Source organism: Azovibrio restrictus DSM 23866 (genome assembly GCF_000429665.1).
Classification (GTDB): Bacteria; Pseudomonadota; Gammaproteobacteria; order Burkholderiales; family Rhodocyclaceae; genus Azovibrio; species Azovibrio restrictus.
The window spans coordinates 56,423-168,319 of sequence record NZ_AUCH01000006.1 but is presented as its reverse complement, the minus strand read 5'-3'; the positions used below and the strand labels follow the sequence as shown (position 1 = coordinate 168,319).

108 protein-coding genes (2 of these 108 only partly in view) are annotated in these 111,897 nt (G+C 67.4%); 37 read left to right on the top strand and 71 right to left on the bottom strand.

Translation table 11 applies throughout. The features are described from left to right. The 11 genes in view from G474_RS0108200 to cobT are tightly spaced (at most 58 nt apart) and all read right to left on the bottom strand, a layout consistent with a single transcriptional unit that may run on beyond the window. A protein-coding gene (locus G474_RS0108200) for a glycosyltransferase family 4 protein (RefSeq protein ID WP_026686551.1) crosses the window boundary here: on the bottom strand, positions 1-615 show its 5' portion. Its footprint begins 513 nt before the window's first position; 615 of the gene's 1,128 nt are visible here — the first part of the coding sequence; its start codon is at positions 613-615; the stop codon falls past the left edge of the window. Continuing rightward, positions 612-1,727 (bottom strand): glycosyltransferase family 4 protein, encoded by a 1,116-nt coding sequence (locus G474_RS0108195; protein WP_026686550.1) that lies wholly within the window; start codon positions 1,725-1,727, stop codon positions 612-614. Before G474_RS0108195 ends, G474_RS0108200 begins: the two co-directional genes overlap by 4 nt. After that, positions 1,720-2,643, bottom strand: a complete 924-nt coding sequence (locus G474_RS22000) for a glycosyltransferase family 9 protein (RefSeq protein WP_051282119.1) — start codon at positions 2,641-2,643, stop codon at positions 1,720-1,722. Before G474_RS22000 ends, G474_RS0108195 begins: the two co-directional genes overlap by 8 nt. Beyond that, entirely contained in the window at positions 2,640-3,401 is a 762-nt protein-coding gene (locus tag G474_RS0108185) for a glycosyltransferase family 2 protein (RefSeq protein ID WP_026686549.1), read from the bottom strand. The genes G474_RS22000 and G474_RS0108185 overlap by 4 nt, the downstream gene beginning before the upstream one ends. A gap of 23 nt (positions 3,402-3,424) precedes the next feature. Further along, positions 3,425-4,480, bottom strand: coding sequence for a hypothetical protein (locus tag G474_RS0108180; protein WP_026686548.1), 1,056 nt, complete (start codon positions 4,478-4,480; stop codon positions 3,425-3,427). Further along, positions 4,480-6,252, bottom strand: a complete 1,773-nt coding sequence (msbA, locus tag G474_RS0108175; protein WP_245589327.1) for a lipid A export permease/ATP-binding protein MsbA — start codon at positions 6,250-6,252, stop codon at positions 4,480-4,482. The genes G474_RS0108180 and msbA overlap by 1 nt, the downstream gene beginning before the upstream one ends. Positions 6,253-6,310: 58 nt before the next feature. Continuing rightward, positions 6,311-7,468, bottom strand: a complete 1,158-nt coding sequence (locus G474_RS0108170; RefSeq protein WP_026686546.1) for a glycosyltransferase family 4 protein — start codon at positions 7,466-7,468, stop codon at positions 6,311-6,313. Beyond that, the gene (cobC, locus tag G474_RS21995; protein WP_051282117.1) at positions 7,465-8,037 is read right to left on the bottom strand and encodes an alpha-ribazole phosphatase family protein; all 573 of its coding nucleotides are present in this window, start codon (positions 8,035-8,037) and stop codon (positions 7,465-7,467) included. Before cobC ends, G474_RS0108170 begins: the two co-directional genes overlap by 4 nt. Then, positions 8,034-10,013, bottom strand: a complete 1,980-nt coding sequence (locus tag G474_RS20090) for an acyltransferase family protein (RefSeq protein ID WP_051282115.1) — start codon at positions 10,011-10,013, stop codon at positions 8,034-8,036. Before G474_RS20090 ends, cobC begins: the two co-directional genes overlap by 4 nt. Further along, entirely contained in the window at positions 10,013-10,777 is a 765-nt protein-coding gene (locus G474_RS0108155; RefSeq protein WP_026686545.1) for an adenosylcobinamide-GDP ribazoletransferase, read from the bottom strand. Before G474_RS0108155 ends, G474_RS20090 begins: the two co-directional genes overlap by 1 nt. Continuing rightward, positions 10,774-11,817 (bottom strand): nicotinate-nucleotide--dimethylbenzimidazole phosphoribosyltransferase, encoded by a 1,044-nt coding sequence (gene cobT / locus G474_RS0108150; protein WP_026686544.1) that lies wholly within the window; start codon positions 11,815-11,817, stop codon positions 10,774-10,776. Before cobT ends, G474_RS0108155 begins: the two co-directional genes overlap by 4 nt. 83 nt (positions 11,818-11,900) lie before the next feature. Between cobT and cobU the strand changes: the two genes are divergently transcribed. After that, positions 11,901-12,455, top strand: a complete 555-nt coding sequence (gene cobU, locus G474_RS0108145) for a bifunctional adenosylcobinamide kinase/adenosylcobinamide-phosphate guanylyltransferase (protein WP_026686543.1) — start codon at positions 11,901-11,903, stop codon at positions 12,453-12,455. On the opposite strand, the gene G474_RS0108140 is transcribed toward cobU, so the two are convergent. Genes G474_RS0108140 through G474_RS0108130 form a run of 3 tightly spaced genes read right to left on the bottom strand, consistent with a single transcriptional unit; the run spans position 12,448 to position 14,539 of the window. Next, positions 12,448-13,407 (bottom strand): homoserine kinase, encoded by a 960-nt coding sequence (locus tag G474_RS0108140; RefSeq protein WP_026686542.1) that lies wholly within the window; start codon positions 13,405-13,407, stop codon positions 12,448-12,450. The two genes, cobU and G474_RS0108140, sit on opposite strands and share 8 nt — an antisense overlap. Positions 13,408-13,422: 15 nt before the next feature. Beyond that, the gene (locus G474_RS0108135; RefSeq protein WP_026686541.1) at positions 13,423-13,761 is read right to left on the bottom strand and encodes a DUF2782 domain-containing protein; all 339 of its coding nucleotides are present in this window, start codon (positions 13,759-13,761) and stop codon (positions 13,423-13,425) included. Positions 13,762-13,810: 49 nt separating this feature from the next. Then, positions 13,811-14,539, bottom strand: a complete 729-nt coding sequence (locus G474_RS0108130) for an LOG family protein (protein ID WP_026686540.1) — start codon at positions 14,537-14,539, stop codon at positions 13,811-13,813. Between the two features lie 8 nt (positions 14,540-14,547). Between G474_RS0108130 and polA the strand changes: the two genes are divergently transcribed. Next, positions 14,548-17,271: a DNA polymerase I gene (gene polA, locus G474_RS0108125; protein ID WP_026686539.1), complete on the top strand. Its 2,724-nt coding sequence runs from the start codon at positions 14,548-14,550 to the stop codon at positions 17,269-17,271. Positions 17,272-17,291: 20 nt separating this feature from the next. On the opposite strand, the gene G474_RS20085 is transcribed toward polA, so the two are convergent. Further along, complete coding sequence (locus G474_RS20085; RefSeq protein ID WP_084513651.1) at positions 17,292-17,978, bottom strand: histidine phosphatase family protein; 687 nt, start codon at positions 17,976-17,978, stop codon at positions 17,292-17,294. Between the two features lie 269 nt (positions 17,979-18,247). Between G474_RS20085 and G474_RS0108115 the strand changes: the two genes are divergently transcribed. Beyond that, positions 18,248-18,805, top strand: a complete 558-nt coding sequence (locus tag G474_RS0108115; RefSeq protein WP_026686538.1) for a hypothetical protein — start codon at positions 18,248-18,250, stop codon at positions 18,803-18,805. A 110-nt stretch (positions 18,806-18,915) separates the two neighbouring features. Here G474_RS0108115 and G474_RS0108110 read toward each other — a convergent pair whose 3' ends face one another. The 10 genes from G474_RS0108110 to G474_RS0108065 all read right to left on the bottom strand — a co-directional run bounded on the left by G474_RS0108110 (position 18,916) and on the right by G474_RS0108065 (position 29,758). Then, positions 18,916-20,241 (bottom strand): sigma-54-dependent transcriptional regulator, encoded by a 1,326-nt coding sequence (locus G474_RS0108110; protein WP_026686537.1) that lies wholly within the window; start codon positions 20,239-20,241, stop codon positions 18,916-18,918. A gap of 165 nt (positions 20,242-20,406) precedes the next feature. Continuing rightward, positions 20,407-22,290 (bottom strand): sensor histidine kinase, encoded by a 1,884-nt coding sequence (locus G474_RS0108105; RefSeq protein WP_051282112.1) that lies wholly within the window; start codon positions 22,288-22,290, stop codon positions 20,407-20,409. Between the two features lie 98 nt (positions 22,291-22,388). After that, positions 22,389-23,363 (bottom strand): amino acid ABC transporter substrate-binding protein, encoded by a 975-nt coding sequence (locus tag G474_RS0108100; RefSeq protein WP_169729507.1) that lies wholly within the window; start codon positions 23,361-23,363, stop codon positions 22,389-22,391. A gap of 111 nt (positions 23,364-23,474) precedes the next feature. Continuing rightward, entirely contained in the window at positions 23,475-24,203 is a 729-nt protein-coding gene (locus tag G474_RS0108095) for an amino acid ABC transporter ATP-binding protein (RefSeq protein WP_026686534.1), read from the bottom strand. A gap of 25 nt (positions 24,204-24,228) precedes the next feature. Continuing rightward, positions 24,229-24,909, bottom strand: a complete 681-nt coding sequence (gene gltK / locus G474_RS0108090; RefSeq protein WP_026686533.1) for a glutamate/aspartate ABC transporter permease GltK — start codon at positions 24,907-24,909, stop codon at positions 24,229-24,231. Position 24,910: 1 nt separating this feature from the next. Continuing rightward, positions 24,911-25,648, bottom strand: coding sequence for an amino acid ABC transporter permease (locus G474_RS0108085; RefSeq protein WP_026686532.1), 738 nt, complete (start codon positions 25,646-25,648; stop codon positions 24,911-24,913). Positions 25,649-25,713: 65 nt separating this feature from the next. Further along, positions 25,714-26,778 (bottom strand): asparaginase, encoded by a 1,065-nt coding sequence (locus tag G474_RS0108080; protein WP_026686531.1) that lies wholly within the window; start codon positions 26,776-26,778, stop codon positions 25,714-25,716. A gap of 78 nt (positions 26,779-26,856) precedes the next feature. Beyond that, entirely contained in the window at positions 26,857-27,768 is a 912-nt protein-coding gene (locus G474_RS0108075; protein WP_026686530.1) for a glutamate/aspartate ABC transporter substrate-binding protein, read from the bottom strand. A 191-nt stretch (positions 27,769-27,959) separates the two neighbouring features. Continuing rightward, positions 27,960-28,874, bottom strand: a complete 915-nt coding sequence (locus G474_RS20080) for an alpha/beta fold hydrolase (protein WP_051282090.1) — start codon at positions 28,872-28,874, stop codon at positions 27,960-27,962. A gap of 116 nt (positions 28,875-28,990) precedes the next feature. Further along, a complete protein-coding gene (locus G474_RS0108065) occupies positions 28,991-29,758 on the bottom strand; it encodes a TerC family protein (protein ID WP_026686529.1) in 768 nt (255 codons plus the stop codon). 168 nt (positions 29,759-29,926) lie between these two features. Between G474_RS0108065 and G474_RS0108060 the strand changes: the two genes are divergently transcribed. Beyond that, positions 29,927-30,895 (top strand): magnesium and cobalt transport protein CorA, encoded by a 969-nt coding sequence (locus tag G474_RS0108060; protein ID WP_026686528.1) that lies wholly within the window; start codon positions 29,927-29,929, stop codon positions 30,893-30,895. A 3-nt stretch (positions 30,896-30,898) separates the two neighbouring features. On the opposite strand, the gene G474_RS0108055 is transcribed toward G474_RS0108060, so the two are convergent. From G474_RS0108055 to G474_RS0108035, 5 genes are all read right to left on the bottom strand, one after another. Beyond that, positions 30,899-31,345 (bottom strand): c-type cytochrome, encoded by a 447-nt coding sequence (locus G474_RS0108055; RefSeq protein ID WP_156919197.1) that lies wholly within the window; start codon positions 31,343-31,345, stop codon positions 30,899-30,901. A gap of 98 nt (positions 31,346-31,443) precedes the next feature. Continuing rightward, positions 31,444-31,764: a Grx4 family monothiol glutaredoxin gene (gene grxD, locus G474_RS0108050; protein ID WP_026686526.1), complete on the bottom strand. Its 321-nt coding sequence runs from the start codon at positions 31,762-31,764 to the stop codon at positions 31,444-31,446. 19 nt (positions 31,765-31,783) lie between these two features. After that, a complete protein-coding gene (gene prmC, locus G474_RS0108045; protein WP_026686525.1) occupies positions 31,784-32,626 on the bottom strand; it encodes a peptide chain release factor N(5)-glutamine methyltransferase in 843 nt (280 codons plus the stop codon). A gap of 129 nt (positions 32,627-32,755) precedes the next feature. Beyond that, positions 32,756-33,838 (bottom strand): peptide chain release factor 1, encoded by a 1,083-nt coding sequence (gene prfA, locus G474_RS0108040; protein ID WP_026686524.1) that lies wholly within the window; start codon positions 33,836-33,838, stop codon positions 32,756-32,758. A 58-nt stretch (positions 33,839-33,896) separates the two neighbouring features. Further along, complete coding sequence (locus tag G474_RS0108035) at positions 33,897-34,409, bottom strand: C40 family peptidase (protein WP_026686523.1); 513 nt, start codon at positions 34,407-34,409, stop codon at positions 33,897-33,899. Positions 34,410-34,471: 62 nt separating this feature from the next. On the opposite strand from G474_RS0108035, the gene G474_RS0108030 reads away from it, so the two are divergent. The 7 genes from G474_RS0108030 (at position 34,472) to G474_RS0108000 (ending at position 43,033) form a co-directional block, all read left to right on the top strand. Further along, positions 34,472-35,923, top strand: coding sequence for an NAD-dependent succinate-semialdehyde dehydrogenase (locus G474_RS0108030; protein WP_026686522.1), 1,452 nt, complete (start codon positions 34,472-34,474; stop codon positions 35,921-35,923). A gap of 1 nt (position 35,924) precedes the next feature. After that, the gene (locus G474_RS0108025) at positions 35,925-36,656 is read left to right on the top strand and encodes a glycine-rich domain-containing protein (protein WP_026686521.1); all 732 of its coding nucleotides are present in this window, start codon (positions 35,925-35,927) and stop codon (positions 36,654-36,656) included. 1 nt (position 36,657) lies between these two features. Further along, positions 36,658-38,517, top strand: a complete 1,860-nt coding sequence (locus G474_RS0108020; RefSeq protein ID WP_026686520.1) for a DUF294 nucleotidyltransferase-like domain-containing protein — start codon at positions 36,658-36,660, stop codon at positions 38,515-38,517. After that, positions 38,517-39,212 carry a 3'-5' exonuclease gene (locus G474_RS0108015; protein WP_043463669.1) on the top strand — a complete coding sequence of 232 codons (696 nt, stop codon included), beginning with the start codon at positions 38,517-38,519 and terminating at the stop codon, positions 39,210-39,212. Before G474_RS0108020 ends, G474_RS0108015 begins: the two co-directional genes overlap by 1 nt. A 4-nt stretch (positions 39,213-39,216) precedes the next feature. Then, a complete protein-coding gene (locus G474_RS0108010; protein WP_051282088.1) occupies positions 39,217-40,110 on the top strand; it encodes a cation efflux transmembrane domain-containing protein in 894 nt (297 codons plus the stop codon). A 334-nt stretch (positions 40,111-40,444) separates the two neighbouring features. Beyond that, positions 40,445-41,941, top strand: a complete 1,497-nt coding sequence (locus G474_RS0108005) for a high affinity choline transporter 1 (protein WP_026686517.1) — start codon at positions 40,445-40,447, stop codon at positions 41,939-41,941. A 39-nt stretch (positions 41,942-41,980) separates the two neighbouring features. Continuing rightward, positions 41,981-43,033, top strand: coding sequence for a VanZ family protein (locus G474_RS0108000; RefSeq protein WP_026686516.1), 1,053 nt, complete (start codon positions 41,981-41,983; stop codon positions 43,031-43,033). 21 nt (positions 43,034-43,054) lie between these two features. Here G474_RS0108000 and G474_RS0107995 read toward each other — a convergent pair whose 3' ends face one another. From G474_RS0107995 to G474_RS21990, 4 genes are all read right to left on the bottom strand, one after another. Then, positions 43,055-43,441: a diacylglycerol kinase gene (locus G474_RS0107995; protein ID WP_026686515.1), complete on the bottom strand. Its 387-nt coding sequence runs from the start codon at positions 43,439-43,441 to the stop codon at positions 43,055-43,057. Next, positions 43,423-43,950 (bottom strand): phosphatase PAP2 family protein, encoded by a 528-nt coding sequence (locus G474_RS20075; protein WP_051282086.1) that lies wholly within the window; start codon positions 43,948-43,950, stop codon positions 43,423-43,425. Before G474_RS20075 ends, G474_RS0107995 begins: the two co-directional genes overlap by 19 nt. A gap of 7 nt (positions 43,951-43,957) precedes the next feature. Continuing rightward, complete coding sequence (locus G474_RS0107985) at positions 43,958-44,932, bottom strand: TerC family protein (RefSeq protein WP_026686514.1); 975 nt, start codon at positions 44,930-44,932, stop codon at positions 43,958-43,960. Positions 44,933-45,129: 197 nt separating this feature from the next. Continuing rightward, positions 45,130-45,798, bottom strand: a complete 669-nt coding sequence (locus tag G474_RS21990) for a tellurite resistance TerB family protein (protein ID WP_051282084.1) — start codon at positions 45,796-45,798, stop codon at positions 45,130-45,132. A 120-nt stretch (positions 45,799-45,918) separates the two neighbouring features. On the opposite strand from G474_RS21990, the gene G474_RS0107975 reads away from it, so the two are divergent. The 8 genes from G474_RS0107975 to G474_RS20065 all read left to right on the top strand — a co-directional run bounded on the left by G474_RS0107975 (position 45,919) and on the right by G474_RS20065 (position 58,062). Next, entirely contained in the window at positions 45,919-46,839 is a 921-nt protein-coding gene (locus G474_RS0107975; protein WP_026686513.1) for a LysR family transcriptional regulator, read from the top strand. 141 nt (positions 46,840-46,980) lie between these two features. Continuing rightward, positions 46,981-48,084 carry an efflux RND transporter periplasmic adaptor subunit gene (locus tag G474_RS0107970; RefSeq protein WP_026686512.1) on the top strand — a complete coding sequence of 368 codons (1,104 nt, stop codon included), beginning with the start codon at positions 46,981-46,983 and terminating at the stop codon, positions 48,082-48,084. Continuing rightward, positions 48,081-51,149 carry an efflux RND transporter permease subunit gene (locus G474_RS0107965; RefSeq protein WP_026686511.1) on the top strand — a complete coding sequence of 1,023 codons (3,069 nt, stop codon included), beginning with the start codon at positions 48,081-48,083 and terminating at the stop codon, positions 51,147-51,149. The genes G474_RS0107970 and G474_RS0107965 overlap by 4 nt, the downstream gene beginning before the upstream one ends. A 75-nt stretch (positions 51,150-51,224) precedes the next feature. After that, positions 51,225-54,305, top strand: a complete 3,081-nt coding sequence (locus tag G474_RS0107960; protein ID WP_026686510.1) for a sensor histidine kinase — start codon at positions 51,225-51,227, stop codon at positions 54,303-54,305. Then, complete coding sequence (locus G474_RS0107955) at positions 54,274-54,918, top strand: response regulator (protein WP_026686509.1); 645 nt, start codon at positions 54,274-54,276, stop codon at positions 54,916-54,918. Before G474_RS0107960 ends, G474_RS0107955 begins: the two co-directional genes overlap by 32 nt. A gap of 138 nt (positions 54,919-55,056) precedes the next feature. Continuing rightward, entirely contained in the window at positions 55,057-55,362 is a 306-nt protein-coding gene (locus tag G474_RS0107950) for a hypothetical protein (RefSeq protein ID WP_026686508.1), read from the top strand. 23 nt (positions 55,363-55,385) lie between these two features. Continuing rightward, positions 55,386-55,907 (top strand): hypothetical protein, encoded by a 522-nt coding sequence (locus G474_RS0107945; protein ID WP_026686507.1) that lies wholly within the window; start codon positions 55,386-55,388, stop codon positions 55,905-55,907. A 16-nt stretch (positions 55,908-55,923) separates the two neighbouring features. Then, entirely contained in the window at positions 55,924-58,062 is a 2,139-nt protein-coding gene (locus G474_RS20065) for an EAL domain-containing protein (RefSeq protein ID WP_156919196.1), read from the top strand. Here G474_RS20065 and G474_RS0107935 read toward each other — a convergent pair. Continuing rightward, positions 58,041-58,820: an SIR2 family NAD-dependent protein deacylase gene (locus tag G474_RS0107935; protein ID WP_026686506.1), complete on the bottom strand. Its 780-nt coding sequence runs from the start codon at positions 58,818-58,820 to the stop codon at positions 58,041-58,043. The two genes, G474_RS20065 and G474_RS0107935, sit on opposite strands and share 22 nt — an antisense overlap. Before the next feature lie 44 nt (positions 58,821-58,864). Then, positions 58,865-59,644: a sulfite exporter TauE/SafE family protein gene (locus G474_RS0107930; RefSeq protein WP_051282080.1), complete on the bottom strand. Its 780-nt coding sequence runs from the start codon at positions 59,642-59,644 to the stop codon at positions 58,865-58,867. Positions 59,645-59,742: 98 nt separating this feature from the next. Here G474_RS0107930 and G474_RS0107925 point away from each other — a divergent pair, with 98 nt between their 5' ends. Beyond that, positions 59,743-60,663 (top strand): LysR family transcriptional regulator, encoded by a 921-nt coding sequence (locus G474_RS0107925; protein WP_026686504.1) that lies wholly within the window; start codon positions 59,743-59,745, stop codon positions 60,661-60,663. Positions 60,664-60,692: 29 nt separating this feature from the next. Here G474_RS0107925 and G474_RS0107920 read toward each other — a convergent pair whose 3' ends face one another. The 11 genes from G474_RS0107920 to rng all read right to left on the bottom strand — a co-directional run bounded on the left by G474_RS0107920 (position 60,693) and on the right by rng (position 71,595). Continuing rightward, complete coding sequence (locus G474_RS0107920; RefSeq protein ID WP_051282078.1) at positions 60,693-61,019, bottom strand: PsiF family protein; 327 nt, start codon at positions 61,017-61,019, stop codon at positions 60,693-60,695. 46 nt (positions 61,020-61,065) lie between these two features. Beyond that, a complete protein-coding gene (hprK, locus tag G474_RS0107915; protein WP_026686502.1) occupies positions 61,066-62,004 on the bottom strand; it encodes an HPr(Ser) kinase/phosphatase in 939 nt (312 codons plus the stop codon). 12 nt (positions 62,005-62,016) lie between these two features. Beyond that, on the bottom strand, positions 62,017-62,463 hold the full coding sequence (ptsN, locus tag G474_RS0107910; protein ID WP_026686501.1) for a PTS IIA-like nitrogen regulatory protein PtsN: 447 nt from the start codon (positions 62,461-62,463) through the stop codon (positions 62,017-62,019). 51 nt (positions 62,464-62,514) lie between these two features. Then, positions 62,515-62,838 (bottom strand): ribosome hibernation-promoting factor, HPF/YfiA family, encoded by a 324-nt coding sequence (hpf, locus tag G474_RS0107905; protein WP_026686500.1) that lies wholly within the window; start codon positions 62,836-62,838, stop codon positions 62,515-62,517. Positions 62,839-62,852: 14 nt separating this feature from the next. Beyond that, positions 62,853-64,298, bottom strand: a complete 1,446-nt coding sequence (locus tag G474_RS0107900; protein ID WP_026686499.1) for an RNA polymerase factor sigma-54 — start codon at positions 64,296-64,298, stop codon at positions 62,853-62,855. Positions 64,299-64,333: 35 nt separating this feature from the next. Further along, entirely contained in the window at positions 64,334-65,068 is a 735-nt protein-coding gene (lptB, locus tag G474_RS0107895; RefSeq protein ID WP_051282076.1) for an LPS export ABC transporter ATP-binding protein, read from the bottom strand. Next, positions 65,061-65,507 (bottom strand): recombination regulator RecX, encoded by a 447-nt coding sequence (gene recX / locus G474_RS0107890; protein ID WP_026686497.1) that lies wholly within the window; start codon positions 65,505-65,507, stop codon positions 65,061-65,063. The genes lptB and recX overlap by 8 nt, the downstream gene beginning before the upstream one ends. Then, positions 65,500-66,525, bottom strand: a complete 1,026-nt coding sequence (gene recA, locus G474_RS0107885; protein ID WP_026686496.1) for a recombinase RecA — start codon at positions 66,523-66,525, stop codon at positions 65,500-65,502. Before recA ends, recX begins: the two co-directional genes overlap by 8 nt. A 140-nt stretch (positions 66,526-66,665) precedes the next feature. Next, positions 66,666-67,553 (bottom strand): dienelactone hydrolase family protein, encoded by an 888-nt coding sequence (locus G474_RS0107880; RefSeq protein ID WP_026686495.1) that lies wholly within the window; start codon positions 67,551-67,553, stop codon positions 66,666-66,668. Between the two features lie 63 nt (positions 67,554-67,616). Next, positions 67,617-70,070, bottom strand: coding sequence for a Lon protease family protein (locus G474_RS20060; protein WP_043463663.1), 2,454 nt, complete (start codon positions 70,068-70,070; stop codon positions 67,617-67,619). A 55-nt stretch (positions 70,071-70,125) separates the two neighbouring features. After that, positions 70,126-71,595, bottom strand: a complete 1,470-nt coding sequence (rng, locus tag G474_RS0107870) for a ribonuclease G (RefSeq protein WP_026686494.1) — start codon at positions 71,593-71,595, stop codon at positions 70,126-70,128. 38 nt (positions 71,596-71,633) lie between these two features. On the opposite strand from rng, the gene trhP reads away from it, so the two are divergent. Further along, entirely contained in the window at positions 71,634-72,962 is a 1,329-nt protein-coding gene (trhP, locus tag G474_RS0107865; protein ID WP_026686493.1) for a prephenate-dependent tRNA uridine(34) hydroxylase TrhP, read from the top strand. A 28-nt stretch (positions 72,963-72,990) separates the two neighbouring features. Here the strand turns inward: trhP and G474_RS21985 are convergent, their stop codons facing one another. The 8 genes from G474_RS21985 to G474_RS0107825 all read right to left on the bottom strand — a co-directional run bounded on the left by G474_RS21985 (position 72,991) and on the right by G474_RS0107825 (position 78,717). Continuing rightward, positions 72,991-73,431 carry a CZB domain-containing protein gene (locus G474_RS21985; RefSeq protein ID WP_051282074.1) on the bottom strand — a complete coding sequence of 147 codons (441 nt, stop codon included), beginning with the start codon at positions 73,429-73,431 and terminating at the stop codon, positions 72,991-72,993. A 22-nt stretch (positions 73,432-73,453) separates the two neighbouring features. Then, the gene (locus tag G474_RS0107855; protein ID WP_026686492.1) at positions 73,454-74,080 is read right to left on the bottom strand and encodes a Maf family protein; all 627 of its coding nucleotides are present in this window, start codon (positions 74,078-74,080) and stop codon (positions 73,454-73,456) included. A gap of 6 nt (positions 74,081-74,086) precedes the next feature. Next, positions 74,087-74,554, bottom strand: coding sequence for a 23S rRNA (pseudouridine(1915)-N(3))-methyltransferase RlmH (gene rlmH / locus G474_RS0107850; RefSeq protein WP_026686491.1), 468 nt, complete (start codon positions 74,552-74,554; stop codon positions 74,087-74,089). Beyond that, entirely contained in the window at positions 74,551-74,919 is a 369-nt protein-coding gene (gene rsfS, locus G474_RS0107845; RefSeq protein WP_026686490.1) for a ribosome silencing factor, read from the bottom strand. Before rsfS ends, rlmH begins: the two co-directional genes overlap by 4 nt. After that, positions 74,919-75,587 carry a nicotinate-nucleotide adenylyltransferase gene (gene nadD, locus G474_RS0107840; protein ID WP_026686489.1) on the bottom strand — a complete coding sequence of 223 codons (669 nt, stop codon included), beginning with the start codon at positions 75,585-75,587 and terminating at the stop codon, positions 74,919-74,921. Before nadD ends, rsfS begins: the two co-directional genes overlap by 1 nt. Continuing rightward, positions 75,580-76,365, bottom strand: a complete 786-nt coding sequence (locus G474_RS0107835) for a BPSS1780 family membrane protein (RefSeq protein ID WP_026686488.1) — start codon at positions 76,363-76,365, stop codon at positions 75,580-75,582. Before G474_RS0107835 ends, nadD begins: the two co-directional genes overlap by 8 nt. Positions 76,366-76,406: 41 nt before the next feature. Next, positions 76,407-77,153 carry a BPSS1780 family membrane protein gene (locus G474_RS0107830; RefSeq protein ID WP_026686487.1) on the bottom strand — a complete coding sequence of 249 codons (747 nt, stop codon included), beginning with the start codon at positions 77,151-77,153 and terminating at the stop codon, positions 76,407-76,409. 61 nt (positions 77,154-77,214) lie between these two features. Then, a complete protein-coding gene (locus G474_RS0107825; RefSeq protein ID WP_026686486.1) occupies positions 77,215-78,717 on the bottom strand; it encodes a cobyric acid synthase in 1,503 nt (500 codons plus the stop codon). Positions 78,718-78,830: 113 nt separating this feature from the next. Between G474_RS0107825 and cbiB the strand changes: the two genes are divergently transcribed. Genes cbiB through G474_RS0107810 form a run of 3 tightly spaced genes read left to right on the top strand, consistent with a single transcriptional unit; the run spans position 78,831 to position 81,665 of the window. Further along, positions 78,831-79,784 (top strand): adenosylcobinamide-phosphate synthase CbiB, encoded by a 954-nt coding sequence (gene cbiB / locus G474_RS0107820; RefSeq protein WP_043463660.1) that lies wholly within the window; start codon positions 78,831-78,833, stop codon positions 79,782-79,784. Further along, positions 79,777-80,781: a threonine-phosphate decarboxylase CobD gene (gene cobD, locus G474_RS0107815; protein WP_026686484.1), complete on the top strand. Its 1,005-nt coding sequence runs from the start codon at positions 79,777-79,779 to the stop codon at positions 80,779-80,781. The genes cbiB and cobD overlap by 8 nt, the downstream gene beginning before the upstream one ends. Continuing rightward, positions 80,775-81,665, top strand: coding sequence for a cobalamin-binding protein (locus G474_RS0107810; protein WP_026686483.1), 891 nt, complete (start codon positions 80,775-80,777; stop codon positions 81,663-81,665). The genes cobD and G474_RS0107810 overlap by 7 nt, the downstream gene beginning before the upstream one ends. 12 nt (positions 81,666-81,677) lie before the next feature. Here G474_RS0107810 and G474_RS0107805 read toward each other — a convergent pair whose 3' ends face one another. The 5 genes from G474_RS0107805 to G474_RS0107785 all read right to left on the bottom strand — a co-directional run bounded on the left by G474_RS0107805 (position 81,678) and on the right by G474_RS0107785 (position 86,943). Continuing rightward, the gene (locus tag G474_RS0107805; protein ID WP_026686482.1) at positions 81,678-82,388 is read right to left on the bottom strand and encodes a class I SAM-dependent methyltransferase; all 711 of its coding nucleotides are present in this window, start codon (positions 82,386-82,388) and stop codon (positions 81,678-81,680) included. A 64-nt stretch (positions 82,389-82,452) separates the two neighbouring features. Continuing rightward, the gene (locus tag G474_RS0107800) at positions 82,453-82,818 is read right to left on the bottom strand and encodes a cupin domain-containing protein (protein ID WP_026686481.1); all 366 of its coding nucleotides are present in this window, start codon (positions 82,816-82,818) and stop codon (positions 82,453-82,455) included. A gap of 66 nt (positions 82,819-82,884) precedes the next feature. Beyond that, positions 82,885-83,517 carry a hypothetical protein gene (locus G474_RS0107795; protein WP_026686480.1) on the bottom strand — a complete coding sequence of 211 codons (633 nt, stop codon included), beginning with the start codon at positions 83,515-83,517 and terminating at the stop codon, positions 82,885-82,887. A 113-nt stretch (positions 83,518-83,630) separates the two neighbouring features. Beyond that, complete coding sequence (locus G474_RS0107790) at positions 83,631-84,977, bottom strand: sigma-54-dependent transcriptional regulator (RefSeq protein ID WP_026686479.1); 1,347 nt, start codon at positions 84,975-84,977, stop codon at positions 83,631-83,633. After that, positions 84,970-86,943, bottom strand: coding sequence for a sensor histidine kinase (locus tag G474_RS0107785; protein ID WP_245589326.1), 1,974 nt, complete (start codon positions 86,941-86,943; stop codon positions 84,970-84,972). The genes G474_RS0107790 and G474_RS0107785 overlap by 8 nt, the downstream gene beginning before the upstream one ends. A gap of 186 nt (positions 86,944-87,129) precedes the next feature. On the opposite strand from G474_RS0107785, the gene G474_RS23765 reads away from it, so the two are divergent. The 6 genes from G474_RS23765 (at position 87,130) to G474_RS0107755 (ending at position 90,415) form a co-directional block, all read left to right on the top strand. After that, on the top strand, positions 87,130-87,675 hold the full coding sequence (locus tag G474_RS23765; RefSeq protein ID WP_051282072.1) for a hypothetical protein: 546 nt from the start codon (positions 87,130-87,132) through the stop codon (positions 87,673-87,675). 14 nt (positions 87,676-87,689) lie between these two features. Further along, positions 87,690-88,061: a putative signal transducing protein gene (locus G474_RS23760; protein ID WP_026686477.1), complete on the top strand. Its 372-nt coding sequence runs from the start codon at positions 87,690-87,692 to the stop codon at positions 88,059-88,061. 35 nt (positions 88,062-88,096) lie between these two features. Beyond that, entirely contained in the window at positions 88,097-88,789 is a 693-nt protein-coding gene (locus G474_RS0107770; RefSeq protein WP_026686476.1) for a hypothetical protein, read from the top strand. A gap of 72 nt (positions 88,790-88,861) precedes the next feature. Beyond that, complete coding sequence (locus G474_RS0107765; protein WP_026686475.1) at positions 88,862-89,041, top strand: hypothetical protein; 180 nt, start codon at positions 88,862-88,864, stop codon at positions 89,039-89,041. 6 nt (positions 89,042-89,047) lie between these two features. Continuing rightward, on the top strand, positions 89,048-89,770 hold the full coding sequence (locus tag G474_RS21980) for a DUF4261 domain-containing protein (RefSeq protein ID WP_051282070.1): 723 nt from the start codon (positions 89,048-89,050) through the stop codon (positions 89,768-89,770). Positions 89,771-89,812: 42 nt separating this feature from the next. Continuing rightward, positions 89,813-90,415, top strand: a complete 603-nt coding sequence (locus G474_RS0107755) for a hypothetical protein (protein WP_026686474.1) — start codon at positions 89,813-89,815, stop codon at positions 90,413-90,415. Positions 90,416-90,554: 139 nt separating this feature from the next. Here G474_RS0107755 and G474_RS22710 read toward each other — a convergent pair whose 3' ends face one another. The 6 genes from G474_RS22710 to G474_RS0107725 form a co-directional block, all read right to left on the bottom strand. Next, a complete protein-coding gene (locus tag G474_RS22710) occupies positions 90,555-90,893 on the bottom strand; it encodes a hypothetical protein (RefSeq protein WP_084513645.1) in 339 nt (112 codons plus the stop codon). A gap of 107 nt (positions 90,894-91,000) precedes the next feature. Next, entirely contained in the window at positions 91,001-91,450 is a 450-nt protein-coding gene (locus G474_RS23295) for a hypothetical protein (RefSeq protein ID WP_156919195.1), read from the bottom strand. Positions 91,451-92,060: 610 nt separating this feature from the next. Continuing rightward, positions 92,061-93,086, bottom strand: a complete 1,026-nt coding sequence (locus G474_RS0107740) for a bifunctional nicotinamide-nucleotide adenylyltransferase/Nudix hydroxylase (RefSeq protein WP_026686471.1) — start codon at positions 93,084-93,086, stop codon at positions 92,061-92,063. Between the two features lie 10 nt (positions 93,087-93,096). Continuing rightward, positions 93,097-94,827 (bottom strand): NAD+ synthase, encoded by a 1,731-nt coding sequence (locus G474_RS0107735; protein ID WP_043463657.1) that lies wholly within the window; start codon positions 94,825-94,827, stop codon positions 93,097-93,099. Next, positions 94,824-96,050 carry a nicotinate phosphoribosyltransferase gene (gene pncB, locus G474_RS0107730; RefSeq protein WP_043463654.1) on the bottom strand — a complete coding sequence of 409 codons (1,227 nt, stop codon included), beginning with the start codon at positions 96,048-96,050 and terminating at the stop codon, positions 94,824-94,826. Before pncB ends, G474_RS0107735 begins: the two co-directional genes overlap by 4 nt. A gap of 22 nt (positions 96,051-96,072) precedes the next feature. Next, positions 96,073-96,912, bottom strand: coding sequence for a cysteine hydrolase family protein (locus G474_RS0107725; protein WP_026686468.1), 840 nt, complete (start codon positions 96,910-96,912; stop codon positions 96,073-96,075). Between the two features lie 149 nt (positions 96,913-97,061). Here G474_RS0107725 and G474_RS0107720 point away from each other — a divergent pair, with 149 nt between their 5' ends. The 6 genes from G474_RS0107720 (at position 97,062) to G474_RS0107695 (ending at position 106,148) form a co-directional block, all read left to right on the top strand. Next, complete coding sequence (locus tag G474_RS0107720; protein ID WP_245589325.1) at positions 97,062-97,778, top strand: NUDIX hydrolase; 717 nt, start codon at positions 97,062-97,064, stop codon at positions 97,776-97,778. A 396-nt stretch (positions 97,779-98,174) separates the two neighbouring features. After that, positions 98,175-99,884 (top strand): potassium-transporting ATPase subunit KdpA, encoded by a 1,710-nt coding sequence (gene kdpA, locus G474_RS0107715; protein WP_026686466.1) that lies wholly within the window; start codon positions 98,175-98,177, stop codon positions 99,882-99,884. Positions 99,885-99,894: 10 nt separating this feature from the next. Continuing rightward, the gene (kdpB, locus tag G474_RS0107710; RefSeq protein ID WP_281171717.1) at positions 99,895-101,928 is read left to right on the top strand and encodes a potassium-transporting ATPase subunit KdpB; all 2,034 of its coding nucleotides are present in this window, start codon (positions 99,895-99,897) and stop codon (positions 101,926-101,928) included. Positions 101,929-101,938: 10 nt separating this feature from the next. Beyond that, a complete protein-coding gene (kdpC, locus tag G474_RS0107705) occupies positions 101,939-102,589 on the top strand; it encodes a potassium-transporting ATPase subunit KdpC (protein ID WP_026686464.1) in 651 nt (216 codons plus the stop codon). Between the two features lie 117 nt (positions 102,590-102,706). Then, complete coding sequence (locus G474_RS0107700) at positions 102,707-105,442, top strand: sensor histidine kinase (RefSeq protein WP_026686463.1); 2,736 nt, start codon at positions 102,707-102,709, stop codon at positions 105,440-105,442. Further along, on the top strand, positions 105,426-106,148 hold the full coding sequence (locus tag G474_RS0107695; RefSeq protein ID WP_026686462.1) for a response regulator: 723 nt from the start codon (positions 105,426-105,428) through the stop codon (positions 106,146-106,148). Before G474_RS0107700 ends, G474_RS0107695 begins: the two co-directional genes overlap by 17 nt. A 77-nt stretch (positions 106,149-106,225) precedes the next feature. Here the strand turns inward: G474_RS0107695 and G474_RS0107690 are convergent, their stop codons facing one another. Both G474_RS0107690 and G474_RS0107685 read right to left on the bottom strand, forming a co-directional pair. Further along, positions 106,226-107,563: a dicarboxylate/amino acid:cation symporter gene (locus G474_RS0107690; RefSeq protein WP_026686461.1), complete on the bottom strand. Its 1,338-nt coding sequence runs from the start codon at positions 107,561-107,563 to the stop codon at positions 106,226-106,228. Positions 107,564-107,755: 192 nt separating this feature from the next. Continuing rightward, entirely contained in the window at positions 107,756-108,055 is a 300-nt protein-coding gene (locus G474_RS0107685) for a hypothetical protein (protein WP_051282068.1), read from the bottom strand. A gap of 271 nt (positions 108,056-108,326) precedes the next feature. Here G474_RS0107685 and G474_RS0107680 point away from each other — a divergent pair, with 271 nt between their 5' ends. Further along, entirely contained in the window at positions 108,327-109,106 is a 780-nt protein-coding gene (locus G474_RS0107680; RefSeq protein WP_026686459.1) for an ABC transporter permease, read from the top strand. 27 nt (positions 109,107-109,133) lie between these two features. On the opposite strand, the gene G474_RS0107675 is transcribed toward G474_RS0107680, so the two are convergent. The 3 genes from G474_RS0107675 to aspA form a co-directional block, all read right to left on the bottom strand. Beyond that, positions 109,134-109,889, bottom strand: coding sequence for a sulfite exporter TauE/SafE family protein (locus G474_RS0107675; protein WP_026686458.1), 756 nt, complete (start codon positions 109,887-109,889; stop codon positions 109,134-109,136). 76 nt (positions 109,890-109,965) lie between these two features. Further along, a complete protein-coding gene (locus G474_RS0107670) occupies positions 109,966-111,264 on the bottom strand; it encodes a dicarboxylate/amino acid:cation symporter (protein ID WP_245589324.1) in 1,299 nt (432 codons plus the stop codon). A 39-nt stretch (positions 111,265-111,303) separates the two neighbouring features. Further along, positions 111,304-111,897 carry the final stretch of an aspartate ammonia-lyase gene (gene aspA / locus G474_RS0107665; protein WP_026686456.1) on the bottom strand. Its footprint extends 831 nt past the window's final position, so only the last 594 of its 1,425 coding nucleotides appear in the window; its start codon lies beyond the right edge, outside the window — the gene reads right to left on this strand; its stop codon occupies positions 111,304-111,306.

Sequence of the window (111,897 nt, the reverse complement as noted above, 5' to 3'; positions counted from 1 at the left end):
GAAACTGCCGGCATAGACCATGTGCCGGGCGCACTGGGCCCAGTCCTTTTCCGGTCCCGGAGGCGGCAGGTCCACGCCGCTGTGCAACACGGTGCGGGCCCGGGGCCGGGCATCCGGATAGGCGGCCTGGAGGGCGGCTTCCACGGCGCCGGAGATGAACACCACCCCGGCGGCCCCGGCCAGCACTGCGGCCTCCTGGGCCGCCAGGGCAGCCCGTTTGGATTCGGGGGCGGTGGCGGCGAACACCTCGTGGGCCTCGTAGACCAGGGGCAGATCGGGTCGGGCCTGGAGCAGCCGCTGGGCCAGCTTCAGGTGGCGGACGAACACCAGGTCGGGCCGCTCCCGGTCCAGGTGTTTGAGCAGTTGGGCGACGAAGCGGCCCACCGAGTGCCAGCGCTGCAGGGGGAAGGGCCAGTGCCGGGAGAGGGGCAGCAGGCGCAGGTTCGCCGGCAGGTCCCGCCCCAGGGGCGTCAGGGGATGGCCGTCCGGGGAGGGGCAGTGGGCCAGGCTCACCCGGGCCCCGGCCTGGCACAGGGCATGGACCATCCAGGCGGTCTGGATGCCCCGGGCCTTGGGCAGGGGCAGGGGTTCGGGAAAGGCGTAGAGGATATTCACGGCATCTGCTCCGCGTCGGCCACGGCGCTCAGGAAACGCTGGCGGAAGGCAGCCCAGCCGAAGCGGGCCTCCACCATGGCCCGGGCCTCCAGGCCCAGGCGGGCCGTGCCCTCTGGGTCCCGGTAGCAGGCTTCGATGGCGGCGGCCACCTGGTCCACATTGGCCCGGTCGTCCACGAACAGGGTACCGGCTGCATCCGGGGGCAAGCCCGCTTCCCGGGTGCACAGGTTGGGCACGCCGCTGGCGCCTGCCTCCAGCAGCACCTTGGCCAGCCCCTCGTTGCGGGACAGGAGCACGTGCAGGTGCACCTGGCGCAGCAGTTCTGGCAGATCCTTGCGGAAACCCAGGAAGCGCACGTTCGGGCCCGCCAGGGCCTGGAGGGCAGCTGCCTCGGCTGTCGGCAGGTGGCCGATCAGCCACAGTTCCGCCTCCGGCAGCTTGAGGCGCTGCCAGGCCTGGAGCAGCTCGTAACTGCCTTTGCGCTCTCCCAGCAGGCCGCAGCAGGCGACGATGAAGGGCCGCGCCGGCTTTGCCACCGGCGGGTGGAAACGCCGGGTGTCGGCGCCCCGGTAGATGGCCCGCACCTTCGCCGCCGCCACCCCCTGGTCGAGGAAGCTCTGGCGGGCGTTGTCGGAGGCCACCAGGATCAGGGTGGCCAGCTCGTATTCGGCCCGGTAGCGGCTGTGGGGAATGCGCGGCCAGCGGGTGAGCGGGGGGCCGCTGCCGCCCGTGTCCGCGTCCCGGTGGGAATTACCCACGTTGAGGATGCGCGGCACCCCGGCCCGGGCGGCGGCCTCGAAGGGATGCAGGGCGGTCTTGGACCAGGCCACCACCCCGGCATGGGGCGCCCGCTCGAAATGGCGGCGCCCGAGGCGGGAAAACCAGCGCTTGTTGAGGGCGTAGTAATCCTGGGAGGGCAGCCAGGAGAGGAGCTTGGTGGGTGGCAGGACTTGGCGGAAATTGCGGATGCCCGGCAGGTCGAGGCGGCCCCGGGCCACCAGGTCCACGGCCCGGCCGGCCTCCGAGAAGGCGCGCAGCTGCTGCTCGGTGACCAGGTCGATGCCGATGCCGGAGAACTTGCTGTCGGTGACGTAGAACCAGGGCTCAGCCATGGGCCAGCTCCAGCAGGGCTGCGGCGGCCTGGCGCACGGCGGCCACGGGGATGGCGTCCACCGGCGGCTTCTTCTCCGCCACGAAATCCGCGGCCCAGAGCCGGGGCGTGGTCGGGGTGGGCCAGTGCCAGTGGGCCGGGTTGGTGGGGCCGAACAGGGTCAGCACCGGCTTGCCGAAGGCAGCGGCCAGGTGGCTGGCGGAGCCATCGACGCAGAAGACGATACGGGCCCCGGCCAGTAGGGCCAGGTACTGGCGCAGGCTGGTGCGCCCGGCCAGGTTGATGGCCCGCTGCCCCAGACCGGCGGCCAGCTTGCCCGCCAGCTCCACTTCCCAGGGACTGGGGCCGCTGCTGATCACCCAGGGCAGCTCGCCCCCCAGGTCCTGCAGGGCTTCCACCCAGCGCTCCGGAGACCAGGTCTTGCGCTGCCAGGCGGAGGTGGGATGGATCAGCCCGTAGGCGGCGGGCAATCCCTGGGGCTGCCAGTCGGCGGGGGGCGGCAGCAGCCGGGGCGGCCGGAAATCCTCGGGGACGCCGCCGGCCATGACGTGGAACAGGGCGCCCCGGTAGGTGGCGCCGCCGGGCAGGATCTGCTTGTCCCGGAAGATCAGAGCCTGCCACCAGGGGGCCTCGTCCCGGGTCAGGATCAGCCGGCGCCGGGCGCCGAAGGCCTGGGCGGCGTAAAGCAGGGCCGCCGTCTTGGCTTCCAGGCAGAGCACTTCCCTGGCCCGGGGCCAGGTTTCCGGGGCCAGGTGCACCGGGCCGGGCATCAGGGCCAACAGGTCGGCAAAGCCGGGCCGGGTGGACAGGCCGACGCTACCCCGGCCGGCCAGCACTTCCAGGGCCGGCTGCAAGAGCAGCACGTCGCCCAGCTGCTTCCGGTAGATGACCAGGTGGTCGAAGACGGGCCGGCTCATTGCAGGGGAATGCCCCGGGCCCGGCACCAGGACTTGAAGTACTTGAGGAAGGTGTACAGGGCCGCGTAGGCGCCGGTCACCAGGCCCACGGCCCCGTCCCGCCAGCCGCCCTTGCGCAGGTACCACTTGAGGAAGGCGAAGGGGGGGCTGAAAAAGGCCCGCCCCAGGCTGGGCGGCACTTCCTGGAAGCGCACCAGGCGGCTGGTGTAGCCGTTCAGTTTGGCGAACACCTCGTGCAGGGAGAAGAAGGTGTCGTGCACCACGTGCCCGGGCAGGACGATGCGTTTCCTGGCCCCGGTGGCCTTGTCGTCCACGGGCACGTCGTTGAAGCGCACTTTCTGGCGGTTGAAGAGGCGCAGGGGAAAGTCCGGGGAGGAGACCGGGTAGATGCCGTGCACCTCCCGCCCCAGGACCCGCCAGTAGCGGCGGATCCGGTAGGCGGTGTCCGGGTCGCTCAACTGGGGCTTCAGGGCCCGGATGGCGGCCAGGGTCTCCGGGTCCAGGAACTCGTCGCTGTCCAGGCACAGCACCCAGTCGTGGCTGGCCTGGGCGATGGCGAAGTTCATCTGCTCCGCGTGGGTCTTGTAGGGCCGGTGGATGGGCGTCACCCCCTGCCCGGCCAGGTATTCCAGGGTGCCGTCGCTGCTGCCGGAATCCACCACCACCAGCTCGTCGGCGATCTCCAGCGCCGGCGTCAGGCAGGGGGCCAGGGTGCGCAGGGAGTTGTGGGTCAGGAGGCAGACGGTGAGTTGGGCCATGTCAGTAGGGGGGGGCGTTCATCCTAGGCGCCGGTGGCGGCGGCCACCTGCTCGAAGACGATTTCCCGGGGAGCCGGCGGCAGTTCCGCCTGCATTTGCGCCAGGGCCGCTTCGCCGGCGATGAAGGCGTTCATCTGGGCCACCTTGTCCCGGTAGGCCCGATCCACCCGGGGGCCCCAGCCGCGCCGGTCGAAATAGTCGAGCACCCGGGCCAGGAGCCGGGCCTGGGCCAGCAGGCCGGTGATGGACTGGCGCCGTTCGGGATTGCGGTAGTCCTTGAACTTGCCGGCGCTCAGGTGGGAAAAGCCGCCGATGTGGCAGTGGGGCACCAGGGCCCCCACGTCCAGGACCTGATAGCCATGGGCCTGGGCCCGCAGGGAGCCGCCGATCATGGAGTCCATGTTGCCCAACTCCAGGCGGGCCTGGGGATATTCAGCCTGGAGCTGGGCGGCGGCCCGCTGATCCTTGCTGAAGCGCTGCTGGTTGAGTTCCAGGTGAACCCCGGTGTTGAGGGTGAACAGGTTGGTGCGGATGGCCGTGTGGCACTGCCCCGCCAGAGTCAGGGTGCTGTTCTGGCGCAAGCCCACGCTCAGGGCATAGACCTGTTCCGACAGATGTGCGCTGCATTGCTGCCACCAGCTGCCGTCCACCACGAACAGGTCGGCGTCGATGTAGGCGATGTGGGGCTCTGCCTGAAACTCCCGGCAGACGTCGTTTACCATGACCTGATGCCATTTCCCGGGTATCCGGTCCTGGGGCAGGATACCGAACAGGCCGTAGGTCAGTTCCACTCCGGGAATCTCCCTGAGCCAGGCCTGCAGCTCGGCCCGGGCCCGTCCGGCGACGCCATCCACGTGGATGAACAGGCGCAGCTGCGAACGCAGTTCGGGGGGGCAGGCGGCCAGGGCCGATTCCGCCGCCAGGCGGGCGAACACCGGGGAATAGGTGCCGGCGCAGAGAATGTGGTGGGAGGGCATCGGCCCGGCCACGGGCAGGCGCGGCGGCAGGTCCCGGGTGCAGGCGCTGACCAGGTGCCGGAGGGCCGTGGGGCGCCGGTTCCTGCGCATCAGGGCGAACATCAGGCGTTCCCCAGGGGCGCTTCTTCCGCCTTCTGCATCCGGTACAGGCGGGCGTAGAGGCCGTCGGCTTCGAGCAGCACGGCGTGGCTGCCCTCTTCCATCTTGCGGCCCTGGGCCAGGGTGATGATGCGGTCGGCCCGCTCGATGGTGGACAGGCGGTGCGCGATCACCAGGGTGGCGCGGCCCACCATCAGCTCGTCCAGGGCCTGCTGCACCACCCGCTCGGACTCCGTGTCCAGGGCCGAGGTGGCTTCGTCCAGGATCAGGATCGGGGCGTTCTTCAGCAGGGCCCGGGCGATGGCCAGGCGCTGGCGCTGGCCGCCGGAGAGCTTGACGCCCTTCTCGCCGATCATGGTCTCCAGGCCCTCGGGCAGACGCTCGATGAATTCCATGGCGTGGGCTGCAGTGGCGGCGGCGACGATGTCTTCCCGGCTCAGCTTGCGGCTGCAGCCGTAGGCGATGTTGGCGGCCACCGTGTCGTTGAACAGCACCACCTCCTGGCTCACCAGGGCGATGTTGTCGCGCAGGCTTTCCAGGCGGATGTCCTGGAGCGGATGGCCATCCACCCGGATCACCCCCTCCTGGATGGCGTAGAAGCGGGGCAGCAGATTGGCCGCCGTGGTCTTGCCGCTGCCGGACGGGCCCACCAGGGCGACGCTTTCTCCGGGGCGGATGGCGAAACTGAGTTCCTGGAGCGAGGGTTTCTCGGCTCCGGGATAGGTGAAGGTGACGCCCTCGAAGCTCACCTCGCCCCGGGCCCGGCCCAGGTCCACCGTGCCCTTGTCTTCCTCGGGCTGCTGGTCGATCAGGTGGAAGATGCTCTCGGCGGCCACCAGGCCTTTCTGGATCGTGGCATTGACGTCCATGACCCGGCGCAGGGGGGCGAGGATCATCAGCATGGCGGTGATGAAGGAGACGAAGTCCCCCACCGTGGCCTTGCCCTCGCTGGCCTGGTACAGGGCGATGGCCATGATCACCGAGACCGCCAGGGCGGTGAAAAAGTGGGTGATGGGCCCCAGGGCGGCGTTGGAGACGGCGGCGCGCATCTGCAGGCCGCGCTGTTCCCGCACTGCATGGTTGAAACGGCCCTGCTCGTACTTCTGGCCGCCGAAGATCTTGATCACCTTATGGCCTTCGATGGCCTCCTGGAGGATCTGGGTGATGTTGCCCTGGGCGTTCTGGATGCCCCGGGCGAAACGGCGGATGCGCTTGCTCAGCTTCTTCACCGCGAAGGCGATGAAGGGCACGGTGATGAAAGTGATCAGGGTCAGCTTCCAGTTCAGCCAGAGCAGCCAGCCTAGCAGGCCCGCCACGGCCAGGCCGTCCTTGACCACCGTGGTGAGGGCATTGGTGGAGGCCCCGGCCACCCCGGTCACGTCGTAGGAAATGCGCGACATCATGCGCCCCGAGGCGTTGTCGCTGAAATACTGGGTCGATAGCCGGATCATCTGGCCGAACATGGCCTGGCGCAGCTCGGAAATCACGTTCTGGGACACCCACTGCATCAGGTAATCGGCCACGAAGCCGATCACGGCCCGGACGAAGAAGATGGCGAACAGGGCGGCGGGATACATCAGGAAATCATAGGAACCCTGCTGGCTGGCAAAGCCGTCATCGAGGAGGTACTTGAGCAGGGCCGGGAAGGCCGGTTCCGCCAGGGCCGAGGCGCCCATGCACACCAGGGCCAGGGCGAAGGCCTTCCAGTAGGGTTTGACGTAGGTGAGGAGCCTCAGGTAGAGCTCCTTGCCATTCATTTCAGCTTCCAGGGCCATGCAGTCCGATCTAGGTGGCGGGTTCCAGCAGCCAAAAACCCGCAGGAAAAGAGCGCAATTATACCCGGGGGGCCTGGGGCACAAGCGCGCGATAGAGTTGCACCAGGCGGGCGCTCATGGCCTCCAGGCTGAGCTCCGCCACCGCAGCCCGGGCTGCGGCCCGGGCCGGGGCCTGGAAGCCCAGTTCGCAGAGTCCGTCCAGGGCCCGGGCCAGGGCCGGGACATCCAGGGCATCGGTAACCCAGCCATTGACGCCCTCCTGCACCCACTCCCGGGCGCCGCAGCTGAGGCTGGTGACCAGGGGCAGGCCGCAGGCCAGGGCTTCCAGGGCGGCGTTGGGCCCCGGGTCGTACAGGGTGGGCAGGACAAACCCATCGGCGGCTCCGTACCAGGGCAGCACTTCCCGCTGGGGGCCGGCAAAGCGTACCCGCTGGCTCAGGCCCAGACGGGCGGCCAGGCGCTGCATGGCGTTCAGCTTGCGGTCGGCACCGACGATCAGCAGCTGGGCGTCCTGGCGCTGCATCCGGGCCAGGGCCTGGAGCAGGCCGGGCACGCCCTTGCGGGCAAAACCGCTGCCCACGAACAGCAGCAGCGGCGTGCCGGGGTCCAGTTCCAGCCGGGCCCGGGCCTCCTGGCGCAGGGCGGCGGCCCGCTCCGGGTGGAAGAAGGCTGTGTCGACGCCGTTGTGGATCACCTGGAGCCGGTCCGGGGCGAGGCCGTAATGCTGGCGTATCTCCTCGGCCACCATGGCCGAGTTGCAGATCACGGCGCGCAGGGCCGGGTGGGCGAACATGCGCCGCTCCGCCTCCAGCACGTAGCGGTGGTAGGGGGAGCAGTTCTGGGCCAGGCGTTCCAGGGGGGAGAGCTGGCGGCTGCGGTGCGCCAGCCAGGCGGCATGGACTCCGTCCCCGGCCCGGAAGATCATGCAGCCGGGTATGCGTTCGTGGGACTGGGTGATGTCGTAGCCGCCAGCCGCCATCAGGGCCTGGGCGGCTTGGGCGAAGCTCCGGTCCCGGGCGGCCCGGCCGCCCCACCAGCGGGCATAGGGCGGGTCGCAGCTGATCTGGCTGAAACCCGCCGCCGGGGCTCCGTCCCAGTTGCGGGTGATCAGGTCCACCGTCACGCCCTCGGCCACCAGGGCGCCCAGGGCTCGCTCCACGAAGCGTTCGGCCCCCCCGTAGGGGTTGTAGCGCTGGCGGATGATGGCGATCTTCACAGGCCTAGCTCCCGGCGGGTGGCGGCAGGAACCTGCAGGGCCTGGCCGTCCCAGTCCAGGGCCACGACCTGGCCGTAGGCGGGGCGGATGCGCAGCCAGTCCGGCCCGGCCAGTTCCAGGGCCTGGGCCACCAGGGCCCGGATCACCCCGGCGTGGGTCACCAGGGCCAGGGCCCCCTGGCTGGCGGCCAGCACTTCCGCCAGGGCAGCCTGGACCCGCTGCAGCAGCTGCCGGGCCGATTCACCTCCCGGCGGCGTGTGGCCAGTCACGTCGGCGGCCCAGGCATCCAGGGCCGGAGCGCCGATGTCGTCCCAGGCGCGGCCCTCCCAGTCGCCGAAATCCAGTTCCTGCAGCCCCGGGTGTTGCCGGGCCAGCGGGTCCAGGGCCAGTGCCAGTTCCAGGCAGCGTCGCAGGGGGCTGCTCCAGACCTGGAAACTGGCGGGCAGGCGTGCGCGCACCCGGGGCAGGCTGTGGCTGGCCGGTTCGGCCAGGGGCAGGTCCAGGCGGCCGTAGCAGCAGGCCTCGGCCCCGGCCGGCCGGGGATGGCGGATCAGGTACAGGGGCCTCACCGGGGGCTCCCGGTCGATGGTGCCGCCAGGCTGGCCTGGAGCCGGCCCAGGATGAACTCGGCGCCGCGCCGGTTAAGGTGGTCGTCATCCCGGTACAGCAGCTGGCCGTCCTTCCGGGCGTAGCAGTTCTCCTGGTCGCACAGGTGCTCCAGGGGGTCGAACACCCGCACTTCGGGGAAATCCTGTAGCACCCGGGCCACGGCCTGGCGATAGCCGGCCTGCCGTTGTTCCACCTGGGCCCGGGGCACCTGGCAGCGTTCCGGATCGGCGCCCAGGGAGAGGGGGCGGCCAACGCAGCGGCGGGGCGAGAAGCCCAGCTCTGGCACCTGCTGCATGAAGATCACCTGCTTGCCGTGCTGGCGCAGCAGGGTAAGGGTGGCCCGCAGCCCGGCCTGGAAGGCTTCCGGATTGCTGTCGATGGGGGGCTGGCCCGGGGTCTCGAAATGCAGCTGGACCTGGTAATGCTCATTGGCGCCAAAGCCCTGGCCCGAGTGATAGATGGCATAGCGGGCGGAAATCACCACCACTTGGCTGGCCGCTTCCCCGGTGGCCAGTTCCAGGGCCCGATCCACGGGAGGCGGGCATTCCTTGTTTTCGCCCCGGTCCAGGCGTTGCAGACCCTTGAAGGGCAGGCAGCCGGATTGCCCGAGGCTGACCCAGCCCAGCGGGGCATCCTGATTCCGGGCCAGGGCCGGGAAACCCTGGGCCAGGGCGCGGGCATGGCTGTCCCCGAGCAGGAACACCAGTTTTTCGGCCTCCGGGGCCAGGGCCAGGCAATGCCCTTCCTGGATGCCGAAGCGGGCTTTGCATCCCTTGGTTTCCCAGCGGGTGGGGGCGAACATCTGCTGGGCTTCCCGGGCGAAGCCGGCTCGGCCGGCGATGCCGTCTTCATGCTTGACGTAGAGGGCTACCAGGGCCAGCAGCAGCCCCGCCCCCAAGAGCGCCAGGGGCAGGCGCCGCCAGGGGTGAAAACGCAGCCAGCGTTCCCAGTAGCGGTAGCTGAGCCAGGCCAGCAGCAGGGCCAGCAGCACTGCGGCGAGGCGCAGCTCCCAATCCGGCTCGCCGCCCGCCAGGATGCGGGGAAAGGAGAGCAGGGGCCAGTGCCACAGGTAGAGGGGGTAGCTGATCAGCCCCAGGAATACCCAGGGCTGACGCCCCAGTAGCCGGTTGGGGGCGGTGCCGGGGCCGGCTGCGATCAGGCCGGCGGCCCCCAGCACCGGCAGCAGGGCGGCGTAACCGGGAAAGGCTACGTCCCGGTCGAGGAGGAACACCCCGGCCAGCAACAGGGTCAGGCCCAGCCAGGCGAGTCCGGCGCGGAGCACCCCGGGAAGCGGCGGGCGGCTGGCCAGCCAGGCCCCGGCCAGGAGTTCCCAGAAGCGGCTGTGGGGCAGGAAGAAAGTGGCGCTGGGATACTGCTGCAGCCCGGCCAGGTTGGCGGCGAAGGACAGGACCAGCAGGGCCAGGATGGCGCCGCCCAGCTGCCGGGGCCGGCGCAGCAGCAGCGCCAGGAGCAGGGGCCAGAGCAGGTAGAACTGTTCCTCCACCCCCAGGGACCAGAGGTGCAGCAGGGGCTTCAGCTCGGCCGAGACGTCGAAGTAGCCGGCCTCACGCCAGAAGGCCCAGTTGGCGTAGAACAGGGTGCCGGCGATCTGGTGCCCGGCCAGCTGCTTGTACTCGTCGGCCAGGAGCAGGAAGTAGCCGGCCACCAGGGTGGCGGCTAGGACCAGCAGCAGGGTGGGGAAGATGCGGCGGATGCGCCGGGCGTAGAAGTCCAGGTAGGAGAAATCACCCTGCTCCCGGCCTTTGAGGATGATGCCGGTGATCAGGTAGCCGGAAATCACGAAGAAGATGTCCACCCCCACGAAACCGCCGGGGAACAGTCCCGGGAAAGCGTGGAAGCCCACCACGGCCAGCACGGCGAAGGCGCGCAGGCCGTCGATGTCGGGCCGGTAGGCGGGATGGGCGGCAGCGCTCATCAGGCGCCGGGCAGGCGGGCCAGGAGGCCCAGGTAGAAGGCCAGTTCCGCCGCCTGCTGTACGGCCCCCAGGCAGTCGCCGGTGTAGCCGCCGATCCAGCGGCGGTAGAAAACGGCGAGCAGCCAGGTGACCCCGGCGGCCAGCAGCAGGGCCATGGGCAGGTGCCAGAAGGGCAGCAGCAGGCAGGGCAGCAGGGCCGTGGCCCCGGCGATGTCCAGTTCCAGGGGGCTGATGCGGGTGGCCAGGGGCTTGGCCTTGGACAGGGCGTCCTCGCGCACGTAGTCCATCAGGTAGAGGAGCGCCGTGGCGCAGAAGCGGGACACCCCATGGCCGGCGATCAGGGCCATGAACACCCAGGTGTCGGGCAGCTCCACCAGGGCCATGAAGCGGCCCAGCAGGGTGAGCACCAGCACCACCACCCCGAAGCTGCCCACCCGGGAATCCTTCATGATCTCCAGGATGCGTTCCTTCTCCCAGCCGCCGCCGAAGCCGTCGGTCATGTCCGACAGGCCGTCCTCGTGGAAGGCCCCGGTGGCCAGGATGGTGGCCGAGAGGGCCAGCAGGATGGCGATGGTCTTGGGCCAGAACAGGCTGGCGATCAGCCACACGAAGCCGCCGATCAGGCCCACCAGCAGCCCCACCGCCGGGAAATAGCGGGAGGCCCGGTTGAGCTGGGCCTCGCTGTGGGGCACCCAGGCCGGCACCGGCAGCCGGGTGAAGAAGCGCAGGGCGCCGAAGAAGTATTCCAGTTCCTGGCGGATCATGATTTTTCCGCCACGCCCGCCGACTCGAAGCTGGCCATTTCGTTGAGGAAGGCCAGGGCCGACTGGAGCAGCGGATAAGCCAGGGCGGCGCCGGTGCCCTCGCCCAGGCGCAGTCCCAGGTCCAGGAGCGGCCGGGCGCCCAGGGCGTCGAGCACGGCCTGGTGGCCGGGTTCGGCGGAGCGGTGGCAGAACACGCAGTAATCCACCAGAGCCGGATGCAGGCGGGCGGCCACCAGGGCGGCAGCACTGACGATGAAGCCGTCGATGAGCAGCAGCATCCCGGCCTCGGCCCCGGCCAGCATGGCCCCGGCCATCATGGCGATTTCGAAGCCACCGAACTCGGCCAGGGCGGCCAGGGGATCGGCGCCCCCGGCGGGCAGGCCGGCCCGGGCGGCGGCCTGGGCCAGCAGGCGGCGCTTCTTCTCCAGACCCGCGTCGTCGAGACCGGTGCCCCGGCCGACGCTGGCTTCCAGACTCACCCCGGTCAGGGCGTGGGCCAACAGGGAGGCGGAGGCGGTGTTGCCGATGCCCATCTCGCCGAAGCCCAGCAGGTTGCAGCCCTCCCCGGCCAGCCGGCGGGCCATGCTGGCGCCCCGCTCCAGGGCCAGCTCCAGCTGTTCCCGGCTCATGGCGGGCGCGTCCAGGTAGTTGGCGGTGCCGGGGGCGACCTTGGCCTGGACCAGGCCAGGGCGGGGGGCGAAGTCGTGGGCCACCCCGGCATCCACCACCGCCAGGATCAGTCCGTGGGCCTTGCAGAACACGTTGATGGCGGCGCCGCCGGCCAGGAAATTCTCCACCATCTGCCAGGTGACCTCCTGGGGATAGGCGGATACCCCGGCTCGGGCGGCCCCGTGGTCGCCGGCAAAAACCAGCAGATGGGGCCGGCTCAGGCGGGGTTCCAGGCTCTGCTGCACCAGACCTGCCTGCAGGGCCAGGTCCTCCAGCTGGCCCAGGGCGCCCAGGGGTTTGGTCTTCTGGTCGATCTTCCGTTGCAGGGCGGCCTGGAGGCCGGTATCGGGGGCGGAGATCTGGAAATGCACGGACATGACGGGGAAAGGCCTTGGGAATTGCGGCAGAGGGCAGGCATTATACGGCCTCTGTCTTACCCTTCCATTGCTCGCACATGGCGGAACTCATCATCGGCGGCGCCCGTTCGGGCAAGAGCCTGCACGCGGAACGACTGGCCCGGGAGGCGGAAGCGGCCGGCGCCCGGGTGATCTACGTGGCCACGGCCCAGGCCGGGGACGGGGAAATGGCCCGGCGGGTGGCTCATCACCGGGAGCGCCGCCCGGCCCACTGGCAGACCCGGGAAGAGCCCCTGGCCCTGGCGGCGCTGCTGGCCCGGGAGGCGGGGGACGACACCTGCCTGCTGGTGGACTGCCTGACCCTGTGGCTCACCAACCTGCTCTTCGCCGGCCGGGGCGCGGCCCAGGCCGAAGCCGGGGAAGCCCTGGACTGCCCGCTGCTGGCGGGGGAAATCCGGGCCCTGGTAGACACCCTGCCGCAACTGCCGGGCCGGGTGATCCTGGTATCCAACGAGGTGGGCTGGGGCATCGTGCCCATGGAGCGGCTGTCGCGCCTGTTCGCCGACGAACAGGGGCGGCTGAATCAGCAGGTGGCGGCGGTGTGCGGGCGGGTCACCCTGGTGGCAGCGGGGCTGCCCCTGGTGCTCAAGTAGCGGCTGGCTGCCGTGGTTTGTTAGCTGGGCAGGCGGCCAGGCGGCAGGCCAGCAGGCGGCGGAAGTCTTCCGGGTCCTTGAGGGTCACCAGTTCCCCGCTCCGGGGCGCCAGGGCCACCTCCAGGCGGGAGAGCCAGAAGCGCAGCGCCGCCACGGCCAGCATGGCCGGCCAGTGCTGCCGCTCGGCGGCCGACAGGGGGCGGATTTCCCCGTAACCGGCCAGCAGGGCCTGTTCCAGCTCGGCTTCCGGCCGGCCTGACGGGTCCAGGCACCAGTCGTTGGCGGTGACCGCCAGGTCGAAGAGCAGGACCTCGGTGCCGGCAAAGTAGAAATCCAGCAGACCTCCCAGCTGTTCCCCGTCCCAGAGCACGTTGTCCCGGAACAGGTCCGCATGGATCAGGCCCCGCTCCAGGTCCCTCCAGGGCAGCCCCGCATCCAGTGCCAGGGCCTGCTCCAGCAGCTGCTGCCGGGCCGGGTCCAGGTGGGACGTCAGCCGGGCGGCGGTGGTCCGGCGCCAGTCCGGTCCCCGGGTGTGGGCCGGGGCATCGGGCAGTGCCCGGCAGAGCTGGTGGAAACGGGCCAGCTCCCGGCCTATGCGCAGGCAGTGGGCGGCCTGCACCGCTTCCCGGGGCGCTCCCGGCAGCCGGGTCAGCAGGGCCGCCGGCTTGCCCGCCAGGGGACGTTGCAGGCTGCCGTCGGGAAAGGCCAGGGGGCAGGGACAGGGAAAGCCGGCGGCGGCCAGCCGGGCCTGGAGCTGCAGGTAGAAATCCAGGGCCTGGCCGTGCAAGGCCTCGAACAGGGTGAGCACGTAGCGCCCCCCCGAGGTATGCACGAAGTAGTTGGTGTTTTCTATGCCGGCGCTGATGCCCTGGCTGCTTTCCAGGGGGCCGACGGGCAGATCCGCCAGCCAGGCCTGCAGTTCGGCCCGGCTGACGCTGGTGTAGACCGACATGCCGTCAGGGGCGCATCAGAAGGTGCCGATCACCCACATTGGCACCTTGACCCCGGGATCGTTGGGGCTGTTGGTTTCCAGAGTGCCGTCCCCGTCGTTGTCCACCAGGTAGTAGGGGGCGCCGACGGCGGGCACCACCTTGACCATGTAGAGCTTGCCGTTCACCCGGTACTCCTGGACCGTGCCCCGCTCTTCCTTGCGGATGGTGACCTGGGGTTCCAGGGCCTCGTCGAAGGGCTGCATGTCCGGGGGCGGCGGAGGCACGGCCGGCAGGGGTTCCAGGTTGGCGGGACGGTCCGCCTGGGCCCAGGCCAGGGGGGCGGCAAACAGCAGGGTGAGAAGCAGGCGGCGCATGGGGTTTTCCTCGCGTACAAGAAGGGCTGCGGCTGGGCAGCGGATTCTATTACAGATTGAGCATCATCTCCCGCTCGGCGGGGAGGGGGGCGAACCCCTGGGATTCGTAGTGCTTGAAGATGGCGCTGACGATCTGGTCCGGCTCGTCCAGGAGCTGGATCAGGTTCATGTCCTCGGGGCTGATCATCTTTTCCTGTACCAGCCGGTCCCGGAACCAGTCCACCATGCCCTGCCAGAAGGGCGTGCATACCAGGATGATGGGAATCATCCGGCTCTTGCCGGTCTGCACCAGGGTCAGGGCCTCCATCAGCTCGTCCAGGGTGCCGAAGCCGCCGGGCATCACCACGTAGGCGCTGGCGAAGCGCACGAACATGTACTTGCGCGCGAAGAAGTGGCGGAAGGTCTGGGAGATGTCCTGGTAGGGGTTGTTCTTCTGTTCGTGGGGCAGCTGGATGTTCAGGCCCACGGAGGGGGAGCGGCCGTGGAAGGCGCCCTTGTTGGCTGCCTCCATGATGCCGGGGCCGCCGCCGGAAATCACCGAGAAGCCGGCATCCGAGAGTTTCCGGGCGATGCTTTCGGTGAGCTGGTAGTAGGGCTGGTCGGGGTTGATCCGGGCGCTGCCGAAGATGGAGACCGCCGGGCGGATCATCTTCAGCCGGTCCGTGGCCTCCACGAACTCTGACATAATGCCGAACACCCGCCAGGCTTCCCGTGCGGCGTTGGAGTGGAGTTGCAGATCCGGATCCAGCAGCCGAGGTAATTTATCTTTCTCGTTCATCGTTATCTATGCCTTTGTTATTGTTGGTGGACGGTTCGTCCTACCTTTATCGCGCCTTCCATGCCCTGCCCGACCTGCGCAACCGTGAGGGATTTCCCACCGGGGCCATGAAAGGGGTGCTGTCCATGCTACGCCGGCTGGAAAGCGACTTCAAGGCGGACTACAAGGCGGTGATCTTCGATGCCAAGGGCAAGACCTTCCGGGACGACTGGTACCCGGAATACAAGGCTCACCGGCCTCCCATGCCCGAGGACCTGGCCCTGCAGATCCCGCCCATCCATGAGGCCGTGCAGGCTGCCGGCTGGCCCCTGCTGATGGTGGACGGGGTGGAAGCGGACGACGTGATCGGCACTCTCTCCCGCCGGGCCACCGAGGCCGGGCTGGAAACGGTGATCTCCACCGGCGACAAGGACTTGGCCCAGCTGGTCAATCCCTCGGTGCGGCTGGTCAATACCATGAGCGAGGAAATCCTCGACGAAGCCGGGGTACTGGCCAAGTTCGGCGTGCCCCCCAGCCGTATCGTCGATTACCTGACCCTGGTGGGGGACACGGTGGACAACGTGCCCGGGGTGGCCAAATGCGGCCCCAAGACGGCGGTCAAATGGCTGGAGCAGTACGGCAGCCTGGACGAGATCGTCGCCCACGCGGACGAGATCAAGGGGGTGGTGGGCCAGAACCTGCGCGACCACCTGGCGTTCCTGCCCCTGGGCCGGAAACTGGTCACCGTGGATTGCGAACTTTCCCAACTGCCGGCCCCGGCGGAGCTGGCGCCCCGGGCGCCGGACCAGGCCACCCTGAAATCCCTCTACGAACGTTACGGTTTTCGCAGCTGGACCCGGGAGCTGGAAGGCGTCCCGGCGGCCCCCGCTGTTGCCGCACCGGGGAGCGCCGCCCCGGTCCCCAGCCTGCCCGACGACGGCTCCCACCGGGCCGGCTACGAAACGGTGCTGGACTGGCCGACCCTGGAAGCCTGGCTGGCCCGCATCGCCGCAGCCCCCCTCACCGCCGTGGATACGGAAACCACCAGCCTGGACCCCTTTGCCGCCCGCATCGTCGGCATCTCCCTGGCCACCGAGCCCGGCCTCGCCTGCTACATTCCCCTGGGCCACCAGGGGCCGGACACCCCGGCGCAACTGCCCCTGGAAGCGGTGCTGGCGCAGCTGAAACCCTGGCTGGAATCGGCCGCCCACCTGAAGCTGGGCCAGAACCTGAAATACGACCAGCACGTCTTCGCCAACCACGGCATCGCGCTGGCCGGCATCGCCCACGACACCATGCTCCAGTCCTACGTGCTGGAGTCGGACAAGGGCCACGACATGGACCAGCTCTCCAGCCGCCACCTGGGCCTGACCACCATTCCCTACACGGAACTGTGTGGCAAGGGGGCCAAGCAGATCGGTTTCGAGCAGGTGGCCGTGCCCCTGGCTGCCGAATATGCAGCCGAGGATGCGGACATCACCCTGCGCCTGCACCAGGCCCTGTATCCCCAGGTGAGCGCTGACGCGGGCCTGGCCCGGATCTACGGGGACATCGAAATGCCGGCCCGGGAAGTGCTGTTCAAGATGGAGCGCACCGGGGTGCTCATCGATGCCGGCCTGCTGCAGAAGCAGAGCCACGCACTGGGCCAGAAAATCCTCGCCTTCGAACAGCAGGCCTATGAACTGGCGGGCCAGCCCTTCAACCTGGGCTCCCCCAAGCAGCTGGCGGAAATCCTGTTCGAGAAGCAGGGCCTGCCGGTGAAAAAGAAGACCCCGGGGGGCGTCCCCTCCACCGACGAGGAAGTGCTCACCGAGCTGGCCCTGGATTACCCCCTGCCGAAATTGCTGCTCGAACATCGCAGCCTCTCCAAGTTGAAGAGCACCTACACGGACAAGCTGCCGCGCATGGTGAACCCGGGCACCGGTCGGGTGCACACCCATTTCTCCCAGGCCACCGCCGTCACTGGCCGCCTGGCTTCCTCCGAACCCAACCTGCAGAACATTCCGGTACGCACCGAGGAAGGCCGGCGCATCCGTTCCGCCTTCGTGGCACCGGAAGGCTGCAGCATCGTCTCCGCCGACTATTCCCAGGTGGAACTCCGGATCATGGCCCACCTCTCCGGCGACGAGCGGCTGCTGGAAGCCTTTGCTCGGGGCGAGGACGTGCACCGGGCCACGGCGGCGGAAATCTTCGCGGTTTCGCCCCTGGAAGTGGGGCCCGACCAGCGCCGGGTGGCCAAGACCATCAACTTCGGCCTGATCTACGGCATGAGCGCCTTCGGCCTGGCCCGCAACCTGGGCCTGGAGCGCCGCGCCGCCCAGACCTACATCGAACGCTACTTCGCCCGCTACCCCGGCGTCGCCCGCTACATGGAAGAGACCCGGGAACAGGCGCGCAACCAGGGCTACGTGGAAACCGTGTTCGGCCGCCGCCTGATCCTGCCGGAAATCAGGAGCAGCAACGCCGGCCGGCGCCAGGGCGCCGAGCGCGCCGCCATCAACGCCCCCATGCAGGGCACCGCCGCCGACCTGATCAAGCTCGCCATGGTGGCCGTGCAGGACTGGCTGGAAGCGGAACAGCTGCAGAGCCGCATCGTGCTCCAGGTGCATGACGAACTGGTGCTGGAAGTACCCGATGCGGAACTGATGCCAATACGCCAGCACCTGCCCGGCCTGATGGCCGGCGTCGGCCAGCTGAAAGTGCCCCTGGTGGTGGAAGTCGGCGTGGGCCAGGACTGGGAAGCAGCCCACTGAGCCGGGCTTCTCTCCCTGGCTTACTGCACGGCCATGACCGTGCGCATGGCCTCTGCATCAGCCCGTAGCCGCCAATGGCCGGGGCTCAGTTCCTGTAACTGGTACAGGGCCCCATTGGGCATCGGCAAGCCCAGCTGAAAGCGTCGGAAGTGCCGCATTTCCAGGCTGCTGTCCGTGCCGAATCCCAGCAGCAGCCAGGCCAGCAGGCCGGCCCACATGCCGTGGCCGAACAGCACCGTGCCATCGGGCAGCGCCGGCATGTCCTCTTCCATGAAGCGCCGTACCCGCTGGGCAAACTCGGCGAAGGTTTCCGCATTCGCCCCCATGCGCTTGTGCGGATCGCCCTCGGCCCAGTATCCCGCCACGATCGGCTGGCGCTGTTCGCCGTCCATCCCGGCAATCAAGTCCGGGTCCAGGGTCTCGAACTCATGCAGCAGGGGATGCACGACCGGCTCCAGCCCCAGCTGCTGGCAATAGGGCCGGGCCGTATGCTGGGCGCGCATGAAACGCGAACACAACACCCGCGCTGGCGTCGGGGGCAGCAAGGCGGCCAGGGCCTGGGCATGGCGCCGGCCCAGCTCGGTCAGGGGAATGTCGGCGTGGGGCATGGTCACGCCACCAGCATTGGCCTGGCTTTGACCATGCCGCACAAAATACAGCGTGCGCAGAGGCCGTACCCGGGAGGGGGATGAGGGGGCTGGGGTCATGCTTGTTTTTCCATAAGGCTGAAAACCGGATTTGAACCACAGAGACACGGAGACACGGAGGAAGAACAGCCCTTTGTGTCACCCAGTGAGCGCCGGCCCCATTTCCAGGAGGTGGAGGTGTGCCAAGAGGTGATGGCCTGCAGCGCGCGAGAAAAAAGATCGAGGGTAGGGAGGGATTTGAGCCTGCAGATAGAGTGCTTTGATACCCCACACAGTTTGTTGCATGATTATGGCATGAGGTCGTTTTTTCTACAGCCGTCTTGGATTTCATGAGCCGCCGGATACTGCTTGGGGGGTTGACCCTCGTTTTCTGCTTGGGCGGGATATTGGCCGTCATCGGTGTGCTTGCTTCCTCATTGAGCCCATCTGCACAAACGCTTAACGAGGCAGAAGTCGTTCTTCCGATTGCTCCAATAGTTCCAGGCAAAGTTCAGGTTTTCAATGTTCGCGGCAGCCCCCTATTTTTGCTTCGGCCAGACGATCAGCAGCGTCAGAGTATCGCTATCCTGGATGCGCACGTAGTTGACCGGAACAGTAAGGCTTATGTGGCGGAGCTTGATGCCTTCGTCTATTGGGGGGTGAGTACAAATCGAGGTTGCAATCTCGAGCACAAGATTCCCCAGGAGTCCCTTTTGTTGCAGTGGGCGCCTGACGCGGTGTGGCTGGGGGGCTACTGGAATCCGTGGTGCGAGGTCAGTTACGACTATGCAGGCAGAGCCATTGATTCCTATGAATTTACTTTCAACGGCTATCACGGAAGATTTCCGAATCTCGAACGCCCCAAGCTCAAGTTTTTCGGAAATAGCGTCATTGTTCAGTTGCTGTGAACAAAGCTGCAAACCTGTGCCTGTGTTTCCCCGTGTTCGGGCGACGCCGCCTGATACTCCCCCCGGCATCGGCACCATCGCCCTATTCCGCCTGGCCCACTGAGGCCGGCCTAGCTTTCCAGCAGGCCGTATTTCTTCAGCTTGTCGTGCAGGGTGGTGCGGGCCAGTTTGAGGCTTTCGGCGGTGCGGGCGATGTTCTGGCCCTGGCGCTGGAATTCGGCGCTGAGGAGGGCCCGTTCGTAGCCTTCCACGGCTTCCATGAAGGAGGGAACCCGGCTGGCGCCCGCATCCGTCGGGTCCCGGCTCAGGCCCAGGGCGTGGCAGTCGGCCAGGTTGCGCAGTTCGCGGATGTTCCCGGGCCAGTCGTGGGCCATCAGTTCCTGGATGCGCTTGCGGTCCACTTCCGGCAGCGGCCGGCCGTGGCGGTGGGCGGCCTGCAGCAGGAAGTGGTTGTAGAGCAGGGGAATGTCCTCGCGCCGCTCCCGGAGCGGCGGCAGGTCCAGGGTGACCACGTTCAGGCGGTAATAAAGATCGGCCCGGAAGCGGCCCTGGGCGGCGAGCTGCTTCAGGTCTTCCTTGCTGGCGGCCACCACCCGGCAGGACACGGGCAGCAGCTGGTTGGAGCCCAGCCGTTCCAGCTGCCGTTCCTGGAGCACCCGCAGCAGCTTGATCTGCATCTGCATGGGCATGGTTTCCAGCTCGTCCAGGAACAGGGTGCCCCCGGCCGCGTATTCGATCTTGCCGATGCGGCGTTTCTGGGCCCCGGTGAAGGCGCCGGCTTCGTGGCCGAACAGTTCGCTGTCGAGGAGGTTGTCGGGCATGCCGCCGCAGTTGATGGCGATGTAGTGGTGTTCCCGGCGCCGGCTCAGGTCGTGCAGGCAGCGGGCCACCATTTCCTTGCCGGTGCCGGTTTCGCCGTTGATGAGCACGTCCACGTCGGCGTCGGCCACTTCCAGGATCAACTGCCGGATCCTGGCCATCTGGGGGGAATTGCCGATCAGCCGGGCTTCGATGTCGTCCCTGCCGTCCAGGCGGCGGCGCAGGGCTTCCACTTCCAGGGTCAGGGCCCGTTTTTCCAGGGCCCGCCGCACCACCTCCACCAGATGGGCCGGGGGGAAGGGTTTGGTGATGAAGTCGTAGGCGCCGCTGCGCATGGCTTCCACGGCCAGGGTCACGTCCCCGTGGCCGGTGATCATGATCACCGGCAGTTCCGGGTCCTGTTCCCGCAGCTGACGCAGCAGTTCCAGGCCGTCCATGCCGGGCAGGCGCATGTCGGTGACCACTACCCCGGCAAAGGGGGGGCGCAGCAGTTTCAGGGCGGCTTCGGCGGAACCGGCGCTGCTGACCGGCAGTCCGGCCAGCTGCATGGCCTGTTCGCAGCCCAGGCGCACATCCGGGTCGTCCTCGACGATGAGGACCTGTAGATCGGGGCTCATCCTGAAAACCTCATATGAATCCCCGGCGCCCGGAGCATGCCGGGGGCAAACAGGCCTGGGGGCGGCTGGCTGTTGCATCCACCGGATCGGGCAAGGCTGTCGGACAGGCGCTTGAGTCTCTCCCCTGCTCCGGGTCTCTGTGTCTCTGGGGTGAAGCATTCAGGTTCATGGTTCCTCCGGTGGCAGGGGCAGTTCGATGCAGAATTCGGCGCCGCCTTCCGGGCGGGAGCGGGCCGCCAGGTCGCCGCCGAAATCGTGGATGATGTCCCGGGAAATGGCCAGACCCAGCCCCAGGCCCTGGCCGGCGGGCTTGGTGGTGAAGAAGGGTTCGAACAGGCGTTCGGCATGGCTGGGGTTGAGGCCCGGGCCCGTGTCCTGGACCCGGATCGCCAGCCGGCCGCTGGCGGCGGGGCCGGCTTCCAGGATGAGTTCCCGGGTGGGCTGGCCGGCCATGGCGTCGATGGCATTGCCGATCAGGTTCACCAGCACCTGCTCCAGCCGCACCGGCTCGCACCAGACCCGCCAGGGGCCGGCCGGGCAGCGGTTGTGCACCCGGACCCCGCCCTGGCGCAGCTTGCGCTCCAGGAGGAACAGGGCATGCCCCAGGGCCTGGCCCACGTCCACCACCTGGGGATGGGGGGGTGCCTTGCGGGCAAAGGACTTGAGGGGTTCGATGATGCTGCCCATGCGATCCACCAGCTTGCCGATGATGCCCAGGTTCTTTTCCACCGTGGGCAGTTCGCCCCGGTGCATGAACTCGACGGCGTTGTCCGACAGGGTGCGCAGGGCGCCCAGGGGCTGGGTCAGATCATGGGTGATGCCGGTGGCCAGCTGGCCCAGGACCGCCAGCTTAGCGGCCTGGACCAGTTCGTCCTGGGCCGCCCGCAGGGTCTCTTCGGCTTTCTTGCGCTCCTGGACCTCGTCCTGGAGCCGGGCGTTGGTGGCCTGCAGGTCGGTGGTGCGGGCCGCCACCTTCTCTTCCAGTTCCGCGTTGGCCCGCTCCAGCAGCTCCTGGGTTTCCAGGCGCTGGCGCAGGGCCCGGCGGCGCTGGTTGATGAACAGCAGCAGCAGCAGCATGAAGGCCGTCGCCATCACCGCCAGGGTGGCATCGCCAGCCGCCTGACCGCGCACCGGCTGCAGGTCGGAAAACACGGTGAGGCGCCAGCCGCTGTCGGGCAGGCGCCGGCTCTGGGCGACGAATTCCTTGCTGCGCCGCAGGCCGCCGTTGTTGATGCCGTGGCCGGGGAAGCTGACGATCTGGGTGCTGTCCAAGCCCTGGGCCAGGCTGACCGGGAAGGTGCCGATGGCCTGCTGGTTGTACTGGCGGCTGCTGCGGATTTCCTCCAGGGTGGCCTGGCTCAGGGGGGCCAGGGCGGTGAGCCGCCACTCGGGCAGGGAGGCCAGGATCACCACCCCGTTGCTGTCGGCGATCAGGGCTGGGGTTTCCAGGGGCAGCCAGGCTTCTTCCAGGGGACGCAGGCCGATCTTGATCACCGCCACGCCGCGCACCCGCTCCCCGTCCATGATCGGATGGGAAACGTAGTAGCCCGGGTCGCCCCGGGTGGTGCCGATGGCGTAATAGCGGGTGGGGCGGCCCTGGAGGGCCTGCTGGAAATAGGGGCGGAAGGACAGGTCCTCGCCGATGAAGCTGTCGTCCCGGTTCCAGTTGCTGCTGGCCAGCACCTGGCCCCGGGCGTCGAGGACCATCAGGGCGATGCTGTCGATATGGATGTTGAGCTGCTCCAGGTAACGGTTCACCTCGCCCTGGAGGCCCGGGTCCTCCGGGTGGCGCAGCAGGGCCGCCACCTTGGGATTGAGGTGCAGGGTGCCGGGCACGTGGGCGTAGCGGTTCACGATGCTGTCTACAGCCGCGGCAAACAGGTCGAGCCGGTGCTGGGCCTGGCTGCTGAGGGCTGCCACGCCGGCCTGTTCGCTCAAGCGGTAGGTGCCCATGCCGGTCAGGACCAGCAGCACTGTCGCCACCACCAGCAGCAGGAGCTGGCGGGCGGGGCGGATGTTGAGGGTCACCTGGTGCAGGTTAGGGTTCATGCACGGAGCGCTCGGTTAAGGACGGGCGGGGCTGCGCCCAGCATGCCAGTCCGGCGGGGGCTGTGGCAACCGGGAGAGAGGCCCTGGCCGCAGCGAAATCAGTCGGCCGGGGCATCGCTGGGGTGGCGCAGGGCGTCGCGCAGCAGGAAGGACATGGGCCACTGGAGATTGATCCCGTGCGGGGCGATCGGCAGTTCAAACCATTTGTGGTACAGGCGGTGGATTTCCCCCGCCAGGGCCAGGCGTTTCATCTCCTTGTCCACCGCTGCCTTGAGCTCCGGGTCATCGCGGGAAAACATGATGGAGAGCTGCTCGATCCAGTACACATGCTCGAGAAAGCGGAACTGCCCCGGGTCCCGGGCCGAGGCCCGCAGGCTGGCGAGCAGGATGTCATCCATGAGGAAGGCATCGGCCCGGCCGCTTTCCAGCAGGGCAAATGCGGCCCGGTGATCGGGGGCCACCTCCAGCCGCGTCCCCAGGTTGAGCTGCTGAAACAGCTTTTCGGCGGTGGTGCCGCGGGTCGTGACGATGTTGGCCCGGCGCAGGTCGCCGTGCTCGAGCAGGCCGGAGGAGGCCTTGACCATGAAGCGGCTGGCGCTGATGAAGTGGGGCACGGTGAAGGCCACCTTTTTCCGGCGTTCGGCATTGTTGGTGGTGCTGCCGCATTCCAGGTCCACCTGGCCGCTGACAACCTGCTCGATCCGGTTGGCGGGGCTCACGGGCCGGTATTCCAGCTTCAGTTCCCGCCCCAGCTGCTTGCCCAGGGCGCTCACCAGGCGCTGGCAGAGTTCGATGGTGTAGCCCAGGGGACGGTTCTGCTGATCTACATAGGAAAAGGGTATCGACGCTTCCCGGTAGCCGATGACGGCGGTGCCGCTGCGGGCCATGCGCTGCAGGGTCGTCTCGGCCTGGGTCGGGGCGGCCAGGATGAGCAGGGGCAACAGGCCGAGCAGGCCCGGGAGCAGCCGGGAAAAGAGGCGCAGTCCCCGGCGCTTGCCGCCCATCCGGCCAGGCGGCTGATCTGGGGCTTCAACGCCGGCGGTTTCGCCCCATCCCGTGCCTACTTTTGTCACCAGTGCTGCTTGCATGGATGCCTCTCTTCTGCGTGGATTGCGCGTCGATTCCGGGGCAATGGCCCCGGGCAGCGTTCGGACTGCCCGGGCAGTTGCAGGGGCGCGGGCGCCTCAGTGGTGCAGGATCTTGGCCAGGAACTGCTGGGCCCGTTCCGAGCGGGGATTGGCGAAGAAGGCTTCCTTCTCGTCATCCTCGACGATGCGGCCGTGGTCCATGAAGATCACCCGGTTGGCGACCCGGCGGGCGAAGCCCATTTCATGGGTGACGCACATCATGGTCATGCCCTCCTGGGCCAGCTCGGTCATCACGTCCAGCACCTCGTTGACCATTTCCGGGTCCAGGGCCGAAGTGGGTTCGTCGAACAGCATGCAGATCGGGTCCATGGCCAGGGCCCGGGCGATGGCCACCCGCTGCTGCTGGCCGCCGGACAGCTGGCCGGGGAACTTGTGGGCATGGGCTTTCAGGCCCACCCGGTCCAGGAGCTTCAGCCCCTTTTCCACCGCTTCCTCCTGCTTGCGACCCAGGACCTTGACCTGGGCGATGGCCAGGTTCTGGGTGATGCTCATGTGCGGGAACAGCTCGAAGTTCTGGAACACCATGCCCACGTGGGCGCGCAGCTTGGAGAGATTGGTCTTGGGGTCGCCCACGGAAATGCCGTTGACGGTGATCTCGCCGGCCTGGAAGGGCTCCAGGCCGTTGACGCACTTGATCAGCGTCGATTTGCCTGAGCCGGAGGGGCCGCAGACGACGATCACTTCCCCCTTCTCGACCGTGGTGCTGCACTCCTTCAGGACGTTGAAGTCGCCGTAGTACTTGCTGACGTTGTCGATCTTGATCATGAAATTTCTCCTGACGGGCGGCCACTCAGGCCGGGTGGTATTTTTTCTGGAGGCGCTTCACCAGCTGGGAGGCGGCAAAGCAGATGACGAAATAGACGGCGCCGGCAAAGAGCAGCATTTCCACCAGCCGGCCGTCCCGGTCGCCCACCTTGTAGGCGGCGCCGAAGAAGTCGGCCAGCGCGGACACGTAAACCAGGGAGGTGTCCTGGAACAGGATGATCCCCTGGGTCAGCAAGAGCGGCACCATGTTGCGGAAGGCCTGGGGCAGGATCACCAGGCGCATGGACTGACCATAGGTCATGCCCAGGGCCTGGCAGGCGGCCATCTGGCCCTTGGGCACGGACTGGATGCCGGCGCGGATGATCTCCGAGTAGTAGGCCGATTCGAACAGGGCAAAGCCGATCATGGCCGAGGTCAGGCGCAGGTCGGTGCCCGTGGGCAGGCCGAACAGCTGCTCGATGAACCGGGGCACGATCAGGAAGAACCAGAGCAGCACCATCACCAGGGGCACGGCCCGGAACAGGTTCACGTAGCCGGCGGCGAACAGGGACAGGGGCTTGATCGAGGAGAGCCGCATCATCGCCAGCAGGGTGCCCCAGACGATGCCGACGACGATGGCCTGGAGGGTGATTTCCAGGGAAATCTTCATGCCGTCCCAGAGGAAGGGCAGGGAGCCGGGAATGGAGGACCAGTCGAATTCGTACATTTCACTTACCTCCGATGTAGCCGGGCACGGCGATGCGCTTTTCGAACTTGTGCATCAGGGTCATCACGGTGACGTTGATCAGGATGTAGGCCAGGGTCACGGCGATGAAGGATTCATAGGGCTGGGCCGTGTAATCCACCAGCTGGCGGCCCTGGGCGGCCAGTTCCAGGAGGCCGATGGTGGAGCAGACGGCGGAGTTCTTGAAGATGTTGAGGAACTCGGAAGTCAGCGGCGGTACCACCAAGCGGAAGGCCATGGGCAGGATCACGAAGCGGTAGGTCTGGGGCAGGGTGAAACCCAGGGCCAGGCCCGCGTTCTTCTGGCCCCGGGGCAGGGAGTTGATGCCGGAACGCACCTGCTCGGCCACCCGGGCGCTGGTAAACAGCCCCAGACAGACCATGGAGGCGAGGAACTGCTGCAGTATCGGATTGGACTGCTTGTAGATCTCGCCGATGCTGGGGGGCAGCAGCTCCGGTAGCACGAAGTACCAGATGAACAGCTGCACCAGCAGGGGAATGTTGCGGAACAGCTCCACGTAGGCGCTGGCGAGGCCGGCCAGGAAGCGGTTCGGCACCGTGCGCAGCACGCCGATCAGGGCGCCCAGCAGCAGGGCGATGACCCAGGCGCTCAGGGACAGGCCGATGGTCATCTTGAAGCCGGCCAGCATCCAGCCGAAGTAGGTGTCGTCACCGGTGGCGGACGGCTGGAAGAAGATTCCCCAGTTCCATTGGTAACCCATGTTGTATCCCTCCTATGGTTATCGTTCCCGGGCGCCAGAAACAGTCGCCCGGGGGATTGCGGGGCTCAGTACTCCCAGAAGATGCGTTGCAGTTCCTTGCTGTCGTTGGTCTTGGTCAGAGCAACGGCGGCCAGGATGCGGGCCTTCTGGGGGTTCAGGTCGTGGGCGACGACCCAGTCGTACTGGTCGTCCGGCTGCTCGGCATTGCGAATGACCAGTCCGCCGGCGTTCACGTGGGAGGAGCGGATGATCTGCACCCCCTGGCCGCGCAGTTCGCGCAGGGCCGGGACGACGGTTTTCGCCACCGAACCGTTACCGGTGCCGGCGTGGATGATGGCCTTGGCGCCGCTGGCGGCGAGCGCCTTGTAAGCGGTGTCGGCGACGTTGCCGTGACCGTAGGCGATGCCCACCAGGGGCAGGCTATCGATTTTGTCGATGTCGAACTCGGAGTTCACCGTGTGGCGCTTGGCCGGCAGGCGGAACCAGTAGTTCCTGCCCTCGACGATCATGCCCAGGGGCCCCCAGGGGCTCTTGAAGGCGCCGGTCTGGATGTTGATCATCTTGGACACGTCGCGGCCGCTATTGAGCTCGTCATTCATGGCCACCAGCACGCCCTTGCCGCGGGCGTCCCCGGCCGCAGCGGCGGCGACGGCGTTGTACAGGTTGAGCATGCCGTCAGCCGACATGGCGGTGCCGGGGCGCATGGAGCCCACCAGCACGATGGGCTTTTCGGTATGGACGACGAGGTTGAGGAAGTAGGCGGTTTCTTCCAGGGTGTCGGTGCCGTGGGTGATGACGATGCCGTCCACGTCGGCCTGCTTGCTCAGGGCCGAAACCCGCTTGGCCAGGGTCAGCAGGTGTGCGTCGGTGAAGCTCTCGGAGGCGATCTGGAACACCTGCTCGCCGCGCACGGCGGCGACCTTGGCCAGTTCCGGCACGCCGGCGATGAGCTTGTCCACCGGCACCTTGGCCGCCTGGTAGGTGGCGCTGTTGGTGGCTTCGGCGCCGGCGCCGGCGATGGTGCCGCCGGTGGCGAGGATGACGACGTTGGGCTGGGCGGCCATGACCGCCAGGGAGGCGGCGCAGCCGGCGGCGAGCAGCACGCAGCGATGAATCAGACGTTTCAACATGGGAGTTCCTCTGGGTCGGGGGTGAGCCGGGCCTGCCTCCCCGTGGCCGGGGAGGTCAGGATCAGTGCTGCCGGGGATTTACTCGAAGGCCTTGTCGTTGGGCGCCTTGTACAGGGCCTTCATTTCGGCGGAGAGGGGCATGTTCAGGTTCAGGCCCTTGGGGGGGATGGGGTTCAGGAACCACTTGTTGTAGATCTTCTCGGCTTCGCCGGAGGTCATGGCTTTGGTCAGGGCCGCATCCACCACCTTCTTGAACTCGGTGTCGCCCTTTCGGAGCATGCAGCCATAGGCTTCTTCGGACTGGGCGGTGCCGACCACGGTCCAGTCACCCGGCTTCTTGGCCTTGGCCATTTCGCCGTAGAGCAGGGCGTCGTCCATCATGAAGGCCACGGCCCGGCCGGTTTCCAGGGTCAGGAAGGCCTCCCCGTGATCCTTGGCGGAGATCACGTTCATGCCCATCTTCTTCTCTTCGTTCATCTTGCGGATCAGGCGTTCGGAGGTGGTGCCGGCGGTGGTGACCACGTTCTTGCCGGCCAGGTCGGCGAAGTCGTTGATGCCCGAGGTCTTCTTGGTCAGCAGCCGGGTGCCGATGACGAAGATGGTGGTGGAGAAGCTGGCCTGCTTCTGCCGTTCCAGGTTGTTGGTGGTGGAGCCGCATTCGATATCCACGGTGCCGTTCTGTAGCAGGGTGATGCGGTTGGCAGAGGTGACCGGCATCAGCCGGGTATTGAGCTTGTCCAGCTTCAGCTCGCCCTTGATGGCATCGACGACCTTCAGCATCAGCTCGTGGGAGTAGCCGATCACCTGCTGCTTGTCGTCGTAGTAGGAGAAGGGAATCGAGGATTCCCGGTGGCCCAGGGTGATGCTGCCGGTGTCCTTGATCTTCTTCAGGGTGGAGGCTTCCTGGGCCAGGGCCGGGGTCAGGCTGGCAGTGGAAAGGAGGATGGCCAGGGCGGCGGCCAGGGAGGTGGAAGTGGAATGCAGTTTCATGGTGTCTCCTGGAAAGTGGTGCAACATGGCAGAACGGCTGCCTTCACACTGGCACAAGCCGTGCCAGTTTTCAGGAGAACAAAAACGAATTCAGCTTGTTGTTATTAAAGGGGTTTTTTGGGGCGCGCAGCGAAGAGGTGACGGAAAACCGACAGCTGCCGTTCGGGGGCCATCGGTTTTCCGATGGCGGCTCAGGGGGCTTCGGTCCGGGACAGGAAATCCAGGTAGGCGGCCGCCGTGGCTTGCGGCGCTTCCAGCTGGGGCAGGTGTCCCACCCCGGGCAGCAGAACCTGGCGGCTGCCGGGCAGGCAGCGGCTCACGGCCGGCTCGGGCGGCCGGGCGAACAGCTGCTCCTGGCTGCCCCAGAGCACCAGGGTGGGCGGGCCGCCGGGGGCGCAGTAATCCACCCGGGCCCGGTGCACCTGGGCCCAGACCTGGCGGTAGTGGGACAGCTCGCTCTGGTAACCGGCCACCACCCTGGCCTTGTAGGCCCTGGGCAGCTGCGGCGGCCTGGCCATGAGCAGGGCCAGTTCCCGGTCGAAGGCGTCGATGCTCAGGGGAATCAGGGGGTTGCCCTGGCTCAGCAGCTGCTTGAAGCGGGGCGACCAGTCCCCCAGGCCCATGGGGGCCAGGAGCGCCAGACTGGAGATCTGCCGGGAGTGTTGGCGGGCATAGAGGCCCGCCACGGCGCCGCCCATGGAGTTGCCGGCCAGGGCCAGGGGCGGCAGCTCCAGGCCGGTGATGAATTCATGGAGCCGCTCCACCTGGCGCGGCAGGGCGTAATCCTGGCGGGGGAAGCCCCGGCTGGCCCCGTAACCGGGCAGGTCGGGGGCCAGCACCTGGTGGCCGGCGGCGGCCAGGTGGCACATCAGGCCGTGCCATTGTTCCTTGCTGGCGAACAGGCCGTGCAGCAGGACCACCGGGGGGCCGTTGCCGGTCTGGCTGTAATGCAGGATGGCGCCGCCTGCCAGCGGCAGTTCCCGGGCCTCGATGGGGCAGTCCGCCCGGCCCCCCGGGGCGGCACCCCAGAGCAGGAGCAGGAGCAGCAACAGGCGCAGGCGCGCCAGGGAAAGGGCGGGGACGGTGCGGGACAGGAACTGGGGCACGGCAGGACTCCTCGGAAAACAGGGCCTGGCTGCCTGCCCGGTAGCCGGGCCCGGCGGAGAGGAGTCAGACCCGGCCTCAGACCCGGCCTCAGGCTTGGATCCGGCCCCGGCTCCGCTCAGGCCTGTTCGGTTCCGGGTTTCTCCGCCGCGTAGGGTTCGCGCAGGTCTACGGGCTGGCCGGCCTTCTTGCGCATGCGGATGTTGAGCATTTCCACCACCACCGAGAAGGCCATGGCGGAATAGATGTAACCCTTGGGCACATGATGGCCGAAGCCGTCGGCGATCAGCACCACGCCCACCACCATCAGGAAGGACAGGGCCAGCATCTTGATGGTCGGGTGGTCGGAGACGAAGGCGGCGATGGGGCCCGAAGCCACCATCATCAGGGCCACGGAGGCCACCACGGCGGCGATCATGACCGGCAGGTGGTTCACCATGCCGATGGCGGTGATGATGGAATCCAGGGAGAACACCAGGTCGATGACGATGATCTGCATGATCACGGCGGCCAGGGTGGCCTTCACGGCCGAGGAGGCTTCGCCCTCCTCCCCTTCGAGCAGCTGGTGGATTTCCCCGGTGCTCTTCCAGACCAGGAACAGGCCCCCGGCGATCAGGATCAGGTCCCGCCCGGAGATGCCGTGGTTCAGCAGCTCGAACAGGGGGGCCGTCAGCCCGGCCATCCAGGACAGCAGCGTGAGCAGGGCGATGCGCATGAACATGGCCAGGAACAGGCCGAGCCGGCGGGCAAAATTGCGTTTTTCCGGCGGCAGCTTGTCCACCAGGATGGCGATGAAGATGATGTTGTCTATGCCCAGCACCAGTTCCAGGGCGGTGAGGGTCAGGAAGGCGAAGATCAGTTCAGGACTGAGCAGGAGTTCGAACACGGGCAGGCCTTGGGTATGGGGGGCATCAGGATAGGCCCAGGACCCCGGGCTTTCAATCTTTATTTCGGACAAATGCATATTTCTGCCCGTCCCCGGTCTCCCGGGACAGAGGCAGCAGGGGCAGCGGACCTATAGAATGGCGGGCTCATTCACCGGGGAAGCTCTTCCATGTTGATCAACTGCGCCGTCTACCAGCATGGCTCCAAGCTGCGGGACATTCCTGTCGAAGACATCAGCGACTATGTGGCCCGGGCCGACTGCTTCGTCTGGGTGGCCCTGCGGGACGCCACCCACGAGGAACTGGCCCTGATGCAGGAGGAGTTCGACCTGCCTGCCCTGGCGGTGGAGGACGCCCAGCACGGGCACCAGCGCCCCAAGCTGGAGGAATACGGCGATGCCCTGTTCGCGGTGATGCACCTGCTGGAGCCCTGCGAAGGGGGCTATGACCTGGGGGAGGTCAATGTCTTCGTCGGCAGCAACTACATCCTCTCGGTGCGCAACCGCAGCCAGCAGGCTTTCCTGGGGGTGCGGGCCCGCTGCGAGAAGGAGCCCCGGCTGCTGCAGCTGGGGGCGGGCTTCGTCCTCTATGCCCTGATGGATGCGGTGGTGGACCGCTACTTTCCCCTCATCGACAGCCTGGAGACCGACCTGGAAACCGTGGAGGAAGGCATCTTCGCCAAGGGGGGGCAGGCCCGGGACAACATCGAACGGCTTTACGCCATCAAGCGCCGGCTCATGACCCTGAAGCACGCGGTGGCCCCCCTGATGGAGGCGGCCGGCAAGCTCTACGGGGGGCGGGTGCCGCCCATCTGCCAGTCCAGCCAGGACTACTTCCGCGATGTCCATGACCACCTGATCCGCATCAACAGTGCCCTGGACACCCTGCGCGACACGGTGACCACGGCGATACAGGTGAATCTCTCCCTGGTCACCATCGAGGAGGGCGAGGTGGCCAAGCGTCTGGCCGCCTGGGCCGGGATCTTCGCCACGGCCACCGCCTTTGCCGGCATCTGGGGCATGAACTTCAAGCACATGCCCGAACTGGACTGGACCTGGTCCTACCCGGCCGCCCTGGGCCTGATCGCCGGCACCTGCGGCCTGCTCTACTACCGTTTCAAGCGGGCCGGCTGGCTCTAGGGCTCAGTCCTTGAAGGGCTTGTGGCAGCTGCGGCAGCTCTGCTGCAGGGCCTCGTAGGCCGGGCGGACCCGGGCTTCTTCCCGGGTTGCGGCGGCCGCCAGCAGGGCGTCCACCCCTTGCAGGAATTGCTCCCGCTCCTGGGCGAAACGCTCCGGCTCCTCCCAGACCCGGGCCGTGGCCTTGGTGGGGGGGTAGTGGGTGTCAGGGCCGAAATGGCTCCAGGGGCCGTCCTTGAGACCCGCCAGGGCCTGGGCCTGCTGGAGGAACTTGTCCGGGTCGTAGCGTTTTTCCCGCAACTGCACCCCCATGGGTTCGAAGCTGCGCAGGATGGCCTTGAAGGCCTGCTGCCGGTGCGCCACCGGCTGGCCGGGGCGGGTGTCCTTCACTTCGCCGCAGGCGCTCAGCAGCAGGGGCAGGATCAGGGCAATGGGGGCAAGCAGCTTGGGCATGGGCATCACGGGAGCAAACAAGGGATGGGCATGATAAAGGATTCGCGCAAAATAAAGCCGGGTTGCCCCGGCTCCGTTGCACTTTCCTGCTCGGGGAATCAGGCGCCGACGCCTTCCAGCAGCTTCTGCAGTTCGCCCTCCTGGTACATCTCGCGCATGATGTCGCAGCCGCCGACGAACTCCCCCTTGATGTAGAGCTGGGGAATCGTGGGCCAGTTGGCGTATTCCTTGATGGCCAGGCGGATTTCGTCGTCCAGGAGGATGTTGACCGCGACGAAATCGACGCCGCAGCGCTTGAGGATCTCGGCGGCGGTGGCGGAAAAGCCGCATTGGGGGAACTGGGGCGTGCCTTTCATGTAGAGCACGACCGGGTTGCTGGTGACCAGATCGTGAACTTCCTTTTGCACATCGCGGGACATTGATTTCTCCGTATTCGGGTTAGGGGTGGGCATCCTGGGGGCTGGGCGTCCGGCCGCCGCTGATGCGGTCGTGTCCGGCCAGGTCCTGCCAGGTTTGCACGGCTTTGAACCCCGCCAGGGTCAACAAGTTCCGGCTGGCCGGACCCTGGTCCCAGCCATGCTCGAACAGCAGCCAGCCGCCGGGCTCCAGATGGGCCGCCGCGTCGGCCACGATGGCGCGGATGCAGGCCAGGCCGTCGGCCCCGTCGGTGAGGGCCAGGCGAGGCTCGAAACAGAGACCGTCCCCGGCCAGGTGGGGATCTTCGGCGTGGATGTAGGGGGGGTTGGAGACGATCAGGTCAAAGCGCTCGTCGCCCAGGGCGGCGAACCAGTCGCTTTCCAGCCAGCGCACCGGCGCCTGCAGGGCGGCACCGTTGGCCCGGGCCACGGCCAGGGCAGCGGGGGAAACATCCACGGCGCTGACCTGGGCGGCGGGATATTCGAGGGCCAGGCTGATGGGGATGGCGCCGCTGCCGGTACCCAGGTCCAGCACCCGGGGGGCGCGGACGGCCAGTTCCCGCAACTTGTCCAGGGCCAGGTCCACCAGTTCCTCGGTTTCGGGGCGGGGCACCAGCACTGCGGGAGAAACCTGGAAGCTGCGGCCGCGAAAGCCCGCCTCCCCCACCAGATAGGCCAGGGGCTCCCCGGCCTGGCGGCGGGTGGCCAGGGTTTCCAGGCAGTCCAGCTGCGCAGAGGTGAGCGGGGTTTCCGGGCGGCAGATCAGCTCGGTGCGGGACAGGCCGGTGACATGCTGCAGCAGCAGCCGCGCATCCAGGGCATCGAGCCGCTGGCGGGCGGCCTGGAGCCAGTCATTTATATTCATGGGTAAACATCAAAACCGTTGTTGCACCACAGAGGCACAAAGACACAGAGGAGACGCATGGTCAAACCATCTGTCCGGCCTCAAGGCGAAGACTGATGGACTCGGTGTCTCTGTGGTGAGGTTTCAGGTTCATGCTTCCCCGGACAGGGCGGCCAGCTGTTCCATCTGGTGTTCGGTGGTCAGGGCGCCGATGACCTCGTCCAGGTCTCCGTCCATGATCGCGGCGATCTTGTACAGGGTCAGGTTGATACGGTGGTCGGTGACCCGGCCCTGGGGGAAGTTGTAGGTGCGGATGCGCTCGGAGCGGTCGCCGCTGCCCACCAGGCTCTTGCGCGTCGCTGCTTCCTTGGCCTGCTGTTCGCGCACCTGTACGTCCTTGATCCGGGCCGCCAGCACCTTCAGGGCGGAAGCCTTGTTGGCGTGCTGGGAGCGGCCGTCCTGGCACTCGGCGACGATGCCGGTGGGCAGGTGGGTGACCCGCACCGCCGAATCGGTCTTGTTGATGTGCTGGCCCCCGGCGCCGGAGGCCCGGAAGGTGTCGATGCGCAGATCGGCGGGGTTGAGCTGCACGTCCTCCACCTCGTCCGCCTCGGGCATCACCGCCACCGTGCAGGCAGAGGTGTGGATGCGGCCCTGGGTCTCGGTTTCCGGCACCCGCTGGACCCGGTGCCCGCCGGATTCGAACTTGAGCCGGGAGTAGGCGCCGTTGCCCACCACCCGGCAGATCACTTCCTTGTAGCCGCCCAGCTCCGACTCGCTGGCGGAGAGCACCTCCACCTGCCAGCGCTGGCGCTCGGCGTAACGGCTGTACATGCGCAACAGGTCGCCAGCGAACAGGGCCGATTCATCGCCGCCGGTGCCGGCGCGGATTTCCAGCAGGATGTTGCGTTCGTCGTTGGGGTCCCGGGGCAGCAGCAGTTTCTGCAGCTCCAGTTCCAGGCCCGGGATGCGGGCCTTGGCCGCGGCCATTTCCTCTTCCGCCAGGTCGCGCATGTCCGGGTCCGCCAGCATCTCCTCGGCCTGCTGCAGGTCCGCCTCGGTCTGGCGATAGCTGGCGTAGAGCTGCACCACCGGCTCGATCTCGGCCCGTTCCCGGGAAATCTTGCGGAACAGGTCCATGTCCCGGGCCGCGTCCTCGCTGGAGAGCATGGCATCCACCTCGTCCAGGCGGAAGGCGAGTTGTTCGAGTTTCTGGCGGATGCTGGGTTTCATGGCTGATGCGCTCAGGACAGGCTGGGGCGGGGCGCGGAGTTTAGCACCCTGGCCGGTCTCAATCGAAATAGGTCCGCCCCTCTTCGAAACGGCTGGCGAAGTAGCGGCTGTCGAGCCGGTCGATGCGGACCTGGCCGTTCCTGGAGGGGGCGTGCACGAAGCGCCGGTCGCCGATGTAGATCCCCACGTGGGAACGGGGCCGGTTCATGGTGTTGAAGAACACCAGGTCCCCGGGACGCAAGCGCTCACCGCCGACGCTGCGGCCCTTGCGGGCGATGTCGGCGGCGCTGCCGCTCACCTGGACCTGGGCAGCCCGGCCGTAGATGTAGCTCACCATGCCCGAGCAATCGAGGCCGGCCTCCGGGTTCTTGCCGCCGAAACGGTAGTCGGTGCCGATCAGCCCCAAGGCATACATCACCACCTCCCGTCCCTGGGCCGAGGGCTCCAGATCCTGGCCGGCGGTCGTATCCGGACGGGCGCCGCCGGAGCCGCCCAGGCCGCCGCAACCGGCCAGCAGCAGGGCCGCCAGGAGAGTGCATAATAGGCCGCGTTGCCAAATCCACCTGTTCATACTTGAAGCGCTTTCGAGGAAACAAGCTCAAGTATGTATTTTTTCTGGAGATTTTCAAACCCATGAAGCTTCAGTCACCGGAACTGCTGGTACAGCGCTGCCTGATCGGCGGCCGCTGGACGGAGGCCGACGACGGCGCCACCCTGGTGGTGCGCAATCCGGCCAGCACCGCGGAAATCGCCCGGGTCCCCGCCTGCGGCGCCGCCGAAACCCAAAACGCCATCGTCTCCGCCGAGGCCGCCCTGCCCGCCTGGCGGGAACGCACCGCCAAAGCCCGGGCCCAGGTATTGATGCAGTGGCTGCAGCTGATCCTGCAGCACACGGAAGACCTGGCCGCCCTGATCACCGCCGAAGGCGGCAAGCCCCTGGCAGAAGCCCGGGGCGAAGTGGCCTACGGGGCCAGCTTCGTGGAATGGTTTGCCGAGGAAGGCAAGCGGGCCTACGGGGAAACCGTGCCCAGCCCGGCGGCGGACAAGCGCATCCTGGTCATCAAGCAGCCGGTGGGGGTCTGCGCCGCCATCACCCCCTGGAACTTCCCCCTCGCCATGATCACCCGCAAGGTGGCGCCGGCCCTGGCGGCCGGCTGCACGGTGGTGGTCAAGCCCGCCGAGCAGACGCCTCTCACCGCCCTGGCCCTGGCGCGGCTGGCGGAACAGGCCGGCTTCCCCGCCGGGGTGTTCAACGTCATCACCGGCAACCCGGTGGCCATCGGCGGCGCCCTCACGGCCAGCCCGGTGGTGAAGAAGCTCTCCTTCACCGGCTCCACCGAGGTGGGGCGGCTGCTCATGGCCCAGAGCGCCCCGACCCTGAAGAAGCTGTCCCTGGAACTGGGCGGCAACGCCCCCTTCATCGTCTTCGACGATGCGGATCTGGACCAGGCCGTGGCCGGAGCCATCGCCGCCAAATACCGCAACTCCGGCCAGACCTGCGTCTGCGCCAACCGCTTCCTGGTCCAGGCCGGCATCTACGACGCCTTCGCCGCCCGGCTGGCGGAACAGGTGGCCCAGCTCCAGGTGGGCGACGGCAGCGCACCCGGCACCCAGCAGGGGCCGCTGATCGACGCGGACGCCCTGACCAAGGTCCAGGCCCACGTAGCCGATGCCCTGGATAAAGGCGCCCGGCTGCTCACCGGCGGCCGGCCCCACCCCCGGGGCGGCAACTTCTTCGAACCCACGGTACTGGCGAACGTGACCCCGGCCATGCGGGTGGCGCGGGAGGAAACCTTCGGCCCGGTGGCGCCCCTGTTCCGTTTCGATACCGAGGCAGAAGCGATCCAGATGGCCAACGCCACCGAATACGGCCTGGCCGCCTATTTCTACACCCGCGACGTGGCCCGCGCCTTCCGGGTCGGCGAGGCCCTGGAATACGGCATGGTGGGCATCAACACCGGCCTGATCTCCAACGAGGTGGCCCCCTTCGGCGGCATCAAGCAGTCGGGTCTGGGCCGGGAAGGCTCCCGCCACGGCCTGGACGAGTACCTGGAACTGAAATACCTGTGCTTCGACCTGAACTGAGATGACGCTCCTGTGGCTGCTGCCCCCCTTCCTGCTGGCAGCCTTCGCCTTCCACCGCTGGCGGGGGCGGCGGCGCCAGCGGGAGCGGCGTACCTACATCGCCAGCTACCCCTACGCCCGGCACCTGGACAATCGCCTGGCCCGGCGGCGGCCGGAGCTTTCCCCGGAGCAGCGGGCCCTGGTGTTCGCCGCCCTGGTGGACTACTTCCAGATCTGCCACCAGGCCGGACGGCGCATGGTGTCCATGCCCTCCCAGGTGGTCGATGACGCCTGGCACGAATTCATCCTGTTCACCCGCAACTACCGGCAGTTCTGCCAGCGGGCCTTCGGCCGCTTCCTGCACCACACCCCGGCCGAAGCCATGGTCGCGCCGACCCAGGCCAGCGAGGGCCTGAAACTGGCCTGGCAGCTGGCCTGCCTCCGGGAAGGACTGGACCCCCAGCGGCCCCGGCGCCTGCCCCGCCTGTTCGCCCTGGACGCCCAGCTGGGCATCGCCGGGGGCTTCGTCTACCAGCTCGACTGCCTGGCCGCAGGCCGGACGGGGGACGGCTACTGCGCCAGCCACATGGGCTGCGCTGGCGGCGGCAGTAGCAGCAGCAGTGACGGGCCGTACAGCCCGTACTACGGCAGCGACACCTGGAACTCCAATAGCAGCGACTCCGGCGGCAGCAACGACAGCGGCGCCGGGGACGGGGGCAGCTGCGGCGGGGGCTGTGGCGGCGGCGGAGACTGACATGCACGACGAACTGGCCGAGATCCGGGATTTCCTCGCCGAAGTGCCGCCCTTCCATCAGCTCCCGGCGGCGGAACTGGCCGCCCTGGGCCGCCGCCTGGTGATCCGCTACCTGCGCCGGGGCAGCGAATTTCCCCCGGCGGCTGCGGCGCACCTGTGGATCATCCGCCAGGGGGCGGTGGACCTGCGCCGGCCCGATGGCAGCCTGGGCCGGCGCCTGGCCGAGGCCGACAGCAGCGACGCAGCCTGCCTGCCCGACAGCGAGGAAGCCCGCTGGAGCGGCCATGCGGCCGAAGACAGCCTGCTCTACGGCCTGCCCCTGGAAGCCCTGGAGCAGCTCTGGCAGCAACATCCGGAACTCCGGGCCCAGGCCCTGGAAAAACAGGGGGAGCGGCTGCGCCGGGCCCGCCAGGAACAGGAGGCGGAAGGACGCAGCCGGGATCTCTCCGGCCTGCAGCTGGCCCAGCTCATCACCCGCCCCCCGGTTCAGGCGGCACCCGACCTTTCCATCCGGGAAGCCGCCGCCCTGATGACCCGGGAACGGGTTTCCGCCCTGCTGCTGGTGGCCGGCGGGCAGCTCGCCGGCATCGTCACCGACCGGGACCTGCGCAGCCGCTGCCTGGCCGCCGGCCTCCCCGACAGCAGCCCGGTAGGCTCCATCATGACGGCCGCCCCCAAGAGCCTGCCGCCCGAAGCCCCGGCCTTCGAAGCCCTGCTGCTCATGAGCCGGCAGGGCATCCACCATCTGCCGGTGATGGCCGGGGGGCAGGTGCAGGGTCTGGTGAGCAGCACCGACCTGCTGCGGGCCCAGGGGGTCTCGGTGGTGGACCTGGCCGACCGGCTGCGCCGGGCCGCCAGCCTGGAAGCGCTGGCCCGGGCCATGGGGGAACTGCCGGAACTCTGGCTCACCCTGGCCCGCCGGGGCGACGGCGCCACCGCCCTGGGGCGCCTGGTCTCGAGCCTGGCCGACCTCCTCACCCAGCGCCTGCTGCAGCTGGCGGAAGCCCGGCTGGGCCCGGCCCCGGTTCCCTATGCCTGGATCGCCTACGGTTCCCACGGACGCCAGGAGCTCACCCTGTTTTCCGACCAGGACAACGCCCTGGTGCTGGCCGACAGCTACGCCCCGGACCGGCACGGGGACTACTTCCAGCAGCTCTGCACCAGCGTCTGCGATGGCCTGGCCACCTGCGGCTTCATCCTCTGCCCGGGGGGCATGATGGCCTGCAACCCGGAATGGCGCCGCTCCCGCCAGGACTGGTCCCTGACCTTCCTGGACTGGATCATCCGGACGGACCCCCAGAAAGCCCGGCTGGCCAGCAATCTTTTCGATTTCCGCTGCATCGCCGGGGACGAAGACCTGACCCGGCCCCTGGGCGCGCTGATCCAGGCAGAAGCGCCCCGACACCAGGGCCTGCTCGCCCAGATGGTCAGCAACACCGCCACCCGGCCCGCGCCGCTGGGCTTCTTCCGCCAGTTCCTGGTGGCCCGGAGCGGCGCCCACCAGGGCCAGCTGGACCTGAAATTCCACGGCCTGATGCCCATCCACGAACTGGCCCGCATCCACGCCCTGGCCGCCGGCTGTGCCGCCACCGGCACGGCGGAGCGGCTGCAGGCGACGGCCGGTCAGGCGCTCCTGAGCCGGGAAGGGGCCGAGGACCTGCTCGCCGCCTGCGACTTCCTTCAGGCCTTGCGCCTGAGCCACCACCGGCAGCTGCTGGCGGCCGGCCGGCCCCTGGACAACTTCGTGGCGCCGGAAACCCTTTCCCACCTGGACCGTCAGCGCCTCCGGGACGTGTTCGGCATCATCGCCACCCAGCAGCAGGCCCTGGGGGCCAGCTTCCAGGAAACCCGAGTCGTCTGATGCCGCCCCTGCTGCGCCTCCTCTCCCCCCTGCTGCCTGGCGCCGCCCGGCGCCGCCTGTGGCATGCCCATCTGCCCGCCTCACCCCTGCGGGACTGCCTCGCCGTGCCCCCCCCGGCGCGGCGGACCGACTGGCGGCAGGCCCCCTACCTGGCCCTGGACCTGGAAACCACGGGCGGCGACCCGGCCCGGGACGACATCCTCAGTTTCGGCTGGGTCTGCCTGGAAGGCGAGGAAATCCGCCTGGCCACGGCCCGGCACCGGCTGGTACGGCCGCGCCGGGCCCTGAACGAGACCAGCGTCACGGTGCACCGCATCACCGACGACCGGGCCGCCCAGGGAGAGCCCCTGGAAACCGTATTACGCGACTTCCTCGCCGACCTGGCCGGCCGGGTGCTGATCGCCCACTATTCCCCCACCGAAACGGGCTTCGTCAACGCCGCCTGCCAGGCCTGCTACGGGGGGCCCCTGCTCACCCCGGTGATCGACACCCTGGCCCTGGCCCGGGCCGAACAGCCCATGCACCCGCCGGGCAGCCTGCGCCTGGGAGCCCTCAGGGTCCGCCACCACCTGCCCCACTACCCCCTGCACCACGCCCTGAGCGATGCCCTGGCCGCCGCCGAGCTGTTCCTGGCCCAGGCCCAGGCCTTGAGCCGGGGCGGCCCGCTGAGCCTGGGGCGCCTGCTACTGGATTGAGACCATGAACGACACCTCCTGCCAGGGCCGCTGCAGCTGCAGCGACCCCACCCCGACAGCGGCGGCCGCGCCTACGCCGGCGGCGCCCGCCATCGACGCCCCCCTGAGCCTGAGCCGTTTTGCCATACCCGGCATGGACTGCCCCGCAGAAGAGCAGCTGATCCGCATGGCCCTAGCGGAGGGCCCCGCCCTGGCCCGCCTGGATTTCGACCTGGAGCGCCGGGAACTGACCGCCTGCCACGCGGATGAGGCCGCAGCGCTGCTGGCCCGGCTAACCCCCCTGGGCTTCGGTGCCCGACTCATGGAAACCCGGCCGGCCACGGCGGCTGACCTGACCCAGCCGGCCCAGGCCGCCCCCGAGGCCCGTGCCCTGAAACAACTGCTGGCCATCAACGCCCTGATGTTCGGGGTGGAAATCCTGGCCGGCTGGTGGGCCCAATCCGCCGGGCTGCTGGCCGACGCCCTGGACATGCTGGCCGACGCGGCGGTGTACGGCCTGGCCCTCTATGCCGTGGGCCACGCCCCGGCCTTGCAGCGCCGGGCCGCCCGGCTCTCCGGCGCCCTGCAGCTGCTGCTGGCCCTGGGCATGCTGGCGGAGGTGGGGCGCCGCATCTTCTTCGGCGCCGAGCCCCTGGGGGACGCCATGATGGGCGTAGCCCTGCTGGCCCTGCTCGCCAACGTGGCCTGCCTGCTGCTGATCAGCCGGCACCGGCACGGGGGCGCCCACATGCAGGCCAGCTTCATCTTTTCCGCCAACGACGTGATCGCCAACCTGGGGGTGATCCTCGCCGGCGCCCTGGTGTTCTGGCTGGAAAGTCCCTGGCCGGACTGGCTCATCGGCACCCTGATCGGCCTGCTCGTGCTGCACGGGGCCTGGCGCATCCTGAAACTGCGCTGAAATGCTGCGAAAAACCGCTTTTCCCCCACCCAGGGGAGGGAATATTGAATTTATAATTCGCCGGTTTTTCTGGGGCACCATTCATCCTTAAAACCTCAGTTAAACCACAGAGGCACAGAGACGCCGAGGAAAAACAAAGACTTATCCTGGAAGGCCAGGTTACTTTCTAGGTGAGCGCAGAAGACAATGCAAGCCATTGTTTTTTTGAACTTCTCTGTGTCTTTGTGTCTCTGTGGTGAGGTTTTTAGGTTCATTTCGTGGGCGTTTCGTGGGCGTTTCGCAGGCCCCCGCTGCGCATCTGGTTCAGGCTTTTTCGGGTGGGGAAAAAGGCATCATGCTGATCTGGTTCGTCGTCCTGTACTTGCTGGTTTCCGTGGGCATCGGCCTCTATGCCGCCACCCGGGTCCATACCGCCAAGGATTTCGCCGTGGCCGGCCGGCACCTGCCGATGCCGGTGGTGATGGCCACCGTGTTCGCCACCTGGTTCGGGGCCGAGGCCGTGTTCGGGGTCTCCGCCACCTTCGTCAATGAGGGCCTGCGCGGCGTGGTGGCCGACCCCTTCGGCTCCAGCCTGTGCCTGATGATCGCCGGCGTCTTCTTCGCCACCAAGCTGTACAAACTCAACATCCTCACCCTGGGGGACTTCTACCGGCTGCGCTACAACCGCACCGTGGAAGTGCTGGTGACCCTCTGCATCGTGGTTTCCTACCTGGGCTGGGTGGCCGCCCAGATCAAGGCCCTGGGCCTCCTGTTCAACATCGTCACCGGCGGCGCCGTGAGCGAGGAGATGGGCATGGTGCTGGGCACCGCCATCGTGCTCACCTACACCACCTTCGGCGGCATGTTCTCCGTGGCCATCCTGGATTTCGTGCAGATGGGCGTGATCATGGGCGGCCTGCTGTTCATCGCCTACCTGGTGAGCGGCAACACCGGCGGGGTGATGCCGGTGATCGAACACGCCAGCGCCGCCGGCAAGCTGGATTTCTTCCCCGAGGCCGACCTGGCCCAGTGGCTGGCCTTCATCGGCGCCGGCCTGACCATGATGCTGGGCTCCATCCCCCAGCAGGACGTGTTCCAGCGCATCACCTCCGCCAAGAGCGCCAAGGTGGCGGTCTGGGGTTCCCTGCTGGGCGCCTCCATCTACTTCTGCTTCACCTTCGTGCCGATGTTCATCGCCTACTCGGCCACCCTGATCGACCCGGCCCAGTTCAACGCCCTGGTGGCCGAAGACTCCCAACGGGTGCTGCCCACCCTGGTGATGCAGCAGATGCCGGTGTTCGCCCAGGCCATCTTCTTCGGCTCGGTGCTGGCCGCCATCATGAGCTGCTCCTCCGCCACCCTGCTGGCCCCCTCGGTTTCCTTCGCGGAAAACATCGTGCGCGGCTTCCTGCCCCAGTTGAACGACCGCCAGTTCCTGCTGGTAATGCGCCTGTCCATCGTCGGCTTCGCCGCCATGGTGCTCACCTACGCCCTCAACTCGGAGCTGTCCATCTTCCACATGGTGGAGTCGGCCTACAAGATCACCCTGGCCGGCGCCTTCGTGCCCCTGTTCTTCGGCGCCTTCTGGAAGAAGGCCACCACCCAGGGGGCCCTGGCTGCCATCTTCGGCGGCATCCTCTCCTGGATCCTGGTGGAGGTCATGATCGGCGAGGCAAGCATCGTCCCCGCCCAGTTGCTGGGCCTGGTGGTCTCCGCCGCCGGCATGGTGCTGGGCTCCCTGCTGCCCCAGTGGGTGGGCCGCCCCACCCCGCGGCCGGACATGCACGAAGTCCTGCATCACCACGCCGCCGCCGAAACCCATCATGTGCCCCACCACGGCGGTCACCATTAATTCCATGCCCAGCGGGTCTCCGCGCCCATGAGCCGGCCCATGGGGGGCGATCCCCCGGACCTGCTGCCCCGCTACCTGGCCCTGGTCTGGGCCGTGCTCACGGTCTATGGCAGCCTCTACCCCTTTGCCGGCTGGCAGAACACCGGTGCCGATCCCTTCGCCTTCCTGACCCAGCCCTGGCCCCGCTACTGGACCGGCTTCGACCTAGCCGCCAACGTGGTGGTGTACATGCCCACGGGCTTCCTGCTGACCCTGGCCCTGCGCCGGCTACCCGGCCGCTACACCGCCCCCATCCTGGCCACCCTGCTGGGCGCCCTGCTCAGTTTCACCATGGAAAGCCTGCAGACCTGGCTGCCCGCCCGCATCGCCTCCAACGTGGACCTGGGCTGCAACAGCCTGGGCAGCCTGCTGGGCAGCCTGCTGGCGACCTGGGCCGGCCTGCGCCTGCGGGCCCTGTGGAAGGGCTGGCGCCCCCGGCTGATCGCCGAGCTGCCGCTGGTGGACCTGGGCCTCACCCTGCTCGGCCTGTGGCTCCTGACCCTGCTCTCCCCGGAAACCCTGCTGTTCGGCACCGGCGACCTGCGCCTGGCCCTGGGCTGGCTGCCCAGCCTGAGCTACGGACCGGATACCTACCGCCTGGCCGAAACCGCCGTGGTGGCCAGCAACCTGGTGGCAGTGGGCCTGTTTGCCGGAGCCATGACCCGGGGACGCTGGCTGGCCTACCTGCTGGTGCCCCTGTTCTTCCTCGGCGCCGCCCTGGTACGCAGCCTGGGGGCGGCCTTGCTGGCGGGCCCCGGGGACTTCCTCGACTGGCTGACCCCCGGAGTGGAACAGGGCCTGCGCCTGGGGGCCATGACCCTGGGCCTGCTGTTGCTGCTGCCGCCCCTGGGACGCCTGATCCTGGCGGCCCTGGCCCTGCTGATCGGCGCCATCCTGGTGAACCTGGCCCCCATCGACCCCTATTCCCCCGCCGCCCTGGCCCTCTGGCGCCAGGGCCACTTCCTCAACTTCAACGGCCTGACCCGCTGGATTTCCACCATCTGGCCCTTCCTGGCCCTGCCCTACCTGTTTCTGGTCAGCCGCCGGCTGTGAACCCGGGCGCCCCGGACCGGCTCAGCCGCCCGCCCCGAGGAAGCGGCCGATTTCCACGCCGATGACGATCATCCAGGTCAGGATGGCGATGCCCACCGCGGCCGCGGCGATGTCCTTGATCACCTTGATCTTCTCGTTGTGTTTTTCCTCGACGAAGTCGCAGAGGGCTTCGATCGCGCTGTTGACGATTTCGGCGACGAGCACGAAGGCGGTCACCACCAGGATCAGCAGGAAGTCGAGCCAGGCGCGCAAGGCGAAGGCGCCGGCGAGGACGACCACCGACAGCGCCAGCTTGTAGGCCACCGACCAGTCGTAGAGCACCGCGTAGCGCAGGCCGGAAACGACGGTGGCGATCTTGCGCAGCGGGTGATAGCCGGGTTCGCCGATCCCTAGGAATTTGTGCCGCATCGTCCGCTCCAACGCCAGAAAGGCAGCCGGTGGAACAGGCTGCTCCACAGCAGGCCGAAGATGATCCCAGCCAGGATATCGCTCAGGAAATGCACCTGCAGGTAGGTCCGCGAGACGGCGACCAAGCCGACCAGCGCTATCCCGATCGCCAGCGGCCCAGCCTGCTGCGACCGTTCCCGCCACAGCAGCCAGGCGGCGACGAAGGCGGTGACCTGCATCGCATGGCCGCTCGGGAAGCTGGCGTCGGCCGGCATTGCCGCCAGCGCCGGGAAGAGGTCGGGGCGCTCGCGATCGATCAGCCACTTCAGTATCTGCGCCACCCCGGCCGCGCCGAGCACGGCGAGCGGCAGGAAGAGGCGCTGCCGCCCGTCCCCCGGGCCGTACCAGGCGAGGCCGGCGGCCAGCGGCAGCAGCACGGCCAGCGAACCGAGCCAGGTGACGGCGCTCATGGCGCTGGTCAGCAGCGGGTGCTGCCAGGTGTGCATCAGCGAGAGCCAGGCGCCGTCCATCGCCCGCTCACCCCTCGCGGTCGGTGCCCTGGCGGGCGAGCAGCTTCTCCTTGTGCAGCGAGAGGGCGATCGAGATGCCGATGAAGGTCGCGACGACGGCCAGCGAGAAGCCGATCGGGATCTTGTAGAGGTCGATCAGCAGCATCTTGACGCCGATGAAGACGAGCACCGCAGCCAGGCCGTACTTGAGCAGCGAGAAGCGGCCGGCCATGTCGGCGAGCAGGAAGTACATGGCGCGCAGGCCGAGGATGGCGAAGATGTTCGAGGTCAGGACGATGAAGGGGTCGCCGGTGATGGCGAAGATGGCCGGGATCGAATCGACGGCGAAGATGAGGTCGGAAATTTCCACCAGCACCAGCGCCAGGAACAGCGGCGTGGCGTAGCGGATGCCGTCCTGGTGGACGAAGAAGCGTTCGCCGTGCAGGCCGTCGGTGATCTTCATGTGGCCGCGCAGCCACTTGAGCAGCGGGTTGTTGGCGAGGTCCGGCTGTTCGTTGGCGAACCACCACATCTTGATGCCGGTGACCAGCAGGAAGGCGCCGAACAGGTAGAGAATCCAGTGGAACTGGGCGATCAGCCAGGCGCCGGCGAAGATCATCCCGGTACGCATCAGGATGGCGCCGAGCACGCCGTAGATCAGCACCCGTTTCTGCAGTTCCAGGGGGATGCCGAAGAAGGCGAAGAGCATCAGCCAGACGAAGACGTTATCGACGGCCAGCGATTTCTCGATCAGGTAGCCGGTGATGAATTCCAGCGTTTTCTGGTTGGCCAGTTCGCGGCCGGCGGCGCCGTCCAGATACCACCACAGACCGGCGGCGAACAGGAAGGACACGGAAACCCAGATCACCGACCAGGTGGCGGCCTCGCGGATGCTGACGCGGTGCTGCTTGCCGCCGCCGACCAGAAACAGGTCGATGGCCAGCATCACCAGCACGATGCTGCCGAAAGCCGTCCATAACCAGACATTGCCGATGGTTTCCATGATCCCTCCCGTTCTTCGGTTTCAAATAATCCTAAAAACCTCACCACAGAGACACAAAGACACAGAGAAGTTCAAAAACAATGGCTTGCATTATCTTCTGCGCTCACCTAGAAAGTGACCTGGCCTTCCAGGACAAGTCTTTGTTTTTCCTCGGCGTCTCTGTGCCTCTGTGGTTTAACTGAGGTTTTATGGATAATTTAGCTAATGTGAATGGCATTTGTCGAAGCGCTACGCGGCAGCGCCGCGTTGCCGGCCAGACCGTTACCCCAGGCGTCGAGCGCGCCGAGGAACAGGCGTTCCTCGCCCCGCGCCAGGTGGCCGTCGCTGCTGATTACCGAGATGATAAGCCGGAGCACCGCGTAGCGGGCCTCCACCTCGGTCACCTCGGCGAACAGGCCGGCCAGCAGGTCGGGCGAGACACGCCAGTCGGCGGCACCGCCGGCCAGCCGCGAGACGTCGGCGCAGAACTCGTGCAGGACCTGGACGAAGCCTTCGCGGCTGATGCCCAGCGCGGCGAAGCTACCGCGCCGGTTGAGCACTTCCAGCTCGCATTCGTCGAGCCGGCCGTCGGCGAGCAGGGCGAGGACCACTAGGCGGGCCTTCGCCGACGCACTGTTGATCGGGTAGGCGCGCAGCGGGTGGCGGGGTTCGCTGAGCTGCGGGAACATGGCACGGGCCTGCATCGTCATCATGGTCATTTCCTCTCGTTCATCTTGCAACATGGGGTGATTCTTTCCAGTGCAGCCTCCTTCGGTGTGGGCGCGGGCAAAAGCCAGCACCGGGGGCAATCCCTCGCGGCGGGCGAGGTCCTCAACCTGGCCGAGCGGGGCATCGCAAAAGGCGTTGCAATCTTCGACGGTGATCATGGGGGGCTCCTCTGGGTATCGGCTGCGGGAAGTCCGCGGCACATGGGCGCAATTTACGGCCGCATTGATTTCCAATGAATGGATAATATTGGTGTTCCAACTTCCGTTTTATGGAAACGTATGAAGCCCGACGATCTCAACTTCCGTCATCTGCTCTACTTCTGGGCGGTCGCCAAGGAAGGCAGCATCACCCGCGCCGCCGAGCGTCTCGGCCTGTCGGTGCAGGCGATCAGCACCCAGCTCGGCCAGCTCGAACGTCAGCTCGGCCAGGCCCTGCTCGCGCCGCGCGGCCGTTCGCTGACCCTGACCGAGGCGGGGCGGACCGCGCTCGCCCATGCCGACCAGATCTTCCAGCTCGGCGACCGCCTGCGCGATGCGCTGGCCGAGCCTTCGGCCGGCCGCATCCGCCTCGCCGTCGGCATCACCGACGCGGTGCCCAAGCTGATCGCCTTCCGCGTGCTCGAAGGCGTTCTGCAGGCGCATCCGCAACTGCGCCTCGAATGCAGCGAAGGTGAGTTCGACCACTTACTCGGCGAACTTGCGGTCAACCGGCTCGACCTCGTGCTTGCCGACCGCTCGGCGCCGCAACGCGCCAATTTGCGCCTGCAGTCGAAACTGCTCGGCAACCTGGCGATTGCGCTTTACGCGGCGCCGCAGTTGCATGACCAGTACGCCAGCGGCTTCCCGGCCGCCATGCAGGGCATGCCGCTGCTGCTGCCGGTACGTGGCGACCCGCTGCGCACCGGCATCGATGCCTGGCTGGAAGCGAACGACATCGTCCCGCAGGTGATCGGCGAGTTTTCCGACAGCGCCCTGCTCAAGACCTTCGGTCGCGCCGGCCTCGGCATTTTCCCGGCGCCGCTCGCCCTGCAGGAAGACATCCGCGCCCAGTTCGGCGCCCTGCCCATCGGCGAGCTGTCGGGCGTCAGCGAAAGCTGGTACGCCATCGCCACCCAACGCCGCCTGCAGCACCCGGCCGTGGAGACGCTGTTCGCGGCGGGAGGCGGATTCATCGGTGGCGGGACCGAGCCGGCATCCTGAACCCGGATTTCCGTCGCAACACCACCCCGTAAGACGGCCCCGGAGCAACCCGAATCGGGTAGCCCCGGTCCCGAATCGGGGGGCAAAACGGCATGAGGCCGGGTTATCATGCGCAGCTTGTCGCGGTTGCCTGGACCCCTCATGAAATCCCCCATCATTGCCCCCATCGCCCTGCTGGCCCTGCTGACCCTGGCGGCCTGCCAGGATGAAACGCCTCCCCCGGAGCAGAGCGAATCCCGCCCGGCCCTGACCGTCGAGCTGGCCCGGCCGGAAACGGCCAACTGGGTGCGCAGTCTGAGCGCCAACGGCAATGTGGCGGCCTGGCAGGAGGCGGTGATCGGTGCCGAAGTGGCCGGCTACCGGATCGCCGAGGTGCTGGTGGACGTGGGCGCCCAGGTCAGGAAAGGCCAGGTCCTGGCCCGCATTGATGCCTCCACCATGGCCAGCGAGGTAGCCGAGGCCCGGGCGGCGGTGGCGGAGCTGGAAGCTTCCGTTGCCGAGGCCAGGGCCAACGCCAAGCGGGCCGAGGAGCTGCAGGCCAGGGGCTTCTACAGCCAGCAGATGAAGACCCAGTACCAGACGGCCGAACAGGGCGCCGCCGCCCGCCTGGCCGCCGCCCGGGCCCGGCTGCAGGCGGCCGAACTGCGCCTGGGGCGCACCAATGTGCTGGCCCCCGACGACGGGGTGATCTCGGGCCGCGCCGCCACCGTCGGTTCCCTGACCCAGGCAGGCCAGGAGCTGTTCCGCCTGATCCGCGGCGGCCGGCTGGAATGGCGGGCCGAGGTGCCTTCCGCCGATCTGGCGGCCCTGCGTCCGGGCATGCCCGCACAGCTCACCGGACCGGGCGGCGAAACCGTGCCGGGCCGGGTGCGCAGCGTCGCCCCCAGCGTCAATCCCGAATCCCGCAACGGCATCGTCTACGTGGACCTGGACCCCAGCCCGGCGGTGCGGGCCGGCATGTTCGCCCGAGGCGAGTTCCAGCTGGGCGAGGCGACGGCCCTCACCGTGCCGGCCAGCGCCCTGGTCCTGCGCGACGGCTTCACCTACCTGTTCCGCCTCGAGGGGGAAGACCGGGTGGCCCTCACCAAGGTCACCCCGGGCCGCCGCCAGGGGGAACGGGTGGAGATCATCGAGGGGCTGCCCGAGGGTGCCGCCATCGTCGCGGCCGGCGCCGGCTTCCTGGCCGACAATGACCGGGTGCGGCTGGCCCCCGGCAAGACAACTGCCGCAGGTCCGACCCCATGAACGTCTCCGCCTGGTCCATCCGCAACCCCATCCCGGCCATCCTGCTGTTCGTGATGCTGACCCTGGCCGGCCTGGTGGCCTTCAAGGCCATGAAGATCCAGCAGTTCATGGACGTGGACCTGCCCATGGTCACGGTGGCGGCCGCCCTGCCCGGCGCCGCCCCGGGACAGCTGGAAACCGAGGTGGCCCGGAAGCTGGAAAATTCCATCGCCACCGTCCAGGGGCTGAAGCACCTGTACACCAAGGTCCAGGACGGCATGGTGACCCTCACCGCCGAATTCCGCCTGGAAAAACCCACCCAGGAAGCGGTGGACGATGTGCGCGACGCGGTTTCCCGGGTCCGCTCCGACCTGCCCGGGGACCTGAAGGACCCGATCATCAGCCGGGTCTCGGTGACCGGCGCTCCCATCCTCACCTACACGGTGGCCTCCAGCCGCATGGACGAGGAGGCCCTGTCCTGGTTCGTGGACAACACGGTGAGCAAGGCCGTGCTCAGCGCCCGGGGCGTGGGCGCCGTGGCCCGGGTGGGCGGGGTGACCCGGGAAGTACGGGTGGAGCTGGACCCGGCCCGGATGCTCGCCCTGGGCGCCTCCGCCGCCGACGTGTCGCGCCAGCTGCGCCAGATCCAGCAGGAAGCCTCCGGGGGCCGGGCCGACATCGGCGGGGTCGAGCAATCGGTGCGCACCATCGGCACCGTGCAGACGGCCGCCGAGCTGGCGGCCATGGATGTGCCGCTCTCGGACGGCCGCCGGGTACGCCTGGACCAGCTGGCCACGGTGAGCGACAGCATCGCCGAGCGGCGCAGCGCCGCCCTGCTGAACGGCAAGCCGGTGGTGAGTTTCGAGATTTCCCGCAGCCGCGGGGCCGGGGAAGTGGAGGTGGCCGAGTCCGTGGCCGTCGTGCTGGAACGGCTGCGGGCCGAGCATCCGGACATCGAGATCACCGAGGCTTTCAACTTCGTGGACCCGGTGACCGAGAACTTCGACGGCTCCATGAAGCTGCTCATCGAAGGGGCGCTGCTGGCCATCGTGGTGGTCTGGCTGTTCCTCCGGGACGGGCGCGCCACCTTCGTGGCCGCCACGGCCCTGCCCCTGTCGGTGGTGCCCACCTTCGCCGCCATGTACCTGATGGGTTTCACCCTCAACGTGGTGACCCTGCTTTCCATGTCCTTGGTGGTGGGCATCCTGGTGGACGATGCCATCGTCGAAATCGAGAACATCATGCGCCACCTGCGCATGGGCAAGATGCCCTTCCAGGCCGCCATGGAGGCCGCCGACGAGATCGGCCTGGCGGTGATCGCCACCACCTTCACCCTGATCGCCGTGTTCCTGCCCACCGCCTTCATGAGCGGCGTGGCCGGCAAGTTCTTCGTCCAGTTCGGCTGGACGGCGGCCATCGCCGTGTTCTTCTCCCTGGTCGTCGCCCGCATGCTGACGCCGATGATGGCGGCCTACCTGCTCAAACCGGTCGGGGACCATTCCCAACCCCGCTGGCTGACCATCTATGAAGGCTGGGCCGCCTGGTGCCTGCGGCACCGGCTCGCCACCCTGGCCGGCGCCGCCCTGTTCTTCTTCGGCTCCTTTGCCCTGGTGCCCCTGCTGCCCACCGGCTTCCTGCCTCCCGACGACCTGTCCCAGACCCAGGTGCACCTGGAACTGCCCCCCGGCACCCCCTACGCGCAGACCTTCGCCGCCGCCGAACAGGCGCGCCGCATCGTTTCGGAGAATCCCCACGTGCGCCTGGTCTACACCGCCCTGGGGGGTGGCTCCGCCGGCAAGGACCCGTTCGCCCCCTCGGGGGCCGCGGAAGTACGCAAGGCTACCCTGACCCTGAACCTGACCCCCCGCCAGGAGCGGAACGGGGTCACCAAGCAGCAGGTGGAAAGCGCCCTGCGGCAGGCCCTGGGCGTCATCCCCGGGGCCCGCATCAAGGTGGGGCTGGCCTCCAGCAACGAGAAATACGTGCTGGTGCTGGCTGGGGAAGACGGCCAGGCCCTCTCCACCCATGCCCGGCTGGTGGAACAGGAGCTACGCAGCATCCCCGGCATCGGCGCGGTCACGACCACGGCCAGCCTGACCCGGCCGGAACTGGTGATCCGCCCCGATTTCGCACGCATGGCCGACCTGGGCGTGACCTCGGCCGCCATCGCCGACACCCTGCGCATCGCCACCGCCGGCGACTACGACCAGGGCCTGGCCAAGCTGAACCTGGCCCAGCGCCAGATTCCCATCGTCGTCAAACTGCCCGAGGCGGCCCGCACCGATTTTGCCTTGCTGCGCCAGCTCACCGTGCCCGGCAGGCATGGCCCGGTGCAGCTCGCCAACATCGCCGAACTCAGCATCGGCGGCGGGCCGGCGGAAATCGACCGCTATGACCGGCTGCGCAACATCAACTTCGAGATCGAGCTGAACGGCCAGCCCCTGGGGGACATCGAACGGGCCACCCTGAACCTGCCCAGCCTCCGGCAGCTGCCCCCCGGCATCATCCAGAGCACCGTGGGCGACGCCGAGGCCATGGCCGAACTGTTCCAGAGCTTCGGCCTGGCCATGGCCACCGGGGTGTTGTGCATCTACATCGTGCTGGTCCTGCTGTTCAAGGATTTCGTCCAGCCGGTGACCATCCTCGCCGCCCTGGTGCTCTCGGTGCCGGGGGCCTTCCTGGCCCTGTTCGTGGCCCGCCAGGCCGTGTCCATGCCCTCCATGATCGGCATGATCATGCTCATGGGGATCGCCACCAAGAACTCCATCCTGCTCGTGGACTACGTCATCCTGGCCCGCCGGGAACACGGCCTGGACCGCTTCGAAGCCCTCCTCGACGCCTGCCGCAAGCGGGCCCGGCCCATCATCATGACCACCATCGCCATGGGCGCCGGCATGCTGCCCATCGCCCTGGGCATAGGGGTGGACCCCAGCTTCCGCTCCCCCATGGCCACCGTGGTGATCGGCGGCCTGATCACCTCCACCTTCCTGAGCCTGCTGGTGATCCCGGTGGTGTTCACCTACGTGGACGACCTGATCCTGGCGCTCCGGACCAGGCTGCGCCGGGGCCAGCCCCAGGCTTCCTGACCCTGCCCCCGCCGGGGCAGGCGCCGCAGGCGTCATGCAAGCGGTATCATCCGGTTTTTCCCAGCGGCGGGATTCATGATCTCCCTCGACAAGGAAGCTCCCCAGGGCAACCACAGCCAGCGCTCCGACTGGGGCGCCGGCTACGGCCTGCTGGTGATCCTGGCCGGGCTGTTCAGTCCCTGGCTGCAGTTCGCGCCCGGCGCCGCCCCCCTGTTCTGGCTGCCCCTGGGCGTGGTCCTGGGGGCCCTGCTGCGGGAAGGGGTGCGCACCCTCCCCGGCCTCTGCCTCGGCCTGCCCCTGGCTTACCTGTTCGCCGGGGAAGCCTTCTCCTGGGCCCTGGCCCTGGGCCTGCTCGATGTCTGCGCCCTGGTGCTGCTCACCGCCCTGATGCGGCGGCTGGATTTCGATCCCTACCTGCGCCAGCGCCGGGACGGCTGGCTGCTGCTCGGGGTCGGGGTACTGCTCGGCAGCCTGCTCATCATCGCCGGGCAGCATCTGCTCTTTCCCAGCCTGCCCCAGCGCTTCCCGGCCCCCGGCTACAGCGTTTCCCTGGGCCTCCTCACCGGCGCCCTGCCCGTGCTCGCCTATTCGAGCCAGAAACTGCGTCAGCAGGACTGGCGCCAGGTGCTGAGCGACTGGAGCATGGCCTGGGCCCTGCCCACGGGGCTCCTGTGCTGGATGCTCCTGTCCCTGAGCAACACCCCCCAGATGCCGGCCGCCCTGCTCCCGGTCCTGGGCCTGCTCTGGATGATCTGGTTCACCCTGGACCGGGGCCTGGGCAGCGCCGTCACCGCCCTGCTCCTGAGCGCCCTGCTGCTGGGGTGGATGCTGGCCACCCAACACCAGCTCACGCCCCTGCAGCTGGAAGGCAGCTGGGGCCTGCTGCTGGCCATGGGGGTGCTGGTGAGCACCGTCTCCCCCCTGCTGGCCGAGCTGCGCATCCGCGACCGGCGCGTGCGCCTGGCCCTGGAAGGCACCCAGACCGCCATCTGGGACTGGCACCTGAAAAGCGGCTCCCTGCTGTTCTCCCAGGGCTGGCTGCCGCACCTGGGCTACCCGGAAAGTCCCGCCGGCCTGAGCGCCGAAGGCTGGGAAAAGATGATCCACCCGGAGGACCTGCCCGCCTACCGGAGCAGCCTGCAGGAGCACCTGGAAGGCCGGAGCACCCTGTTCCGCAACGAGTTCCGGATCCGCGGCCTGGAGGAGGAACCCCGCTGGTTGATTGCCCGGGGCCGCATCACCGAACGGGACATCCGCGGCCGCCCCCTGCGCCTGCTCGGCACCCTGGTGGACATCAGCACCCAGAAGGCCACCAAGCGTTACCTGCAGTTGCTGGAGCGAGCCCTGCACGCGGCCCGGGACGCGGTGGCCATCATCGACCTGCAGGAGCCCGAGCAGGCCGTGCTGTTCGCCAATCCGGCCCTGGAGCAGCTGACCGGCTACGAACAGGCCCAGGTGCGGGGCAAACCCCTCTCCTTCCTGAGCCCGGACCGCCGCAATTCCGCCGGCGTCCTGCTGGCCCAGGCCCTGGCCAGCGGCGACCCCACCCACGGCCAGCACTGGGTGGAGCGCCGGGACGGTTCGGGTTTCTGGAGCCATCTGAGCATTTCCCCGGTACGGGATGAGCGGGGCAGCATCAGCCACTGCATCGCCATCTTCAGCGACGTGAGCGCCGAGGTCCGGGCCCAGGAGCACCTGAAGGAGCGGGACGAGCTGCTGCAGAAGCTGTCCCAGCAAGTGCCCGGACTGATCTTCCAGTACCTGCTGCCGATCCGGGGCGAGCCGTCCTTCCCCTATACCAGCGACGGCCTGCGCCAGCTGTTCGGCCTGGAGCCGGAGCAGCTGCGCCACGATGCCAGTGCCTTCTTCGAAGCCCTGCACCCCCACGACCGGCTGCGCATGGAAACCGGCCTGAGTGGTCAGCGGGCTGCCCTGCATCCCTGGCGGGACGAGTTCCGGGTGCGCCTGGACGGGCGGGAATACTGGCGCGAGGGCCATGCCATTCCCGAGCTCCAGGCCAATGGGGACATCCTCTGGCATGGCTACATCAAGGACATCAGCGAACAGGTGCGCCTGGTGATGGCCCTGGGGGAAAGCGAGGCCCGCTTCCGGGCCATCGCCAACGCCACGCCAATGCTGATCTGGCTGGCCGACGCCGCCGGCCACTGCGTCTGGTTCAACCAGGCCTGGTTCGATTTCACCGGCCTGCGCTTCCACCTGGCCCCGGGCAGTTCCTGGATGGAACAGGTGCACCCGGAGGAGCGTTGGGAAGTCCAGCGCCTGGTGGAACAGCAGATGGCCCTGCGCCTACCCTTCCGCCTGGAGTGCCGGGTCCGGCACCGGGATACCCAGTGGCGCTGGGTGATCAACCAGGGGGTGCCGCGCCAGAATGAAAGGGGCGAGTTCATGGGCTACATCGGCGCCTGCATGGATATCGATGAGCAGAAACGGGTCGAACTGGCCCTGCGCCAGTCCCGGGAAGAGCTGCGTCAGATGGGCCTGCGGGAGGAGGAGGTGCTGGAACAGGAGCGCAAGCGCATCGCCAGCCAGGTCCACGACGAACTGGGACAGCTGCTGACCGCCCTGAAAATGGGCATTTCCGCCCTGCGCCTGCGCTTCAAGCACGTGGCCGGCCTCTCCGAGCAGGTCCACAGCCTCAATGAGCTGAGCACCCGGGCCTTCCGGGTGGTCCGCCAGGTCACCTCCCACCTGCGCCCCCAGGCCCTCAACCACGGCCTGCGCCCGGCCCTGGAATGGCTGGCCCAGGAAACCACCCAGAGCACCGGCCTGCAGGTCCGGGCCGATTGCCCGGAAATGAACTGCCAGCCCGGGGAGGCGGCCAGTACCGCCCTGTTCCGCCTGGCCCAGGAAGGCATCACCAATGTGCTCAAGCACGCCCGGGCCCGCCAGGCCGAGATCAGTTTGTCATGTCGGCACGCTTGCCTTATCCTGATCGTCCGCGATGACGGGGTCGGCTTCCAGGCCGATGGGCCCAATACCCCGACCGGCTATGGTCTCCTGGGCATGCGTGAACGGGCCCAGAACCTGGGTGGGGAGTTTCGTATAGTGAGCAGTCCGGGACAGGGCACCACCCTGTTCCTGTCAATTCCAGTGGAGCGGAATCATGAGTGCGACACGTGTCATTGTTGTCGATGATCACACCCTGGTCAGGGCCGGGATTCGCGAGCTGCTGTCCACCACTGATGACATCTGCGTGGTGGGCGAAGCCACCAACGGCGCCGAGGCCATGGGCCTGATCCGCCAGCAGGAAGCCGACCTGCTCCTGCTCGACCTCTCCATGCCCGGTGTGGCGGGGGTAGACCTGATCCGCCGCCTGATCGCCGAATTCCCCCGTCTGCCCATCCTGATGCTGAGCATGCACAACGACGGAGCCATCGTCAGCCGCATCCTCAAGGCCGGGGCCAAAGGCTACGTGACCAAGGACTGCGAGCCGGAAACCCTGCTGGGCGCCATCCGCAAGGTGGCCCGGGGCGGGCGCTTCATCGACCCGGCCCTGGTGGACGACATGGTGTTCGAACACGGGGAACCGGAAAGTCCCCAGCGGGTCCTCTCGGATCGGGAGTTCCAGATCCTGCAGAAACTGAGCAGCGGCCTGACCCTGGCGGAAATCGCCGCCGAACTGTGCCTCAGCCCCAAAACCGTGAGCACCCACAAGACCCGGCTGATGCAGAAACTGCGCCTCAAGACCAGCGCCGACATCATCCGCTACGCCCTGAACCACAACCTGGGCGCCTCCAGCCCCCGCTGAGCCTCGACCCGGCCCAAGGATGTAGGAAAACACCTACATCAAAGTAGTCGGGATTCCGACACCCCATTCAGAGCATCCCGATGGTGGTTTCCCCCATGGATCATGACAATGAATCCATGCTAGGAGAGGGAGACTGCCATGAAGATACTGATCATCGACCCCCATGGATTGGCCCAGGAGGCCTTCCAGCATGGCGATGCCGTGGGCAATGACATCCTGCGCTCCCACGGCATCCTGGAAACGGTCTGGATGCTCGGTGTCGAACAGCCTCAGGTCGTGGTCATCATCCGCCCCCCCGGTCCCGACGTGGACTGGGTCAAGCTCTCCCGCATCACCTGCCCCCTGGCCCATGTGGTCTGCCTGCCCGTCTCCGGACAGCCCAGGGAAACCTGTTCCCGCCTGCAGGAATTCTGGCAGCAACTACCCAGCCCGGCCCTGCCCTGAAAAGGAAAGCGGAGGAGAAAATCATGAACCCCCTGTCCTGCCTTGCCGCCCCTGGCACCCCGCTGCCGCAAACCCCCGCCTGGTTCTCCGGCCCCCCCATGGTGTTCCGGGAACTGTATGCCCTGCGTGACCGCATCCACCGGCGGGAAGCCCGGGTGGCCCGCTACCTGCGCCACCTCTCCGTGGCCGCCCTGGGGGTGCTGCTCAGCGCCCTGCTGGTGAGCCAGTATGCCGTGGCCGCCGCCGCCCCGGCTCCCCGCCCGGCCAGCATTGTCCTGGTGGCCCTGCTGCCCGTCCTCTGCGCCCTGACCATCTTCGCCGTACATGTGCTGGAGATGCGCTTTGCCGACATGGGCGACGATGGCTGCTACGCCCACACCCTGCAGACCCACCTGCACCACGTGCACTTGGAGATGCTCCCCCAGGACCCGGACCCGGTGGAAAAGCTGATTCTCCAGGACGCCCGGCAGTGGCTCTCCGCCCTGGCCCAGCAGCGCCCGATCCGGCCCGCCCTGATCGGTGCCGGCCTGCGCCTGGGCCGGTGAAACCGGCGCCACCGGCATGGGGCGCATCATTCCCCTCCAGGGTCTGGCCCCCGGCCTTCTGCCGGAGGAGGCCAGCCTGGCCCGACCGGAGCAGTTCTACCAGGACAGCGCCGCCACCTACCGGCACATCTTCAATGTGGTCAGGGAAGGGGTGCTGATCTACACCTGGGATGGGCGGCTGGCGGAAACCAACCAGGCCGCCCTGGAGCTGCTGGGCTATTCCCGCCAGCAACTGCTGGGGCGGCAGACCCGCTTTCTTGCCGCCCCCGGTCGCAAGCAGCTGCCCGGCCTGTTCCGGGCCCTGCGGCTGGCCCTGGCCGGCCGGCCCCAGCAGCTGGAATTCTGGATTCGCCATGGCCAGGGCCACAGCCTGCCCCTGCAGCTGAAGCTGGTCCGGGGCGAATTCGGCGGCCAGCCGGCCATCATTGCCCTGGCCCGGGACGGGCGCCAGCAGAGTCCCCATTTCGACCCGCTCACCGGCCTGCCCAACCGCAACCTGCTGGGGGAACGCCTGCGACTGGAGATGGGACGCATCAGGAAGCATGGGGGACGTCTGGCCATCGCCTACCTGGACCTGGATGGCTTCAAGCCCATCAATGACGAACTGGGCCACGACATCGGCGACCAGGTGCTGCGGGCCCTGGGGCAGCGGCTCCAGGGCTTGATCGGCCCCAGGGGCAGCGTCGCCCGGATCGGCGGCGATGAATTCATCTGCCTGCTGCCCCTGAAGCCCGGCGAACAGCACGGCCCCCGCCTGGAGCTGCTGCTGGAAGCCATCGCATCCCCCTGTCTCGAACTGACACCCCGACTCAGCCTGTCTGGCAGCCTGGGGGTCACCTTTTTCCCCGACGACGATGAAAGCCCGGACCTGCTGCTGCGCCATGCGGACCTGGCCATGTACGAAGCCAAACGACAAGGGAGTAACCGCATCGCCTATTTCGATGTGGCCGCCGCCCGGCGGGAAAACGAACTCCAGCAGACCCGCCGCGCCATCCGGCTGGGCTTGCAGCAGCAGCAGTTCCGCCTCTTCTATCAGCCCAAGGTGGACATGCGCCGGGGCACAGTAGTGGGCCTGGAGGCCCTGATCCGCTGGCAGCATCCGGAACGGGGCCTGCTGCCGCCCGCAGCCTTCCTGCCGGCCGCGGAAAATGACGAGCTGATCGTCAGCATTGGCCAATGGACGCTGAAAACGGCCCTGGCCCAGATTCAGAGCTGGTGGCAGCAGGGCCTGAACCTGGGGGTCAGCGTCAATCTCTCGGCCCGGCATCTGCACCACCCGGAATTCATGGCACACCTGCAACGGCTGCTGGCCGACTATCCCACCCTGGAGCCCGGCCAGCTGGAGCTGGAAATCCTGGAAACCACGGCCCTGGAAAATACCGGCAGGGCCCGGGAAATCATCAATAGCTGCGCCAGACTGGGGGTGGGCTTTTCCCTGGACGACTTCGGCACCGGCTATTCCTCCCTGGCCTACCTCAAAACCCTGCCGGCCACCACCTTGAAGATCGACCAGTGTTTCATCCGGGACATCCTGCACGAACCGGGGGAAGTGGCCATAGTCCAGGGCATCATCAGCTTGGCCCGGGCCTTCCGCCAGCAGGTGATCGCCGAGGGGGTGGAAACGGCGGAATGCGGGGCCCTGCTGCTGCAGCTGGGCTGTGACCAGGCCCAGGGCTACGGCATCGCCCATCCCATGCCCGCCGATCAGGTCCCCGGCTGGCTGCGCAGCTGGCGCCCACCCGCCCTATGGCAGCAGCTGGCCGACAAACGCTGGGCCCAGGAAGATCATTCCCTGCTGGCCATAGGAGTCGAGCACCGGCACTGGATCAAGGGCATCCTCGAGTACATCGGCACCGGCCAGCCCCTGGGGGACGACAGCCTGTTCGACCCGGGCATGACCCGGCTGGGACGCTGGTACGAAGGCCGGGGCCGGGCCCTCTATGGCGACAGCCCGGAATTCGCCAACCTGGAAGCCCCCTTGCGCCAGATTCATGTGAGTGTGCAGGAAATCGCCGAACTGCTGGCCCGGGAGCAGCCGCAAGCCGCCCGCCAGCGGGTCGCCGCCCTGGAAGCCCAGCGGGATCAGGTGCTGGCAGCCCTGACCCGTCTCCAGCTCCGGGTGGCGCATCCGGTTCAGGGTTCCAGGTTGCAGTAGGTCAGCAAGGCACTCAGGGCGCTGGCGGCCCCCAGGGGCAACTGGTAATCCACATGCCGGCTCAGCTGGGTGCGGCCCGGGTTGATCTCCACCGTGGGAATGCCTGCCTGGATGGCCTGCACCACCGGCTGGGCGATGTAGGGAAAGACACTGGTGGTGCCGATGGAAAACACCAGATCAAAGCCCTCTTCCAGGGCATCCATAAACTGGTTCAGGGCCTCCTCCGGCAGCATCTCGCCAAACAGCACCACCTCGGGCCGCATGGCCCCGCCGCAGGCCGGGCACTGGGGCGGCAGGGAACGTCCCACCAGGCTTTCCACCTGCTCCCGGCAACCACAGGCGGAGCATTCCAGGCGATGCACATCTCCATGGATTTCCACCACGTTGCTACTCCCCGCAGCCCGATGCAGGCCATCCACATTCTGGGTGAGCACCATCACGTAGGGTAGCTCCCGTTCCAGACGGGCCAGGGCGTGGTGCGCCGCGTTGGGGCCCGCCGCCCGGCAGTTGCGTTCGATCTGGGCTAGGTATTTCCAGGTGATTTCCGGCCGCCGCCGCAACATGGCCCCGGACAGGGCTTCCTCGATGGGAATGCCTTCTTCGGTCAGGTCATCCTCATACAGACCGCCTATGCCCCGGTAGGTGGGCAGGCCGGAATCGGCGGAAACTCCCGCGCCGGTGATGAACAGGGTGCGCCGGGATTGGCGAAGCAGGGCGGCGATCTCCTGCAGGGCCTGGGCATGGATTTGACTGGACATTTGCACGGCATATAAAAGGAAGCCGCCATTTTACCCCCGGGGCTTTACAGTTTTCCCACCAGGGCCCCGAGCATCATCCACAGGGCAGTACCCAGCATCAGGCAGGCAAAGGCGGCCCGCAGGCGCCGCTCCGGCCAGCGGTGGGCCAGGGCCACGCCGCTGGACACCGTCAGCAGGCCGCCCAGGGCCAGCACTCCGCCCAACCCCCAGCTCACCTGTCCGGCACGGGCATAAACCAGCAGGGCCACCAGGGAGGCAGGCAGCACCAGGGCCAGGGAGAGGCTCTGGGCCCTGGTCTGGGGCTGGCCGAACCAGCGGGTGAAGAAGGGATTGGCCACCAGCCCGCCGCCTATGCCCAGCAAGCCCGAGGAAGTGCCGCCTATCACCCCCACCAGGGGCAGGTAGCGGGCGGGCAGGGTCCGTGACTCCGCTGCCGCCGCTGCTGGCCGCAACAAGCGCCGGAACAGCCCCAGGGCCAGCCAGAGCATGAACAGGCCGAACAGCAGACGCAGGGTGAAGGAATCCAGCCGGTTGGCCACCTGGGCCGTGGCCCAGGTGGTGGCCGCCGCCAGCCCCCCCAGCTGCAGCGCCAGGGCCAGTGACACCGGGTGGCGCTGCTGGTAACGCCAGAAGGCAATCAACAGATTGGGCACCATCATCACCAGGGCCGTGCCCTGGGCCTGTTGCTGCTCCAGGCCGAAGGCCAGGGCCAGGACAGGAATGGCAAGAATGCCGCCGCCGATCCCGAACAGGCCCCCGAGCAAGCCCAGAAATCCCCCCAGAACCAGCATTCCGCCCCACAAGCACCAGGACAAATCCGGCATCCCCGGCCTCCATGCCATGCAAAAGAGGACCATGATATTCAGCGCATCAGGCAATACAATGGCGCCAGGATCAATTGATTCGTACGTTTGATTTCACAATGGACCGAGCCTCCGACCTGGACTTCTTCGCCCTGCTTGCCCGCCATCCCAGCCTGGCCGCCGCGGCCCAGGAACTTGGCCTGAGCCCGCCCGCCGTGAGCCGCCGTCTGGCGCAGCTGGAAACCCGGCTGGGCGCCAGGCTGATGAACCGGACCACCCGGCGCCTCAGCCTCACCCCGGAAGGGGAGCGCTATCTGGAGGAGGGGAAGCGCATCCTGCGCGACATCGAGAGCCTGGAGCATTCCCTGGGTGCCAGCCGCGACGTGCCCCGGGGACTGCTGCGGGTGAATGCCTCCTTCGGCTTTGGCCGACGGCTCCTGGGTCCCGCCATTTCGGATTTCGTCCGCCGTTATCCGGAAATGGAAATCCAGCTGCACCTCTCGGACCGGCCTTTGAACCTGGTCGCCCACGGTCTGGACCTGGGCATCCGCTTCGGCGAACCCCCCGATGCCCGCATCCTGGCCCGGCCCATCGCCCGCAACCGGCGGGTCCTGTGCGCCACCCCGACCTACCTGGAGCAGCGGGGCCGCCCCCGGACGCCCCGGGAACTGCAGCAGCACGCCTGCATCGTGATCCGGGAGAATGACACGGCCTACAACACCTGGACCCTGGTAAACGGCGAGCAGCAGGAAAACATCAAGGTCCGGGGACCGCTGAGTGCCAACCACGGGGAAATCGCCGTGGACTGGGCCCTGGACCACCACGGGATCCTGCTGCGCTCGGAATGGGACATCGCCCCCTACCTGGCTTCCGGCCAGCTGGAACAGGTGCTGCCGGAATGGGCGGGAATTCCCGCCGACATCTATGCCGTCTATCCCCAGCGCCTGCATCTGGCCGCCCGGCTGAAGGCCTTCGTGGCCTTCCTGCAGGAGCGACTCGGGAATGGCGAGCTGATCGAGGCAAAAAAAATCCCGGCCTGAGCCGGGATGGGTGGAACCGCAAAAGCCGCTCAGTTCTTCAGGCAGTCGCTCATGAACGCCTTGCGCTCGTCGCCCTTGAGCCCCTTGTCGCCGGCCTCCTTGTTGCAGGTCTTCATCTTGTCCCGCTGGTTGGCCTGGGGTGCCGCTGCCTTGGCAGACAGACACTCCTTCATGAAGGCCTTGCGCTCGTCGCCCTTGAGGTCTTTCTCGCCGGCTTCCTTGTTGCAGTTCTTCATTTTTTCCTGCTGGGCCTTCTGGGCCGGGCTGGACTCCTTCTTGGGCGCCTCGTCGGCGGCCAGGGCGGCGCCGCAGCCCAGGGAAAGGGTGAGGATCAGGGCACAGATCAGGTGGTTCATGGACATCTCCTTCCAAAAAGAAAAAGACAACGGGGTTGCCATTGTCCTAAAGATCCTCGTCCAGCACCAGTGCTTTCTGCTGTCGGGAAATGAACTCCTGCATGCTGTCGATACCGCGCAATTGCAGGATGGTGTTGCGCACGGCAGCCTCCAGCAGCACCGCCAAGTTGCGGCCCGCCGCCACGGGAATGACCACCTTGCGGATGGGCACCCCCAGAATGTCCTGGGTCTGGGCATCCAGGGGCAGACGCGGGGCGTCCACACCGGTGACGGGCTTTTGCAGGTACACGATGAGCTTCAGCTTCATCTTGCGCCGGGAGGCCGTCTCGCCAAAGATGGTGCGGATGTTGAGGAGCCCCAGGCCGCGCACTTCCAGATAGTCCTGAAGCATGCCGGGGCAGCGGCCTTCCAGGGTGGTGGGCGCAATCCGGGCCAGCTCCACCACATCGTCGGCCACCAGGCCATGACCCCGGGAGATCAGCTCCAGGGCCAGTTCGGATTTGCCCACCCCGGAATCACCGGTGATCAGGACCCCCATGCCCAGCACATCCATGAACACCCCGTGCACCGAGGTGGTATCCGCCAGACGCCGGGAGAGATAGATGCGCAGCAGGTCGATCACTGCGGCGCAGGGTTTCACCGAGGTCAGCAGGGGGGTCTGGGTGGTATGGCAGATATCCCGCAGGGGTTCCGGAACGGGCAGTCCGTCGGCCACGATCAGGGCCGGGGGCTGGGCGGCAATCAGGGCGCCCACCTGGTTGGCGAACTGGGTGGGGGAAACCCGGTTGAGCCAGGCAATCTCGGCCGGGCCGATGACCTGCAGGCGCTCCGGGTGGATCAGGTTCATGTGCCCGACCACGTCGGCACCGTAGTTGCCCGACTCCTTCAGGCCGATGCGGCGATTGGCCCCCACGGCCAACTCCCAGGACAACTCCAGTTTGTCCCGGTGATCCTCGAACAGCTGGACGAGGCTGATTTCCTGCATGGAAAGGGGGGGTCAGGCGGAGAACAGCTGGCGCACGGTGGCAGCGTCCGGCGCGGTGGCGAGTTTTTCCCGGAACTGCCGGTCGGCAAACCGGGTCGCCAGTTCGGAAAGGATCTGCAGGTGTTCTTCGGTGGCCTGTTCCGGCACCAGCAACACGAACAGCTGGGCCACGGGACGGCCGTCCGGGGCATCGAAGGCAATGGCTTCAGCCAGGCGGATGAAGGCACCCGTGGCCTGCTTCAGTCCCTTGATGCGGCCATGGGGAATGGCAATCCCCTGCCCCAGGCCGGTGGAGCCCAGCTTTTCCCGGGCAAACAGGCTATCGAAGACCAGGGTCTGGGAGATGCCGCAGGAGGTTTCGAAGAGCTGTCCGGCCTGTTCGAAAACCCGCTTTTTGCTGCCGGCCTCAAGCCCCAGAAGGACGTGGGACTCCGGCAGGAGTTGGGCGATCAGATTCATGATGGTGTCGGGATGTGACGGGGCCGCAGCCCGGAGGCTGCGGCCCTGGCATCAGTCCGCGAGATGGTTGGCGACCTTGTCGCCGCGGTGATGATCCTGGACCTTCTGCTTGAACTTCTGAACCTGACGGTCCAGCTTGTCGAACAGGACGTCGATGGCAGCGTAGAGGTCGTCTTCGGCACTTTCAACGAAGATGTCCTTGCCGGGGACGTGCACGGTGACTTCGGCCTTCTGCTTCAGCTTTTCCACGGACAGGATGACATTGACGCCCGTGACGCGGTCAAAGTGGCTGATGACGGGTTCCAGCTTGCTTTCCACGTATTCGCGGAGGGCCGGGGTGACTTCGATATGATGACCGCTGATCTGCAGATTCATTTTTTTCTCCTCTCTTACAGGGTCTTGCGTAAATTGACCGGCGGGATGTTGAGCGCTTCGCGGTATTTCGCCACGGTGCGCCGGGCCACAACGATTCCCTGCTGGCCTAGTATTTCGGATATTTGACTATCCGACAAGGGCTTCTTGCCATCTTCAGCGCTGATCAACTGCTTGATCAGGGCCCGGATAGCCGTGGCAGAACAGGCCCCACCGGTATCGGTGGAAACATGGCTGCCGAAGAAGTACTTCAGTTCGAAAATGCCCCGGGGGGTGGCCATGAATTTCTGGCTGGTCACCCGGGAAACCGTGGATTCATGCAGGCCGATGATGTCGGCAATCTCGCGCAGCACCAGGGGACGCATGGCCACTTCACCATGCTCGAAGAACTGGCGCTGCCGTTCGACGATGGCCTGGGACACCCGGGCGATGGTGTCGAAACGCTGCTGCACGTTCTTGATCAGCCAGCGGGCCTCCTGCAGCTGGGAAGACATGCCCCCCTCGCCCCGGCGCTGCTTGGACAGGATTTCCGCGTACAGGCGGTTGATGCGCAGCTTGGGATAGGCGTCCGGATTGATGTGGGCGGTCCAGCGGCCGCGCACCTTCTTCACGATCACGTCCGGCACGATGTAACGGGTGTCCAGGGCGGCAAAGCGGGAACCGGGACGAGGATCGAGACTGACGATCAGGGCATGGGCCGCCTTCAGCTCCTCGTCACTGCAGCCGGTGCTCTTCTTGATCCGGTTGAAGTCCCGGGCAGCCAGCAGGTCCAGATGCTGCTCCACCACCACCAGCGCCAGGTCCCGGGTGGCATCCCGATCCATGGCCTTGAGCTGCAGGGCCAGGCATTCCTGGGGAGAACGCCCCCCCACCCCGGTGGGGTCCAGACTCTGGAGCTGGCGCAGGGCCACTTCCAGATCATCCAGCTCCACCTCGTATTCGGGAGGAATGGTCTCCAGCAGTTCTTCCAGGCTGGCGGACAGGTAGCCGTCATCGTCCAGCCCCTCGATCAGGAAACGGATCAGGGCCCGATCCCGGTCGGAAAACTGACTCAGGCCCAGTTGCCAGCCCAGATGGTCGCGCAGGGAAGTGGTGGCGGCCTGGAGATCCTGGGCATCGGACTCGTCATCGTCCCGCTCCCGGCCAGGATTGCCGTAACTGCCGCTATCCTGGGCCCAGCGGTCCTCTTCCACCTCGGCATTGCTGAGCTCGGTGCGCTCTTCCGGAGCTTCCTCCCGGGGCGCATCAGCCTGTTCCCGCCCCGGCTCGCTGCCGGAGCCGGAACTGTATGAAGTTTCCCGCTCCGGCTCGTCTTCCCGCTCCAAAAGGGGATTTTCCAGCAAATAACGTTCGATCTCCTGGTTCATTTCCAGGGTCGAAAGTTGCAAAAGCTTTATGGCCTGCTGCAACTGGGGCGTGAGCGCCAGTTGCTGGGAAAGCTTGAGCTGGAGGGATGGCTTCATGGGGGATGAGGGATTCTGGCTTTACAAAACCGCAGTCAAAGGCGGAAATGCTCGCCCAGATAAACTTTTCTTACGTCTTCATTATAGACGATCTCGCTCGGGGGGCCAGAGGCCAGCACCTGCCCCTCGTTGATGATCCAGGCATGATCGCAGATCCCCAGGGTTTCCCGCACATTGTGATCGGTGATCAGCACCCCTATGCCCCGCTCCTTGAGGAAGCGGATGATCTTCTGGATGTCCAGCACGGCAATGGGGTCCACCCCGGCGAAGGGCTCGTCGAGCAGGATGAAGCGGGGGTTGGTGGCCAGGGCCCGGGCAATCTCCACCCGCCGCCGCTCACCGCCGGACAGGGCTGCCGCCCGGGTGTGGCGGATGTGGGTGATGTGCAGTTCCTCGAGCAGGTTTTCCAGGCGGGCGTCGATTTCGGCGGCCGACAGGTTCTGCAGCTCCAGCACCGCCTGGATGTTCTCGGCCACGTTGAGCTTGCGGAACACCGAGGCTTCCTGGGGCAGATAGGAGAGTCCCAGCCGGGCCCGCTGGTGGATGGGCAGGTGGGTGAGCTTGGTGTCGTCGATGAAGATATCGCCTCCATCGGAAGCCACCAGCCCCACGATCATGTAGAAACAGGTGGTCTTGCCGGCGCCGTTGGGGCCCAGCAGGCCCACGACCTCGCCGCTTTCGACCTGGAACGACACGTCGGCCACCACGGTCCTGGCCTTGTAACGTTTCTTGAGATTGTGGGCGCTCAACCGGGCGCGTGGTTCACTCATAGCCATCTTCATCCAAGCCCTGCAAGACCCGCCGGATGGCGTCCCCGGAAAAACCCCGGTATTGCAGGAAACGTTGTTGCCTGGCCCGGTCTTCAGCAGACTGGGGCAAGGCGCCGAATTTCTTTTGCCAGACGGCCTGGCAGCGGCTGGTTTCATTCTCGCTGCCCGCCAGGGCGGCGGCAATGGCCTCGTCCTGGACACCCGCCTGCCGCAATTCCTGGGCCAGGCGGCCGTTACCGTAACGGCGGCCGCGGATGCTAACCCGATTTTCAGCGTAGCGCACATCTGAAAGTTGCCGCCGGCCCACCAGTTCATCGAGCAGGGCCTGCAATTCCTCGGCTGATTCGGCCAGGGGCGCCAGCTTGCGCTGCAATTCGAGCCGACTGTATTCCCGTCGGGCCAGCAGCCCCAGGGCCCTGGCCCGCAGGCTCTCAGGCATCGGCGGCGGCTGGCGCGGCGGCAGCCTTGCCCGGATTCACCTGTTCACGGATGCGGGTCTCGATTTCCTGGGCCAGGTCCGGATGGGCCTTGAGGAATTCCCGCACGTTGTCCTTGCCCTGACCGATCTTGTCGCCCTTGTAGGCGTACCAGGCACCGGACTTGTCGATGATCTTGTGGTTCACGCCCATTTCGATGATCTCGCCCTCCCGGGAAATGCCTTCCCCATAGAGGATGTCGAAGATGGTTTCCCGGAACGGGGGGGAAACCTTGTTCTTCACCACCTTCACCTTGGTTTCGTTACCGATCACCTCGTCGCCCTTCTTGATGGCGCCGATGCGGCGGATGTCCAGGCGCACGGAGGCGTAGAACTTGAGGGCGTTGCCGCCGGTGGTGGTTTCCGGATTGCCGAACATCACCCCGATCTTCATGCGGATCTGGTTGATGAAGATCACCAGGGTGTTGGTCTTCTTGATGTTGGCGGTGAGTTTGCGCAGGGCCTGGCTCATCAGGCGGGCATGCAGGCCCATCATGGAATCGCCCATCTCGCCTTCGATTTCCGCCTTGGGGGTCAGGGCGGCGACGGAGTCGATGACGATCACATCCACGGAACCGGAGCGCACCAGCATGTCGGCGATTTCCAGGGCCTGTTCGCCGGTGTCGGGCTGGGAGATCAGCAGCTCACCCACATTGACGCCCAGCTTCTGGGCATATTGGGGATCGAGGGCGTGTTCCGCGTCGATGAAGGCGGCGGTACCGCCCAGCTTCTGCATCTCGGCCACCACCTGCAGGCAGAGGGTGGTCTTGCCCGAGGATTCGGGACCGTAGATTTCCACCACCCGGCCCCGGGGCAGACCGCCGACGCCCAGGGCCAGATCCAGCCCCAGGGAGCCGGTGGACACCACCTGGATGGCCTCGTCGATCTCGGCCTCGCCCATCTTCATGATGGAGCCCTTGCCGAACTGTTTCTCGATCTGGGCCAGGGCAGCGGCCAGAGCTTTGGCTTTGTTGTCGTCCATGGGAATTACCTTGAATGTTTAGCGGGGATTATGGCACAAGCCCCAGGGATGGAATAAATTTTGCTGATAGCAAAACACTGTACGCGCATACAGTATATGCAAAAGCCCCGGTCCCCGGCAACCAGGGAGCCGGATGCGTCCTACAGACCGTGCTGGCGGAACCACTCCAGCATGCGCTGCCAGCCGTCTTCCGCCTCTTCCTTGCGGTAGCTGGGCCGGTAGTCCGCGTGGAAGGCGTGGGGCGCCTGATCGTACAGCACGATCCTGGAAGTCCGGGCCGCCAGAGCCTGGGCGGCCCCCAGGGCGGCTTCCATCCTGTCCACCGATTCCACCGGGATGCCCGTATCCACCCCGCCGTACAGGCCCAGGACCGGCGCCTGCAGCGCCTCCACCACATCGAGGGGATGGCGGGGCGTATTCGCCGTGACAGCCCCTTCCAGGCGGCCATACCAGGCCACGGCGGCCTTCAGGCCGCCCCGGTGGGCCGCATACAGCCAGGTGATGCGGCCGCCGTAGCAGAAGCCGGTGATGCCCAGCCGGCCCGGGTCGCCGCCGTGCTGCACGGCCCAGTCCAGGCAGGCATCCAGGTCCGACAGCACCTGGGCGTCGGGGGTCCGGGCGGTGATCCGCTCGAGGATCTCGGGCACGCTGTCGAGCTGGCGCGGGTCGCCCAGACGGGCAAAGAGCTCCGGGGCAATGGCCAGGTACCCCTGCCGGGCCAGGCGGCGGCAGATGTCGGCGATGTACTCATGTACCCCGAAGATTTCCGACACCACCAGCACCACAGGCAGGGCGGCCGCAGCGCCTTCCGGCCGGGCCTGGTAGGCCTCCACCTCGCCCAGGGCCGAGGGCAGCCGCAGCCGCCCGGCCTGCAGACCGGCCGCCTCGGTATGAATGGCGGTCTGGGCCATGATGGGCTGGGTGGCCAGGGCGAAGCCCGCCCCGGCGCTGGTGGCAATGAAATCCCGGCGGCTGAAGGGACGCTCCAGGGGGCGGCCGGGAACCAGGCTGTCGAATTCGTCGCGCATGCTTGTCTCCTGCTGGGCGGGAAAAACCGATGATAGCCCCAAGGGGCGCCCCCTGCCGATGCTTCAGCTGCCGCTGAAGCGGTTGTGGCGTACCGACTTGCGCCAGGCGGGGCGCTCCTCCGGATGGAGCGGATGCAGGGCCGCCGTCATTTCCGCCAGGGCCTGGGCCACCCGTTCATTGAGGCTGCCCCGGGGCAGGTGGCCCCGGGCGTCGGGCTCGCCGGCAGGCAGGCCGGTGAGAAGCTCCATGGCCTCGTCCACCGTGGCCACGGGCCAGACGTGGAAACGCCCGGCTGCGGCGGCTTCCACCACGTCGGGGCGCAGCATCAGGTGGGGCACGCTGGCGGCGGGGATCAGCACCCCCTGGTCACCCGTCAGGCCCCGGGCCTTGCACAGGTCGTAAAAGCCTTCGATCTTCTCGTTGACGCCGCCGATCACCTGCACCTCGCCGAACTGGTTCACCGAGCCGGTGAGGGCCAGGCTCTGGCGAATCGGCGCCTGGGCCAGAGCCGAGAGCAGGGCGCAGAGTTCGGCCAGGGAGGCGGAATCCCCCTCCACCTGACCATAGGACTGCTCGAACACCAGGCTGGCGGCCAGGGATAGGGGCTGGTGCCGGGCGTAGCGGGCCGCCAGGAAGGCGGTGATGATCAGCACCCCCTTGGAGTGGATGGCGCCCCCCAGCTCCGTCTCCCGCTCGATATCCACCACGTCCCCGTCCCCCACCCGGGCCGTGGCGGTGACCCGCACCGGATGGCCGTAGCGCTCCCCGGCCAGCTCCACCACCACCAGGGCATTGGCCTGGCCGGCCCGTTCCCCGTCCGTGGAGATCAGGGTGCTGCCTTCCAGGGTGGATTCCAGCACGTGGCGCGGATAACGGTCGGCCCGCCGGGCCCGGGCTGCCAGGGCTGCGCGGATGGCGGCACTGCCCACCTGGCTCACATCGGGATCGGCGCGGCGGGCCTGGTATTCGGCCTCGCGCATCAAGTCCCCCAGATAGCGGGTGTGCAGGGACAGGCGTTCCGCGTGTTCCGCATGCCGGGCCGCCTCCTCGATCAGCAGGGCCGTGGCCGCCCCGTCGAAGGGCAGCAGGCCGGCGCCCCGCACCAGGCTGGCCAGCAGGCGGGCAAAACTGGCCTCGTTTTCCGGGGTGCGCAGCAGTTCGTCCTCGAAATCGGCGGCCACCTTGAACAGCTCGGAGAAATCCGGATCGTTTTCCATGAGCAGGTAGTACAGCTCCCGTTCCCCCACCAGCACCACTTTCACCTGACAGGGCGCGGGTTCCGGGCGCAGGGTGGCCTGGCTGCTCCAGCCCTGGGCCTCGGCGGGCGGCTCGATGGCGATGCGGCCGCTGCGCAGGGCCCGCTTCAGGCCGTCCCAGGCGAAGGGCTGGGTGAGCAGGCGGCCCGCATCCAGGACCAGGTAACCGCCGCTGGCCCGGTGCAAGGCCCCGGGACGGATCATGCTGAAATGGGTGGATTGCCCGCCCGGCAGGGGCAGATGCTCGATGCTGCCGATCAGGTTGCCGAAGCCGGGATTGTCCTCGCAGACCACGGGGGCACCCCGGGTCTCGCTGTGATCCACCAGCAGATTGACCTGGTAGCGCTGGAACCCCACCTTGGGCCCTTCCGGCTCCGCTTCCTCGGCCCCCTCCTCCTCCCCCAGCTTGCCCTGGGCGACGCAGTCGATCACGTCGTCGCGGATGGCGTCGATGAAGGCCAGCACCTCGGCCAGATCGGCGTAATGGCGGCGCAGACCCCGGGTCAGGTGGGCCAGCACCGGGCGCAGGGCCTGGCGCTCGGCCCGGGCGATGGCTTCCTGCAGCTCCTGGCGCCAGCCGGGAAAATCCGCCAGCAGGTCGGCGAGCTTCAGGGTCCAGGTCTCGACACTGGCCTCCACGGCCTGGTGCTCCGCTTCCGAGAGGGCCTCGAAATCTTCGGGGCTCATGGGCTGCCCCTCGCGCATTGGGGCGAACACGAAACCTTCCGCCGTGTTCAAGAGCCCCAGGCCTTCAGCCTCGGCCGCCTTGCCCAAGGCGGCGATGGCCTCCTCTTCCCGCTTCTTGTGGTTGTCCTGCAGGGCCTCCACCCGGTCCACGTGGCTGTCCGCATCCAGGGCCGCGTCGATGGCCGGGGTCAGTTCCCGCACCAGCTGCTGCAGGTCGGCCCGCAGCCGGGCGCCCCGGCCCGCCGGCAGACGCAGCAGGCGCGGCGTGCGGGGATCTTCGAAATTGTGCAGATAGCAGAGGTCCGGCGGCGTCCGCCCCCGGGCCGCCATGTCCTGGAGCAGCCGGAATACGGTGGTGTGGCGGCTGGTGCCCGGCTCCCCCAGGACAAACACGTGATAGCCGGGATGGGCCATGCCCAGGCCGAAATGCAGGGCCTCCTCGGCCCGCTCCTGGCCCAGGCCTTCGGGCAGCGGCTCCAGTTCGGCGGTACTGGCAAAACCCAGGCGGGCAGGATCGCAGCAACGGCGCAATTGCTCGGGAGCCAGGGCGGGGGGAAAAGAAGATGTGGACATGGATCAGGGCTAAGGTGTCAGGCTAGGGTGCAGGAGCTGCCGGGAGCCGGAAGGCTCACATCAGCACGATGTCGTACTGCTCCTGGGCGTAGCTGGCCTCGGCCTGGAGCGAGATGGATTTGCCGATGAAGTCGGAGAGCATGGCCAGGGACTGGGATTCCTCGTCCAGGAACAGGTCGATGACCTGGGGGCTGGCCAGGACCCGGTATTCCCGGGCGTCGAACTGACGCGCCTCGCGCAGCAGTTCCCGGAGGATTTCGTAGGCCACGGTGCGGGAGGTCTTGACCTCGCCCCGGCCGCCGCAGGTGGGGCAAGGTTCGCACAGCACGTGGGCCAGGGATTCCCGGGTGCGCTTCCGGGTCATTTCCACCAGGCCCAGGGCGGTGAAGCCATTCACCGTCAGGCGGGTGTGATCCCGGGCCAGGGCCTTGTTGAACTCGGACAGGACCGCCTGGCGATGCTCGGGATTCTCCATGTCGATGAAGTCCACGATGATGATGCCGCCCAGGTTCCGCAGGCGCAGCTGCCGGGCGATGGTCTGAGCCGCTTCCAGGTTGGTCTTGAAGATGGTGTCGTCGAAGTTGCGCACGCCCACGAAGCCGCCGGTATTCACGTCTATGGTGGTCATGGCCTCGGTCTGGTCGATGATCAGGTAGCCGCCGGATTTCAGCTCCACCCGCCGGGCCAGGGCCTTCTCGATCTCCGCCTCCACCCCGTGCAGGTCGAACAGGGGGCGCTGGCCGATGTAGTGGTCCAGGAGCGGCGTCACCGCCGGCGTGTACTCGCTGGCAAAAGCATGCAGGCGCTGGAAGTTCTCCCGGGAGTCGATGATGATGCGGCTGGTCTCGGGATTGACGAAATCCCGGAGCACCCGCTGGGCCAGATGCAGCTCGTGGTAGAGGGGGCTGGGGGCGCCGGAGACCCGGGCCTTGTCGCGGATGTCCCGCCACAGCTTCCGCAGGTAGGCGATGTCATTGACCAGCTCCGCGTCCGTGGCGTTTTCCGCCATGGTGCGCACGATGAAGCCCCCCGGCTCGTCCTCGGGCACCAGGGCCGTGAGCCGGGCCCGCAGGGACTCCCGCTCCGCCTCGTCCTCGATGCGCTGGGAAATGCCGATATGCTTTTCCTGGGGCAGATACACGAGCATCCGCCCGGCCAGGGAAATCTGGGTGGACAGGCGCGCCCCCTTGGTGCCGATCGGGTCCTTGATCACCTGCACCAGGAGGCTCTGGCCCTCCGAGAGGATCTTCTCGATGGGCTTGTGCACCTCCCGCCCGTGCTCGGCATTGGGGTCCCGGGGCTGCCAGATGTCGGCCACATGCAGGAAGGCCGTGCGTTCCAGCCCCACGTCGATGAAGGCGGACTGCATGCCGGGCAGGATGCGGCTCACCTTGCCCAGATACACGTTACCCACCAGCCCCCGGCTGGTGGTGCGTTCGATGTGCAGCTCCTGGACAACCCCCTGGGCCAGGACGGCCACCCGGGTTTCCTGGGGCGTGAAATTGATCAGGATATCTTCGGACATGGGTAGGTAAAATGCGCGTTTTTTCAAGATTCTAACCGATGCCCTCCCGCAGCCCTGAACTCCTTGCCCCCGCCGGCTCCCTGAGCATGATGCGCACCGCCTTCGCCTTCGGCGCCGATGCGGTCTACGCCGGCCAGCCCCGCTACTCCCTCAGGGTGCGCAACAACGAATTCGGCCACATGGAGAACCTGGCCCTGGGCATCCAGGAGGCCCACGCCGCCGGCAAGCAGTTCTACGTGGTGAGCAACATCTTTCCCCACAACGCCAAGCTGCACACCTACCTGAAGGACATGGCCGATGTGGTGGCCCTGCAGCCCGACGCCCTGATCATGGCCGACCCGGGCCTGATCGACATGGTGCGCGAAGCCTGGCCGGAAATGCCCATCCACCTCTCGGTGCAGGCCAACACGGTGAACTGGGCAGCGGTGAAATTCTGGAAGAAACTGGGCCTGTCCCGGGTGATCCTGTCCCGGGAACTTTCCCTGGACGAGGTGGCGGAAATCCGCCAGCAATGCCCGGACATGGAGCTGGAAGTGTTCGTGCATGGGGCGCTCTGCATCGCCTATTCCGGCCGCTGCCTGCTCTCCGGCTACTTCAACCACCGGGACCCCAACCAGGGCAGCTGCACCAACTCCTGCCGCTGGGACTACAAGGTGAGCGAGGCCCAGGAAGACGCGGCCGGCGTGGCCCGGCCCACGGTTGCCCCTTCCGAAAACGCCGTCACCGGACTGTTCAAACCCAAGCCGGAACAGAAGGTCTGGCTACTGGAAGAAAAGCACCGGCCCGGGGAGCTGATGCCCATCGAGGAAGACGAGCACGGCACCTACATCATGAATTCCCGCGACCTGCGCGCCATCGAGCACGTGCACAAGCTGGTGGAAATGGGCATCGACTCCCTCAAGATCGAGGGCCGCACCAAGAGCGCCTACTACGTGGCCCGCACCTGCCAGAGCTACCGGGCCGCCATGGACGACGCCATCGCCGGCCGCCCCTTCAACCCGGCCCTGCTCACCGAACTGGAAAGCCTGGCCAACCGGGGCTACACGGACGGCTTCTACCAGCGCCACCACGATGCCGAATACCAGAACTACCTGAAGGGCTATTCCGAATCCAGCCGCAGCCAGTACGTGGGCGACGCCTGCCGCTTCGACCCGGAACGGGGACTGATGGAAGTGACCGTGAAGAACCGCTTCGAAACCGGCGACCGGCTGGAAATCGTGCACCCCGCCGGCAACCGCTTCGTGCAGGTAGAGCGGATGGAAAACGCCGCAGGCCAGCCCGTGGAAGCCGCCCCCGGCAGCGGCCACCGGGTCTGGCTGCCCCTGCCGGCCGAGGCGGAAGGGGCTTACCTGGCGCGGCTGTTCTGAGTCACTCCCCGCCTGGCCGCAGGCAGCCTCAGGTTTGATGCTCCGCGTACAGGCGGGCCAGGAGCACCTTGACCCGCTCCGAGTTGCGGTAATAGTCGCCCCGCAACAGCTTGAGCGCGGCTTCCCGGTTGCCGGCCTGGGCCAGTTCCAGGACCGCGCCGGCTTCCCGGTGGAAATCCCGGTGCCGTTCCACCAGCTCGCCGAACACGGCATCGGCGCCGAAGGTGTCGTGGCCGGCGCCTTCCAGCCACTGGCCCAGGGTGCAGCGGTTGTCACAGCTCACCACCGCCACTTCCAGCGTTTCCTCGCTGCGCCCGTCGATCACGGCTTCGAGCCGGACCTTCCATTTCATGTGGGCATCGATGGCTGTCTTGAAATCCAGCCCGGCCAGCTCGGCGCTGCCTTCTTCATCGGGAAGAGCGGCTTCCCGGCCGCCCGCAATCTGTTTGAACCAGTCCAGCATGCCCATGGGGCTCGTCCTCGCAGAAGAGTCAGTTAAAAGGGTAACCGAAGGCCTTGAGCAGGTTGCCTGTTTCGCATAGGGGCAACCCCATGATGCCGCTGTAGCTGCCAGCGATGTGCTCGATGAACAGACCGGCCCGACCCTGGATGCCGTAGGCGCCGGCCTTGTCCATGGGCTCGCCGCTGGCCACGTAGAGACGAATCTCGGCCTCGCTGAGTTCCCGGAAGCGCACTGCGGAAATGCTCAGGGCGGTTTCCACCCTGCCTTCGAAATCCACGGCCACCCCGGTCAGCACCCGGTGGCTGCGCCCGGACAGGCGCTTCAGGATGGCGGCCGCATCCACCGGGTCCGCGGGTTTGCCGATGATCTGGCCATCCACTTCCAGGGTGGTGTCGGCGGCCAGCACCGGCTGGGTCATGAGCTTGCGCCAGCCGATCAGGCGCTGGCCGTGCTCGGCCTTGGCCCGGGCCAGACGCAGCACGTAAGCCTCGGCGGCCTCACCGGGCAGGGGTGTTTCGTCGGTTTCCGGATCGGCCCGGTTGCCGGTGCGGAAGATCAGGGTGTCGAAATGGACGCCGATCTGGGTCAGCAGCTCCCGCCGCCGGGGGCTGCGGGAGGCCAGGTAGATGCGCTGGAAGCCGGAGGTCAGGTTCATGCCGGTTTATTCACGATGGTAGGGATGGTTCTTCAGGAGGCTCACGGCCCGGTACAGCTGCTCGCACAGGAGCAGCCGGGCCATGCCGTGGGGCAGGGTGAGGCTGGATAGACGGATCATCTCGTCGGCCCGCTGCTTCAGTTCGGCATCCAGGCCATCGGCTCCGCCGATCAGCAGCACCGTGTCACGGCCATCCTGCATCCAGGCTTCCAGCCGTTCGGCCAGCTTCTTGGTGCTCAGATCGCTGCCCTTTTCATCCAGGGCCACCAGCCGGACGCTGTCGCCGGCGGCCTGGAGGATGCGCCCCTTCTCGGCCGCCTGCAGTTGCTCCCGGGTCTTGGAGCCCCGGGGTTCGGGTTTGACTTCAATGACGCCGGTGGGCAGTTCCCGGGGCATGCGCTTCAGGTATTCCTGGCACCCGGTCAGCACCCAGTCCGGCTGTTTGTGGCCCACGGCCACGATGGAGAGCTTCATGCGGCGTTCTGTTCGCCTTCCAGGGCCTTCTGGCGCCGGGTGGGCGTGGTCTGCCACAGCTCTTCCAGGTTGTAGTAGCTGCGCACGGCGGGCTGCATCACATGCACCACGATGTCGCCCAGATCCACCAGCACCCATTCGCCAGCTTCCTCCCCTTCCACGGAGATGACTTCGCCGCCGGCCTCACGCACCTTGTCCTGGACGTTGCGGGCCAGGGCCTTGACCTGGCGGTTGGAATCGCCGCAGGCAATGACGATGCGGTCGAACAGGGAGGTGAGTTTGGTGGTGTTGATGACTTCGATGTCCTTGCCCTTGATGTCTTCCAGGGCTTCCACGACGACTTTCTGTAATTTACGCAGTTCCATTAGGGATTTGATTTGTTTCTGTAAAGTTGGTGTTGGTCAATATAGTCGAGAACCGCTGGCGGCAGCAAATAACGGGCGCTGCGCCCGGCGGCCAGGAGCTGGCGGATATGAGTGGCGGAAATGTCCAACTGGGTCATGGGCAGGGCCAGGATGGCGCCGGCCGGCGCCCCCGCCAGCCGGGCCGGGTCCCCGGCCTGGCGCGCCGCCAGCAGCTGCCCCAGTTCCGGCGCCAGGACTTCGCTCGCAAGGGGGTAGCCGGGCCGATGCAGCACCACCAGATGGGCCAGCCCGAGGAGCGCCTGCCAGCGGTGCCAGCCGGGCAGGCCGGCAAAGGCATCGGCGCCCAGGAGCAGCACCAGGGGCTGCTCGGGCCCCAGCTCCTGGCGCAGGCGTTCCAGGGTGGTCACCGTATAGCTGGGCCCGGTGGATTCCACCTCGGCCCCATCCACCTGGAAAGCGGGATTGCCGGCCACGGCCAGGCGCACCATGGCCAGCCGGTGGGCCCCCGAAAGCCGGGGCGCGCCCCGGTGCGGCGGCTGGCCGGCGGGAATCCAGCGCACCGAAGCCAGGCCCAGGGCTTCCCGGGCTTCCTCGGCCAGACGCAGGTGCCCCAGGTGCACCGGGTCGAAGGTGCCCCCGAACAGGCCCAGGGGCCCGGGTTCAGGCATGTTCGGAGATGTGTTCGGGCATCACGAACACTTCCCGGTAGCTGACGTAGAAACTGGCGAACATGGTGGGCGCCAGCACCATCAGCAGGGGCAGGGTGACCAGGGAAGTGAAGAAGCTGGCCGCGCCGGGAAACAGCGTCCCCAGCAGCCCCACCACCAGGCCCGGCAGCAGGATGCCGACCCCCAGCAACCCCAGGCCGTAGACCAGGAAGGCCGGCCAGTTGCGCAGGCAGGCCACCAGGCTGAAGAACAGGGCCTTGACCAGGGACAGGCGGTGCCAGGCCACCAGGACCGGGGCGTACCAATAGACGACGATGGCCGGCAGCATGAACAGGGCCAGGGCCATGATGGCCTGGAACAGGCGCCCCTCCTCCAGGGCCTGCCGGTCCAGGGGGGTGCCGCTGACGAAGGCCTGCCACAGGCCGCCCCCATCGACAAGGTTGGTCAGGGCCATGGCCAGCACGGTGTAGCACAGGTAGAAGGCGCCCAGCCCCACCTGGGTGCGGGGATTTTCCTTCAGGGGCTGCAGGAACAGGCTCATGGTCACCGGCAGGCCCCGGTCCAGGTGGCGGCAGGCGCTCATCACCCCGGCGGACAGCCCCGGGGTGAGCAGGATCGCGGCGATGGGGCCGATCAGGGGCAGGGCATTGAGGACCAGGAGCACCATCCAGTAAGACATGGCCATCAGCCCGATCAGGGCCGGCTGGCGGCGGAACAGGGCATAGCCCAGGACCAGCCATTGCCAGCCCCGGGCAGCCGGCAGCTTCAGGGCCTGCATGGCAGCCCCCGGGAATGACGAGACGAAACGGCAGCGGACATCTAGGTACTCACGAAAATGTCCCGGTAGGCGGCGTACATGGCGCCGGCCCAGACGGGAATCAGGACCAGGAATCCCAGGCCCAGGAACAAGGTGGCCAGAAAGGCCATGATCGACAGGAGCAGGCCCAGCACCAGGCAGGGCAGCCAGTTCTTCAACCCTGCCACCCCCGCCGCGGCCAGGGCCTGGAGCGACGCCATGCGGTGAAACAGCACCAGGGGCAGGGCCAGGGAGAACAGGGAGGTCAGCACCAGGCTGATCAGGGGCAGCAGGCTGTAGGCCAGCCCCAGGGCCACGCTCCAGCCCAGCAGGGGCGTCAGGGGATCGGCCTCCCCCAGGCCCGGCCCCGGACCCCGCCGGAGCAGGAAGAATACCAGCAGATGCAAGGGGAGTTGCAGCGCCAGATGCAGCCCCCCCAGTTGCAACAGCCCCTGGCGCCCGGCCCGCAAGCCGGCGCCCAGGTCTGCGAAGGCCGGCCGGCCGGTTTCGCTGGCGCGCCGGCAGCCCGCCAGCAGCCCGGCGGCCAGCAGGGGGAAGACGGCCAGACTCAGGGGCAGGCCCCAGGCAAACCCGAACACCAGGAGGGGCAGCAGCTCCAGCAGCAGGAACAGCAGCGCCAGCCCCAGCCAGGGGCCCGGCGCCACCGCGAAGGTGGTCCAGCCCTGGCGCAGCCAGTCGAAGGGCGCCCCCGGGACCACCCTCTGGCTGCGCCCGCTGAAGGCCGGGGGCGGCAGGGGAAAATCAGGCATGGGCGCGGCCTCCCGCGGGGTACGCCAGCTCAGCGGGAAGCGGCTTCGCCAGGCCCATGCCCTAAACCTCCCGCGGCTCCGCCGCCAGGGCCGGCCAGCCCGGGGCTCCGGGCAGGGCCGCCGCCAGACGCGGCCAGTCCAGGGCCTGCTGCACGGCATCAGCAAGCCGCTCCAGGTCCGCTTCCCGGCGGGCGGCGAAATCCACCCGGGCGGCCCCCTCCAGGCCGGCCCAGCCAAGCAGGGCCGCCAGGGCTTCCGGATGGTCGAAGAGCCCATGGCAGTAGCTGCCCAGCACCCGCCCGTCGGCAGAGCAGGCCCCTTCCGGCCGTTCCCCGGCCAGGTGCACCACGGGCCGGGCCAGCCCTTCGCCCCGGCTCACCCCCAGGTGGATTTCGTAGCCCGTCATGGGTGCGGCCCCGGGCAGGGCCAGGTGGCCGCTCACGTTCCTGAGCTGCTTTTCCGCCTCCAGGGTGGTTTCCACCGCCAGCCAGCCCAGGCCCGGGGTGCTGCCCGGCCGGCCTTCCAGGCCCAGGGGATCGTGCAACTGCTGGCCCAGCATCTGGTAACCGCCGCACAGGCCGATCACCTTGCCGCCGTAGCGCAGGTGCCGTTGCAGGTAGCTCTCCCAGCCCTGCTGGCGCAGCCAGTCCAGGTCGGCCCGCACCGCCTTGGAGCCGGGCAGCACCACCAGGTCGGCGGGGGGCGGCGCCTGGTTCGGCCCTATCCACTGGAAGTCCACTTCCGGATGCAGGCGCAAAGGGTCCAGGTCGTTGTGGTTGGAGGTGCGCGGATAGGCCGGGGCGATCACCTTCAGGCGCGCCCCCGCCTTGTCCGCCTGGTCCGTGGCGATGGCGTCCTCGGCATCCAGGAACAGGCCGTGCAGGTAGGGCAGCACCCCCAGCACCGGCTTGCCGGTGCGCTGTTCCAGCCACTCCAGGCCGGAGGTGAGCAGGGAAATGTCGCCCCGGAAACGGTTGATGACGAAGCCCACCACCCGGTCCTGCTCGGAGGGGGAGAGCAGCTCCAGGGTGCCCACCAGATGGGCGAACACCCCGCCCCGGTCGATGTCGGCCACCAGGATCACCGGGCAGTCCACCGCCTCGGCAAAGCCCATGTTGGCGATGTCCCGGGCGCGCAGGTTGATTTCCGCCGGGCTGCCCGCCCCTTCCACCAGCACCATCTCGTAGGCTTGGGTCAGCCGCCCCCAGGAATCCAGCACCGCCTCCATGGCCCGGGGCTTGTAGGCCTGGTAATCCCTGGCGTTCAGGTCGGCGGCCACCTGGCCCTGGATGATCACCTGGGCCTTCCGGTCGGTGGTGGGCTTCAACAGCACCGGGTTGAAATCCGTATGGGGCGCCAGCCCGGCGGCCAGGGCCTGGAGGGCCTGGGCCCGGCCAATCTCGCCGCCGTCTTCGGTGACGGCGGAATTGAGGGCCATGTTCTGGGGCTTGAAGGGCGCCACCCGGATGCCGCGCCGCTTGAGGATGCGGCACAGGGCCGCCACCAGGGTGGATTTCCCGGCATCGGAGGTACAGCCCTGGACCATGAGGGATTGCTGGTTCATCGCATCGATAGGCCTCTGCTGGGAGGCAAAAAACACGCAAAGAAATTAGGGCATTGGTTATAAAATCCCGCCTCTTTGCCAAACGGTGCCCCGACCAAGCGCGGGATTATCCCATGGACTTCCTGGCTGAACTGCTCGCCGACCATCCTTCCCTGCACCTGCCCCTGGCCGCCCTGGCCGCCGTGTTGCTGGACCGGCTCCTGGGCGAACCCCGCTGCTGCCATCCCCTGGTGGGCTTCGGCCGCCTGGCCGGCTGGCTGGAAGCGGCCCTGAACCATTCCGGCGGCGGTGGCGGCGGCCGTTTCGCCGGGGCCCTGGCCTGGGGCTTCGCCGTCCTGCCCCTGGTGGGCCTGGCCTTCTGGTGGCGCCAGCAGCCGGGCTGGGCCTGGTACGCCGACGTGCTGCTCGGCTATTTCGCCCTGGGCGCCCGGAGCCTGATGCAGCATGGGGAAGCAGTGCGCCGCCCTCTGGCCGCCAGGAACCTGCCCGAAGCCCGCCGCCGGGTGGGCTGGCTGGTGTCCCGGGATACCAGCCAGCTATGCTCCACCGGCGTGGCCAAGGCCGGGGTGGAATCGATCCTGGAAAACGGCAACGACGCCATCTTCGGCGCCCTGTTCTGGTTCGCCCTGCTGGGCGGCCCCGGAGCCCTGCTGTTCCGCCTGGCCAACACCCTGGACGCCATGTGGGGCTACAAGAATCCCCGCTTCCTGAAATTCGGCTGGGCCGCCGCCCGCCTGGACGACCTGCTCAACTGGGTGCCGGCCCGGCTCACGGCCCTCACCTATGCCCTGCTGGGCTCCCCACAGCGGGCCCTGAGCTGCTGGCGCAGCCAGGCCCCGGCCTGGGACAGCCCCAACGCCGGCCCGGTGATGGCCTCCGGCGCCGGCAGCCTGGGTGTCTGCCTGGGCGGCAGCGCCATCTATGAGGGCGAAGAAGAAATGCGCCCCCAGCTGGGCCAGGGCAGCGCTCCGGACCATCGCCACATCGGCCTGGCCCTGCGCCTGGTACAACGCAGCCTGTGGCTGTGGCTGGCCGTGCTCCTGATCATCGGCCTCCTCCATGCTTGAGCACGGCGGCCGACTGCGCCAGGCGGCCCGCCTGAGCACCATTCCCCTGGAAGACTGGGTAGACCTGTCCACCGGCATCAATCCCCAGAGCTGGCCGGTGCCGCCCCTGCCGCCGGAAGTCTGGCAGCGGCTGCCTGAAGCCGACGACGGCCTGGAAGCGGCTGCCGCCGCCTGTTACGGCAATACGCGCCTGCTCGCCCTGCCCGGCTCCCAGGCCGCCATCCAGACCCTGCCCAGCCTCTTTCCCGGCGCCGCCATCGCCTGCCTGGCGCCCCTCTACGCCGAGCACCCGGCGGCCTGGCAGGCGGCCGGCCATCAGCTGCGCCAGCTCCCGGCCGGCAACCTGAAACGGGCCCTGGCCGCCGCCACCCCCCGGGTGCTGCTCTGCAATCCCAACAATCCCACCGGCCATCAGCTGGCCCGGGACGACATCCTCGCCGCCGCCGAGCAGCTGGCCCGGCGGGGCGGCTGGCTATTCGTGGATGAGGCTTTTGCCGACGCCACACCGGAAATCAGCGTGGCCGACCTGGCCGGCAGCGAGGCCTGCCCCAACCTGGTGGTGTTCCGCTCCCTGGGCAAGTTCTTCGGCCTGGCCGGCGCCCGGGTGGGTTTCCTGCTCGGCCAGCCGGAGCTGCTGCAAGCCCTGGCGGAAAAGCTCGGCCCCTGGGCCGTGAACCATCCGGCCCGCTGGGTGGCGGCCCGGGCCCTGGCCGATACGGCCTGGCAGGCCCAGGCCCGGCTCGATCTGGCCGCCGCCAGCGCCCGCCTGGCCGCACTGCTGGCGCCCCTGGCCCAGACCGCGCCGCCAGCCGCCACGCCCCTGTTCGTCACGCTGGCCCTGGCCCAGCCCAAACCCCTGTTCAATTTCCTGCGTGACCGGGGCATCCTGGTGCGCCTGTTCCCGGAAGCCGGCCTGCTGCGCTTCGGCCTGCCCGGCAATCAAGCCCACTGGGATAAACTGGCCGCCACCCTCGACGCCTGGAGCCGGCGATGCTGAAACGATTCCTCCTGGCCGCCCTGCTCGCCAGCCTGACCCTGGCCGCCCAGGCCGCCCCTATCCGCCTCAAGGATGACACCGGCCGGTTGGTGGAGCTGCCCGGCCCGGCCCGGCGCATCGTCAGCCTGGCCCCCCATGCCACGGAAACCCTCTACGCGGCCGGCGCCGGCCCCTACCTGGTGGGCGCCGTGGATTACAGCGACTACCCGCCCGAAGCCCGGCAGCTACCCCGGGTGGGCGGCTATTCCCGGCTGGATCTGGAAGCGGTGCTGAAATTGAAGCCGGACCTGGTGATCGCCTGGGAGAGCGGCAACGCCCCGGCCCAGGTGGACAAGCTGCGGGCCCTGGGGCTGCCGGTATTCGTGACCCAGCCCAACACCATGGACGACGTGGCGGTGCAGCTCGAACACTACGGCCGGCTGGCGGGCACCGAGGCCACGGCCGGCGCCGCGGCCACCGCCTTCCGCCAGCGCCTGGCCGGACTGCGGGCGGAATACGCCCGGCGCGCCCCGGTGCCGGTGTTCTACCAGATCTGGAAGGAGCCCCTGATGACCGTGGGCAAGCCCCAGATCATCAGCAGCGCCATCAGCATCTGCGGCGGCGTCAATGTCTATGGGGAACTGCAGCAGATGGCGCCGACCGTGAGCCTGGAGGCGGTGCTCACCGCCAATCCGGAGGCCATCGTCGCCACCGGCATGGGAGATGCCAAACCCGAGTGGCTGGATGACTGGAAACGCTGGCCCCGGCTCCTGGCCGTGCAGCGGGGCAACCTGTTCCACATCAACCCGGACATCATGCAGCGCCACACGCCGCGCATCCTGGACGGCACCGCCGCCCTCTGCCGCGCCCTGGAAACGGCCCGGCAGCGCCGCCCGGGGCCCTGAAGCTCCGGCCCCTCAGCCGGGCTTACGGAGCAGATCCACCCGCTGGGGCGGGTGGAAGGTGGCGCCCTCGGGGCCCAGATGGGCGGAGAAACGCTGCTGCACCTGGGCATACAGTTCCGGCGCCAGCCGGTGTTCGGTATGGGTGACCCGGATCATGCGCGCATCGAAGGCCGCGAAATCGGCGAACTGGCTGCGGGTGCAGAAGAACAGCTGCTTTTCCAGGGCCAGCCGGCCATCGGCCACGGCCCGGCACACGGCGGCAAAGGCCGCCTCCCGCACCCGCTCCTCGTCGTGGAAGAGGCGCATCACCTCGTTCAACTCCCCCGCGAACACCGGCTCGGAAATCCAGGCCAGCCCCCCGGGACGGAGCACCCGCTCGATTTCGCACAGGGCCCGGTCCATGTGCTCCAGGGGTACGTGATGCAGGGACTTGAGCATGATCACCAGATCGAAACTGCCGTCCTCGGCGGGAATCGCCTCGGCCCCGCCCTGACGGAACTGCACCTGGGGCAGGTCGCGTATCTCCAGGTTGCGCTGGTGCTGGATGGCATCCACTTCCAGGGCCAGGATTTGCCGCACCTGGCCCTGCTCGGCCAGGGTGCGGGTCTTCTCCGCCTTGCCGCAGCCCAGCTCCAGCACCCGGGCGCCGGCCAGGGGCAGTTCGGCCAGCATCAGTTTGACTTCATTGCAGACCGTGGTCTGGCTGGGATCGGCGATCTTCATGGGGCATCCGGCAGGAAAAAGGGCAAGGGGCGCATATTAACAAACACCGATATGCCCTGCCGCCCTACTCTGCTTCCAGCAGCTCCGTATCCGCGTGGCTGTAGGCCGGGGCGCAGCAGCACAACAGGCGCAGTTCCCCGGGGCCGGTGGCGGCGATGCAGTGGGGCGTGCCGGGCGGGATGCACACGGTATCCCCGGGCTGCACCGGGAAGTGCTCCTGCCCCAGGGTCATGTGCCCGGTGCCGGCCGTGATGTGGTACAGCTCCTCGGTGTGCAGATGCCGGTGCAGCAGGGTGCGCCCCCCGGCCGGCACCCGGGCCTCGGCCAGGGACTGCTGCTGGTTGCCGTGCACGGCCGGGTGCATCAACTCACGGATTTCCGAACCGTCCTTGGTCCGGTAGGCGCTCACCTGGGCGTAGGGCTGCAGCATGGAAAACTCCTGAAACGGGCACCAGGCCCCGGGAGCCCGAGTGTGCCAGAAGCCGCCCGCAGTGGCTCACCGCTGGATGCGGATGCCGACCTCCCAGGCGGTGCAGACCTCCGGGCCCCGCTCCGGCTGGTCCCGGGTGCAGGACCAGCTGATACTGCGGCTGGCCGGGTCAATCTGCCCGACGAACTCGACGCTGGGAGCCCCCACATAGCTTGCACTGGCGAGCTTCACCCAGGCCAGATTCCCCTCGCTGAAGAAACGCCGTTGCAGGCCATCCAGCTCCCCGGCCCCGGATACCTGCGCCAGCTCGCCCTGATCCGGCCAGCGTCCGGTAGCGGCCACGTGGGCGGCCAGACCATCGCGCAGGGGCGCCATGTCGCGGACCAGGTCCACCAGCTCGTTGCTGGCGCCCCCTTGGTCGCGCATGGATTTGGCCAGCAGCAGGGGCAGGAGGGCGAGCAGGAACAGGCCCAGAGAGATCAGCAGGGTGCGCAGGATGCGCGGATGCTCCTTGCGGAACGTGAACAGGTAGACCCCGACGGAAAAGGGAGCCAGCAGCAGCACGGCCAGCCCCAGCAGCACGCTGCGCCGGAAGCCCTGGTAGAGGGTGGCGCCATAGGCGAGGAAGAAGGTGACCAGGGCCAGCCCCATGAGGACCTGGCCGCTGCCATAGACGAGACTGTAGGAAGAGAGGGACATGGGTACGCTCCGCGCAAGGCCGGGCCCAAGCGCCCGGCTGAAGGGGCGGCATGGTAGCACCGGGCAATGCCCATGGAATAGAGGCAGCCAGAACCGTGGCCGCCCGCCCCGGCTCAGGATTCGCCCGTGAGGCCGTATTTCTTCAGCTTGTCGTGCAGGGTAGTCTTGGCCACCTGCAGGGCCTGGGCGGTGCGCGCCAGGCTGTGCCCATGGCGGCGCAGGGCTTCGGCGATCAGGGCCGACTCGAAGGCTTCCACGGCCCGGGCCAGGGGCAGCTCGCCGGTTTCCAGGGCGCCGCCGCCGATGAAGTTGCGCCCCAGGCCCAGGACGAAGCGGTCGGCGGCATTGCGCAGTTCGCGCACGTTGCCGGGCCAGGCATGGGCGAACAGCTGCCGGGAGATGCTCTCGTCCACCGCCGGCACCTCCCGGTTATAGCGCCGGGCGGCTTCCTGGGCGAAGTGTTCGAACAGCAGGGGAATGTCCTCCCGCCGTTCCCGCAGGGGCGGAATTTCCAGGCTGACCACGTTGAGCCGGTAGTAGAGGTCGGCCCGGAAGCGCCCTTCGTCGGCCTGGCGGCGCAGGTCGGCCTTGCTGGCGGCGATCACCCGGCAATCCACGGGGATGGGCCGGTTCGCCCCGAGCCGCTCGATGACCCGCTCCTGGAACACCCGCAGCAGCTTGATCTGCAGCACCAGGGGCATGGTCTCGATTTCGTCCAGGAACAGGGTGCCGCCGCTGGCGTATTCGATCCGGCCGATACGCTGCTTCTGGGCTCCGGTGAAGGCCCCGGCCTCGTGCCCGAACAGCTCGCTCTCGAACACCGATTCGGGCAGGCCGCCGCAGTTCAGGGGCACGAAATGGCGTTCCCGGCGCCGGCTGCAGTCGTGCAGGCAGCGGGCCACCAGCTCCTTGCCGGTGCCGGTTTCCCCGTGGATCAGCACGTCCGCGTCCGTGTCGGCCAGGTCCAGGATCATCCGGCGCAGCTGTTCCATGGCCGGGGAACGGCCGATCAGGCGCTGCACCACCTGACCGGCGCCGCCCCCCTCGGCGAGCTGGCGCCGCAGGGTCTGGACCTCCAGGGTCAGGGCCCGCTTTTCCAGGGCCCGGCGCGCCACTTCCACCAGCTGCTCCGGGGGGAAGGGTTTTTCCAGGAAATCGTAGGCCCCGTCCTTCATGGCCTGCACGGCCATGTTGATGTCCCCGTGGCCGGTGATCAGCACCACCGGCAAGCCGGCATCCAGGGTGCGCAGCTCGCGCAGCAGGGTGAGGCCGTCCTTGCCCGGCAGGCGCACGTCGCTGATCACCACCGCCGGACAGCCGGGGCTGAAGGCGGTGCGCACCGCCTCGGCGGAATCGAAGGCGCGCACGGCGATGCCTTCCAGATCCAGGGCCTGCTCGCAGCCCAGGCGCACCGCCGGATCGTCCTCCACCAGCAGCACATGCAATTCGTGTTCAGACATCTTCCAGCTCCTTGACCGCCGGCAGGCGCACGGTGAATACGGCGCCGCATTCGGGCCGGTTGGCCCCATTCAGTTCGCCGCCGCAGTCGCGCACGATGCCGGCGGAGATGGGCAGCCCCAGCCCCAGGCCGACCCCGGGCTCCTTGGTGGTGAGGAAGGGCTCGAAGAGCCGCTCCAGCACCTGCACCGGGAGGCCCGAACCATTATCCATCACCCGCAGCACCACCTGGGCGGCCTCCCGGTGGGCGCACAGGCGCAGCTCCCGGGGCCGGCCGGCGGCTTCGTTGTCGCCCATGGCGTCCAGGGCGTTGCCCACCAGGTTCACCAGCACCTGCTCCAGGCGGTTCTGGTCGCCCCGGGCCAGGAGCGGCGATTCGGTCAGCTCCAGGCTCACCTGGACCTGCTCCTTCCTGATCCGCTGGGCCAGGAGGGAAAGGGCATTGGCAAAGGCATTGCCCACATCCACCGCTAGCTGCTGGCCGGTGGATTTGCGCGCAAAGCGCTTGAGCTGACCGGTGATGTGGCCCATGCGCTCGGCCATCTGGTCCATGGTCTGCAGGTTGGAGCGCACCGTGTCCAGGCGGCCCCGGTCCAGGTACTTGAGGGTGTTGCCGGAAAGGGTGCGCAGGGCCGCCAGGGGCTGGTTCAGTTCGTGGGTGATGCCGGCCGAGAGCTGCCCGATCACGGCCAGCTTGCCGGCCTGGACCAGGCCTTCCTGGGCCTTGCGCAGGGTGTTCTCGGCCCGCACCCGCTCGGCCACCTCGGCCTGGAGCTGGGCCACCGTGTCCGACAGCTCCCCGGTGCGCTGCTCCACCTTCTTTTCCAGTTCGTCATGGGCCTGCTGCAGGGCCTCCCGGGCCGCCAGGCGCTCGCGGATGTGGCGCCGCCGCTCCCGGGCCACGGTCAGCAGCACCAGGATGAAGGCCGTGGCCAGGGCCGCCAGGGCCCCATGGGTGAGCGCCAGTTCGCGCACCTGGGCGGTGCTGGTAAATACGGTGAGTTGCCAGCCGGAGCCTTCGATGGGCTTCTTCTGCACCAGGAACACCCCGCCCTCGCCGGGCGCCAGCTCCTGCTTGCGGCTGGAGGGCAGGCGCACCCGCTGGGAACCGTCGGGGGCCGAATCCAGGGTAACGATGCCTAAGGGCGGCAGGGGCCGGCCGTTGTAGCGCCGGGTGCGTTCCAGCTCCGCCAGCCGCTCGGGGGAAATGGGCCGGGTGGCGGCAAACTTCCAGGCGGGGATGGAGGACAGGATCACCACCCCGTTCTCGTCGGTGACCAGCACCGGCGCCTCGCTGGTGCTCCAGGTCTGCTCCAGGCCTTCCAGGCTGATCTTGGCCGCCGCCACACCACGGATGCCATCCGGACCGCTGATGCCGTAGGACAGGTAATAGCCGGGCGCGCCGCTGGTGGTGCCGATGCCGTAGAAGCGCCCGGGCCGGCCCTGGAGGCCGTCGATGACGTAGGGCCGGTAGGAGAAATCCTGGCCCAGGAAGCTTTCCGGCCGGCTCCAGTTGCTGGCCGCCACCACCCGCCCGCGCCGGTCCATGACGTAGATGGCCGTGGTGCCGGCCCGCTCGTTGAGCTGTTCCAGGAACACATTGACCCGCCCCGTCAGGGCCGCATCCGGGCGCTCCTGCCGAGCCAGCAGGGCGAGCACGTTCTGCTCCAGGCCGAGGATGCTGGGCACGTAGCCGAACTTGGCCACTTCCCGCTCCATGCTTTCCGAATAGAGCTCCAGCCGGTGCTGGCCCCGCTGGCGCAGTTCCGCCAGCCCCGCCACCAGGCTCCAGCGATAGGCCACCGCCCCCACCGCCAGCAGCACCACCCCAGCCGCCAGCAGCACCCCGACCCGGCGCAGGCGCTGCCCCGGCCGCAGCCCGAAGGGCCAGCGCAGGGCGATCATGCCGATCAGGGCCAGGCCTATCAGCCAGGGGTCCAGGGCAAAGTCGGAAGAGGCATCGAACATGGAGAAGTGGCGAGACCGTAATGGGCGCCATGGTACTTGCGAGCGGGGCGGAGGGAAATCAGGGGTTTCCGGGGGCGCGGCGGACCCAGAACCCGGGGCCGGCAGCAGACAGCCAGACCGATGTCATGCTAACTTGCGGCCTTTGCGGCCCCCGGCCCCCGGCCCCAGCTCCCCAGGACAAACCCCATGGCAACCCCCGTGCTCCCGCCATCCCCGCCACGTTCCACCTTCATCACCGCCCTGGCCTGGACCTTCATCGTCATGGCGGGCTTTGCCAGCCTCATCGCGGTGGCCCAGAACATCATGATCCAGCTGATGTTCCCCACCGACCTGGCGCTCCCGCCCAGCCCCCATGCTTCAGGGGTACCAGCCGTCCTGGACTTCCTCCTGGGCCACATCCGTTACCTGTTCCTGGCTTTTCTCATCCTCTCCATAGGCACCCTGGTGGCCGCCATCGGCCTCCTCAAGCGCCGCAACTGGGCGCGGCTGGCCTTTGTGGGCATCCTGGGCTTGGGCATCCTGTGGAACCTGGCCGGCATCGCGCTGCAACAGCTCGTGTTCGCCTCGCCCGGCCTTGCCCAGACCGACGGCCCCCTGGAACTCGAACGCATGTTCATGTTCATGCGGGTGTTTTCCGCCCTGTTCGCCGTGGGGCTGTCCCTGCTCCTGGCTTGGCTCGTCAAACGCCTGCTCTCCGCCCCCGTCCGGGCCGAGTTCGGAGGCGAGCCATAAGCCGGCAGCCCACCATGGAATTCCTGAGTATCGCGGTCCCCCGCTCCGAAGCCGAACTCGCCGTGATGGTGAGCCTGCTGGTCGCCCACGAAATCCCCCACTACGTGCATAACCAGGGATTCGGGGGCCTCTACCCCGGTATGCAGGTTGCCCTCTACAACACCCGGAGGATCATGGTGCCGGAGGCCTGGTTCGAGGACGCGGCCCAGCTGCTCGCCGCACTCCGGGACGGGGACGGTGATGCGGCCCGCCTGCCCCCCAGGGACCGGATGCGGGTCGTCGCCGAAGGCCTGCTGGGCGGCTGGCCGGTGCCCTTCCCCCGGCAAAAACCCAGCCCGGAGCCAGACCCGGATGACACCGGCCCGGGGCCGGACCCGGCCGCCTGATCGCCCCCCTTCAACCCCACCCCAGGAAGCCTTCCATGGAACGCCTGTTCACCCTCATCAAAAGAATCAATAGCGCCCTGCTGCTGCTTGGCCTGCTGGGCCTGGGCGCTTTCATCGCCTGGAACATCTGGTCCTCAAATCAGTGGCAATCCTCCAGGGCGGTGCCGATTCCCGCCACCCAGGCCGGCGAGGCCAAGCCGGTGCTGCTGGAGTTCGGCCAGATCGAGAACATTCACGGTACCGATACCCAGATGCTGGACCTATCGGCCCGGGACAGCTCCGGGAAGCTCTATTCCAGCGGCTACGGCAGCGAGACCCGCAATGTCCTGTTCCTGAGCGGGAAGGACAAGACGCCCCGCTGGCTGTTTCCGGTCCAGAGCAACCTGATCCTCACGGTGGAACAACTACGCCACGAAACCGAGTCCAGCGGATCGAAACAGGCACCGACCAGCGCTCTCTTTTTCGAGTACATCAGCAACGACAGCAACGGCGACGGCAAGCTGTCCCGGGACGACCGCTCCCGGATCGCCCTGGCCAAGCCCGACGGCACCGGCCTCACCGAAGTGCTGGACGGGGTGAGCCGGGTGCTGTCCCGGGAAATGCTGGACAGCCAGCACCTCACCCTCATCTACCAGAAAGACCGGGCCATCCACCACGCCCGATTCTCGCTTGCCACCCTGAGCAAGGAACTGGACCAGGAAATCGTCACCGTGCCGGAGGAGATTTGAAGGCCCGGCCACACGCCTCTCGCAACCGCGTTTGCATGCAGACCCCGCCCCCCGACCGCTCTGGCCAGATTCATGGGTGAGCTGGCCCTTGCCCTGCTCATCGCCATCGGCGACCTGTGCGCCGGCATCGTGGGCAAACTGATCGGCAGGAGATTCCGGCTGGAGCCAGAACAGGCCTGGAAAATCGGCGAGCTCGCCCTTGCCCTGATGGTCGCCGCCGCCGCCATCGTCATCACCCTCCTGTATTCCTGAAACACCATGATCAATGACCTGATCCTCTGCATTCCCGGCCCCTGGAAAGACCAGCACGACTTTCTCCGGCGTGTCATCGCACACGAACCGGCGGGGCGCTTCATGTTTGCCGGAAAAATCCTCGCGGACCTCGGGGATAAAGAGCATGTCGTGGCCGAATTCACGGCCGCCTCCCCGGAGATGGGCAGGGCATTCGAGCTGGCAGGCCAGGGGCGAATCGCGGCGCCAGTGCTGGACTTGGTCCAGGGTCATGAATCAACGGTGTATCTGCATTTCTCCCTTGACCTGCGGGCCGAACGGGAGCGGTTGATCAAGTTCACCAGACTGCTTCAGGAACTGGGCGGCCATGCAGTGAAAGTGGAGTCCGCCGGTTGCGCCCATACCTGGGAGCGATGGTTTGCCTTACTGAACGGATCCCCCTTCGACCTCTATTGCGCCGCCGTCGTATTGATAGGCGGCCAGGGGCACTACTACTCCTGTGGAATGCATCACTTCGGCCTCCCGGACTGCGCCGTTCCAGGCACCCTCATGCCGGCTGATGCCGCGGACCTCATGAACCGCTTCAACCACTGGCAGATAACGGAGGAGCCGGCACTGGAATCCGGCCACACCTTCAGCCTGGCCGCAGACGAACCCACCTGGCGACTGACACGTGAAGAAGACGACAGGCATGCAGCGGAAGACCTGTTCTTCAACCCCCACGGCCTATGGACACTGAGCCCGGCCTGACCGGCCTCGCCCACGCGCCCAGCCCAAACCGGGAACCGCTACATGCGCCTGCTGACCTTCATCGCCTGCCTGCTTTGCATCCCCCAGGCCCACGCCTCATCCTCGCAAGACCTGTGTGAAAAACACGGTTACGCCACCCCGGAACTACCCCGATGCCGAGGCAAAGCGTGCCCGCAGTTATTGCAAACCCCGCCCTCCCAGTTCAGGAATCTCAGCCTGACGGCAGCCTGCAACTACCAGATACAGGACATCCAGGGTGACCCCACGGAGGTCGGAGCCTTCTTCTTTACAGGGGAGCAAATGATTACCGGGGTCTTGCGGCGGGAGCCCTCGGAGTTCATCAATGAATTCACCCTCCGGGGCGAAAAAAAGACCCCGTGGCCAGCAAAACGCCCCATATTCTTCCGGCATGAACTGTACCTGCAGTTCCCCGACGTCCGCGAGACCGAAAAGAAATTCAGAGCCCCCAAGCCGAGCCCCCAAGCGCCGTGCTGGGAAGCAAGGGTAAAGTTGAAAATCACGGAGATGGAATCCATTTTTGGCTGGGACACCACCGAGGGCGACTATCCCCTCAAATACGAAGTGCTGGAGATGGGCCCCTATCGCAAGTGCTTGAACCCGACACCAGACCCCTTTGGCCAGTGACGCCAGTCCGGACTGACTGGCCCAAGCTCCATATCGGGTAGCCCGGATACGAGGTGAATGTCGCTAAGGAAACTCTGAACAAGCCTCAATGAATGAGGCGACGTTTCCGAGAAGCTGCTGGAGCGGTGAAGCCGCGCAGTTACCAAATGAGCTTTTCAAGATCATCGAACTTTTCAGCGACTTTAAGAAATGGGTCTGCCCACCCGCTGCTGAGGCTTACTTCTTGAAGTGGGCCTGTAGGAGCGAAAATAACCGAAACCGCAAGACGATCAGGAAGGCCCCCAGATTGAAGCAACTGCACAATTGACTCGATCTCAGTTTTCGCTTCCTCAGCATCTTTCCAAGATGACCAGCAGAAATCGTTATCAGGAAGCGCGACCAATTCAAGCGCCGACTCCAAGACATGAATGAGCCCATTGAGCGGCTGCTGTGTATCTACTCCCCTGTGGATAAGTTCGCGTGTTCGGTCGAGCTTCATTGCTTAGATGAAAGAGGCGTGCGTCGGAAATCATTGTGATGACCAGCGTTCAAGTTCAGGCGCCTTGCGCGGCTTTATGCGCAAGGCGCCTGCAACGCAGGGTTGGGTCATGAATTGCGCTGTGCTAGTGACAAACATTGCGCATCCGTTTCAACGGGTAACGTTCTCACCGTTTGCGTGAAGCCTGGAGAGTGAAAGGAAATGAAGCCATTCGACGGCCAGTTCAGCTCGATTTTCCAAGCGAAGGCCGGATGACCGCTCGGATAGGTAATGGACTCTCGGTGAATCTGACGGATGGTCATAGGTTGAAAGGCGCCGCTGCACGATGCGTAGTCAATGCAGATGACCAAGTCGGTGGTCTGGTGAAAAGTAAGATCTGTAGGGGCGACTCGAAAGCGGAAACATTTCGCACCGCCTTCGGGTTGAAGCCACTCAACAATGAAGTCGATGTCCAACACCAAATCGCCGCTGCATCCATCTTCGCCCTCGACAATGCGAATGCCGTGAATGGCATTGTCGTGCCAGTTGAACCCCGAGAACTCGTTGAGCGTGGCCACGCTAAGGCCCCCAACGTAGAAGTAACCGGCTGCCGGAGCCGAAGACGGACGGTACCTGCAAGCGCAGCTTGCAGGTAGTCCGGTTGACCGCCGGGTTGGGCCTACCGCTTTTGGCCACCGTACTTCCTTTCGAGCGAGCGCCATTGCATGTGCTCACGAAGGCGTAGGAAACCGGCCACGACGAGCGCCAATACGACTGCTGCGCAAAGAACGAGAAAACCGAGCCAGTTGAACTCGACCAACCAAAACGTTCGGTAGGTTTCGAGCCCACGCCCAGATGCGACCATTTTGACGGCCATGCTCAACATGTAGGCAAGGCCAGAGACTGAGGCCAACCCAAGAACCACAAGCCCAATAACGAGCCAACGCGAGAAGGACGGCTTTTGACGATGGGAGGAAGACGGCGCCTGATTGCTCACGGGATATTAGTTGGCCGCTAATTCTGGAAAGGACATCCCCTGAAAACAAGGCAGAGGCTGGCGGCAAGCCGGATACTGCATGTATTCACAGGAATGGCTGACAGCCATGAGCGGCTCCCTTCAATGACACAGGGATTCTGCCAGCATCCCAGTTCGGTGTCATGCTCTTGGTCTTTCAGTAGCAATTCCCCTCACCCCACCAGCCCCAGAAAATGATTGAGGATGTGGAAGTGGTCCTCGAAGAATTGCCCTTCCATCCCCGCCAGTTCCGCCACCGGCACCCAGCGGGCTTCGGCGGCGTCGTCGGCACCGGTGACGTCGGGGAGGCGGTCCGTGTCCAGGGCGAACCAGTGGGCGTGGGTGATGATGCGGCCGCGCTGGCTGCGGTCCGGGTGGTCGAACACGGCCACGCCCTTGAGGGCGCCTTCGAGGCTGGAGTCCAGGGTGCCTAGTTCGGTCTCTTCCCTCAGTTCGCGGATCGCCCCTTGCAGGACCCGCTCGCGGCCGTCCAGGAAGCCGCCGGGGACGGCCCACTGGCCCTGGCCGGGGCTGCGGCCCCGGCGGATCAGCAGCACGTGGCCGGCGGCGGTGACCACCGCGTCCACGGTGACGAAGGGACCGCTGCCCCAGGTCTTGCGGTAGGCCTCGATGGCCCCGTGTTCGGCGGCCATGGCGGCGTAGGCGGGCAGGCGGGACCAGCCCTTGAGGTAGTGGGCGACGGCTTCGGGCACCAGGCCGCCGAGCAGGGCCAGGGTGGCGCCCGGGTGTTCCCCCTCGAAGTAGATCTGGCGGATGGCGGTGGCGTCCACCTCGCCCTGGCGGCCCAGGTCCACGAAGTACCAGCGGGGAAAGCGCTGCAGGTAGTGGCTGGAGGCGTCCTTGTGGTAGCCCACCAGGGCCACCCGCGCCGGGGCCGGCCCCAGGCGGGCCTGGACGGCCTGCTCCACGGCGGCGGCCCAGCGGCTGTCATCGTAGTAGTCGCGCATGGGGATGAAGTCCACCCGGGCGGCGTCGACCTCGTCCAGGGTGGCGGCGATCATGGCGGCCCGCTCCTCCCAGGTGAAGGGGTTCTTGGCATTCCGGGCCTGGTGGGCGGAGCCCAGCACCAGCAGCACCCGGCTGGCGCTCTGCAGGGCCCGGGCCAGCAGGGCGGCGTGGCCTCGGTGGAAGGGCTGGAAGCGGCCGATCAGGACGGCGGCGTCGTAATGGGTGTTCATGGCGTCTTCCTCAAGGCTGGAAAGCGGGATAAAAAGCGGCGATGGGCATCTGCCGGCCACTGCCGAAGGCCCGGCCGCGCAGGCGCAGGATGGGCGGGGCCTGGCGGCGCTTGTATTCGTTGCGGTCGATCAGGCGGCGGATGCGGGCCACCAGGGCCCGGCCTTCCGGCCCGGCGCTGAGGGCGGCGTATTCGGCCTGGACGGCGGCCTTTTCGTCCTTGCCCAGGCGTTCGCCCTCGATCAGCACCTTCAGGATCACGTCCAGCACCGGGTAGGGGGGCAGGCTGTCCGTGTCCTTCTGGTCCGGGGCCAGTTCTGCCGAGGGGGGCTTGTCAATGATGGCGGTAGGGATCAGCTCCCGCCCGGCGCATTCGTTCAGGTGCCGGCACAGGTCGAAGACCTCGGTCTTGTAGAGGTCGCCGATCAGGCCCAGGCCCCCGTTGGTGTCGCCGTACAGGGTGCAGTAGCCCACCGAGATTTCGCTCTTGTTGCCGGTGGTGAGCAGCAGGTGGCCGAAGCTGTTGGAGTATTCCATCAGCACCGTGCCGCGCACCCGGGCCTGGAGGTTTTCCAGGGCCAGGCCCTGGAGGGGGCTGCCGAAGGCGGCGGCAAAGCCGGCCTCGTAGGTCTGCACCAGGTCCCGGATCGGGTGTTCGTGCAGGGTGATGCCCAGGTTGGCGCACAGGGCCACCGAGTCGTCCACGCTGCCGGCGCTGGAATAGCGGGAAGGCAGGGTCACCGCCGTCACGTTTTCGGCGCCCAGGGCTTCCACCGCCAGGGCCAGGGTGAGGGCGCTGTCGATGCCGCCGGAGGAGCCCACCAGGGCCTTCCTGAAGCCGCAGCGGCGGGCGTAGTCCTGCAAACCCAGGACGATCTGGCGGCGGTAGAACTCCATGACCGGCAGGCCGGCGGCGGGCACCGGCGCCAGGGGGCTGCCGTCCGGGGCGCTGAAGCGGCCGTTCGCCAGCAGCAGGGTATCCACCGACTGAGCGAAGCGGGGCGACTCGAACACCACGCCGGCTTCCGGACTCACCGCGAAGGAGGCCCCGTCGAACACCAGCTGGTCGTGGCCGCCCACCTGGTTCACGTACACCATGGGCAGGCCGTGCCGGCGGCTGGCGGCGGCGAACAGGGCGTGCCGCTGTTCGCGCTTGCCGATGCTGGAGGGGCTGGCGTTGATGGAGACCACCAGGTCCGGGGCCGCCTCGGCCAGGGCGGCAAAGGGGTTCACCGGGTAATCCTGGCCGGCGTCGTTCCAGCCGTCCTCGCAGATCAGGAAGCCCACCCGGGCCGGGCCGATCTGCAGCAGGGGCACCGGGTCCGCACCGGGCTCCGGGCCCGGCTCGAAGTAGCGGCGCTCGTCGAAGACGTTGTAGGTGGGCAGCAGCTGCTTGGCGTAGCTGAGCCGCAGCTGGCCGTCCTGGAGCACCAGCAGGCTGTTGGCCAGGGGTTTGCCGGGGCCGCGGCGCCGGGTGGGGGCGCCCACCACCCAGTACAGCCCGGGGGTGCAGCGGCTGGCTTCCACCAGGGCGGCCAGTGCCGCTTCCACCCGGGCGAGGAAGTCCGCTTCCAGGAGCAGGTCGCCGGGGGAATAGCCGGTCAGGGAAAGCTCCGGGAATACCACCAGCTGGGCTCCGTCAGCCTGGGCCTGGCGGGCTGCGGCGAGCATCAGGGCGCTGTTGCCTTCCAGGTCGCCGATGGTGGGATTGAGCTGGGCCAGGCTGATCCTCAGGGCGCTCATGATCCACCTCCCGCCGGGACCGGCACGGCCGGGTGCTGGAACACCTGGCGCAGGTAGGCGAGGAAGGTCTGGTCCTCGCACAGGGTCTTGCCCGGAGCATCCGAGAGCTTGGCCACCGGCTGGCCGTTGCAGGAGATCAGCTTCATGACGATGTTCAGGGCCTTGTAGGGCGTGTCGTTGGTCAGGTCGGTACCGATGCCGTAGGAGGTCTGGATGCGCCCCTTGAAGTGCCGGTACAGGGCCAGGGCCCGGGGTATGTCGAGGCCGTCCGAGAACACCAGGCGCTTGGTGTTGGGGTCGATGCGCAGGGAACGGTAGTGGGCGATGGCCTTCTCGCCCCAGGCCACCGGGTCGCCGGAGTCGTGCCGGAGGCCGTCGAAGAGCTTGGCGAAATAGAGGTCGAAATCGCGCAGGAAGGCGTCCATGCCCACCACGTCGGTAAGCGCGATGCCCAGGTCGCCCCGGTATTCCTGCACCCAGCCCTCCAGGGCCGCCTTCTGGAAATCCCGCAGGCGAAAGCCGAAGGCCTGGTAGGCCTGCAGGTATTCGTGGGCCATGGTGCCGATGGGCACCAGGCCCAGCTTCTTGGCCAGGTAAACATTGGAGGTGCCGCGGAAGTGTTCGGGCAGGGCCTCGGCCAGGGTGCGCACCACCTCTTCCTGCCAGGCCCCCGAGTAGCGGCGGCGCAGGCCGAAGTCGGTGAGCACGAAGGGCTCGGCGCCGCCCAGGTCGGCGGCCTCCCGGCGCACCAGGGCGATCTTGGCCTGCAGTCGCTGCCGGGCTTCGACCAGAGCCGCATCCGCCCCGCCCAGGCGGCGGAAGTAGAGCTCATTGACGATGTAGAGCACGAAGATCTCGAAGGCCATGACGTGCACCATGGGGCCCCGGGCCACCACGGTGAGTTGCTCCCCCTCCACGTCCACCTGGATGAAGCGGCGCTGGAAGCGGAAGACGGAAAGGAAGTCCACGAAATCGCTCTTGATGAAGCGCAGGCTGCTCAGGTAGTCCAGCTCCTCCTGGGTGAAGCTGAGGCTGCAGAGCCGGTCCAGCTCCAGTTCCACCGCCTGGCGCAGCTCCGCCAGAGGAAAGGCGGGGCTGTTGCGGCAGACGAAGCGGTACTCGGTGCGGGCATCGGGATGACTGTGCAGCAGGGCCTGCCACATGGTGAATTTGTAGAGATCGTTCTCCAGCAGGCTCTGCACGACGGGTTGTTGACTGTCCATGATGTTCTCCTGACAACCGGCCTCAGCCGGCGTTGGCCTGCAGTTCGGGGAGCAGTTCCCCGCTGCTGGCGATGCGGACGCCCCGGGCCGCCATGGCCTGGAGGAAGTCCTGGTATTGGGCTTCAAAGCCGCCCACCGGGCTCATGCAATCCTGGAGCAGCACCAGCCGGCCCGGCCCCAGCGCCTCGACGATGTGCTCGGTGGTGGCCTTGACGCAGTGGCTGCCCGCCTCGCCGGCGATCAGCACCTGGTCGGCGGCAGCCAGCCGGGCCAGCAGATGCTCGTTGAGCAGGGTCTCGGGGACCGCCGGGTCCGGCACCTCGGCGCGGATGGCGCTGTAGTGCTCGGTCCAGGGGTGGGTGCCCTTGATCACCTTGTGCACCCCGGTGCCGCCCGCCTCTTCCCAGCGGTTGTAGGCGGCCCGCAGGGCAGCGTGCACGTTGTGGCCCCAGGTGCCCAGCTCGCAGTGCACCGGCCAGACCATGTGGGTGTAGCGCCCGGCGGCTTCCAGGGCCTGCAGATAGGCATGCACCCGGGGCAGGGCCTTGGCCGCCCGGGGCCGGTAGCCCCCGTCCCGGACCTGGGCGGCCCGGATCGGGGTGAAGGGCGCCACCTCCTGCCCGTCCCCCTGAACCCAGAAAGTGGGGTGGGCGATGTCCAGGCGCTGGTGGGAATCCAGGGTCACGGAAATTTCCGTCAGGCCCGCCCCGCCCGCATCGATCAGCGCCGCCAGGCGCAGCATGTCAGCGTGGGCCCCGGCCACCGGCAGGGCCGGCACGTGGCCGTCGCAGAGGGACTCGGGAAGATCGCAGAAATCGTTCTGGGGATCGATGATCAACAGATGTATCGCCAGCTTTGCCATGATGTTTCTCCTGCCAACAGGCACCGCCATCCGGTGCATGACTGCATTCTAGCAACTTAGTTTATTTTTGCAACTAAGCAGGACGAAATAGTTGCGGCGCTTCCATGAAGGCTAGGAAGGCCGAGCCCCCGCCCTGCACCGAAGTTTGCATGCCTGTTATCCTAAGCACCCCGGAACCGCTACCCCTGGCCATGAACACCATCATCTGCACCGTGGACGTGATCCTGCTCACCCTGCTGCACGACAGCCTCCAGGTGGCCCTGCTGCGCCGGGACCACGAGCCCTTCGCCGGGGTGCTGGCCCTGCCCGGGGGCTACATCCACCCGGACCAGGATGGCGACACCCAGGCCGCCGCCGTGCGGGTGCTGCGGGACAAGACCGGCATCGTCAGCCCCTATCTGGAACAGCTGGCTACCTTCTCGGGCCGGGGCCGGGACCCCCGGGGCTGGTCCCTCTCCATCTGCTACTACGCCCTGGTGCCCCCCGAGGTGATCGAGGCGGCCGGCCACCCGGAAGTGGTGCTGGTTCCCGCCGACGGCATCGCCGGCCTGCCCTTCGACCACCAGCAGATCGTCGCCGCCGCCCTGGAGCGGGTGCGCAACAAGAGCAGCTATTCCTCCCTGCCCGTGTACCTGTGCGGCGAGACCTTCACCCTGCCCCGGCTCCAGGCCGTCTATGAAACCCTGCTGGGAGAACCCCTGAACAAGGTGAGCTTCCGCCGCAAGATCGAGGAATTCGACATCCTCGAACCCATCGAAGGCGCCCTGGAAACCGGCAAGGCCCACCGCCCCGCCCAGCTCTACCGACTCAAGGCCAGGTACCGGAACCGCCTGTCCCTGACGGATAGGGGCCTGAGTACGGGCTGAGCCGCACACCCCTTTCCCCAGCTCCTGCCGGAGCCAGACACCCTCCCGGGCCTGGCCGTGTCCCCTGCCAGGCCTTCCAGGGGGAAGGTCCGTGAATTTACGCAGAATTTACGCCGCCCGCCGTTTCTGGAATGGAGAATTTACGGGCAGCAGCTGAATACTTGAGCCTGGCTATTTCGCCATCCCTTCGCGAAAGAATCATGGACCCCAAGACCCGTCTCCCGGGCTGTGGCACGCCCCCGGACAACAACACGCCCCTCATCCCCCCTGCCCTGCTGCGCCCGGCCTCCGGGACGCTGGCTGCTGCAATCATGCGCCCCGTGGTCGGCAGCAGGCTATTGTCAAGCAGGCAGCCCTGCACGCGCTCCCTTCCCGGCTCCAGGAGGTGCCCCGGCCATGAATGAATTCTTCCTTGTGTTTGCCCTGGCCCTGATCCTGGGCTGGCCCCTGGGCCGCTATCTGGCTGCGGTGCTGCGCGGCGCCCCGATGCGGGGCGACAGGCTGTTTCTGGGGCTGGAACGCGGCCTTTACGGACTGATCGGCACGGACCCCGGACGCGGCATGAGCTGGCGCGGCTATGCGGGGGCCTTCCTGGTGAGCAACCTGGTGCTGGGCAGCGCCGTCTGGCTGCTCCTGATGACCCAGGCCTGGCTGCCCCTCAATCCCGATGGCGCCCCCAACATGAGCTGGGACCTGGCCCTGCACACCATGGTCTCCTTCCTGACCAACACCAACCAGCAGCACTATTCCGGGCAGGCCCAGCTCTCCTACCTGGCCCAGATGCTGGGCATCGTCACCCTGCAGGTGGTCACGCCGATGATGGGTCTGGCGCTAGTCGCCGCCACGCTGCGCGGCCTGTGCGGCGGCCGCAACGCCGAAGCCCGCAAGGCCGAAGGCCAGGAACAGCTGCCGGTGGACGTCGGCAACTACTGGGCCGACGTGATCCGGCCGACGCTGCGCTTCATGCTGCCCCTGTGCCTGCTGTGGTCGGTACTGCTGACCAGCCAGGGCGTGCCGGCCACCTTCGCCGGCGGCCCCCAGGTCGTCCCCGTGGACGCAACGGTACAACTGCAGGCGCAGAAGATTCCCCTGGGGCCCGTTGCTCCCATGGTCGCCATCAAGCAGCTCGGCACCAACGGCGGCGGCTGGTACGGCCCTAACAGCGCGGTACCGCTGGAAAATCCGACCCCCCTCTCCAACCTGCTCGAAACCCTGGCCCTGATCCTGGTGCCCGTGACGGTGGCCTTCATGGTCGGCCCCTTCACCGGCCGACCCAGGTTTGCCGCCCTGGTGCTCGGCACCATGCTGAGCATGTCCCTGGCTTCCGCCGGCCTGGCCCTGTGGTCCGAAACCTATGCCCCCGGGGCCGGGGCGATGGCCATAATGGAGGGCAAGGAGGTCCGCTTCGGCCCCGGCCCCTCCGCCTTGTGGGCAGCTTTGACGACCCAGACCTCCAACGGCTCGGTCAACGCCATGCATGACTCGCTGGCGCCCCTCACCGGCCTGATCACCCTCGGCAACATGCTGATCAACGCGATCTGGGGCGGCATCGGCTGCGGCCTGCAGCAGTTCATCGTGTATCTGCTGCTGGGCGTGTTCCTGGCGGGGCTGATGACGGGACGCACACCGGAGCTGTTCGGTCGCAAGATCGAGGCCCAGGAAGTCCGGCTGCTGGCCGTGCTGGTGCTGCTGCAGCCCCTGGTCCTCCTGGGCCTGAGCGCCATCACCCTGGCGGTGCCGGGGCTGGCGGGCAACTCGAACCCGGGCTTCCATGGCATCAGCCAGGTGTTCTATGAGTACACCTCGGCCTTTGCCAACAACGGTTCCGGTTTTGAAGGCCTGGGCGATGCCACGGTGTGGTGGAACGTCTCCTGCGCCGTCGTGCTGGCCCTCGGGCGCTATCCCGCGCTGATCATCCCGCTCGTCATCGCCGCCCTACTCGCCCGCAAGCGTCAGGCCCCGGAAAGCACGGGTAGCCTGCAGATCGAAACCCCGACTTTTGCACTCACCCTGATCGCCGTCATCGTCATCCTGACCTTGCTCCAGTTCATGCCGGTGCTGGTGCTTGGCCCGGTGGCCGATCACCTGAGCCTGGCGGCCCGTTGAGGAACCCACCATGAAGCACATGACTGCCAAGAAACAAGAGCGCCCCCTGTCAGGCGGGCAGCATCTGGCACCGGCGCTGGTCGATGCCTTCGTCAAGCTGGCGCCCCGGCACATCATCCGGAACCCGGTGATGGCCGTGGTCTGGCTCGGCACCCTGGTGACCGCCGGGGCCACCCTGGCCGGCCAGGCCCGGCCCGGCTTCGGCTGGGCCGTGACCCTGGCGCTGCTCATCACCGTGCTGTTCGGCAACTTTGCCGAAGCCGTGGCCGAATCCCGGGGACGGGGCCAGGCGGCCTCCCTGCGCCGGGCCCGCCAGGACCTGACCGCCCGCCGACTGGCCCCGGCCGGCGGGGAGCAGACGGTAGCCGCCGCCGCACTGCGGCCCGGGGATCTGGTGCTGATCGAAGCCGGGCAGCTGGTGCCGGCCGACGGGGAAATCATCGAAGGGCTGGCCACCATCAACGAGGCTGCCGTGACCGGGGAATCGGCCCCGGTGCTGCGCGAGGCCGGCACTGACCGCTCCGGCGTGATCGGCGGCACCAAGGTGCTGTCCGACCGCATCGTGGTGCGGGTGACGGCCGAACCGGGCCACAGCTTCCTGGACCGGATGATCGCCCTGGTGGAAGGCTCGAACCGGCAGAAGACCCCCAACGAAATCGCCCTGGGCATCCTGCTCGGCGTGATGACCCTGACCTTCCTGATCGTCGTCGCAACCCTGCCCTTCATCGGGAGTTTCGTCGGAGTGAACACCAACCTGGTGCTGCTGGTCGCCCTGCTGGTATGCCTGATCCCGACCACCATCGGCGGCCTGCTGCCGGCCATCGGCATCGCCGGCATGAACCGGGCCCTGCAGGCCAACGTGCTGGCCAAGTCCGGCAAGGCGGTGGAGGTGGCGGGCGACGTGGACGTGCTGCTGCTGGACAAGACCGGCACCATCACCCACGGGGACCGGCAGGCCACCGCCTTCCACCCCCTGGCCGGGGTCGATGCCGAGCACCTGCGCCAGGCCGCCCTGCTCGCCTCGCTGGCCGACCCGACACCGGAGGGCAAGTCCATCGTCAAACTGGCCCGGGGCCGGGACGCCAGGCTTGAGGCCCCCGCAGGCGCCCTGTTCGTGCCCTTCTCGGCCCAGGCGCGCATGTCGGGGGTGGATCTGCCCGGCGGGCGGATCATCCGCAAGGGCGCGCTGGATGCGATCGCCAGGCATGTGCAGCTACAGGGTGGCCTCATTCCCGGCGAACTGGAGGCCCGGGTTACGGAAGTGGCCCGCAAGGGCGCCACCCCCCTGGTGGTCTGCGACGGGCGCCACGTGCTGGGGGTTATCGAACTGTCCGACGTGATCAAGCACGGCATCAAGGAGCGTTTTGCCCGCCTGCGCGCCATGGGCGTGAAGACCGTGATGATCACCGGCGACAACCCCCTCACCGCGGCCAACATCGCCGCCGAGGCCGGGGTAGATGACTACATCGCCGAAGCGCGGCCGGAGGACAAGCTGGCCCGCATCCGCGCCGAGCAGCGCGGCGGGCGCCTGGTGGCCATGGTGGGCGATGGCACCAACGACGCCCCGGCCCTGGCCCAGGCCGACGTGGGTCTGGCGATGAACTCGGGCACCCAGGCCGCCAAGGAGGCCGCCAACATGGTGGATCTGGACAGTGACCCGGCCAAGCTCCTGGAAGTCGTGGAAATCGGCAAGCAGCAACTGATCACCCGGGGGGCCCTGACCACCTTCTCGCTGGCCAACGACGTGTCCAAGTACTTCGCCATCCTGCCCGCCCTGTTTGCCGCCACGATTCCGCAAATGGCGGCACTCAACGTGATGCAGCTTTCCAGCCCGACCAGTGCGGTACTGTCGGCACTGATCTTCAACGCCCTCATCATCCCGCTGCTGATTCCACTGGCCCTGCGGGGGGTGCGCTTCAAGCCGGCGGGCGCCACCCAGCTGCTGCGCAACAACATGCTGATCTACGGCGTGGGCGGAGTCCTGCTGCCCTTCATCGCCATCAAGGCCATCGACCTCCTGATCGCCCCCCTGTTCTCCCTCTGAGGCTGCCATCATGTTCCATTCCACTCTACACACGAACACCGGGGCAGCGGCCCCGGGCATTTCCGACCGGGGCCTGCTGCGCGGTGGCATCGTTCTGGCGCTGATCTCGCTAATCGGTTTCGGCCTGCTCTACCCCCTGGCGGGCGTCGGCCTGGGCCAGCTCCTGTTCCCGCACCAGGCCAGGGGCAGCCTGATCGAGGCGGGCGGCCAGATCCGGGGCTCCGCGCTGGTGGCCCAACCCTTTGCCGCTGCCGGCTACTTCCACCCCCGCCCCTCGGCGGCCGGGTACGACCCCATGGCCCTGGCCGGCAGCAACCTGGCCCAGAGCAATCCGGAACTGCAGCGGCGTATCGACAGCTCCCGCACCGCCCTGGCCGGGCAGGAAGGAGCCGCCCCCGCCGCCGTCCCCGGGGATCTGCTCACCCAGTCCGGCAGCGGCATCGATCCCCATATCAGCCCCGCGGCGGCCGCCCTCCAGCTGGAGCGCGTGGCGCGGACCCGGGGGCTGAGCGTGGAGGAGGTCGGGACGCTGCTGGCCCGGCACACTGAAGCCCGGCAGTTCGGCTGGCTGGGCCAGCCCCGGGTCCATGTGCTGGAACTGAACCTGGCCCTGGATGCGCTGCCTCCGGCAGCCCCGGAACCTGGGACCGCCAGGCGATGAGGGGCCCGCTAGAACCGGGGCGGCCAGAACCGGGGAGTTCCGGGCCGAATTGCCCCCCGCTCTTTGCCGCAAAGCGGGCAGTATTACGGCAGGACGTCCTTGAAGATGGAGCACGCCATGGGTGCCAGACAAACTGAACAGGCTGATGCCCTGCTGGGCGAACTCAAACGCCAGAGCGCCGGGCGGCTGACGGTGTTTCTCGGAGCTGCCCCCGGGGTCGGCAAGACCTACGCCATGCTCACCCGGGCCCGGGAACTCCAGCGCCAGGGCATGGACGTGCTGATCGGCATCGTCGAGACCCACGGTCGCGCCGAGACCCTGGCCATGGCCGAGGGCCTGCCGCTGCTGCCCCGGAAACGGGTGGAATACCAGGGCCGGCAACTGGAGGAGATGGATCTGGACGGGTTGCTGGCGCGCCAGCCGGCCATCGCCCTGGTGGATGAACTGGCCCACCGCAACATTCCCGGGAGCCGGCACGAACGGCGCTGGCAGGATGTGGAGGAGCTCCTCGATGCGGGCATCGACGTCTACACCACGGTCAATGTCCAGCACCTGGAAAGCGTGAATGATCTGGTGTACCAGATCACCGGCGTCCGGGTCAGTGAAACCGTACCCGATGCCGTGTTCGAACGGCTGCGGGACATCCGGCTGGTGGACCTGCCGGCACGGGAACTGATCGAACGCCTGAACCAGGGCAAGGTGTATCTGCCGGAACAGGCGGCACACGCCCTGCAGGCCTTCTTCTCCCCCTCCAACCTCACGGCCCTGCGCGAACTGGCCATGCAGACCGTGGCCGAATACGTGGACACCGACCTGCGCGAGAAGCGCACGGCCCGGGGGCTGGAAGGCAGCGCCATCCAGCGCCATGTGCTGATCGCCATCGATGGCCGGGAATACTCGGAATATCTGGTCCGGGCCGGGGCCAGGATCGCTGAACGCCGGGGCGCCCCCTGGTCCGTGGTCACGGTGGACACCGGGCGCTCCGCCGAGGCGACCCGGCTGGCCGAGGATTTGCCGCAGGCCCGGGCCAGCACCGGCGTCCGGGCCGAGCAACAACGCCAGATGGAGATCGACAAGGCCTTTGCCCTGGCGCGCAGCCTGGGCGGCGATACCGAAGTGCTGCATAACACCGATGTGGCCCAGGCCCTGCTGGATGCCGCCGCGGTGCGGGGCGCCAGATCCATCGTCATCGGCCGCAGCCGCGACCGCTTCATGGCCAGGCTCCTGAACCGCACCCTGACCCAGCAGTTGCTGCTCCGGGGTGCCCGTTACGAACTGACCATCGTCAGCACGCCCCAGGCCCGGAAACAGGCCCTGGGACTGACTGACATCCGGGGGGAGCTGCTCACCCGGCGGGAGCCGGCGCTGATCCTGGTGGCCAGCCTGGGGGCCGTCGGCACGGCGGCCCTGGCCGAACGCTTTCTGGGCCTTCAGGACCTGTCCATGGTGTTTCTGGTGGCGGTCATGCTGGTGGCGGCCCGGACGCGCATGGCGGCAGCCGTGATCACCGCTGTCCTGTGCTTTCTGGCCTACAACTTCTTTTTCATCGACCCCCGCTACACCTTCCTGATCAGCGCCCACCGGGGCGTGGCCACGGTGCTCTGCTTTCTCGCGGCAGCCCTGATTGCCGGACGCCTGGCCTCCCGTTTGCGCATGCAGGTGGTGGCCCTGCGGGCGGCCAACAACCACGCCACGGCCATGCAGAATCTGGGCCGCAAGCTGGCCCAGGCCGCCGATCTCGGGCAGGTCATCGCAGCGGGCTCGGCGGTGCTGCAATCGACCCTGCACGCCGAGGCATGGATGCGCATCAACACCGAATCGGGCCCGGCCGGCAACGCCAGGCAGCTCACCGACAAGGACCGGGTCGCCGCCGACTGGACCCAGCAACATGGCCAGGCCAGCGGCCGCTACACGGATACCCTGAGCAACTCCACCTGGTGGTTCCTGCCGGTGTGCCCGGACAAGGATTCCCTGGGCGTGGTCGGCCTGCGCTTTCCCTCGGGCATGGGGCGCCTGTCCTTCGAGCAGCGCCGTCTGGCTGAAAGCATGGTGGACGATATCGGGCAGGCGGCCCTGCGCACCCGCCTGGTGTCGGAGCTGGAAGTGGCGCGGGTCACGGGCGAAACCGAGCGGCTGCGCTCGGCGCTGCTTTCTTCCGTGTCCCATGACCTACGCTCCCCCCTCTCTTCCATGATCGGGGCTGCGGACAGCCTGTCACGCTACGGCCAGGACATGGGCCCGGAAGACCGGCACAGCCTGCTGGAAACCATACACGTGGAGGGAGAACGCCTGGATCGTTACATCCAGAACCTGCTCGACATGACCCGTCTGGGCCAGCAGGGGCTGACCCTGAGCCGGGACTGGATCGGCATAGACGAACTGGTGGGTTCCGCCTCCCGGCGCCTGCAACGCTATGAACCCGGGGCTCGCATAGAGCACGACATCCCCCCCGGCCTGCCTCCGATTCACGTCCACCCGGCGCTGATCGAGCAGGCCCTGTTCAATGTCCTGGAGAACGCGGCAAAATTCTCCCCGCCCCAGGAGCCCATCCGGGTCCAGGTCCGGCGCACGGAGGATGATCAGTTGCGCATCAGCGTTTCGGACCGTGGCCCGGGCATCCCGGAAGACGAACGGCGGCGCATCTTCGACATGTTCTACAGCGTCGAGCGCGGGGACCGGGGCCGGCACGGCACCGGCCTGGGTCTGACCATCGTCCAGGGGATCGTGGGCGCCCACATGGGCAGCGTCGAGGCCCTGCCCGGCCTGGATGACCAGGGCACCACCATCTGCCTGACCCTTCCCTGGGGCCCTTACCCGAGCCAGGAGCACCATGCCCATGCCCCCTCTCCATGACAGCCCCCCCGGCGCCGCCCTGGCCCGGATCCTGGTCATCGACGACGAGCCGCAGATCCGCAAGTTCATCGACATCAGCCTCAGGTCCCAGGGCTACGGAACCCTGCTGGCCGCCACCGGCCAGGAAGGACTGACCCTGCTGGCCAGCAAGGGGGCCGACCTGGTGATCCTGGATCTGGGCCTGCCCGACCGGGACGGCCGGGAGGTGCTGCAGGAACTCCGGCAGTGGTCGAATGTGCCGCTCATCGTCCTGACCGTGCGCTCGGGGGAAACCGAGAAGGTGGCGTTGCTCGACGCCGGGGCCAACGATTACGTCACCAAGCCGTTCGGGGTCGAGGAACTGCTGGCGCGCATCCGCGCCTTGCTGCGCATGGCCGGATTACGCAGTGAGCCGGCGCCGGTCTACGACGACGGCACCCTGCGGGTGGACCTGGCCGCCCGGGAAGTTTCCCTCCACGGCCAGGCAGTGGGACTGACACGCAAGGAGTTTGCCCTGCTCACCCTGCTGGTGCGCCAACCCGGCCGGCTGATCACCCAGACCCAGTTGCTCCGGGACATGTGGGGCCCGACCCACGTGGAGGACGCCCATTACCTGCGCGTGCTCGTAGGGAAGCTGCGCCAGAAACTCGGGGAGGACGCTTCGGCACCCCGCTACATCATCACCGAACCGGGCGTCGGCCTGCGCTTCCTGCCGCAAGAACCTTAGCCGCCCGCCCCAGGATGGCAAAAGGGCGGTGCAGCCCTTTTCGGATCTGCACCGCCCCTGGGCTGCCGGGACCAGGCTCAGGCCTTGGCTGCCCCCGTGGCCAGGTGGGCTTCCTGGGCGTCCAGGACCAGTTCCGGGTCGTCGGCTTCGGCGACGGTCTCGTTGTTCAGGTGCTGGTGCAGCTGGTTCATGTCCAGCTCCTTGCACCACTTGGCCACCACCAGGGTGGCGACGCCGTTGCCGATCAGGTTGGTCAGGGCCCGGGCTTCGGACATGAAGCGGTCTATGCCCAGGATCAGGGCCAGACCGGCCACGGGAATGCCACCCACGGCGGAGAGGGTGGCGGCCAGGACGATGAAGCCGGAGCCGGTCACCCCGGCGGCGCCCTTGGAGGTCACCAGCAGCACCGCCAGCAGGGTGATTTGCTGGGTCAGGGTCATGGTGGTGTCGGTGGCCTGGGCGATGAACACGGCGGCCATGGTCAGGTAGATGGCGGTGCCGTCCAGGTTGAAGGAGTAGCCGGTGGGGATCACCAGGCCCACCACGGTCTTCTTGGCGCCCAGGTTTTCCAGCTTGGCCATCATCCGCGGCAGGGCGGATTCGGAGGAGGAGGTGCCCAGCACCAGCAGCAGTTCTTCCTTGATGTACTTGATGAACTTCCAGATGGAGAAGCCGTGGAAGCGGGCCACGGCCCCCAGCACCACGAAGATGAAGATCAGGCAGGTGGCGTAGAAGGAGCCCATGAGCTGGGCCAGCTGCAGCAGGGAGCTGACCCCGTGCTTGCCGATGGTGAAGGCCATGGCGCCGAAGGCACCGATGGGGGCCAGCTTCATGATCATGTTCACGATGTGGAAGAGCACATGGGAGAGGCGCTCGATCACGTCGAAGACGATGTTGCCGCGGCCGCCGAAGGCGTGCAGGGCGAAGCCAAACAGCACCGAGAACAGCAGCACCTGGAGCATGTCACCCTTGGCAAAGGCATCCACCACGCTGGTGGGGATGATGTGCAGCAGGAATTCGGTGGTGGTCTGCATCTTGGCCGGATCGGTGTAGCTGGCGATGGCCTTGGCGTCCAGGGAGGCCGGATCCACGTGCATGCCGGCGCCCGGCTGCACGGCGTTCACGATGATCAGGCCGATGATCAGGGCCACGGTGCTCATGATCTCGAAGTAGAGCAGGGCATAGCCGCCGGTCTTGCCCACCTTCTTCATGTCTTCCATGCCGGCGATGCCGACCACCACGGTGCAGAAGATGATCGGGGCGATGATCATCTTGATGAGCTTGATGAAGCCATCCCCCAGGGGTTTCATCTGGGCGCCCAGATCAGGCATGAAATGGCCGAGTACGACACCGATGACGATGGCGATGATGACCTGGATGTACAGGCTCTTGGATTTATTCGCTGTTGCAGACACGGGTTACCCTCCTGGTTGGGCCTCCCACCATGGGAAGCCCTCCTCTATTGCAGAGGCTGTGCCAGGCGCTGTTGTGTCTTATAGAAGTCTCAAGCCATTGAATTCAAAGGAATCCAGTTTCCCGGCCTGAAGCAGCGGCGTTCGGAAATCCGGATGGAGCCTCTCGGACCATCCGGATTTCCGGACGGCGGCTTACCAGGCCCTGGCGCCGAAGCGGTAATCCCGGGCGGCGGCCCGGGTTTGGGGATTCTCGCCCAGGGCGGGGGCCGGGGATTCTGGCGCAGCCGCTACCGGACAGAGCAGGGTGCGCAGGCGCACCAGGGTGACCAGCAGTTCCTCGTCGTCGGCCACCTCCTCGATTTCCGCCAGCCGTACCTGGGCATATTCCGGGTCCTTGGCCAGTTTCTCCAGGTCCACGGCCTGATTCAGCAGACGGCGCACCTGCAGCTTGAAGCGGGCCAGCAGGCGGGGAAGTTCGTAGGGGTCTTCCATGATGTGCATCCTCTCGAGAGTGTTACCTGGTGAGCACTTTGCGAAAACCATGCCAAAACCCTATCCCATCAAAATCAACGAGATAGGAAATAACCCTAGAGAAAATACTGGTTTAATTGGTGCATGGAGAGCGGGACTAGGCGCAATTCTGGTGCATCGCAACATGGAGGCTGGCGCTACAATCGCCCCACCGTGAAACCCGGGCTGCCCCGGCGCCTCCCGCCGCCAAACCGGCTGCCCCGGAAGCGCGCCCGCCCCTGATGACCGCCCTATGACCCCCATGCCCACCTCCTCCCTGCTGGCCTGGCTGCCCGTCTGGCAGCGCAACTTCCTGGTCTGGCGCAAGCTGGCCCTGCCGGCCATCCTCGGCCACCTGGCCGACCCCATGATCTACATGCTCGGCCTGGGCTACGGCCTGGGCAACCTGCTGCCCTCCCTGGACGGGGGCCAGTCCTACGTGGCCTTCCTGGCGGGCGGCATCATCTGTTCCTCCACCATGAACGCGGCCACCTTCGAGGCCCTCTACTCGGCCTTCTCCCGCATGCACGTGCAGAAGACCTGGGAAGCCATCCTCAACACCCCCCTGGGCCTGGCCGACGTGCTCATGGGCGAGCTGACCTGGGCCGCCACCAAGTCCCTGATCTCCGGAGCCGCCATCCTGGCGGTGGTGTTCGCCCTGGGCCTGACCCAGGGCTCCCTGCTGCTCTGGGCCCTGCCGGCCATCGTGCTCACGGGCCTGGCCTTCGCCGCCCTGGGGCTGATCTGGAATGCCCTGGCCCCCTCCTACGATTTCTTCATGTACTACTTCACCCTGTTCATCACCCCCATGACCCTGATCTCCGGGGTGTTCTTCCCCAGCGAGCAGCTGCCCGGCTGGCTCGCCGTGCTGGGCACCTGGCTGCCCCTGGCCCAGGGCGTGGCCCTGGTGCGTCCCCTGCTGAACGGCCAGGTGCCCCCGGACATCCTCACCCCGGTACTCACCTTGCTGGCCCTGACGGTGGTGTCCTACGGCATCGCCCTGAAGCTGACCCGGCGCCGGCTGATGAAGTAAGCCCCGCCCTGGCGGGGCGATGCGCCTTCAGAACAGCTCGAGCAGCTGCTTGATGATCAGCACGCTGACCACGCCCAGGAAGGCCTTGCGCACGAAACCGGCACCGTGCTTGAGGGCCAGATGGGTGCCCAGGTAGGCGCCCGCCAGATTGCAGGCGGCCATGGTCAGGCCGACGAGCCACAGGATGGGGCCGTGGCTGATGAAGAAGGCCGTGGCCGAGAGATTGGTCGCCACATTGACGACCTTGGCGCTGGCCGAGGCGCGCACGAAATCCAGGCCGAACAGGCGCACGAAGCCGAAGATCAGGAAGCTGCCGGTCCCCGGGCCGAAGAAGCCGTCGTAAAAACCGATCACCAGGCCGAACAGGGCGCCGCGCCAAAGGTCGCCGGGGCGGGCCGCATGGGTTTCCTCCTGCCCCAGGTTCTTGCGCAGGAAGGTATAGATGGCCACCGCCAGCATCATCACCACCACCAGGGGCCGCATGGCGTCCCGGGGAATCCAGGCCACCACGGCCGCGCCCAGCCAGGCCCCCAGCAGGGCGGCCCCGGTGGCGGGCAGGACCAGCCGCCAGGGAATGGAAACGGCCCGGGCGTAGCGCCACAGGGCGGCGCTGGTGCCGGTGATGCTGGCCACCTTGTTGGTGCCGAACAGGGTGGGAATGCTGGTCTGGGGAAAGGCGGAAAGCAGCACCGGAATCTGGATCAGGCCGCCGCCGCCCACCACGGCATCGACCATGCCGGCAAAGAAGGCGGCGGGAGCAAGGATGAACCATTCAATAGTCATGGCAGGCGCAAAAAAATGGACCCGGCGTAGAGGCGCCGGGTCGGGTAACAAGGGCTGGGCCCTGGGGAGGATTATCTCAGGCCGTGGCCGGCACGGGGGCCTGGGCGTCGGCGGGCAGCATCCCTTCAGCATCGGCGAGGGCCTCATCCACCGGCTCGATGGCCCCTTCCCACTTGGCGACGGCGGCGGTGGCAAGGGCATTGCCCAGCACATTGGTGGCGGTGCGCCCCATGTCGAGGAAGTGGTCGATCCCCAGGATCAGCAGCAGGCCGGCCTCGGGCAGGCCGAACATGGGCAGCACGGCCGCCACCACCACCAGGGATGAACGGGGCACTCCGGCCACGCCCTTGCTCGAGATCATCAGCACCAGCAGCATGGTGATCTGGGTGCCCAGGCTGAGATCGACCCCATAGGCCTGGCCGATGAACAGGGCAGCGAAGGCGCAGTAGAGCATGGAACCGTCCAGGTTGAAGGAATAGCCGAGCGGCAGCACGAAGCCGGTGATGCGGTCGCGTACCCCGAACTTTTCCAGCTGTTCCATCAGCTTGGGATAGGCCGATTCGCTGCTGGCGGTGGAGAACCCCAGCAGCATCGGGCTGCGCACCAGCTTGAGCAGGCGGAACACCTCCTTGCCGAGCACCGCATAGCCGGCGGCAATCAGCACCAGCCAGAGCACGGCGAGGGCGATGTAGAAACTCGCCAGCAGCTTGCCGAAGACCACCAGCATGCCCAGCCCCTGGGTGGTGATGATGCCGGCCACCGCGCCGAACACGCCCAGCGGCGCAAAGCGCATGACGTAGTTGGTGACCTTGAGCATGACGTGCACCACCTCGTCCATGGTATTCACCAGGCTGCGCGCCGCCTGGTTGTGCAGCTGCCCCAGGGCCAGGCCGAAGAACACGGCAAACACCAGGATCTGCAGGATTTCATTGGTCGCCATGGCCTCGAAGATGTTCTTCGGGAAGACGTGGGTGATGAAATCCTTCAGGTTCAGGGCGCTGGTCTTCAGACCCACTGCGGCGCCCACTTCCGGCAGAGGCACGCCCAGACTGGCGCCGGGCTGGAGCAGGTTGGCAAACACCAGGCCCAGGGCCAGGGAGCACAGGGAGGCCCCGACGAACCAGCCCAGGGCCTTGGCGCCGATGCGGCCGACAGTCTTCGGGTCGCCCATGCCCGCCAGGCCCACCACCAGGGTGGCGAAGACCAGGGGGGCGATGATCATCTTGATCAGGCGCAGGAAGATGTCCGTGAGAATGCCGAAATAGCCGGCGATCTCCTTGGCCTCGGCAGGACTGCCGGCCAGGGTGTTGCAGGCATAGCCGACCACGACGCCAAGCACCATGGCGATCATGATCAGGGTGGTCAACCGGTTCATTTTCATGAGGGTTTCCTTCTGGGAATGGAAGAACGCGGGTCAGGCGGCCCGGGGCTGGATCATTTGCGGCCGGGTCAACACCTCGGGGCGCAGTACCTCGGCCAGCTGTTCGGGGCTCATGAGCTGGCGCTCCAGGACGATCTCGGCCACGCCCCGGCCGGAGAGATGCGCCTCGGCGGCGATTTCAGTGGCATTGGCGTAGCCGATGTAGGGATTCAGGGCCGTGACGATGCCGATGGAACGCTCGACGCTGGCGCGCAAGGCTTCCCGGTTGGCGGTGATGCCATCGACGCAATAATCGGCCAGGGTGCGGCAGCCCTTGCCCAGGTGCAGCACGCTCTTGAACAGGCTGTGGGCGATGATGGGTTCGAAGGCGTTCAGCTGCAGCTGGCCGGCTTCGGCGGCGAAGCTGACGGTCATGTCGTTGCCGATCACTTCGAAGGCGATCTGGTTCACCACTTCCGGGATCACCGGATTGACCTTGCCCGGCATGATCGAGGAGCCGGCCTGGCGCGGCGGCAGGTTGATCTCCCCTAGCCCGGCGCGGGGGCCGGAGGAGAGCAGGCGCAGGTCGTTGCAGACCTTGGAAAGCTTGACCGCCACTCGCTTCAGCACCCCGGAGAGCTGCACGAA

Coding starts and splice junctions, on each gene's coding strand:
- msbA (WP_245589327.1), bottom strand. CDS start 6,252: ATGGCCCTGGAAGCTGAAATGAATGGCAAGGAGCTCTACCTGAGGCTC.
- G474_RS0108030 (WP_026686522.1), top strand. CDS start 34,472: ATGAAGCTTCAGTCACCGGAACTGCTGGTACAGCGCTGCCTGATCGGC.
- kdpB (WP_281171717.1), top strand. CDS start 99,895: ATGAAGCACATGACTGCCAAGAAACAAGAGCGCCCCCTGTCAGGCGGG.
- G474_RS0107985 (WP_026686514.1), bottom strand. CDS start 44,932: ATGGAAACCATCGGCAATGTCTGGTTATGGACGGCTTTCGGCAGCATC.
- rsfS (WP_026686490.1), bottom strand. CDS start 74,919: ATGGAACTGCGTAAATTACAGAAAGTCGTCGTGGAAGCCCTGGAAGAC.
- hprK (WP_026686502.1), bottom strand. CDS start 62,004: ATGCAGGAAATCAGCCTCGTCCAGCTGTTCGAGGATCACCGGGACAAA.
- G474_RS0107680 (WP_026686459.1), top strand. CDS start 108,327: ATGACCCCCATGCCCACCTCCTCCCTGCTGGCCTGGCTGCCCGTCTGG.
- G474_RS0107685 (WP_051282068.1), bottom strand. CDS start 108,055: ATGGAAGACCCCTACGAACTTCCCCGCCTGCTGGCCCGCTTCAAGCTG.
- G474_RS0108055 (WP_156919197.1), bottom strand. CDS start 31,345: ATGCCCAAGCTGCTTGCCCCCATTGCCCTGATCCTGCCCCTGCTGCTG.
- G474_RS0108095 (WP_026686534.1), bottom strand. CDS start 24,203: ATGATCAAGATCGACAACGTCAGCAAGTACTACGGCGACTTCAACGTC.
- rng (WP_026686494.1), bottom strand. CDS start 71,595: ATGTCCGAAGATATCCTGATCAATTTCACGCCCCAGGAAACCCGGGTG.
- G474_RS0107920 (WP_051282078.1), bottom strand. CDS start 61,019: ATGAACCACCTGATCTGTGCCCTGATCCTCACCCTTTCCCTGGGCTGC.
- G474_RS20060 (WP_043463663.1), bottom strand. CDS start 70,070: ATGTCCACATCTTCTTTTCCCCCCGCCCTGGCTCCCGAGCAATTGCGC.
- G474_RS0107880 (WP_026686495.1), bottom strand. CDS start 67,553: ATGCGCGACGAATTCGACAGCCTGGTTCCCGGCCGCCCCCTGGAGCGT.
- G474_RS0107720 (WP_245589325.1), top strand. CDS start 97,062: ATGCCTGTTATCCTAAGCACCCCGGAACCGCTACCCCTGGCCATGAAC.
- G474_RS0107995 (WP_026686515.1), bottom strand. CDS start 43,441: ATGCGGCACAAATTCCTAGGGATCGGCGAACCCGGCTATCACCCGCTG.
- G474_RS20085 (WP_084513651.1), bottom strand. CDS start 17,978: ATGACCCCAGCCCCCTCATCCCCCTCCCGGGTACGGCCTCTGCGCACG.
- G474_RS0107830 (WP_026686487.1), bottom strand. CDS start 77,153: ATGCCTGATTTTCCCCTGCCGCCCCCGGCCTTCAGCGGGCGCAGCCAG.
- G474_RS0107790 (WP_026686479.1), bottom strand. CDS start 84,977: ATGTCTGAACACGAATTGCATGTGCTGCTGGTGGAGGACGATCCGGCG.
- prfA (WP_026686524.1), bottom strand. CDS start 33,838: ATGAAACCCAGCATCCGCCAGAAACTCGAACAACTCGCCTTCCGCCTG.
- G474_RS20090 (WP_051282115.1), bottom strand. CDS start 10,013: ATGAGCGCTGCCGCCCATCCCGCCTACCGGCCCGACATCGACGGCCTG.
- G474_RS0107935 (WP_026686506.1), bottom strand. CDS start 58,820: ATGTCCAGTCAAATCCATGCCCAGGCCCTGCAGGAGATCGCCGCCCTG.
- G474_RS0108115 (WP_026686538.1), top strand. CDS start 18,248: ATGAGCCGCCGGATACTGCTTGGGGGGTTGACCCTCGTTTTCTGCTTG.
- G474_RS0107925 (WP_026686504.1), top strand. CDS start 59,743: ATGGACCGAGCCTCCGACCTGGACTTCTTCGCCCTGCTTGCCCGCCAT.
- G474_RS0108185 (WP_026686549.1), bottom strand. CDS start 3,401: ATGGCCCAACTCACCGTCTGCCTCCTGACCCACAACTCCCTGCGCACC.
- recA (WP_026686496.1), bottom strand. CDS start 66,525: ATGGACGACAACAAAGCCAAAGCTCTGGCCGCTGCCCTGGCCCAGATC.
- G474_RS0107945 (WP_026686507.1), top strand. CDS start 55,386: ATGAACCCCCTGTCCTGCCTTGCCGCCCCTGGCACCCCGCTGCCGCAA.
- G474_RS0107970 (WP_026686512.1), top strand. CDS start 46,981: ATGAAATCCCCCATCATTGCCCCCATCGCCCTGCTGGCCCTGCTGACC.
- G474_RS0107795 (WP_026686480.1), bottom strand. CDS start 83,517: ATGTCCCTCTCTTCCTACAGTCTCGTCTATGGCAGCGGCCAGGTCCTC.
- G474_RS0107700 (WP_026686463.1), top strand. CDS start 102,707: ATGGGTGCCAGACAAACTGAACAGGCTGATGCCCTGCTGGGCGAACTC.
- cobD (WP_026686484.1), top strand. CDS start 79,777: ATGCTTGAGCACGGCGGCCGACTGCGCCAGGCGGCCCGCCTGAGCACC.
- G474_RS0108015 (WP_043463669.1), top strand. CDS start 38,517: ATGCCGCCCCTGCTGCGCCTCCTCTCCCCCCTGCTGCCTGGCGCCGCC.
- trhP (WP_026686493.1), top strand. CDS start 71,634: ATGCCCTCCCGCAGCCCTGAACTCCTTGCCCCCGCCGGCTCCCTGAGC.
- G474_RS0107930 (WP_051282080.1), bottom strand. CDS start 59,644: ATGCCGGATTTGTCCTGGTGCTTGTGGGGCGGAATGCTGGTTCTGGGG.
- ptsN (WP_026686501.1), bottom strand. CDS start 62,463: ATGAATCTGATCGCCCAACTCCTGCCGGAGTCCCACGTCCTTCTGGGG.
- G474_RS0107695 (WP_026686462.1), top strand. CDS start 105,426: ATGCCCCCTCTCCATGACAGCCCCCCCGGCGCCGCCCTGGCCCGGATC.
- cbiB (WP_043463660.1), top strand. CDS start 78,831: ATGGACTTCCTGGCTGAACTGCTCGCCGACCATCCTTCCCTGCACCTG.
- G474_RS0107825 (WP_026686486.1), bottom strand. CDS start 78,717: ATGAACCAGCAATCCCTCATGGTCCAGGGCTGTACCTCCGATGCCGGG.
- G474_RS0108000 (WP_026686516.1), top strand. CDS start 41,981: ATGGGGGGCGATCCCCCGGACCTGCTGCCCCGCTACCTGGCCCTGGTC.
- G474_RS0108025 (WP_026686521.1), top strand. CDS start 35,925: ATGACGCTCCTGTGGCTGCTGCCCCCCTTCCTGCTGGCAGCCTTCGCC.
- G474_RS0107740 (WP_026686471.1), bottom strand. CDS start 93,086: ATGAACACCCATTACGACGCCGCCGTCCTGATCGGCCGCTTCCAGCCC.
- lptB (WP_051282076.1), bottom strand. CDS start 65,068: ATGAGTGAACCACGCGCCCGGTTGAGCGCCCACAATCTCAAGAAACGT.
- G474_RS0108005 (WP_026686517.1), top strand. CDS start 40,445: ATGCTGATCTGGTTCGTCGTCCTGTACTTGCTGGTTTCCGTGGGCATC.
- G474_RS0107670 (WP_245589324.1), bottom strand. CDS start 111,264: ATGAACCGGTTGACCACCCTGATCATGATCGCCATGGTGCTTGGCGTC.
- G474_RS0108130 (WP_026686540.1), bottom strand. CDS start 14,539: ATGAACGAGAAAGATAAATTACCTCGGCTGCTGGATCCGGATCTGCAA.
- pncB (WP_043463654.1), bottom strand. CDS start 96,050: ATGGACAGTCAACAACCCGTCGTGCAGAGCCTGCTGGAGAACGATCTC.
- G474_RS0108035 (WP_026686523.1), bottom strand. CDS start 34,409: ATGAACAGGTGGATTTGGCAACGCGGCCTATTATGCACTCTCCTGGCG.
- G474_RS21980 (WP_051282070.1), top strand. CDS start 89,048: ATGATCAATGACCTGATCCTCTGCATTCCCGGCCCCTGGAAAGACCAG.
- G474_RS20065 (WP_156919196.1), top strand. CDS start 55,924: ATGGGGCGCATCATTCCCCTCCAGGGTCTGGCCCCCGGCCTTCTGCCG.
- G474_RS0108080 (WP_026686531.1), bottom strand. CDS start 26,778: ATGTTGAAACGTCTGATTCATCGCTGCGTGCTGCTCGCCGCCGGCTGC.
- nadD (WP_026686489.1), bottom strand. CDS start 75,587: ATGCCTGAACCCGGGCCCCTGGGCCTGTTCGGGGGCACCTTCGACCCG.
- kdpA (WP_026686466.1), top strand. CDS start 98,175: ATGAATGAATTCTTCCTTGTGTTTGCCCTGGCCCTGATCCTGGGCTGG.
- G474_RS22000 (WP_051282119.1), bottom strand. CDS start 2,643: ATGAGCCGGCCCGTCTTCGACCACCTGGTCATCTACCGGAAGCAGCTG.
- polA (WP_026686539.1), top strand. CDS start 14,548: ATGCCTTTGTTATTGTTGGTGGACGGTTCGTCCTACCTTTATCGCGCC.
- G474_RS0108135 (WP_026686541.1), bottom strand. CDS start 13,761: ATGCGCCGCCTGCTTCTCACCCTGCTGTTTGCCGCCCCCCTGGCCTGG.
- kdpC (WP_026686464.1), top strand. CDS start 101,939: ATGTTCCATTCCACTCTACACACGAACACCGGGGCAGCGGCCCCGGGC.
- G474_RS0107675 (WP_026686458.1), bottom strand. CDS start 109,889: ATGACTATTGAATGGTTCATCCTTGCTCCCGCCGCCTTCTTTGCCGGC.
- G474_RS20075 (WP_051282086.1), bottom strand. CDS start 43,950: ATGGACGGCGCCTGGCTCTCGCTGATGCACACCTGGCAGCACCCGCTG.
- G474_RS21985 (WP_051282074.1), bottom strand. CDS start 73,431: ATGGGCATGCTGGACTGGTTCAAACAGATTGCGGGCGGCCGGGAAGCC.
- G474_RS21990 (WP_051282084.1), bottom strand. CDS start 45,798: ATGATCACCGTCGAAGATTGCAACGCCTTTTGCGATGCCCCGCTCGGC.
- G474_RS0107900 (WP_026686499.1), bottom strand. CDS start 64,298: ATGAAGCCATCCCTCCAGCTCAAGCTTTCCCAGCAACTGGCGCTCACG.
- G474_RS0108060 (WP_026686528.1), top strand. CDS start 29,927: ATGTTGATCAACTGCGCCGTCTACCAGCATGGCTCCAAGCTGCGGGAC.
- G474_RS0108180 (WP_026686548.1), bottom strand. CDS start 4,480: ATGTTCGCCCTGATGCGCAGGAACCGGCGCCCCACGGCCCTCCGGCAC.
- G474_RS23765 (WP_051282072.1), top strand. CDS start 87,130: ATGGCAACCCCCGTGCTCCCGCCATCCCCGCCACGTTCCACCTTCATC.
- cobU (WP_026686543.1), top strand. CDS start 11,901: ATGGCGGAACTCATCATCGGCGGCGCCCGTTCGGGCAAGAGCCTGCAC.
- G474_RS0108075 (WP_026686530.1), bottom strand. CDS start 27,768: ATGAAACTGCATTCCACTTCCACCTCCCTGGCCGCCGCCCTGGCCATC.
- G474_RS0108085 (WP_026686532.1), bottom strand. CDS start 25,648: ATGGGTTACCAATGGAACTGGGGAATCTTCTTCCAGCCGTCCGCCACC.
- G474_RS0107765 (WP_026686475.1), top strand. CDS start 88,862: ATGGGTGAGCTGGCCCTTGCCCTGCTCATCGCCATCGGCGACCTGTGC.
- prmC (WP_026686525.1), bottom strand. CDS start 32,626: ATGAATATAAATGACTGGCTCCAGGCCGCCCGCCAGCGGCTCGATGCC.
- G474_RS0108140 (WP_026686542.1), bottom strand. CDS start 13,407: ATGTCGGTCTACACCAGCGTCAGCCGGGCCGAACTGCAGGCCTGGCTG.
- recX (WP_026686497.1), bottom strand. CDS start 65,507: ATGCCTGAGAGCCTGCGGGCCAGGGCCCTGGGGCTGCTGGCCCGACGG.
- G474_RS0108105 (WP_051282112.1), bottom strand. CDS start 22,290: ATGAACCCTAACCTGCACCAGGTGACCCTCAACATCCGCCCCGCCCGC.
- G474_RS0107960 (WP_026686510.1), top strand. CDS start 51,225: ATGATCTCCCTCGACAAGGAAGCTCCCCAGGGCAACCACAGCCAGCGC.
- G474_RS23760 (WP_026686477.1), top strand. CDS start 87,690: ATGGAATTCCTGAGTATCGCGGTCCCCCGCTCCGAAGCCGAACTCGCC.
- G474_RS0108010 (WP_051282088.1), top strand. CDS start 39,217: ATGAACGACACCTCCTGCCAGGGCCGCTGCAGCTGCAGCGACCCCACC.
- G474_RS0108020 (WP_026686520.1), top strand. CDS start 36,658: ATGCACGACGAACTGGCCGAGATCCGGGATTTCCTCGCCGAAGTGCCG.
- G474_RS0108195 (WP_026686550.1), bottom strand. CDS start 1,727: ATGGCTGAGCCCTGGTTCTACGTCACCGACAGCAAGTTCTCCGGCATC.
- G474_RS0107735 (WP_043463657.1), bottom strand. CDS start 94,827: ATGAGCGCCCTGAGGATCAGCCTGGCCCAGCTCAATCCCACCATCGGC.
- G474_RS0108110 (WP_026686537.1), bottom strand. CDS start 20,241: ATGAGCCCCGATCTACAGGTCCTCATCGTCGAGGACGACCCGGATGTG.
- G474_RS0107965 (WP_026686511.1), top strand. CDS start 48,081: ATGAACGTCTCCGCCTGGTCCATCCGCAACCCCATCCCGGCCATCCTG.
- G474_RS0107975 (WP_026686513.1), top strand. CDS start 45,919: ATGAAGCCCGACGATCTCAACTTCCGTCATCTGCTCTACTTCTGGGCG.
- G474_RS0107785 (WP_245589326.1), bottom strand. CDS start 86,943: ATGTTCGATGCCTCTTCCGACTTTGCCCTGGACCCCTGGCTGATAGGC.
- G474_RS0107800 (WP_026686481.1), bottom strand. CDS start 82,818: ATGCTGCAGCCCTACGCCCAGGTGAGCGCCTACCGGACCAAGGACGGT.
- G474_RS0107955 (WP_026686509.1), top strand. CDS start 54,274: ATGAGTGCGACACGTGTCATTGTTGTCGATGATCACACCCTGGTCAGG.
- G474_RS0107755 (WP_026686474.1), top strand. CDS start 89,813: ATGCGCCTGCTGACCTTCATCGCCTGCCTGCTTTGCATCCCCCAGGCC.
- G474_RS0107805 (WP_026686482.1), bottom strand. CDS start 82,388: ATGAAGATCGCCGATCCCAGCCAGACCACGGTCTGCAATGAAGTCAAA.
- G474_RS0108155 (WP_026686545.1), bottom strand. CDS start 10,777: ATGATCCGCCAGGAACTGGAATACTTCTTCGGCGCCCTGCGCTTCTTC.
- G474_RS22710 (WP_084513645.1), bottom strand. CDS start 90,893: ATGAAGCTCGACCGAACACGCGAACTTATCCACAGGGGAGTAGATACA.
- G474_RS0107810 (WP_026686483.1), top strand. CDS start 80,775: ATGCTGAAACGATTCCTCCTGGCCGCCCTGCTCGCCAGCCTGACCCTG.
- gltK (WP_026686533.1), bottom strand. CDS start 24,909: ATGTACGAATTCGACTGGTCCTCCATTCCCGGCTCCCTGCCCTTCCTC.
- G474_RS0107835 (WP_026686488.1), bottom strand. CDS start 76,365: ATGCAGGCCCTGAAGCTGCCGGCTGCCCGGGGCTGGCAATGGCTGGTC.
- G474_RS0107725 (WP_026686468.1), bottom strand. CDS start 96,912: ATGGCAAAGCTGGCGATACATCTGTTGATCATCGATCCCCAGAACGAT.
- rlmH (WP_026686491.1), bottom strand. CDS start 74,554: ATGAAGCTCTCCATCGTGGCCGTGGGCCACAAACAGCCGGACTGGGTG.
- hpf (WP_026686500.1), bottom strand. CDS start 62,838: ATGAATCTGCAGATCAGCGGTCATCATATCGAAGTCACCCCGGCCCTC.
- grxD (WP_026686526.1), bottom strand. CDS start 31,764: ATGTCCCGCGATGTGCAAAAGGAAGTTCACGATCTGGTCACCAGCAAC.
- G474_RS0107950 (WP_026686508.1), top strand. CDS start 55,057: ATGAAGATACTGATCATCGACCCCCATGGATTGGCCCAGGAGGCCTTC.
- G474_RS0107855 (WP_026686492.1), bottom strand. CDS start 74,080: ATGAACCTGACCTCCGGCTTCCAGCGCATCTACCTGGCCTCCCGCAGC.
- G474_RS0107770 (WP_026686476.1), top strand. CDS start 88,097: ATGGAACGCCTGTTCACCCTCATCAAAAGAATCAATAGCGCCCTGCTG.